General features: G+C 50.3%; 81 protein-coding genes and 4 tRNA genes. 56 read left to right on the forward strand and 29 right to left on the reverse strand.

The window, feature by feature from the left end; translation table 11 throughout:
* Window positions 1–436 precede the first annotated feature (436 nt).
* The 8 genes from PHQ97_05375 to PHQ97_05410 form a co-directional block, all read right to left on the reverse strand.
* Window positions 437–928: a superinfection exclusion B family protein gene (locus PHQ97_05375; GenBank protein MDD4392167.1), complete on the reverse strand. Its 492-nt coding sequence runs from the start codon at window positions 926–928 to the stop codon at window positions 437–439.
* Window positions 929–1,023: 95 nt separating this feature from the next.
* Window positions 1,024–1,416: a hypothetical protein gene (locus tag PHQ97_05380; GenBank protein ID MDD4392168.1), complete on the reverse strand. Its 393-nt coding sequence runs from the start codon at window positions 1,414–1,416 to the stop codon at window positions 1,024–1,026.
* A gap of 799 nt (window positions 1,417–2,215) precedes the next feature.
* Window positions 2,216–2,290: transfer RNA gene (locus PHQ97_05385), tRNA-Val, on the reverse strand.
* 94 nt (window positions 2,291–2,384) lie between these two features.
* Window positions 2,385–2,996, reverse strand: coding sequence for an SMC-Scp complex subunit ScpB (gene scpB / locus PHQ97_05390; protein ID MDD4392169.1), 612 nt, complete (start codon window positions 2,994–2,996; stop codon window positions 2,385–2,387).
* Entirely contained in the window at window positions 2,993–3,724 is a 732-nt protein-coding gene (locus PHQ97_05395) for a segregation/condensation protein A (protein MDD4392170.1), read from the reverse strand. Before PHQ97_05395 ends, scpB begins: the two co-directional genes overlap by 4 nt.
* A gap of 179 nt (window positions 3,725–3,903) precedes the next feature.
* Window positions 3,904–4,890 carry a tryptophan--tRNA ligase gene (trpS, locus tag PHQ97_05400; GenBank protein MDD4392171.1) on the reverse strand — a complete coding sequence of 329 codons (987 nt, stop codon included), beginning with the start codon at window positions 4,888–4,890 and terminating at the stop codon, window positions 3,904–3,906.
* On the reverse strand, window positions 4,887–5,603 hold the full coding sequence (locus PHQ97_05405; protein ID MDD4392172.1) for a site-2 protease family protein: 717 nt from the start codon (window positions 5,601–5,603) through the stop codon (window positions 4,887–4,889). The genes trpS and PHQ97_05405 overlap by 4 nt, the downstream gene beginning before the upstream one ends.
* The gene (locus tag PHQ97_05410; GenBank protein ID MDD4392173.1) at window positions 5,575–8,253 is read right to left on the reverse strand and encodes a CBS domain-containing protein; all 2,679 of its coding nucleotides are present in this window, start codon (window positions 8,251–8,253) and stop codon (window positions 5,575–5,577) included. Before PHQ97_05410 ends, PHQ97_05405 begins: the two co-directional genes overlap by 29 nt.
* Window positions 8,254–8,676: 423 nt before the next feature.
* Here PHQ97_05410 and PHQ97_05415 point away from each other — a divergent pair, with 423 nt between their 5' ends.
* The 27 genes from PHQ97_05415 to PHQ97_05545 all read left to right on the forward strand — a co-directional run bounded on the left by PHQ97_05415 (window position 8,677) and on the right by PHQ97_05545 (window position 40,165).
* On the forward strand, window positions 8,677–9,627 hold the full coding sequence (locus PHQ97_05415; protein ID MDD4392174.1) for a radical SAM protein: 951 nt from the start codon (window positions 8,677–8,679) through the stop codon (window positions 9,625–9,627).
* An 89-nt stretch (window positions 9,628–9,716) separates the two neighbouring features.
* Window positions 9,717–10,925 (forward strand): type II secretion system F family protein, encoded by a 1,209-nt coding sequence (locus PHQ97_05420; GenBank protein MDD4392175.1) that lies wholly within the window; start codon window positions 9,717–9,719, stop codon window positions 10,923–10,925.
* Window positions 10,926–11,286: 361 nt separating this feature from the next.
* Window positions 11,287–12,768 carry a lysine--tRNA ligase gene (gene lysS, locus PHQ97_05425; GenBank protein MDD4392176.1) on the forward strand — a complete coding sequence of 494 codons (1,482 nt, stop codon included), beginning with the start codon at window positions 11,287–11,289 and terminating at the stop codon, window positions 12,766–12,768.
* Window positions 12,769–12,878: 110 nt separating this feature from the next.
* The gene (locus PHQ97_05430) at window positions 12,879–14,123 is read left to right on the forward strand and encodes a lipoprotein-releasing ABC transporter permease subunit (protein MDD4392177.1); all 1,245 of its coding nucleotides are present in this window, start codon (window positions 12,879–12,881) and stop codon (window positions 14,121–14,123) included.
* Window positions 14,116–14,844, forward strand: a complete 729-nt coding sequence (locus tag PHQ97_05435; GenBank protein ID MDD4392178.1) for an ABC transporter ATP-binding protein — start codon at window positions 14,116–14,118, stop codon at window positions 14,842–14,844. The genes PHQ97_05430 and PHQ97_05435 overlap by 8 nt, the downstream gene beginning before the upstream one ends.
* An 8-nt stretch (window positions 14,845–14,852) precedes the next feature.
* Window positions 14,853–17,507 (forward strand): outer membrane protein assembly factor BamA, encoded by a 2,655-nt coding sequence (gene bamA / locus PHQ97_05440; protein MDD4392179.1) that lies wholly within the window; start codon window positions 14,853–14,855, stop codon window positions 17,505–17,507.
* A 37-nt stretch (window positions 17,508–17,544) separates the two neighbouring features.
* Entirely contained in the window at window positions 17,545–18,087 is a 543-nt protein-coding gene (locus PHQ97_05445) for an OmpH family outer membrane protein (protein ID MDD4392180.1), read from the forward strand.
* 21 nt (window positions 18,088–18,108) lie between these two features.
* A complete protein-coding gene (lpxD, locus tag PHQ97_05450) occupies window positions 18,109–19,134 on the forward strand; it encodes a UDP-3-O-(3-hydroxymyristoyl)glucosamine N-acyltransferase (protein MDD4392181.1) in 1,026 nt (341 codons plus the stop codon).
* A gap of 48 nt (window positions 19,135–19,182) precedes the next feature.
* On the forward strand, window positions 19,183–19,629 hold the full coding sequence (gene fabZ, locus PHQ97_05455; protein MDD4392182.1) for a 3-hydroxyacyl-ACP dehydratase FabZ: 447 nt from the start codon (window positions 19,183–19,185) through the stop codon (window positions 19,627–19,629).
* Window positions 19,626–20,396, forward strand: coding sequence for an acyl-ACP--UDP-N-acetylglucosamine O-acyltransferase (gene lpxA, locus PHQ97_05460; GenBank protein MDD4392183.1), 771 nt, complete (start codon window positions 19,626–19,628; stop codon window positions 20,394–20,396). The genes fabZ and lpxA overlap by 4 nt, the downstream gene beginning before the upstream one ends.
* A gap of 22 nt (window positions 20,397–20,418) precedes the next feature.
* On the forward strand, window positions 20,419–21,228 hold the full coding sequence (gene lpxI, locus PHQ97_05465) for a UDP-2,3-diacylglucosamine diphosphatase LpxI (GenBank protein MDD4392184.1): 810 nt from the start codon (window positions 20,419–20,421) through the stop codon (window positions 21,226–21,228).
* Window positions 21,229–21,338: 110 nt separating this feature from the next.
* Window positions 21,339–22,298 (forward strand): Gfo/Idh/MocA family oxidoreductase, encoded by a 960-nt coding sequence (locus PHQ97_05470; GenBank protein MDD4392185.1) that lies wholly within the window; start codon window positions 21,339–21,341, stop codon window positions 22,296–22,298.
* Complete coding sequence (gene lpxB / locus PHQ97_05475) at window positions 22,291–23,454, forward strand: lipid-A-disaccharide synthase (GenBank protein ID MDD4392186.1); 1,164 nt, start codon at window positions 22,291–22,293, stop codon at window positions 23,452–23,454. Before PHQ97_05470 ends, lpxB begins: the two co-directional genes overlap by 8 nt.
* Window positions 23,455–23,457: 3 nt before the next feature.
* Window positions 23,458–24,141 carry a lysophospholipid acyltransferase family protein gene (locus PHQ97_05480; protein MDD4392187.1) on the forward strand — a complete coding sequence of 228 codons (684 nt, stop codon included), beginning with the start codon at window positions 23,458–23,460 and terminating at the stop codon, window positions 24,139–24,141.
* A 122-nt stretch (window positions 24,142–24,263) separates the two neighbouring features.
* The gene (gene msbA / locus PHQ97_05485) at window positions 24,264–26,015 is read left to right on the forward strand and encodes a lipid A export permease/ATP-binding protein MsbA (GenBank protein MDD4392188.1); all 1,752 of its coding nucleotides are present in this window, start codon (window positions 24,264–24,266) and stop codon (window positions 26,013–26,015) included.
* A gap of 23 nt (window positions 26,016–26,038) precedes the next feature.
* Complete coding sequence (gene lptF / locus PHQ97_05490; protein ID MDD4392189.1) at window positions 26,039–27,235, forward strand: LPS export ABC transporter permease LptF; 1,197 nt, start codon at window positions 26,039–26,041, stop codon at window positions 27,233–27,235.
* Window positions 27,236–27,245: 10 nt separating this feature from the next.
* The gene (lptG, locus tag PHQ97_05495; protein ID MDD4392190.1) at window positions 27,246–28,316 is read left to right on the forward strand and encodes an LPS export ABC transporter permease LptG; all 1,071 of its coding nucleotides are present in this window, start codon (window positions 27,246–27,248) and stop codon (window positions 28,314–28,316) included.
* 15 nt (window positions 28,317–28,331) lie between these two features.
* Window positions 28,332–29,669, forward strand: coding sequence for a 3-deoxy-D-manno-octulosonic acid transferase (locus PHQ97_05500; GenBank protein MDD4392191.1), 1,338 nt, complete (start codon window positions 28,332–28,334; stop codon window positions 29,667–29,669).
* Window positions 29,670–29,671: 2 nt separating this feature from the next.
* Window positions 29,672–30,775, forward strand: a complete 1,104-nt coding sequence (gene lpxK / locus PHQ97_05505) for a tetraacyldisaccharide 4'-kinase (GenBank protein ID MDD4392192.1) — start codon at window positions 29,672–29,674, stop codon at window positions 30,773–30,775.
* A 304-nt stretch (window positions 30,776–31,079) separates the two neighbouring features.
* Window positions 31,080–31,847, forward strand: coding sequence for a glycosyltransferase family 2 protein (locus tag PHQ97_05510; protein ID MDD4392193.1), 768 nt, complete (start codon window positions 31,080–31,082; stop codon window positions 31,845–31,847).
* Window positions 31,848–32,014: 167 nt separating this feature from the next.
* A complete protein-coding gene (waaF, locus tag PHQ97_05515; GenBank protein MDD4392194.1) occupies window positions 32,015–33,097 on the forward strand; it encodes a lipopolysaccharide heptosyltransferase II in 1,083 nt (360 codons plus the stop codon).
* A complete protein-coding gene (gene waaC, locus PHQ97_05520) occupies window positions 33,094–34,155 on the forward strand; it encodes a lipopolysaccharide heptosyltransferase I (protein ID MDD4392195.1) in 1,062 nt (353 codons plus the stop codon). The genes waaF and waaC overlap by 4 nt, the downstream gene beginning before the upstream one ends.
* A gap of 54 nt (window positions 34,156–34,209) precedes the next feature.
* Window positions 34,210–35,127, forward strand: coding sequence for a glycosyltransferase family 2 protein (locus PHQ97_05525; protein ID MDD4392196.1), 918 nt, complete (start codon window positions 34,210–34,212; stop codon window positions 35,125–35,127).
* Window positions 35,128–35,142: 15 nt separating this feature from the next.
* Window positions 35,143–36,222: a glycosyltransferase family 9 protein gene (locus PHQ97_05530; protein MDD4392197.1), complete on the forward strand. Its 1,080-nt coding sequence runs from the start codon at window positions 35,143–35,145 to the stop codon at window positions 36,220–36,222.
* Window positions 36,223–36,389: 167 nt separating this feature from the next.
* Window positions 36,390–37,976 carry a glycosyltransferase family 39 protein gene (locus PHQ97_05535; protein MDD4392198.1) on the forward strand — a complete coding sequence of 529 codons (1,587 nt, stop codon included), beginning with the start codon at window positions 36,390–36,392 and terminating at the stop codon, window positions 37,974–37,976.
* Window positions 37,977–38,088: 112 nt separating this feature from the next.
* Entirely contained in the window at window positions 38,089–38,970 is an 882-nt protein-coding gene (locus PHQ97_05540; GenBank protein ID MDD4392199.1) for a glycosyltransferase family 2 protein, read from the forward strand.
* Between the two features lie 49 nt (window positions 38,971–39,019).
* A complete protein-coding gene (locus PHQ97_05545; GenBank protein ID MDD4392200.1) occupies window positions 39,020–40,165 on the forward strand; it encodes a glycosyltransferase family 4 protein in 1,146 nt (381 codons plus the stop codon).
* 45 nt (window positions 40,166–40,210) lie between these two features.
* On the opposite strand, the gene hldE is transcribed toward PHQ97_05545, so the two are convergent.
* The 3 genes from hldE to rfaD form a co-directional block, all read right to left on the reverse strand.
* Window positions 40,211–41,653, reverse strand: coding sequence for a bifunctional D-glycero-beta-D-manno-heptose-7-phosphate kinase/D-glycero-beta-D-manno-heptose 1-phosphate adenylyltransferase HldE (gene hldE / locus PHQ97_05550; GenBank protein ID MDD4392201.1), 1,443 nt, complete (start codon window positions 41,651–41,653; stop codon window positions 40,211–40,213).
* Window positions 41,650–42,219 (reverse strand): SIS domain-containing protein, encoded by a 570-nt coding sequence (locus tag PHQ97_05555; protein ID MDD4392202.1) that lies wholly within the window; start codon window positions 42,217–42,219, stop codon window positions 41,650–41,652. The genes hldE and PHQ97_05555 overlap by 4 nt, the downstream gene beginning before the upstream one ends.
* A gap of 83 nt (window positions 42,220–42,302) precedes the next feature.
* A complete protein-coding gene (gene rfaD / locus PHQ97_05560) occupies window positions 42,303–43,271 on the reverse strand; it encodes an ADP-glyceromanno-heptose 6-epimerase (GenBank protein ID MDD4392203.1) in 969 nt (322 codons plus the stop codon).
* A 143-nt stretch (window positions 43,272–43,414) separates the two neighbouring features.
* Between rfaD and PHQ97_05565 the strand changes: the two genes are divergently transcribed.
* The 15 genes from PHQ97_05565 to atpE all read left to right on the forward strand — a co-directional run bounded on the left by PHQ97_05565 (window position 43,415) and on the right by atpE (window position 53,681).
* Window positions 43,415–43,756 carry a hypothetical protein gene (locus PHQ97_05565; protein ID MDD4392204.1) on the forward strand — a complete coding sequence of 114 codons (342 nt, stop codon included), beginning with the start codon at window positions 43,415–43,417 and terminating at the stop codon, window positions 43,754–43,756.
* A gap of 204 nt (window positions 43,757–43,960) precedes the next feature.
* Window positions 43,961–44,137 carry a Trm112 family protein gene (locus PHQ97_05570; protein MDD4392205.1) on the forward strand — a complete coding sequence of 59 codons (177 nt, stop codon included), beginning with the start codon at window positions 43,961–43,963 and terminating at the stop codon, window positions 44,135–44,137.
* Window positions 44,138–44,141: 4 nt separating this feature from the next.
* Window positions 44,142–44,714 (forward strand): DUF4416 family protein, encoded by a 573-nt coding sequence (locus PHQ97_05575; GenBank protein MDD4392206.1) that lies wholly within the window; start codon window positions 44,142–44,144, stop codon window positions 44,712–44,714.
* Window positions 44,707–45,588, forward strand: coding sequence for a YicC family protein (locus PHQ97_05580; protein ID MDD4392207.1), 882 nt, complete (start codon window positions 44,707–44,709; stop codon window positions 45,586–45,588). The genes PHQ97_05575 and PHQ97_05580 overlap by 8 nt, the downstream gene beginning before the upstream one ends.
* Before the next feature lie 73 nt (window positions 45,589–45,661).
* On the forward strand, window positions 45,662–45,916 hold the full coding sequence (locus PHQ97_05585; protein MDD4392208.1) for a DUF370 domain-containing protein: 255 nt from the start codon (window positions 45,662–45,664) through the stop codon (window positions 45,914–45,916).
* A 33-nt stretch (window positions 45,917–45,949) separates the two neighbouring features.
* A complete protein-coding gene (gene gmk / locus PHQ97_05590) occupies window positions 45,950–46,552 on the forward strand; it encodes a guanylate kinase (protein MDD4392209.1) in 603 nt (200 codons plus the stop codon).
* Window positions 46,553–46,603: 51 nt separating this feature from the next.
* Entirely contained in the window at window positions 46,604–47,359 is a 756-nt protein-coding gene (gene rlmB / locus PHQ97_05595; GenBank protein MDD4392210.1) for a 23S rRNA (guanosine(2251)-2'-O)-methyltransferase RlmB, read from the forward strand.
* 275 nt (window positions 47,360–47,634) lie between these two features.
* Window positions 47,635–48,870: an isocitrate dehydrogenase (NADP(+)) gene (icd, locus tag PHQ97_05600; protein MDD4392211.1), complete on the forward strand. Its 1,236-nt coding sequence runs from the start codon at window positions 47,635–47,637 to the stop codon at window positions 48,868–48,870.
* The gene (locus PHQ97_05605) at window positions 48,833–49,708 is read left to right on the forward strand and encodes a ComF family protein (protein ID MDD4392212.1); all 876 of its coding nucleotides are present in this window, start codon (window positions 48,833–48,835) and stop codon (window positions 49,706–49,708) included. The genes icd and PHQ97_05605 overlap by 38 nt, the downstream gene beginning before the upstream one ends.
* 46 nt (window positions 49,709–49,754) lie before the next feature.
* Window positions 49,755–50,546 (forward strand): peptidoglycan editing factor PgeF, encoded by a 792-nt coding sequence (pgeF, locus tag PHQ97_05610; protein ID MDD4392213.1) that lies wholly within the window; start codon window positions 49,755–49,757, stop codon window positions 50,544–50,546.
* Between the two features lie 15 nt (window positions 50,547–50,561).
* Window positions 50,562–51,359 carry a dihydroorotate dehydrogenase electron transfer subunit gene (locus PHQ97_05615; GenBank protein MDD4392214.1) on the forward strand — a complete coding sequence of 266 codons (798 nt, stop codon included), beginning with the start codon at window positions 50,562–50,564 and terminating at the stop codon, window positions 51,357–51,359.
* 613 nt (window positions 51,360–51,972) lie between these two features.
* Complete coding sequence (locus PHQ97_05620; GenBank protein MDD4392215.1) at window positions 51,973–52,191, forward strand: AtpZ/AtpI family protein; 219 nt, start codon at window positions 51,973–51,975, stop codon at window positions 52,189–52,191.
* A gap of 26 nt (window positions 52,192–52,217) precedes the next feature.
* Window positions 52,218–52,604, forward strand: a complete 387-nt coding sequence (locus PHQ97_05625) for an ATP synthase subunit I (GenBank protein ID MDD4392216.1) — start codon at window positions 52,218–52,220, stop codon at window positions 52,602–52,604.
* A 1-nt stretch (window position 52,605) separates the two neighbouring features.
* On the forward strand, window positions 52,606–53,295 hold the full coding sequence (gene atpB, locus PHQ97_05630; GenBank protein ID MDD4392217.1) for a F0F1 ATP synthase subunit A: 690 nt from the start codon (window positions 52,606–52,608) through the stop codon (window positions 53,293–53,295).
* 101 nt (window positions 53,296–53,396) lie between these two features.
* The gene (gene atpE / locus PHQ97_05635) at window positions 53,397–53,681 is read left to right on the forward strand and encodes an ATP synthase F0 subunit C (protein ID MDD4392218.1); all 285 of its coding nucleotides are present in this window, start codon (window positions 53,397–53,399) and stop codon (window positions 53,679–53,681) included.
* A gap of 136 nt (window positions 53,682–53,817) precedes the next feature.
* Here the strand turns inward: atpE and PHQ97_05640 are convergent, their stop codons facing one another.
* Window positions 53,818–54,069 carry a hypothetical protein gene (locus PHQ97_05640; GenBank protein MDD4392219.1) on the reverse strand — a complete coding sequence of 84 codons (252 nt, stop codon included), beginning with the start codon at window positions 54,067–54,069 and terminating at the stop codon, window positions 53,818–53,820.
* A gap of 89 nt (window positions 54,070–54,158) precedes the next feature.
* Here PHQ97_05640 and PHQ97_05645 point away from each other — a divergent pair, with 89 nt between their 5' ends.
* Entirely contained in the window at window positions 54,159–56,171 is a 2,013-nt protein-coding gene (locus tag PHQ97_05645) for an acetate--CoA ligase family protein (protein ID MDD4392220.1), read from the forward strand.
* Between the two features lie 22 nt (window positions 56,172–56,193).
* Here the strand turns inward: PHQ97_05645 and uvrA are convergent, their stop codons facing one another.
* Both uvrA and pdxA read right to left on the reverse strand, forming a co-directional pair.
* Window positions 56,194–59,022 carry an excinuclease ABC subunit UvrA gene (uvrA, locus tag PHQ97_05650; protein ID MDD4392221.1) on the reverse strand — a complete coding sequence of 943 codons (2,829 nt, stop codon included), beginning with the start codon at window positions 59,020–59,022 and terminating at the stop codon, window positions 56,194–56,196.
* A gap of 97 nt (window positions 59,023–59,119) precedes the next feature.
* Entirely contained in the window at window positions 59,120–60,127 is a 1,008-nt protein-coding gene (gene pdxA, locus PHQ97_05655) for a 4-hydroxythreonine-4-phosphate dehydrogenase PdxA (protein MDD4392222.1), read from the reverse strand.
* 1,171 nt (window positions 60,128–61,298) lie between these two features.
* Here pdxA and dnaA point away from each other — a divergent pair.
* Both dnaA and PHQ97_05665 read left to right on the forward strand, forming a co-directional pair.
* Window positions 61,299–62,663, forward strand: a complete 1,365-nt coding sequence (dnaA, locus tag PHQ97_05660; protein ID MDD4392223.1) for a chromosomal replication initiator protein DnaA — start codon at window positions 61,299–61,301, stop codon at window positions 62,661–62,663.
* A gap of 428 nt (window positions 62,664–63,091) precedes the next feature.
* The gene (locus PHQ97_05665; GenBank protein MDD4392224.1) at window positions 63,092–64,474 is read left to right on the forward strand and encodes an FAD-linked oxidase C-terminal domain-containing protein; all 1,383 of its coding nucleotides are present in this window, start codon (window positions 63,092–63,094) and stop codon (window positions 64,472–64,474) included.
* Window positions 64,475–64,572: 98 nt separating this feature from the next.
* Here the strand turns inward: PHQ97_05665 and PHQ97_05670 are convergent, their stop codons facing one another.
* The 10 genes from PHQ97_05670 to PHQ97_05715 form a co-directional block, all read right to left on the reverse strand.
* The gene (locus PHQ97_05670) at window positions 64,573–64,773 is read right to left on the reverse strand and encodes a hypothetical protein (protein MDD4392225.1); all 201 of its coding nucleotides are present in this window, start codon (window positions 64,771–64,773) and stop codon (window positions 64,573–64,575) included.
* A 13-nt stretch (window positions 64,774–64,786) separates the two neighbouring features.
* Window positions 64,787–65,557 carry an inositol monophosphatase family protein gene (locus PHQ97_05675; protein MDD4392226.1) on the reverse strand — a complete coding sequence of 257 codons (771 nt, stop codon included), beginning with the start codon at window positions 65,555–65,557 and terminating at the stop codon, window positions 64,787–64,789.
* A gap of 139 nt (window positions 65,558–65,696) precedes the next feature.
* Window positions 65,697–67,355 carry a GTPase HflX gene (hflX, locus tag PHQ97_05680; GenBank protein MDD4392227.1) on the reverse strand — a complete coding sequence of 553 codons (1,659 nt, stop codon included), beginning with the start codon at window positions 67,353–67,355 and terminating at the stop codon, window positions 65,697–65,699.
* A gap of 188 nt (window positions 67,356–67,543) precedes the next feature.
* The gene (gene dnaB, locus PHQ97_05685) at window positions 67,544–68,923 is read right to left on the reverse strand and encodes a replicative DNA helicase (GenBank protein ID MDD4392228.1); all 1,380 of its coding nucleotides are present in this window, start codon (window positions 68,921–68,923) and stop codon (window positions 67,544–67,546) included.
* Between the two features lie 223 nt (window positions 68,924–69,146).
* Window positions 69,147–69,602, reverse strand: coding sequence for a 50S ribosomal protein L9 (gene rplI, locus PHQ97_05690; GenBank protein MDD4392229.1), 456 nt, complete (start codon window positions 69,600–69,602; stop codon window positions 69,147–69,149).
* 27 nt (window positions 69,603–69,629) lie between these two features.
* Window positions 69,630–70,583: a YybS family protein gene (locus tag PHQ97_05695; GenBank protein ID MDD4392230.1), complete on the reverse strand. Its 954-nt coding sequence runs from the start codon at window positions 70,581–70,583 to the stop codon at window positions 69,630–69,632.
* A gap of 46 nt (window positions 70,584–70,629) precedes the next feature.
* A complete protein-coding gene (gene rpsR, locus PHQ97_05700) occupies window positions 70,630–70,923 on the reverse strand; it encodes a 30S ribosomal protein S18 (GenBank protein MDD4392231.1) in 294 nt (97 codons plus the stop codon).
* A 4-nt stretch (window positions 70,924–70,927) separates the two neighbouring features.
* Complete coding sequence (gene rpsF / locus PHQ97_05705; protein MDD4392232.1) at window positions 70,928–71,368, reverse strand: 30S ribosomal protein S6; 441 nt, start codon at window positions 71,366–71,368, stop codon at window positions 70,928–70,930.
* Between the two features lie 425 nt (window positions 71,369–71,793).
* Window positions 71,794–71,870: transfer RNA gene (locus PHQ97_05710), tRNA-Lys, on the reverse strand.
* A 151-nt stretch (window positions 71,871–72,021) separates the two neighbouring features.
* On the reverse strand, window positions 72,022–72,777 hold the full coding sequence (locus PHQ97_05715) for a hypothetical protein (GenBank protein ID MDD4392233.1): 756 nt from the start codon (window positions 72,775–72,777) through the stop codon (window positions 72,022–72,024).
* Window positions 72,778–72,942: 165 nt separating this feature from the next.
* On the opposite strand from PHQ97_05715, the gene hemL reads away from it, so the two are divergent.
* On the forward strand, window positions 72,943–74,232 hold the full coding sequence (gene hemL, locus PHQ97_05720) for a glutamate-1-semialdehyde 2,1-aminomutase (GenBank protein MDD4392234.1): 1,290 nt from the start codon (window positions 72,943–72,945) through the stop codon (window positions 74,230–74,232).
* Between the two features lie 257 nt (window positions 74,233–74,489).
* On the opposite strand, the gene PHQ97_05725 is transcribed toward hemL, so the two are convergent.
* From PHQ97_05725 to PHQ97_05735, 3 genes are read right to left on the reverse strand one after another with little or no spacing between them, the layout of a single operon-like run.
* The gene (locus PHQ97_05725) at window positions 74,490–75,047 is read right to left on the reverse strand and encodes a YeeE/YedE thiosulfate transporter family protein (protein MDD4392235.1); all 558 of its coding nucleotides are present in this window, start codon (window positions 75,045–75,047) and stop codon (window positions 74,490–74,492) included.
* Between the two features lie 31 nt (window positions 75,048–75,078).
* Window positions 75,079–75,588, reverse strand: a complete 510-nt coding sequence (locus tag PHQ97_05730) for a YeeE/YedE thiosulfate transporter family protein (GenBank protein MDD4392236.1) — start codon at window positions 75,586–75,588, stop codon at window positions 75,079–75,081.
* Window positions 75,585–77,027: a rhodanese-like domain-containing protein gene (locus PHQ97_05735; GenBank protein ID MDD4392237.1), complete on the reverse strand. Its 1,443-nt coding sequence runs from the start codon at window positions 77,025–77,027 to the stop codon at window positions 75,585–75,587. The genes PHQ97_05730 and PHQ97_05735 overlap by 4 nt, the downstream gene beginning before the upstream one ends.
* Window positions 77,028–77,778: 751 nt before the next feature.
* Here PHQ97_05735 and PHQ97_05740 point away from each other — a divergent pair.
* Window positions 77,779–78,213, forward strand: a complete 435-nt coding sequence (locus PHQ97_05740; protein MDD4392238.1) for a PACE efflux transporter — start codon at window positions 77,779–77,781, stop codon at window positions 78,211–78,213.
* Window positions 78,214–78,334: 121 nt separating this feature from the next.
* On the opposite strand, the gene PHQ97_05745 is transcribed toward PHQ97_05740, so the two are convergent.
* A complete protein-coding gene (locus PHQ97_05745; protein MDD4392239.1) occupies window positions 78,335–79,159 on the reverse strand; it encodes an RNA polymerase subunit sigma in 825 nt (274 codons plus the stop codon).
* A gap of 364 nt (window positions 79,160–79,523) precedes the next feature.
* Between PHQ97_05745 and mpl the strand changes: the two genes are divergently transcribed.
* The 9 genes from mpl (at window position 79,524) to PHQ97_05790 (ending at window position 87,013) form a co-directional block, all read left to right on the forward strand.
* A complete protein-coding gene (gene mpl, locus PHQ97_05750) occupies window positions 79,524–80,948 on the forward strand; it encodes a UDP-N-acetylmuramate:L-alanyl-gamma-D-glutamyl-meso-diaminopimelate ligase (GenBank protein ID MDD4392240.1) in 1,425 nt (474 codons plus the stop codon).
* Window positions 80,949–81,302: 354 nt separating this feature from the next.
* Window positions 81,303–81,956 (forward strand): lactate utilization protein, encoded by a 654-nt coding sequence (locus tag PHQ97_05755; protein MDD4392241.1) that lies wholly within the window; start codon window positions 81,303–81,305, stop codon window positions 81,954–81,956.
* Between the two features lie 309 nt (window positions 81,957–82,265).
* Window positions 82,266–83,108 carry an HDOD domain-containing protein gene (locus tag PHQ97_05760; GenBank protein MDD4392242.1) on the forward strand — a complete coding sequence of 281 codons (843 nt, stop codon included), beginning with the start codon at window positions 82,266–82,268 and terminating at the stop codon, window positions 83,106–83,108.
* Window positions 83,109–83,362: 254 nt separating this feature from the next.
* Window positions 83,363–84,289 (forward strand): biotin--[acetyl-CoA-carboxylase] ligase, encoded by a 927-nt coding sequence (locus PHQ97_05765; protein ID MDD4392243.1) that lies wholly within the window; start codon window positions 83,363–83,365, stop codon window positions 84,287–84,289.
* 51 nt (window positions 84,290–84,340) lie between these two features.
* The gene (locus PHQ97_05770) at window positions 84,341–84,877 is read left to right on the forward strand and encodes a biotin transporter BioY (protein ID MDD4392244.1); all 537 of its coding nucleotides are present in this window, start codon (window positions 84,341–84,343) and stop codon (window positions 84,875–84,877) included.
* A 273-nt stretch (window positions 84,878–85,150) separates the two neighbouring features.
* Window positions 85,151–85,900, forward strand: coding sequence for an ABC transporter ATP-binding protein (locus tag PHQ97_05775; protein MDD4392245.1), 750 nt, complete (start codon window positions 85,151–85,153; stop codon window positions 85,898–85,900).
* Window positions 85,888–86,649, forward strand: a complete 762-nt coding sequence (locus tag PHQ97_05780; protein MDD4392246.1) for an energy-coupling factor transporter transmembrane component T — start codon at window positions 85,888–85,890, stop codon at window positions 86,647–86,649. Before PHQ97_05775 ends, PHQ97_05780 begins: the two co-directional genes overlap by 13 nt.
* Before the next feature lie 192 nt (window positions 86,650–86,841).
* Window positions 86,842–86,914, forward strand: a tRNA-Lys gene (locus PHQ97_05785).
* Window positions 86,915–86,935: 21 nt separating this feature from the next.
* Window positions 86,936–87,013: transfer RNA gene (locus PHQ97_05790), tRNA-Glu, on the forward strand.
* 540 nt (window positions 87,014–87,553) lie between these two features.
* Here the strand turns inward: PHQ97_05790 and PHQ97_05795 are convergent.
* On the reverse strand, window positions 87,554–89,863 hold the full coding sequence (locus tag PHQ97_05795; protein MDD4392247.1) for a multicopper oxidase domain-containing protein: 2,310 nt from the start codon (window positions 89,861–89,863) through the stop codon (window positions 87,554–87,556).
* Window positions 89,864–90,251: the final 388 nt, after the last annotated feature.

The following is a 90,251-nucleotide window of genomic DNA, read 5'->3' on the forward strand; positions in this document are numbered from 1 at the left end:
TTGTCTACTTGTCGGAAACAGGGAATTAAGTCAAGCCGTGCACTGGAACTGTTGTTTAACGGCAAGTTGCCAGATTTTGTCATGTAGATGGAAGTATACTAATTTTCAAGCACGCTGAATAGTTACCCTTATCTCTATATTTTTATTCGGTTAGCTTGGCCCGATTCCATGAGGGAAATAGTCCCAAGACGTTCCATAAAATTATCCCGATCGGCATCATTATCAAATATTTTTCGCCGCTCTATTATTCCACGGCAAATAATATGATGTAGTGCCCCGGGGGCATCTATGCGGGCTTTGCGTGGCATAATTAGCTTATATTATTCTTTCAATCTCATAGAAATGCATTTATTCATGCCCGTCCCCTTGTTTACACAATAATTCAGGCTGTTCAATTGCATTAATTATAGTCTGTTCAAGCTTTTTTGTAGATGTATCAACTTAACAATTCGTGTTTTTTATTCAAATATTCCCATGCCCATGGTTGCATTATGTAATCAAACCCATGTATTGATCCAAGAGAACTCCCACGAATAATAATTTTCTCCTTTTGAAGTGCATTCACAGTACCGTCTTGAATCGGGAGCATTTGGCTACGTGTTTGATTTTGTATGTAGTACTTAAGGATCTGCTTCTCATTGGGCGTAAGTTGCTGCAGACGTTTTTTTCCTATTCTGATATTGTATGATTGAACTATCCATGGGTAAATAAACTTCCAAATGGAAGCAACTATATTCACTATTACCAATGAAAAAGTTACAAGAAAACCGACTCCCAAATATGCTCTGTATTCTGTGGTTATAACTTTAAGACCGAATCTCTCCAAGACAGAATCATTGGAAAATATCATCACCGCAAAAACGATACAGAGACAAAATAAAGTTTTAGTTGGCAATTTCAGCCAATCCAACCATTTGTTCATATCCATCCCTTTTCCCTGAAGCTAACGCCGAACTCAGCGGCGCGGCTTTTTGCGTCCGCTGAAGTGACATGTTATATTTTCTTTAAGATCAATTCGATAATTTACTTAACACCATACATTGATATGTAACAAATTGATGCAATTTTAGCTATTTTGTCATTCGGGTTGGAAACCACACGGCCTTCAGAACTAAGAGATGCAGTATCTGAGACGCATTTTTCAAGCTGAACTGCAAACTGTTTTAGCGCAGAAAGATATTGGGTTGCAGAAAGACTATCCATCTTTCTTTTAAGACTTTGGTTATGCGATTTTGTTATGGACACAAACCAATCACCTGCTGTTGCAAGCCTATTGCTATAGGACGATTGTTTCCATGTTTTGACCGTGGCTTGGTGTAGGGTTCCTCCTTCGTACCATTCCGATGAATAAACGGCGTTAGGAATAACCAAGGCGAAAAAACACAGAAAAGTTATATAAATAGGAATCCTGTTCATATAAAGATTCTCCTTTCAAAATATAACTTTGTTTTAGATGTCCTAAAAAAATCGGCAAATGTATCAAAAAACGACACCTAATCCGATAATTAAATTTGCTATAAAAATTTAAAAACCCATTTAAAATCAGTTTATTAGAAAACAATTTTAGAGCAATTTCTAAAAATATAGATATCATATTTCGATATCTATATCTGCATCATTGAGAACGCCATATCCGATTTTGAAAAACCGAATTTATGGATGGGAACTACCGGATTGAGGCGTATGGATCTGTTTTCTGTATCAGAATTCTGAATCATGTCGGCAAAAGCGTTTATGCCTTGATGTCTTTTCAGTAGAGAATGAGTTTCAGCGCATGTTTCGAATATCCGGGAGAAGTACCAACCATTTGTTTATCTGAGTAGGAATAATTGTTCAAGTTATATATTGCTCTATAGAATTTTTTGATAGTTATTCATTTTTTTAAGAATGGCGATAAAGCAGGCGTCTTACTCAATTTGAAAATTTGTGACCCCTTTTTTTTGCTTATTCTTTTGGATTACCGCCCGTTCGCTCCGCTCACTCGAGACGCAGAGAACGCAGAGATCAAATATTCTTTCCTCTGCGCTCTCTGCGCTCTCTGCGCCTCAAGCGAAGCGGGCGGTGTAAACATTTTTTCCCGTTATGACAACTATTGATCAGTCAACAGCTTTTTTTTGCGCCTTTGCGCGTGCGTGAGATTTTTTTGGTATGGCAGCAGACCAGTAGCACAAAATAAAAAGGAGTTACGGGTTCTTCCGCAACTCCTTGTGTGTTCTGGTAGGCGGTACTGGATTTGAACCAGCGACTTCTACCGTGTGAAGGTAACACTCTACCACTGAGTTAACCGCCTGCTGTGTGGGGTCACGCTCCGTGGAAAGGGGGACAAGGTAATTTTGTTCGCTTTCCGTCGTGAGCGTCCTATCTGTATATAAAGAGCGCCGGCGTTAGTCAAGAAAATTATTGATGTCGGCTGCGGCCTCCGTATCGGGAGAAGCGGGCGGAAGGTTTTCTGCCGCGGGCTGATCCGCAGGGCCTGCGCTCATTTCCTCGATTTCTTCGGGGGTGGGCAGATCCTTTAAATCCTTCAGGTCAAAGACTTCGAGAAATTTTTTGGTGGTCGCGTAAATCAGGGGCCGTCCCGGGATGTCCTTTCGGCCGAGGATCCGGATCAGGTTTTTTTCCAGCAGCATGCGAAGAATGCTGCCGCAATCCACCCCCCGGATAAATTCGATATCGCTGCGGATGACCGGTTGCCTGTAGGCGATGATGGACAGGGTCTCCAGTGCCGGCTTGCTCAACCGCGGGGCATGGGGCTGTATCAACCCGGCGATCCATTTGGCGTATTCGGGCCGGGTGCGGAGCTGGTATCCGCCGGCGACCTGGCACAGATGAAATCCGCCCTTACGGGTGTCATACTCTCCGCAAAGCGCGTCAAGGGCGTTTTGGATATCGTCTGCTTCCGCCAGCGTGACGATCTGTTTTAAGCGGGAGATGCTCAGGGGACTGTCCGCCACAAACAGCAACGCTTCGATGATATGTTTCAGATCCGTCATCATGTGTAAAAAATTCGAATAATTCCGGATGGGACATGTTGAAATATCCGGATCAGATTTAATCTGGCCATTTCAAGCACCGCCAGAAAGGTCGTAATCACCGTCTGCCTGTCGGAGCCGGCAGCAAACAGCTGATCGAATGTAACGTCACCGTGTGCTTCAAGAATATCCACGAGTTCGGAAATTTTCTCCTTTACGCTGATCCCGTCGGTTGTCATATCGATCCGGTGTTCGGGGGATATGGATTTGAGTATGTTCTGAAACGCGTCGATCAGTTCGAACAGACCGATGTGAATCGTATCGTCCCGGACGGGAATGCGCGCATCGTCGTCAGGGGCGGCTGGTCGGGTAAACGTGTCTTTGCCCAGCAGATTGCGCTCAAGCAGCATTTCAGCCGCTGACTTCATCTGCAGGTATTCGAGCAGGGGCCGGGTAACCTCCAGGCGGGGGTCTTCTTCATCGTCCTGGTCGTCGTGGACCGGCAGAAGCATTCGGGACTTGATATGGCCCAGGGTGGCGGCCATGACGAGAAAATCCCCCGCGAAGTCAATATTCATGGATTGCATCCATTCCAGGTACGCCAGGTACTGATCGGTAATCAGGGCAACCGGAATGTCATAGATGTCCACCTCGTTTTTTTTGATCAGATAGATCAGCAGGTCCATCGGACCTTCAAATATATGATCCAGTTTTACTTTATAGAATTCATCTTTATTGGACTCATTTGGCATATGTGTCGCAGTCAAAGAATTGTATTTTAGGCTTGATCATAACTTCGGCCGTATTTTCGAATACGTAGCTGCGGAGTCCCTCTCGTTCCCGGCGTACGACATTGCACGATCCGGGGAAAAGATGCCGGGAATGGGAGGGACGGACCTCGTAACAACGTGGCCGAAACGATGATCAAGGCCTATATTTTCATGGCCCGCCGGACATCTTCCATTGTCTGTATGGCTACCGGCTTTGCTTTTTTGGCGCCTGCGGTCATGATGTCCTTTACCAGATCCGGGTGCTGTTCATAATACGCCCTTTTTTCGCGAATCGGTTCCAGAAAGCGGTTAAGATTTTTGGCCATCATCCGCTTGCACTGTACGCATCCGATCTGTCCTGCCCGGCATTCGGTGTTGATCTGATCGATCATTTCCCGGTCGCTGTAAATGTTGTGAAAGCTGAACACATTACAGATGTCGGGGTCTCCCGGATCGCTTCGTTTGATCCGCTGGGGGTCTGTGATCATCGTCGCTGCGGCTGCTGCCGTTTCTTTTTCGGTTCCGGACATGTAAATCGCGTTATCATAGCTTTTGCTCATCTTCCGGTTGTCCGTGCCGAGCAGTTTCGGGGTTTGGGTTAAAATCGTTTCCGGTTCCGGAAACACATTGCCATACAGAAAGTTGAACCGTCTGGCAATTTCCCGGGTAATTTCAACATGCGGAATCTGATCCATCCCGACCGGTACGCCGTCCGCCTTGTACATGATGATATCGGCCGCCTGCAGAAGCGGGTAGCCCAGAAAACCGAAGGTGGAAAGGTCCTTGCTGCTCAGCTGTACGATCTGATCCTTATAGGTGGGATTGCGCTCCAGCCAGGGGACCGGGGTGATCATCGACAGCAGCAGGAACAGTTCCGCATGCTCCATGATATCCGACTGGACGAACAGGGTGCATTTTTCGGGGGACAGCCCCGCACTGAGCCAGTCAATCATCATCTGGTGGACATAGTTCCGGATCTGATCCGTATGTTCATAATCGCTGGTCAGGGCATGCCAGTCGGCGATAAAGAAAAAACACTCATAGTCATCCTGCATTCCGACCCAGTTGAGCAGGGCGCCATGCAGATTTCCCAGATGAAGAGGACCGGTCGGCCTCATTCCGCTTAAAATACGTTTTTTTTTGTTCATTTCAATACTCCTGTAGTTCCAAACATAAGCCGGATGCCGTCATCGCCGAGCAGTAACGTCAGCAGCGGATTCAGCGGCACGGATATTATGTGAGACAGTACGCCTGTCATCATCAGACCAATTACGATAATGATACCGAACCGCTCAAGCCGGTAATAATACAACTGAAAAGACGGCGGAATCAACAGCGAGACGATCCGGCTTCCGTCCAGCGGGGGAATCGGGATCAGGTTAAATACGGCAAGCACGCAGTTGATTACGACACTGTAGCCGATCATTGCCAGGATAGCCATCATCATGGGCCTGAAAAATGAATCATACCATAATGGCGCAAGCATCAGACAGAGTTTAAACCCCAGCGCGGAGATGACGGCAAGGATCAGGTTTGCGATGACCCCGGCAGCCGATACCCACAGGATGCCTTTCCGATACGGTCGAAGGTTTGCAAAATTGACCGGAACCGGTTTGGCATAGCCAAACAGAATCGGAGATCCGGACAGTTTGAGAACCAGCGGCAGGATCAACGATCCGAACAGATCCAGATGGCGGAGGGGATTTAACGAAAGCCTTCCCGCAGCTTTCGCGGTGGGATCTCCCATTTTCCAGGCCACCCAGCCGTGGGCCAGTTCATGGACCGTGACGCCGATCAGCAGCGGGGTAAGCGTGATAATAATCTGACCTAAATCAATGTTTTGAAACATAGTGTCGGACAAACTCGAGTTCTTCTTCTCGTGATGAAATCAGACCGTTTAACCTGGCATCCAGCACTGCCTGGAGGATGTCCTTGTATACCGGTCCGGGTTCCAGTCCCAACTGTTTTAAATCCCCCCCGCTGACGGTTGGTTTCATGTAGCGCAGGTGGGTAAAATAATTGGAAATAAATTTTTTGATGTCTTCGTGATCGGTTCTGGCCATGATGTATAAATTCAACTCGGTCCTGAATCCGGAAAGTGTATGATAAACCAGGCTGTTTGTCAGGGATTCATGTTGCTCCATGCATGAAAGAAGCCGAAGCGCTTTGAACCGTTCTCTGAAGAAAATTTTCCGGTAACGGTGCGAGATTTCAAGCCGCTGACAGATTTCAACCGATGTCTGTTTGTTTGATTGATGGAGCAGGGCCAGAAAGAAAACGATCCATCTCATATAGGATTCATTTAAAAAAAGCAAATCAAACCAGGCCACCACTTTTTTAACGGAATCAAACAGCGAAATCAGTTCATCCGTTAATTTGATGGACGGATGAATGGTTTTGAGCAGATCATAGTCATCGAGTTTGATCATGGAGGATGTCGGGTTTTCTTCCTCCAGAATCAGCCGCAGTTCGGTAAATACCCGCTTGCCGCTCAGGCGTTTGAAAAAATCCATTTTAACGGCGTTTTTGATCAAGCCGGCGGTCAGTTTTCCGATCGTAAAGCCGAAGCGCTGTTCAAACCGTATGGCCCTGAATACACGGGTGGGATCTTCCACAAAGCTTAAATTGTGAAGGACCCGGATGGTTTTTTCCTTGATATCCTTCTGCGCCGCGAAAAAATCGATCAGGGTTCCGAATTTTTCAGGATTGAGCTGAATCGACAGGGTGTTGATGGTAAAATCCCTGCGGAAAAGGTCCAGTTTGATGGAGCTCATTTCTACGGTCGGCAGTGCCGCGGGGAATTGGTAATATTCCATTCTGGCCGATGCCACGTCAATCTTAGAGCCGTCCGGTAATGTGATCACCGCGGTTCCGAATTTTTCATGCGAGTGGATTCGTGCCCCCTTCATTCTGGCATAGGTCCGGGCAAACGCGATGCCGTTTCCTTCGATGACAATATCGATGTCTTCATTCGGCCGGTAAAGGAAAAGATCCCGGACAAAACCACCCACAACATACACGCCGTATCCCAGCTGGTCGGCGACTTCTCCGATTGATCTGAGCCGTTCAACGATGTGATCGGACAGCCGTTCCTTCATAAATTTTGATATGCGACGGGTACGGGCCTGAAGCGATTCTTCCGGAGAATCGGACGTGTTTCCGGCCAGATCCCGGGACTGCTGAATCAGAATGTTGAGAAGATCCGTGCGGGTGACTACCCCGACAACAAGCTCGCCTTCCATAATCGGCAGGATGCGTTGTTTGTTGGTGATGATTTTTTCCTGAATTTCGAAAATATCGGAATCGGGACCTGCTACCGCCATTTCCGTTGACATGTATTCTCTGACCGGAACCTGTTCAAGTTGATGATACAGCGCCTTTTCAATCACCTGCCGGGATATGAATCCGGACAGGATTTCTTTTTCATCAGTATGCTCGGTGACCAGCAGTGCGTTGATGTTATACCGGGTCAGCAGATTGGCGGCCTCTTTGCATGAAATACCGGCATCGGCAGTAATGGGCGGGAAGGACATGATGTCTTTGGCGTGGCGGCGGGCCTGTATGGTCTGATTCAGGATTTCCAGCAGCTGGTTTTCAACCTGTGCCATCGTCTTTTCCCGGATGGCCGCAGAGGCGGCAAAGGCATGGCCTCCGCCCCCGAGCTGCCTGAGAATTTCTCCGACATCCACCTGCGGCATTTTGCTTCTGGCCACGAGATAGATTTTGTTCCCCATCTGGGCAGCGGCGAACACGGCGCTGATATCCTGCATTTTGACCATTTTGTGGACCAGAAATGCAAAATCCGGGATATACGTATCTGTTTTTATGGTACTGACAACAATATCCAGCCCGTTGATATTGTAACGGCTCGACGCCTGTATCATGTCGTTTAAAACCCTGACCTGTGACGGACTCAGCTCTCTGGAAATCAGATTGGCCACGACATTTAGATTTGCCCCTTTTGACAGCAGGGTGGCGGCGGCCGTAAAGTCGCGTTCGGTGGTTGATGCAAAGGTAAATGACCCGGTATCTTCGTAGATGCCGAGGCACATCAGCGTTGCTTCCTCAGAGGTAATATGAATTCCTTTATCGGTAAGAATTTCCGTCAGAATGGTAACGGTGGCGCCGGTCTGGCAAATCACCTCCTGTGACCCCCGGATGTCATTGGGCATTTCGGGGTGATGGTCATAGATGTGAATGTTCAGGTTTTCTTTATCGAGAAGTTCGGAAAATTTTCCGATTCGTGAGGGTTGTCGGGTATCGACCAGAACCAGTGTGTCGATATTTTCAATGTCAACTTCATTCAGGGCCGCCAGATTAAACAGATAGGCCATGGAGTCGACAAAAAAATTTCTGAGGTTTCGCTCCTGGGTGCCAGGAAATACGACGATTGCATCCGGATAGAGCTTCTGGGCTGCCAGCAGGGAGGCCAGCGCGTCATAATCCGCATTCAAATGGGTCGTAATAACAGTGACCGCCTTTTGTTTTTGACGGGTTTTCCCTGTTGACATAATGGGCCTGATCAATCCGTGAGCAGTATCCTCGAGGGATTAGGAAAAACGGTATCTGCGATCCGGATCTGTCATGCAGCACTGATAACAGAGCTGGCACGCCGGCGTCGCTGACAACGGCAGTATAACAAAAATATGAGTAAGGGACTGGCTTTTAAAGAAATTTTCGGGTATCATCCAACGATCTTAACCGGCAGCGTACCGCCAGTTTAAATACTGACCGGTACTCACTGCATCCGGTAGAGCATATGCACATATCAGCTGCTTTGGCAAGTTGAAGTTTAACATGTTCAGTGAGGTGAAAACAATGGCGTCTGTCTGTTGCCGGCCGCCGGAAAATATATTCCGGCAAACAGGTTGTTGTTGAAAACAGATTGTGATACCACCTCTTAACTATCGTAACCCATTAAAATGATTTGGCCTATGAAGACTTCAAACCGTTCGATCTACAAACATATCTTTGGCCCCGTATCGTCAAGGCGGCTGGGATTGTCCCTTGGCGTGGACGTCATGCGCCATAAAACCTGCTCGTTGGACTGCGTGTATTGCGAGTGCGGCAAAACCACTGATTTGACCATCCATACAGACCAGTATGTTTCTCCGGAAGCCGTAAAAGAAGAGCTGGACCGGTTCCTGTCGGGAAAGCCGGACCTGGATTTTATTACTTTTTCCGGATCAGGTGAGCCGACACTTTACAGCGATATCGGAGATATCATCCATTTTTTGAAAACGCGTTATCCTCAGTATAAGGTTGCGGTTCTGACAAATGGCACATTGTTTTATCAACCCCGGGTCCGGCGAAGAATCCTGGAGGCCGATCTGGTGATTGCTTCACTGGATGCCGCCTCCGAGCAGGCATTCCGCCTGCTTAACAGACCGCATCCGGACCTTGAACTTTCAGCCATTATCGGGGGCCTTGTTCAATTCAGAGCGGAATTTGTCAATCAGTATTGGATTGAAATATTTATTGTACCCGGCATCAATGATTCCGAAACAGAATTCGATCACATCAAAGCGGCCCTCAGACGCATCCATCCGGATCGTATTCAGCTCAATTCTCTGGATCGGCCGGGTACCGAAAAATGGGTTGAGCCCGTCGGGGCGGAAACACTGGCAGCCATCGCGGACTATTTAGGCGGCACGGAAATCATTGGTTCGGGGCCCGTCGATCGGAGGCCAACGGCATGCGTTCAGGACATCTGCAGCCGCATCCTGACAACGATCAGCCGTCGGCCCTGTACGGCTGAAGATATGGGTAATGTGCTGGGAATTTCTGTTCCGGAAGTTCAACGGCATCTGGATGATATGATTCACAACAGGATGATTTCTACAGAACAGATGCCCCGAGGCGTATTTTATGCGCTCAAGGAGTAGTCGCGCGGACCGGGGTTTCGGGGTGCGACGTATATGGTTTTTTTTCGAAGCCGTTATTACATGGTGCATGTGCCGGGGAGGAGGTAAGTATGCCGATTTATATCTGGACAGGTAAAAACAGGAAAAACGAAGTTCAGAAAGGGGAAATGGAAGCGCCGAACGAAGAAGCGGTTCGCGCTTTGTTAAACAGGCAAAAGATTTTTCCCACCAGAATCAAGAAAAAACCCAAGGACCTTTTAGAAAATGTGGCTTTTTTTCAGCCCAAGGTCACGGAAAAAGATATCATCATATTCGCCCGGCAGTTTTCCACGATGGTGGACGCCGGGCTGCCCATCATTCAATGCCTGGATATCCTCTACTCTCAGCAGGAGAACAAAACATTCAAATCGGTTATCAAAAATATAAAGGAATCGGTAGAAGGCGGTGAAACCCTGGCAGAATCGCTTCAAAAACATCCCAAACATTTTGACGCGCTTTTTGTCAACATGATTGCGGCCGGTGAGACAGGCGGTATCCTGGACACGATCCTGGCACGTCTGGCCGGGTATATGGAAAAAGCCGCAAAGCTCAAAAGCCAGGTCAAAGGGGCTATGATTTACCCGACGGTGACACTGGTGATCGCGGTCGGAGTGGTGGCCATCATTATGGTGTTTGTCGTGCCTGTATTTTCGAAGATGTTTGCGGATATGGGGGGTGCGCTGCCGGTGCCGACCCAGATCGTTATCGGCATCAGTAATTTTTTTAAAAATAACATCCTTTATATGATCGGGGGGCTGTTCGCATTCAGTGTGGCATTTAAAAGGTTTCGGAAAACCAGCCGGGGGGAGTTGGTGACCGATCAGACGTTTTTGAAATTGCCGGTATTCGGCGTTTTACTCCGGAAGGTCGCAGTCGCCAAATTTACGCGGACCATGGGCACCATGCTCTCCAGTGGCGTTGCAATTCTGGATGCACTGGATATCGTTGCCAGGACAGCCGGAAACAAAGTCATTGAAAACTCGCTGTATAAGGTTCGTTCCGGGATTTCCGAGGGGCGGTCCATGGCAGAGCCCTTGTCCGAAACCGGGGTTTTTCCGTCCATGGTCTGCCAGATGATTTCTGTGGGGGAATCGACCGGCGCCATTGATATCATGATGCAGAAAATCGCTGATTTTTATGATGAGGAGGTGGACCAGGCAGTTGAAAACCTTACGGCAATGATTGAGCCGTTTATGCTGGTTTTTCTGGGGGTTACCATCGGGGGCCTGGTGATAGCCATGTATCTTCCGATTTTCAAGATGGGCTCTCTTGTCGGTTGATTGCCCCTGAGGTCGATAACATAACGATGGACGGGCTCTCTGCCATCCGGCTGGGGGTAGCGCATCGGTCCGGTTTTTGTATACGCCCGGTTGACCGGGGACAGGGGCCTGAGGACTCAAGACCGGTAACGGTTTCACCCGTTTCAGGCAGGTGGCGATTGGCATATACCCCTTGACACCAATGGCTAAATGGGTTAGCACAGTCAATTTGTATTTGAGTATTATCGGAACATTCCCGCACGGGTTTATCGGGGCCGTGAAAAGATGCAGGCAGCATTCAATCTGTTGATGCAATGGCTGTCGGCCCGGGTGGGGTCTCCGGACAACTTTTACGAAAAACGACAGACAGGTATTGAATAATATGGAAAAATCAAGCGATCTCGTTGAAAATCGACGGGAGAAAATAAGCGATCTGAAACGACAGCATATTAACCCCTTCCCAAATGATTTTGTGGCATCGGACACGGTTGCCATTATTAAAAATCGTATTGAAACGCTTCCGGAATCGGTAACGGAAAATGATACCGTTGCGGTGGTCGCCGGCCGTATGATGGCAGTCAATCGTTTTGGGAAAGCCTCGTTCATTCGATTCAGAGACCGGACCGGTCAACTTCAGGCATATATCCGGAAAGATAAAATCGGAGAAGAGGCCTATGACATATTCAAGCAGCTGGACGTGGGGGATTTTATCGGATTAACCGGCACCCTGTTTAAAACCCGGACCGGAGAATGGACGCTTCTTGCCAGTGGACTGAGACTGCTGTGCAAATCCACACGGCCGCTGCCGGAAAAATTTCACGGGCTCAAGGATCCGGAAAAGCGGTATCGGCAGCGATATGTGGATTTGATCATGAATGCGGAGGTGCGTGATATCTTTTTGAAACGCAGTGCGGCCATTCAGACGATCCGGGCCTTTCTGGTAAAAAGGGAATTTCTTGAAGTGGAAACCCCCATGATGCAGCCCATCCCGGGGGGCGCTGAAGCCACTCCGTTTAAAACGCATCATAATGCGCTGGGAATGGATCTGTTTTTGAGAATCGCTCCGGAACTGTATCTGAAACGCCTGGTGGTAGGCGGCTTTGAAAGGGTTTTTGAAATCAACCGGAATTTCAGAAATGAGGGTATTTCCACCCGGCATAATCCGGAGTTTACCATGCTGGAATTTTATCAGGCCTATGAAACCTATAATGGTTTGATGGATCTGACCGAGGAGATGTTCAGACAGGTTGCCCTGGAAGTGACCGGTTCGGAAACCCTTGCCTACCAGGGGGATACAATCCGGCTGGGAGGCAAATGGCAGAGGATTCCCCTGCTGAGCGCTCTGGAGCAGATCGGAGGAATGGATCCGGCACTGTTCGGCAACAAAGAAGGACTGATTGAATTTGCTTTGTCCAAAGGCATTACAATTACCAAAACGGGTCGGATCGGAAAAATAATCACCAAGCTCTTTGACGCTCTGGTTGAACCGAAACTGATTCAGCCGACCTTTATTACCGGGTATCCGGTGGAGGTTTCACCCCTTTCCAGGCGAAGCGATACGGAACCGGAGTTGACGGATCGGTTTGAACTTTTTATAGCTGGCCGTGAGATTGCCAACGGCTTTTCGGAATTAAACGATCCTGAAGACCAGAAAGGCCGTTTCCTGCAGCAGGTAGCCGACAGAGAAGCCGGCGATGATGAGGCCCATTATATGGACAGCGACTACATCGAGGCGCTGGAATACGGCATGCCGCCTACTGCGGGCGAGGGCATTGGAATTGACCGCCTGGTGATGCTTCTGACCGATGCCGCTTCCATCAGAGAGGTGATCTTGTTCCCGCACATGAGACCGGCTACGGAATAAATAATACGGGGGTGCAGCGGGCCTTGCCGCATCCCTGTTTTTAGAGCATCTGTTTTGGGTAACTTCACGAAATACGAATACACCATAGATGAGGTATAAATATCCGTCTGATGTCATTTGAATTTTTTATAGGAAACCGCTATCTCAGAGCCAAACAGAAACAGACGTTCATTTCACTGATTACCATCCTTTCCATCGCAGGGGTGACGGTTGGGGTGATGGCCCTGATCGTCGTTATTTCTGTGATGTCCGGTTTTGAATCCGATATGAAAACAAGAATCCTCGGTGTGGAATCGCATGCGGTTATCATGCGCCACGGCGGATCATTTCTCGATTATTCCGACATCCTCCGGCAGGTGGAGAACACTCCGGGCGTCGAAGCGGTGACCCCGTTTATTTATTCACAGATTATGATTCGATCGTCTTATGGCATATCCGGCGCGGTTCTCAGAGGGATCGATCCGGCATCGGCGGATCGGGTGATAAAAAATCTGGACCGATCCGTCCTTGAAAAAATGGCCTCGATGGCTGAACAAAATCAGACGGCTGATAAAAAGATTCATATTTCCCCCATTATTCTGGGTAAGGAGTTGTCCGCGAATCTGGGAGCGCTCGTCGGGGATACAATTTTTCTGCTGCTCCCCCAGGGGATGATATCTCCTGTGGGTCATCTGCCGGCAATGAGACGGTTTGAAGTGGTCGGCCTGTTTGAATCCGGCATGTATGAATACGACAACACGCTGGCCTATGTGAATTTATCCGATGCACAGAAGATGCTCAGGATGCCGGGTTCTGTCACCGGAATCGAGATGCGGGTAAAAGATATTTATAAAGCCGGCCATATCTCTGAGGGCATTGTCAAGAAACTCGGATATCCGTATTGGGCAAAAGACTGGATGCAGATGAATCATAATCTTTTTTCAGCCCTGAAGCTGGAAAAAACAGTTATGTTCATTATTCTGGCCCTGATCGTTCTGGTGGCTGCGTTTAATATTGCCAGTACCCTGATCATGATGGTCATGGAAAAAACAAGGGATATAGCGATTCTGAAGGCAATGGGGGCGACAGATCGGAGTATTAAACGCATTTTCGTGTTCAAGGGAACGATCATCGGCTGCATCGGAACCGCTCTGGGCGTGGTTCTGGGGGTTGTCCTGTGCGTATTGCTCAAACACTATAAGTTTATCGAGCTTCCCGGCGATGTGTATTATCTGACGACGCTTCCCGTGCAGCTGGAATTTCTGGATGTATTCTTGATTTCCTGTGCCGCGGTGGCCATCTGTTATATCGCCACCTTATATCCGGCCCACAAGGCGTCCAGGCTGAACCCGGTTGAGGCGATCCGTTATGGGTGAGTTCCGGCAAAAATCCGATAATCTCATCGATAAAAATTCATCGAACCAGCTGATTCGTGTCAGAGGGCTGAGCAAGAGTTTTATCGACAGCCAGATTCGGATCGATATCCTGACCGATGTTAATTTTGATCTGGATGCGGGTGAAACCGTGGCTGTGGTGGGCGCATCAGGTATCGGAAAATCTACCCTGCTGAATATACTGGGGACGCTTGATCTGCCGGACAGGGGATCGATCTGGGTCCAGGGGAAAAATATATTTCTTCTGGACAAAGACCGGCTGGCAAAATTCCGCAACAAATGCATCGGATTTGTTTTTCAGTTTCATCATCTTCTCCCCGAATTCAGCGCAGTTGAAAATGCAATGATGCCTGCGTTGATCAACGGTTTTGATAAAAAAAAAGCCGGAGAACTGGCAGAAGCCATACTGGTACGTGTCGGACTCAAGGAACGATTACATCACCGGGTCGGTAAACTTTCCGGCGGCGAACAGCAGCGCGTGGCTCTGGCAAGGGCGCTGGTGTTGAAGCCGGTTATCCTTCTGGCAGATGAACCCACCGGAAATCTTGATCAGAAAAACAGCGAGCAGGTTCACGAGCTTCTTCTCGAGTTGAATCGAGAATTTAAGATGGCTATGGTTGTGGTTACACATAATGTAAAATTATCCGATTTAATGTCCCGGCGGGTCACCATTGTTGAGGGACAGCTGGTTGAAGCAGATTGAGGGCTTTTATGCATAGACTTGGCAAGCTGATGTGGGTAGGCCTGATTACAGGCATGATGTTATGGTTTTTGCCCGGAATATCCCATGCACAGGATTCGGTCCGGGTCATTGTGCTTCCGTTTGATATCCATGCAAAAGAGGACCTTTCCTATCTTCGGAAGGACATACCCGATGTTCTGAAACAGCAGCTGGAACAGGAGGGGGCGATTGTGATCGATATCGATCCGGCAGCCGTCCTTCCTGCGGGGGAAAAATCGGAACATTACGAAGAGATCCGAAAAATCTGTCAGCGCGCAGGTGCGGATTACATCGTCTGGGGCAGTTTTATCCGGGTGGGAAATACCTTCAGCCTGGGTGCCGGGATGCTTGATACGGTTACCGAAGCACCGCCCGTGGCTTTTTATGCCGAAGGCACAGGCATTGAAACTTTGTTCGGTAAAGTAAAAGAGCTGGCTTCTCAGGTCGGTAAAACCCTTTTCAAGCGCGAAACGGTTTTCAAGCTCCGTGTCGAGGGCAATAAACGCATAGAAGCCGATGCCATCCTCAGGAAGGTCAAGATACAGCCCGGGGACATATACCGGGCCGGACAAATTTCGGAGGATTTGAAAACGGTATACGCCATGGGATATTTTGACGATATCCGGGTGGAACTGGAAAAAGCACCAGAGGGCAATATCGTTATTTTTCGCGTAACAGAAAAACCCACGCTTCGGGCGGTTCGAATCAAGGGAAACCGGATTTTTGATACAGAAAAGATCAAGGAGAACCTGAATGTCAAGACCGGCGCTATCATCAACGAGGTCAGGATCCGGCAGGATGTGGATCGAATCGAGCAGTTTTACAAAGATAAAAATTACCATAATGTTCAGGTCGCCTACACGCTTTATCCCCAGGATAATAACCAGTCGGATCTTGAATACAATATAGAGGAAGGACAGAAACTTCGTATCCGCCAGATTGTGTTTTCCGGTAATGAAGCCTATTCTGATAATGAATTAAAAAAAATAATCAAAACATCGGAAGAAGGTTTTTTTTCCTGGCTGACGTCTGCAGGCGATTTTAAAAAAGAGGACCTGAGCCAGGACGTTGAAAAACTGACCGCTTTTTATACCAACAGCGGTTACATTCAGGCGCGTATCGGCGAACCCCGGGTTGATTTTAATCCCGATGGAATCGTTATTACCCTGAAAATTGAGGAAGGGTCTCAATACGAAGTCGGGAAGGTGGATATCGAGGGCGAACTGGTGTTACCCAAAGAGCAGTTGATGCAGAAGCTCAGTATAAAAAAAGAAAAATTTTACAACCGGGAAGCGTTGAGAAATGATATTCTTGCGCTTACCGATATCTATTCGGATGAAGGATATGCCTATGCCGATATCGTGCCCCGCGTAAGCCAGGACAGCGAAAAACGCATTGTCGATATCGTCTATACGGTGCAAAAAAACAATCAGGTTTATTTTGAACAAATTCTGATCTCCGGAAATACCAAAACCAGAGATAAAGTGATTCGACGAGAGCTTCAGGTTTACGAACAGGAACTCTACAGCGGTAAACGGTTAAAGCGCGGGGTCCGGAATCTGTATCGGCTGGATTATTTTGAAGACATAAAAGTGGATACGGTAAAGGGCAGTGCGGATGACAAGATGATATTGAAGCTGGGGGTCACGGAAAAACCGACCGGCATGTTCAGTTTCGGCGGCGGGTACAGCAGTGTCGAAAATGTGTTTATCGTCGGATCCATTGCCCAGAGAAATTTGTTTGGCCGGGGTCAGACCCTGCAGCTGAAGGCCGAACTCGGTAGCTCCACGGATCAATATACCCTCAGTTTCACGGAGCCATGGCTGTTTGATATTCCCCTGTCTGCCGGGGTTGACCTTTATAAGTGGACCCGGGAGTACGATGACTATGATAAGGACAGTACCGGTGCTGCCGTTAGATTCGGTTATCCGGTGTTTGACTACACAAAGGCTTATCTGTCATATTCGTTTGAAATAGCCGATATCACCGATATCGTGGACGATGCCTCGGTTACCATCCAAGAGCTGGAAGGTAAAAATACCACCAGCAGCATATCCGCCTCCATACGCTATGATTCCAGGGACCGGGTGTTTAATCCGACAGAAGGATCCGATCACAGCTTTACGGTTGAGCATGCCGGTGGCATACTGGGCGGAGATATCGCATTTACCAAATACCTGGCTGAAACCGGTTGGTATTGGCCTTTATTCTGGGATACGGTAGGGTTTGTCCACGGTAAGGGCGGATATGTCCAGAGCAGCAGCGGCGGAATACTTCCGGATTACGAAAAATTTTATCTCGGCGGTATCAATTCGGTCAGAGGCTATGACTGGCAGGATATTCATGCGCTTGACGATAATGGAGATGAAATCGGGGGAACCAAATTTATTCAATTTAATATTGAATACCTGATCCCCCTCATTAAAAAAGCCGGTCTGATGGGCTTAGTGTTTTTCGATGCCGGTAACGTGTACAATGATGAAGAAAGCGTGGATTTCGCCGGCTTGCATAAAAGCATCGGTTACGGGTTTCGCTGGTATTCCCCCATGGGGCCAATCCGGATCGAATACGGCTATATGCTGGACCCTGTAGAGGGTGAGGAAAGCGGCGGACGCTGGGAGTTTACCATGGGTTCCGCATTTTAACGAATGATATATTAAACAGGTATAGCAGGGGGTAACTATGAAAGTAATCAAGGCCGTTATGATTGCATCATGTTTTTTGTTTTCGGTTTGTGTGCTGAGCGTTCATGCCGCGGATGTGGCAAAAATCGGTATTGTTGATTTTCAGAAAATTCTGGAAAATTCTGATGCCGGAAAAGTTGCTCAGGCTGAGATAACAAAGCAGGGAAAGAAAATGGAAGCCGAACTCAAAAAGAAAGGGGACGAAATTGAAGAACTCAAAAGCAAGTTCGAACGTGAGTCTCTGGTGATGAGCAAGGAAAAGCGTGATGAAAAAGAACGTGAAATCAGAATCAACATCAATGATATAAAATCGATGCAGGTGAAATTCCGTTCGGATTTTAAAGTGCAGGAAAACCGTCTGGTAATTGAGATCCAGAATCAGGTATTTGATCTGGTTGAAAAAATCGGCAAAGAGGATGGTTACATGCTGATCATTGAAAAAAGAGAAGCCGGGGTTATGTATCACCCGAATTCGATCGATATCACGGACAGGGTGATTAAACGCTTCAATACGGAATATGCCAATACATCAAAACCGTGATGCGGGCTATGGTGACATCCAATGGAAATTACACTGTCAGAAATATGCGAGCGGGTTGGCGGACGGCTTCAGGGAGATCCGGATGCCGTGATTCGTGGCGCTGCTCCGTTTGATACCGCGACCGCAGAGGATATCACATTTGCAGCCGGCGCGGCGTTTTTAAAGAAAATCGATCAAACAGCGGCCGGAGCGGTGTTTGTTCCGGAGACCTTTGACCGGGGTAAAACAAATCTGATTCGGGTCAAGAACCCTCAGCTGGCGTTTACCATAGTTTTACAACATTTATATCAGCCGCCCAGACCTGCGGAAGGGATTGATTCCCGTGCCGTTGTCGGAGAAAATACGGTCTTCGGGGATCAGGTAACCCTTTGTCCGAATTGTGTGGTTGGCAACGGCGTGACCATCGGCAGTCGGGTGATACTGTATCCGGGTGTAGTTCTCGGTGATCGTGTGTCAATCGGAAATGATGTGGTGATTTATCCGAATGTATCGGTTCTCGAACGGTGCATCATCGGCAGCCGAGTGATAATCCATGCCGGCACGGTGATCGGCAGTGACGGATTCGGATTTGCTTCGGACGGTCGCGTTTATTACAAAATTCCGCAGACCGGCATCGTTCAGATTGATGACGATGTGGAAATTGGCGCCAACAATACCATTGACAGGGCAGCGTTTGACAAGACCTGGATCAAACGGGGGGTGAAGACCGACAACCTGGTCCATATCGCCCATAATGTTACTATTGGCGAGGATACAATCATCGTTGCGCAGGTCGGCATTGCCGGAAGCGTTACGGTAGGCAGGCATGTTACATTTGCCGGCCAGTCCGCAGTGGCCGGTCACCTGAGCATTGGTGATAATGCAATCATAGGACCGAGGGCCGGGATCGCCAAGTCAATTCCGGCGGGGCAGGTCATGTCCGGAGCGCCGGAAATGCCTCACCGTCAATGGCTCAGGGTGCAGCGGGTTGTCCCCATGCTTCCGGAAATGAAAAAAAAGATATCGGAACTGGAAAAACGGTTGGCCAGCCTGGAGGAAAAGGACTGAGTGCTGAGGACAGAGGGCGGAAGACTCACGACTGTATACAGAGGACTAATGGAAAAAACATTTGATATTCAAGGTATTATGAAATTGCTGCCCCATCGGTATCCGTTTCTCCTGGTGGATAAAATTCTTGAACTGATACCGGGTAAAAGCGTTATCGCTTTGAAGAATGTGACGATTAATGAACCTTTTTTCCAGGGGCATTTTCCGGGCACACCGGTAATGCCCGGGGTTCTTATTATTGAGGCGATGGCCCAGGCAGGCGGTGTGCTGGTAATGGAATCCCTGCCGGAAGATATGCGTGGCGGTGTGATTTATTTTATGGGCATTGATAAGGCAAAATTCAGAAAACCCGTTGTCCCGGGTGATCAGCTGATATTTGAAGTCAAAAGTATAAGACAGCGGTTAAGGGCCATCAAAATGTTCGGAATCGCCAAAGTCGATGATGTTATTGTCGCGGAGGCTGAACTGATGGCTACGATTGGAGACAGACCATGATACATGAAACAGCAATCATACACCCGAAAGCGGAAATCGGGCCAAATGTAAAAATCGGACCGTATGCCATTATTCGGGAAGATGTGGAGATCGGCGCCGGCACCGTAATCGGACCGCATGTGATCATAGATCCCTATGTGACCATCGGCCCGGATTGTAATATCTATCAATTTGCGGCGATCGGTGCGGCCCCTCAGTCCGTGAAATTCGAGGGCGAAAAAACTTATGTAAAAATCGGCCGGGGCACGATCATCCGCGAGTTTGTGACCGTTCATCGCGGCACCGTCTTCGGTGGCGGGTTAACGGAAATCGGGGAAGAAAATTTTCTGATGGCATATACCCATGTGGCCCATGACTGCAGACTGGGCCGGAATGTGGTTATGGCGAACAATGCAAGCCTTGCCGGTCATATTACCATTGGAAATTACGCTACGGTTGGCGGCCTGGTCGGCATTCATCAGTTTGTCCGGGTCGGCGATTACGCGTTCATCGGCGGCAAGTCCGCGGTTGTCAAGGATATCCCGCCGTTTGTTATCGCTTCCGGAGACCGTGCTACGCTCCACGGGCTCAACAGCGTCGGGCTGAAACGGCACGGATTTTCACAAAACAGCCTCCTGGCATTGAAGAAAACATACCGAATTATTTTCAGGATCGGACTGACCCTGAACGAGGCGATCGAGCGGGTTCAGGCTGAAGTCGATCAGATCCCGGAAGTCGTTAAATTCGTTAAATTCATCAAAGAATCGGAACGGGGGATTACACGATAGCATATCCGGGTGAACGGCTATAATGAAAAAAATCGGACTCATTGCGGGGAGCGGCCAGTTTCCCATAATTTTTTCCAAGGCAGCCCGTGCAGACGGCTATCGTGTATATGCCGTGGCGCATCTGAATGAAACCGATGCCAGCCTGGCCCGGCATGTCGATGATATTGAGTGGGTTCATCTCGGGCAGCTTAAACGGCTTCTCAACTTCTTCAAGAAACATGATGTTGCCCAGGCTGTTATGATGGGCGGAATCCAAAAGACCCGTATGTTCCGGGACATCCGACCGGATATCAAAGCCCTTTCACTGGTTGCGGGGCTCTTGCACACGAATGATGACGGGCTGCTCAGAGCGCTTGCAGATTTTCTTGAAAAAGAGGGCGTCCGGGTTCTTTCCGCGACATTTTTACTCCCGCACCTGCTGGCCGAGGAAGGGTGCTGGACCAAACGAAAGCCCGGCCGCGCCGAGGAAGCGGATATCAGAGTCGGATGGCGAATCGCCAAAGAAATCGGACGCCTCGATGTGGGCCAGTGTGTTGTGATCAGCAACGGCTCGGTGCTGGCGGTCGAGGCAATTGACGGGACCGATTCGACCATCAAAAGGGGGGGGCGGCTTGGCAACGGTTCCGGCGTGGTGGTGAAGGTGTGCAAACCTGAGCAGGATACCCGGTTTGATGTGCCTGCGGTTGGCGTACGGACGATCGAAACCATGAAGGATGCCGGGGTAAAGGCGCTTGCGATTGAAGCCGGCAATGCCGTTGTTTTTGACAGGCAAGAGATGATCGCCCTTGCCGACGCACACGGAATCTCTATTGTGGCGTTAAAAGAAGCTTGACGCACGGGAAGTGTGAATCAGAAAAAGACAATCTCAGTGAAGGGCATCTGGGGTGGACGCCCTTATTGTGTGCGTGATTTTGATATAATTTAAAAATTTTGGAAATAGATATGAGTAAACTTCGGGTGGGTGTTGTCGGTGTAGGGTATCTGGGCAGGTTCCATGCTGAAAAATATGCACGCATGAAAGATGTCGATCTCGTGGGGGTGGTGGATATCGACCGATCCCAGTCTGAGGAGATCGCCAAAAAGCTGTCTACCGAGGCCTATGACCGTTATGAGCAGCTGTTCGGAAAAGTGGACGCGGTCAGTATCGTTGTGCCGACATCGGATCATTTTATCGTCAGCCGGGATTTTCTCGAGCAGGATGTGGATGTCCTGATTGAAAAACCCATGACCACAACCGTGGAGGATGCCGACCGGCTCATTGAAATCGCGGAATCCCGGGGGCTGATCATCCAGGTCGGACACCTTGAACGGTTTAATCCTGCCGTCGTCGCCGTCAGGGACTTTATCAAAAAGCCGATGTTCATTGAGTCCCACCGGTTGAGTCTTTATAAGCCCCGTGGTACGGATGTCAGTGTGGTGCTGGACCTGATGATCCATGATATTGATCTGATTCTGAACTTTGTCAGGTCCGAAGTGAAAACCGTCAGTGCGGCAGGCATCTGCGTTATTTCCGCACATGTTGATATTGCCAACGCACGGCTTGAATTTAAAAACGGATGTGTTGCCAACGTGACCGCAAGCCGGATTTCCACCCGCAATGAAAGAAAGATTCGGCTGTTTCAAAAGGAAGGCTATGTTTCCGTGGATTTTGCCGGTCGGGAAATTACCGTGATCGGGAAAAATGGAGATGTTTCAAACAGCCCGGTGCCGGGTATGGGGGTCACCCGGATGTGTTTCACCCAGGGGGATGCACTCGATGATGAGCTCAAATCCTTTGTCGAATGTGTTCAAAAACGTCATGTGCCGGAGGTAAACGGACCCGTGGGCAGGGATGCATTGAAAACCGCTTTGAGTATTATGGAACAAATCCGTAAAACAAACCGGATTTATTCGAATGGATGATGCGGCGGCTCAATCCGAAAAACCCCGGACCGTGATGATCAGTGTCGGCGATCCATCCGGAGACGTTCATGCGGCCAAACTGATCCGGGCGATGCGGATCAAACACCATGGACTGGATTTCCATGGTATCGGCGGCGTCGCCATGAGACATGAGGGGGTCCGCCTGATCGCAGATTCTTCTCAATTGTCGGTCGTCGGGATTACCGAGGCCCTGCCCAAACTCAGGGGCCTTCTGAACGCACTGAAAGATGCCAAAAATCTCTTAAAACGCCTTCGACCCGATCTTCTGATTCTTATTGATTTTCCGGATTTTAACCTGCACCTGGCGGCAGGCGCCAAAAAAATCGGTGTGCCGGTTCTCTATTATATCACCCCGCAGGTATGGGCCTGGAGAGCCGGGCGGATAAAAAAAATCAGGCAGCGAATCGATCATGCGGCCGTGATTCTGCCGTTTGAAGAAACCCTTTTCAGAGCGCACAACATACCGGTTACCTTTGTCGGCCACCCCCTGCTGGACATTGAAAAGACGGCTGAAGCGGTACGGCAAAAGCAGACGCCGGTGTCAGCTTCTCCGGTGGTTGGCCTTCTTCCAGGTTCCCGTGACGGAGAAGTGACACGCCATCTGCCGGTGATGCTGGAAGCTGCCCGGTTGATTGGCAGACGGATGGAGCATGTGAAATTCATCGTTTCTGTTGCATCATCGGTTGGAAAAAACTTTGCCTGCGCCATCATCGAGCGCTTCGGGCATGGAATAAATCTGGAAACGGTTACCTGCCCGGCCGAAGATGTTTTCGGCAGGTGTACAATGGTCATTGCCGCATCCGGTACGGTGACCCTGGAAGCGGCCATTCACGGGGTGCCCATGATCATTATATACCGGGTATCACCGGTCAGCTATCTGCTGGGAAGGGCATTGATCCGGGTGCCTCATATCAGTCTGGCCAATCTGATAGCGGGAAAACAGATTGTTCCGGAATTGATTCAGCATGAGGCGTCTCCGGAAAACATAGCCGATGTTACCTGTGGCATGCTAGCTGATACGGACAGGCTCCAGCGTATAAGAAATGAACTTTTTCAGGTTACGGACGCCCTGGGCGGAGCGGGCGCTTCAAAGCGCACGGCAGCCGTTGCAGTCGATATGCTGAATTCACGGTGACGTATGAGCAAAAATAAAAATCACGCAACCCTTTCCGAATTCAAATGGAAAATAGTGGGCATTTTCGGAAAACTCATTATTGATTTGCTTTTTTTCACTACAAAAATTGAAGTGTTCGGGGTTAAAAAAGTCCGCTCCATCATTCGCAGCAGAAAATTCATATGCGTGTCCTGGCATTCCCGGTTGCTGCTGCCGAGCTATCTGTATCAGGGCCAGAACGGTGTGCTGCTGGTCAGCCAGTCGAAAGACGGGGAGATTATGGCACGGATACTTCAGCGGCAGGGCCATGAAACCATTCGCGGCTCTTCCACCCGTGGCGGTCTTCGCGCGATGTCAAAGCTGATACGGTGCCTGAAGACCGGGCAACAGCCGGGGGTTATTACGCCGGATGGTCCGCAGGGCCCCAGATTCAAGGCCCGGCCCGGAATTGTGGTACTGGCCAGAAAAACGGGACTTCCGATTCTGCCCATGGCCTACAGCGCCCGAAAAATCAAGGTGTTTTCCAGCTGGGACCGCTTTATCGCTCCATACCCATTTACCACATGCCGCTTTGCCATGGGCAATCCGATCATCGTGCCGCCGGACGCCGATAAGGCGGAACAGGCCCGGTGCCTGAACCAGGTGGAACAGGAACTGTGCCGGATCACCTTTGATCTGGACCGGTCCTTCGGACACTGTATTGACTGAGGCATCGCGCCGAAAGAGTCATTCTGCTGCTCCGGGATTTTTTTGAATTCAAGCCGCACTGACACAGCTGCTTTACCCTTTTGCCTCAATTAAATTGCAACCGTCGAGGGATGATGACGAACATGCTGATACGAAAAATTAAGAGTCGCCACAGAATATTGATCAGAATGGTAAGCCACAGCTGGTCCAAACTCGTTATGGCCATGGTATGCATGATCATCGTGGCCGGGTCAACATCGGCAACGGCATTTCTGGTCAAGCCGGTCCTGGATGATATCTTTTTTAAAAAGAATTTGACCATGCTCAAGCTTGTTCCGTTTGTGATTGCCATTATGTATGTGATCCGCGGGGCGGGTATGTACGGGCAGGAATATTTTATGAGTTATGTGGGTGAGGATATCATCCGGAAATTGAGAAATAATCTTTACAGCCGCATCCAGGACCTGTCGCTGGCGTTTTTTTATAAGGAGAAAACCGGTGTTCTCATGTCCCGTATCACCAACGATGTCAATATCATCAAGCAGATGGTCGCCACGGCCGTTACCAGCTCTCTCAGAGATATATTTACCATTATCGGGTTGACGGGCGTTATTTTTTACAGGGATTGGAAAATGGCCCTGTGCGCTATCGTGGTTTTACCCGTCGCATTTTACCCGGTATACGTGTTTGGACGGCGGGTCCGCCGGGTGAGCACCGGATGCCAGGAATCCATGGCGAACCTGAGTTCTTTTTTGCATGAGACATTTGCCGGAAATAAGATCGTCAAGGCGTTTGGAATGGAGGATTATGAAAAACAGCGCTTTTATGACAGAACGTCAAATCTGTTTCAGCTTGAGATGAAAGCGGTTGTCGCCAAATCGATTTCATCTCCCATCATGGAGTGCCTTGGCGGAATCGGGATTTCGTTTATCATCTGGTACGGGGGATATAAGGTCATCAACGGCACATCCACCGCAGGAACTTTTTTTTCATTTATGACCGCGGTGCTGCTGCTCTATGATCCGGTAAAAAAGCTGAGCCATCTGAACAATTCGGTCCAGCAGGGCCTTGCCGCTACAGACCGGGTGTTTGATATTATTGAGAAAGAATCCGATATCAAGGAGTCTGAAACTCCGGTGATAATCACCCGCGGCCCGCATCGGGTCACTTACAGGGACGTATCGTTCCAATACGATGGGACTGACGATTCCATGGTGTTAAAGGGGCTGAATCTCGATGTGAAGCCCGGCGAAATCATCGCTCTGGTCGGTACGAGCGGCGGCGGGAAGACCTCTCTGGTCAATCTGCTTCCCCGATTTTATGATGTTTCGGGGGGCGGGATTTTTATCGATGGGATCGATATCCGGAACGCTTCCATTGCGTCCCTCCGGGACCAGATCGCCATGGTGACACAGGAGCCCATTTTGTTTAACGACTCGGTCGGCAGCAACATCGCCTACGGAAATCCGGATGCAACTGCCGCTCAGATCGAAAAGGCGGCAAAAGCCGCCTATGCCTACGATTTCATACAACATCTGCCTCAGAAATTTGATACCAGTATCGGAGAGCTGGGCAGCCGGCTCTCGGGAGGGGAAAAACAACGGATCTGTATTGCCCGGGCGCTGCTGAAAGATGCTCCTGTGTTGATCCTGGATGAAGCGACTTCCGCCCTGGACGCCGAATCCGAAATGCTGGTTCAAAAGGCCCTGGAAAATCTGATGAAGGGCCGGACCACCTTTGTCATTGCTCACCGGCTGGCCACCATCGGTTATGCGAACCGGATCATCGTGATCGTAGACGGACGGATCGTGGAAGAAGGCAGCCATGACCAGTTGCTGGCGCTGCGGGGGGAATACCACAAGCTTCACCAGATGCAGTTCTGCAACGGACAGTAAAGGCTCATGCGCATTATACGTTTATGAAGATTAATTCAATCATAGACCGATATATTTTCAAGGAGATGCTTTCTCCGTTTGCCATCAATTTGATATTTTTTTCATTTGTATTTCTGATGGCAAAGATACTCGAGATTACCAATCTGATCGTTAACTACCAGGTCAGTCTGGTGTCGGTTTTATTGATGTTGATCTATACCATGCCCTATTTTCTGGAATTTGTTATCCCGATGTCCGTGATGATGGCGGTTCTTCTGACCTTCCTCAGATTATCCGCCGACAACGAAATCATAGCGCTCAAGTCCGGTGGGGTGAGCGTTTACCGGCTGCTTCCGCCGGTGATGGCGTTCTGTCTGCTGGGATGCATGATCACCGCATTTATTTCTGTTTATGCCCTGCCATGGGGAAGCCGCTCGTTTAAAGATCTGGTTGTGAACGTTGCCTCATCCAACATGGATATCGGATTGAAGGAGAGAACCTTCAATGACCGTTTCAAAGGCGTGATGCTGTATGTCAATGAAATCCGGATGAAGGACAAGATGATGAAGGATATTTTCATTGAAGATCAACGGGCAAAGGATTCAACGATGATCATTGTCGCACCGGAAGGCCGGCTGCTGACTGAATCTGACCGGGGCATATGGCATCTGAGCCTCCGTAACGGCTTTATCAATCAGGTCAGCCGCCGGACACGGACGGCCAACAGCATTTTTTTTGACCGCTATGATTTGAGACTGGATTTGCCACGGACGGTGTCTGAAATGGCGGACACTTCCGACAAAGTCCGGGAATTAAATTTTTCCGAGTTGAAAAAATATCTTCGCAATGCGGACCAACAGGACGATCGATACTATCTGGCGCTGATTGAATTTCATAAAAAATTTTCAATTTCATTTGCCTGCCTGGCGCTGGGATTGCTTGCAGTTCCCTTGGGAATTCAGTCCAGGTCCAGAAAACGCTCTTACGGCATTGCATTCGGCCTGATGTTTTTTCTGATGTATTACCTGATGCTGGCGGCCGGAAAGGTGTTTGGAGAAGTCGGCAGGTACCCCCCATTGATCGGTATGTGGCTGCCCAATGGGGTCATCGGCGGTTTGGGCGTATACCTGCTGATCCGGGTGGCCAACGAGCGTCCGGTTAAACTGGATGTGTTCACATGGCCGGTCCGGTACCTGATTTCAGTGTTTAACAGAGCAAAACCGACAAAAAAAAGCAGGTAGCTATCATCCCATGACCATTATTCATCGATATATCACGCGCGAGATTGGCAGATATTTTGCCATAGTCGTATTCGTTGTGGTCGTTATTTATCTGACTGTTGATTTTTTTGAAAAAATCGATAACTTCATGGAAGTAAACCTCCCGTTATCCAGCTGCCTGAAATTTTTTGTTTTCAAAATCCCCTTTATCGTTGCCCAGATTGTTCCGCTCGGTGAATTGCTGGCGGTAATCCTCGCGTTTGGTTTGATGAACAAAAACAACGAACTGCTTGCACTGAAAAGCGGCGGGATCAGTATATATTATATGATCAAACCGGTGCTCGTGATCGGTGTGATAGTGAGTGTGTTGTTGTTTTTCTTTTCCGAGCTGCTCGTGCCGTTAACGGTCAGTAAATCCAACTGGATATGGGCGAACAGAGAAGGAACAGCGTTTTCCACCCAGGAAAAAGATATCTGGATCAAGGATAACCGGCTGATGACGCATATCAAATACGTGAATCCGGCCGATCAAACCATCTTCGGAATCACCATCAGTCAGCTTGACGCAAATTTCGATCTGGTCAGGAGAATCGATGCCGAAAAAGGGGTCTACGGCCAGGGGCACTGGACCCTGTACGACATCATGGAGCAGCGGCTCAACCGCGAGACCCGGAATTATTCGGTTGAATTTCATGACCAGCAGGTCGAGACGTTCGGATTTGAACCCGATGATTTAAAGCGGGTGGTCAAAAAATCTGAAGAAATGAATTTTATCGAGCTGTTGGAATACATACGAAAAATTGAAACAGAAGGATATGATGCCACTGTTTATCGGGTCGATCTGAATGCAAAACTGGCTTTCTCATTGGTGTGCCTGATCATGGCCATGGTCGGATCGGGCCTGGCCGTTCGCAGATCGATGAAGGACAGCCTGTCAGTCGGGATTGTATACGGCATCGGGATCGCATTTGTGTACTGGATTTTTTACAGTTTCTGTATCTCGCTGGGCTATGGGAAAATTCTCCCGCCCGTGATTGCCGCATGGGTGGCAAATGTTGTGTTTTTAGGTTTCGGCGGCCTGCTGCTGGTTACCGCTGAATGAGGTGGATCTGCCGTAATGAGACTTTTTTATAATATATGTTATATCATCGCGGTTATTTTCGGTCTGCCCGTTATCCTGTCCGGGGCGATGGTATCGGATAAACGAAGAAAGACCATTTTTAAGCGACTCGGACTGGCATCGGTTCCGGAACGGATTCGGACATCATATTTTCAAAGGCCGGCGCACCCGACGATCTGGGTCCATGCCCTTTCCGTCGGCGAGGTGCTCTCGGCCGTATCGCTGATCCGGAAATTGAAACGCAGATTTTACGATAAGAAGATCATCGTTTCGGTGTCAACCAAAACCGGATATGAGATCGCCCATCAGCACCTGCATGATATTGCCGACTGCCTGTTTTTTTTCCCGTATGACCTGCTGTTTTCAGTGAAATATATAACCCGGCGCATCCGTCCGGATCTGGTGTTGATCGTGGAGTCCGATATCTGGCCCAATTTTATGGCGCAGATGAAAAAGCAGGGCGTTCCGGTATGCTGGGTCAATGCCAGAATGTCAGACCGTTCCTGGCGCAGCTATAAACGGTTTCCCCTCATCCCGAAGCATCTGTTTTCAGGTTTTGCGAAAATCTTCACGCAAACGGATGATGACAGGTGCCGTCTGATCGACCTGGGTATCTCTGCCGAAAGGCTTGTCACCACCGGTAATATAAAGTTCGATCAGCCGGTTGATTCGGTTGATTATGAACAGCTGACCGCCGTAAAACAAAAATTCAATATTGCCGGCCGGCGCAGAATTTTTATGGCCGGCAGCACCCATAAAGGAGAGGAGGCGATCCTTTCCGAGGCATTTTCGGCTCTTAAGCAGATGATTCCGGATCTTCTCCTGATCGTGGTCCCGAGAAATCCGGAACGCTTTCAGAGCGTATACCGGCTTTTCGAATCGAAAGGATTTTCAACCGTCCTGTGGACAAAGCCGGCCCGGGCATCGTCTTCTGATGATCCCCCAGCCGATGTGCTGGTGGTGGACACGATGGGGGAACTCCGGCGGCTCTATGCGCTGGCCGATATTGCGTTTATCGGGGGCAGCCTGATGCCGTTTGGCGGCCATAACCCGCTGGAGCCGGCATCATTTTCCAAGCCCGTGCTGTTCGGGCCCTATATGAATGATTTTGCCCTCATGGCAAAACTGCTGCTGGATTCCGGCGGAGCCATATGTGTGAAGGATGCCCGGGAAATATCCCGAACAATCGCTGATCTGGTTTCTGATGACAAAAAAAGGAGGCAAACCGGTGAAAACGCCCGGAAGGTGTTCTGTGCGAACCAGGGGGCGGTTGAGCGGACTATGTCAGCAGTTGAGTCCGCATTGACGATAAATTCTTTCGAATCTGGGATATAGTCATGCTGCAGCATTTAAGACAGCAGATAGAAAAGATCATCGCTGATCCGGAGCCGGGGCATCCCTCCGTGCTGAAACGGTTGTTATTCTGGATTTCGCTTGGCTATGCCGCTGCGGTTCGTCTGAAAAATGTGCTCTATGACCGGGGCATCCTTTCCGCACAGCCGCTGGATTGCCGGGTGATATCCATCGGTAATATTACCATGGGCGGCACCGGTAAAACGCCGATGGCCATATATGTGGCCAGGCTCGTCAAACAGCTGGGATATAAGCCTGCGGTGGTCAGCAGAGGTTACAGGGGAAAAGCTGAACATGCCGGCGGTGTGGTCAGCGACGGCTGCCGAATTTTCATGCAGCCGGATGAATCCGGCGATGAACCGTATATGATCGCCCGAACCCTGGAACAGGTTCCGGTCCTCGTGGGAAAAGAGCGCTTTGAAAGCGGACGGCTGGCGCTTGAGAGATTCGGACCGGACGTTATCATACTCGATGACGGGTTCCAGCATCGCAGGCTTTCAAGAGATATTGACCTTGTACTGCTGGATAACGCACGGCCTTTTGGCAATACGTATCTGTTTCCCCGGGGGGGGCTCAGGGAATCAGCCCTGTCGCTGAAACGGGCGGATGCCTGTATCATGACCCGGTGTGCTTCCGGGTGCCGGGTGCCGGACGCAGGGGCCGGAAGTTGCGAGGGGAAACCGGTTTTCAGATCGGATCATGTCCCCTGCATGGTCAAGGTCGTTAAGGGTGAGCGACCGATATCGGTATCTGATCTTGGTGACCTGCGGGGCGCTTCGGCAATCGTCTTTTCGGCAATCGCCTGCAATACGGATTTTAGAAGCGCTGTTGAGCGGCTCGGATGCCGGATCGTACGGTATCTTGAATTTTCCGATCATCACTGGTATTCAAAACAGGATATCGTCCGGATTCGGAGCCTTGCGCTGGCATCGGATGTGAATTTGATTCTGACAACCGAAAAAGACTATGTCCGGATAAATTCGACAGCCCGATGGCCGGTGACGCTGGTGGTGATCGGAATTGAAATTTCGTTCGGCGATGATGCGGACCGGTTCCGCAGCTTTCTCGGACAGCGGTTGAAAAAATAAACTGATACCCTGATTTTTGGGCTTGATCATACCTGCAGCCATATTCTCTTACGTGTAGCTTCGAAGTCCCGGCCGTTGCCGGCGTACGACATTGCACGATCGGGGGAAAAGATGCCGGGGCCATGAAGCGTTAAGAAGTGCAAACTGTTTGAGGCTTGCCGAGTTTTTGCGCTTTAGCTTCATGGCCCCGGCATCCCCCCGTATCGTGCTGGAGAAGCCGGAAACGGACGGGACGGCCCTCACGACGTTATGGCCGCAGTTATGATCAAGCCCTGATTTTTAAACTCAATGAAGCATAGCAGGCATGATGCAAGAAAAAAGACCGACGCTCAGCATAGCCGTTATCACGAAAAATGAGGCCGATCGAATCGGTCGTTTGCTCAGCAGTACGTCATTTGCCGATGAGGTGGTCGTGGTGGACTCCGGCAGTACGGATGGAACCCAGCAGCGGTGTATTGATCATGGCGCACGGGTTATTTTCAATCCATGGCCCGGATATGCCGCTCAGAAACAGTTCGCAATGGAGCAGACATCATCCGATTGGATACTCAACCTTGATGCGGATGAAGTCGTATCCGGTCCACTTGCCGAAGAAATTTTAAGCAGGCTTGATACCCCGGCGCCGGATGTAAACGGATTTTCCATGCCCCGCCTCTCCAGATATCTCGGGCGATGGATCAAACATGGCGGATGGTATCCGGATCGGAAAATCCGGCTGGTGAGAAAAGGCAGGAGCGAATGGAAGGGGAACGGCCTTCATGAAAAACTGGTTGTGAAGGGAAAGGTTCAACCTCTCTCTGATCCGATTTTTCATTATGTATACCGGGGAATTTCGGATCAGTTAACCACGATTGATAAATTTTCAGGCCTTTATGCCCGGGAGCGGGGGCCTGCAGGCGGCGGGTTTGTTCTGATCGGAATGCTGCATGCGGCGGGTAAATTTCTTGAGTGTTATGTATGGAAGCTGGGGTTTCTGGATGGGCTTGCCGGGCTGGTCATCGCCATGAATTCGGCGTGGTATGTTTTTCTGAAGCATTCGAAAGCCTGGGAGTTGGGGCTGCCCGGAGAATAACCCGGGGACGCACGTTAATACTTCTTTCTTGACACATATGGTCCATCCCTCTATAACTTCAAAGTTTAACCTTCTATAAAGGGGGCGGTTGTGGAAACGCCCGGTCAGATACAGGGACGGGGAACACCTTACGATACGGGGGATAAGACAAAAGCGGTCATTAACTGATGAAACCCATAGATACAAAATCCGTTCGGAATATAGTGGTACGCTCGGCCAACTGGATAGGGGATGCGGTCATGAGCCTTCCGACCCTGCGGGCCATACGGAATGATTTTCCCCTGGCCCGGATCACCCTTCTGGCAAAACCCTGGGTGGCCCCCGTCTTTCACCACTGCCCCTATATTGATCATATCATGATTTATGAGGCATCCGGCCGGCATAAAGGCGTACCGGGCGTATTGCGTCTCAGCCGGGACATGAGAAAAAACCGGTTTGATCTTGCCGTATTATTTCAAAATGCATTCGAGGCGGCGCTGCTGGCGTTTCTGGCAGGAATCCCGGCTCGTCTCGGTTACAAGACCGATGGCCGTCATCTGCTGTTGACTCATGGCGTTCCCGTAACAGTCGAACGGAAAAAGGCCCATCAGGTGGATTATTATCTGGGCATCGTCGAAGGTGCAAATCTGCCTTCCTGTGGCAATGGCCTGTCTCTGACCGTAACGGAAGCCGAACGCAGACAGGCCGAAGCCATTCTCGGACGCTGCGGTATTGAATCCGGCGATATCCTGATCGGCATCAATCCGGGAGCTGCGTTCGGAACGGCAAAACGCTGGTTTCCCGAACGGTATGCTCAACTGGGCAGGCGTTTGAAAGCGCTGGATCAGCGTATCCGGATTGTTGTATTTGGAGGGCCGGGAGAAAAGGCGCTCGGAGAGTGGATCTGCGGTACTGTCGGCAAAGGGTGTATGAATCTGAGCGGCATGACCAGCCTTCGTGAGGCGATCGGGCTGATCGACCGGTGCCGTCTGTTTATTACCAATGATTCCGGGTTGATGCATATCGCCGCTGCGTTGCATGTATGCCAGCTTGCCATATTCGGCTCCACCAACCATGTGGTGACCGCTCCCTTCAGCGATGAAAGCAGCATGATCCGGGTTTGCATGCCGTGCAGCCCATGTCTCAAACCCGACTGCCCCGCGGGTCATCATGACTGCATGAAAGCGGTGACCGTGGATATGGTGTATGCCGAGGCGGAAAAACGTCTTGTCAACATCCTGCGGGAGTCGTGCTCCGGAGCGGTTGAATGAATATCCTGATTGTGAAATTGAGCGCCATTGGTGATGTCATTCATACCCTTCCGGCGTTGAATGCCATTCGCGCCCATTATCCCGATGCGCATATTACCTGGGTAGTGGAAGAGGCGGCGGCAGATCTGGTGAGGGGACACAGGGCGCTGAACCGGGTGCTGGTTTCCGGACGGAAACGATGGATCAAAGCGCTCAAAACGCCATCTCGGTGGCTTGCCTTGAGGGAGATTTTAACGTTTTTTCAGGAGCTTCGCGATACCCGCTATGATGTGGTGCTCGATTTTCAGGCGTTGCTCAAGAGCGCCATGCTGATCGCTCTGGTCAGAGGAAAACGGAAAATCGGTTTTGATAAAGGCATGCAGCACATGGAGCACAGCTATGTGTTCCTCAATGAGCGCATTGGGCCGGTGGATATGGAAGTCCATGCCCTGCTGAGAAACATGATGATGCTCAAGTCTATCGGAATCAACTCCGGCACGGTTGCCTATGACCTGCCCATACAGCCGGAGCATCGCATCGCAGCGGAAAATTTGATATACGGCGATTGCCGTGAGGCTTCAAAACCTGTAGTGGCGGTCAATCCGGTTGCCAAATGGGACACCAAACTCTGGTCCAACCGGAGCTTTGCCCGTATGGCCGACATTCTGGTTGATCAATATGAGGCACATGTGGTGTTTACCGGATCGGCAGATGACCATGATACGATCGGGCAGATACGCTCCATGATGACGCATCGGGCGGTGAATCTGGCCGGCCGCACATCGTTGATGGAGCTTGCCGCGGTGTATGAAAAAGCGGATGTCGTCGTGTCGACGGATACCGGTCCCATGCATCTGGCCGCTGCTGCCGGCACGCCGGTCGTTGCATTGTTCGGCCCGACGGCACCGTGGAGAACCGGACCCTATGGGGACGGGCATCGGGTCCTGAGGGCTGATGTGAGCTGCAGCCCATGTTTCAGGCGCCTGTGTCCGTCCATGCAGTGTATGAAGTGCATTGGCGTGCGGCAGGTTGTCGGAGCGGTTGCCCAGCTGCTGAATCCGGACGGTGTCAAGCCCTGATCCGGCATTGCCGTTGAATTCAATGCCGGCTGGAAAATAATTTAGGAAGCTGTAATGGATATTTCATTTGTTATCGTCAACTGGAACACGAAAGACTACGTGATCAAATGCCTGCGGTCCATTTTTCAAACGGTCAGGGGATTGAGCTTTGACGTATGGCTTGTGGATAATGCGTCTTCGGATGGCAGCGTCGAGGCGGTGAAAGACAGGTTCCCGCAGGTCCATGTGATTGAGAACGCTTTGAACATGGGCTTTTCCGCAGCCAATAATCAGGCGTTTCGAAAGATGACGGGCAGATATGCGCTGCTGTTGAACTCCGACGCCGAGTTGACGATGGGCGCAGTGACTGAACTCTTCCGTTTCATGGAGGAAAATCGGGATGCAGCCATTGCCTGCGGTCAGCTGTTGAATCCGGACGGCTCCCGTCAGAATTCCATCGCAAATTTTCCTTCGTTATGGTCCCTGATGGCGAACGAAACACTGCTCCAGATAGCGTTCCCACTAAAATATCCCGGAAAGCGAAGGCGGTATACGGCGCCTGTCGAGGTGGAATCCGGAATCGGAGCGTGCCTGCTGGTTAGAAAAACGGCAATGGATGCGGTCGGTTATCTGGATGAGGCCTATTTTTTTTTCCTGGAAGAAACCGATTGGGCATACCGGATGAAGAAAAATGGCTGGAAGGTATATTTTGTTCCAACTGCCCGGATTTTTCACGCTCAGGGGAAAAGTGTCGGTCAAAATGTCAAAGCCCGGATGCTGTTTTATCATTCCCGCTACCTGTATTTCAAAAAATGGCACCGGAACCTGTTTCCTCTGATACGGCTGACGGTTTTTTCCAGACTGCTGGTCAATACCCAGTTGACATTTCTGGGTGTTGTGTTTTGCGCCGGGTTGAATCGGGGGCTTAACAGAAAACTTGACACATATGCCCGGCTGATCAGGTGGCACCGGAACGGGTGCCCGAAACCATAACAGAAACGTGTTGCAATGATTGTCAAGGAAACCTGTAAACTGCCGAAATACCCGCGGCGCATTTTACTCATACAGCTGGGGGATATCGGAGACGTTGTGCTGACAATGCCGGCCATCAGGGGGCTGCGGGAGCGTTTTCCCGAAAGTACACTGGCCGTTGCGGTCAGGGGAAAAGCCCGGCAGCTGATTGAAGACTGCCCATGGGTCGATGGCGTTATCTCAGTAGATACCCCGAAACTGTCTCTCTGGCATGCCATTTCGTATCAGAAAAGGTTTATTTCGGATCTTCGTAAATGGGGCTTTGACCTGGCCATTGAACTGAGGACCGGACACAGGGGAGCGATACTGGCATTTCTTTCCGGAGCCCCCTGCCGGATCGGACGATTTGCCGATGACGGCCGATTGTGGCGCAACAGGCTGTTTACCCATCTTGTACGCCCACAGCCTCACGAGGAGCTTGCCCGGTATGCTGCTGAACATCATTTCAATATTCTTTCCCCGCTGGGGGCATTCCCCGGAAATAAAATTCCTCAGCTGTACGTGCCCGGAAAGAGGATAAAAAAGGCGGAACAGATTTTCAGAGAAGAAAATATGCCGCCGAATTGTCCGGTTATCGCGTTTCATCCGTTTTCCCTCTGGAAATACAAGGAGTTGGAAATACAGCAATGTGTTTTGTTAATCGATTACATCCAGAATACCTGGGGGGTGGGCGTTATGATTACCGGTTCCCCGGATGAGCGGGCTCGTGCCTCACAAGTTGTTGACAGATGCAGAAAACCGGTGGTGAACCTGGCCGGCAAAACATCCATCGGTGAGTTGCCGGCAGTGCTCAGGGGCTGCCGCCTGTTTGTGGGTGTAGATACGGCTGCACTCCATATTGCCGCCGCTGTCGGGGTGCCGACTGTCGGGATATTCGGTCCGTCTTCGCCGGTCAGCTGGGCGCCGAGAGGTGAGCAGCACTGCATCGTGTCCAAAAATATGCCGTGCGATCCCTGCAGGCAGAAAGGCTGCCAGAACAGTGAGAAAAGCCGCTGCCTTGAAGCATTGACCTTTGAAGAAATTGCGGCCGCTGTCGATGCACAGCTCAGGCGTTGAGCCGGGATGTGGAAAAAGGACCGCGTGCTGAGGACTGCGTCACAGAGATTGAAATTTTGTTTCAGAGGCGTGAGGCTATCATTCATAAGCGGATCGGGTGCATTTAACGGGATCGTTTCATTCGAACTTTTTACGGGTTCGTCATACTCAAATCATAAAGACTATTCATGACAGGTTATCGGGTTCCTGATGATGATACATACCCGTATCGGTATCTGCCGATACTGGTTTTTGTGCTGGGATTTTTCATCCGGCTCTATGCCTGCTGCTTTACCTTTATCATCAATCCGGACGGGGTGCTGTATATCCACCAGGCCCGGGCGCTGTTTTACGGGCAATGGGACGCGGTGACGTCATGCGGGCTGCCGGATCTGTCCGTGTATCCGATTCTGATCGCCGGGGCGTTTGCGCTGCTGCACGACTGGATGGCTGCGGCCCGGGGCGTGTCGCTCGTATTCGGGTCGGCCCTCCTGCTTCCGGTCTATTTTACGTTGAGGCGTTTTTTCGATAGAAATGTCAGCGCAACGGCGACGCTGATATTTGCATTGATTCCGGTGATGGTCGGGCGCAGTGCGGATGTTCTCCGGGACCCGGTCTGCTGGTTTTTTCTGGCCCTGGCAATCTACGGGTTCGTCACGTATATGGACCGGAAAAACAGCTGGTATCTTCTGCTTTCGTCAATTTGTTTCATCCTGGCGTCATGGGCCCGGATTGAATCCATTTTGTATGCCGGGATATCCTTTTTATGCATGTTGCCGGTGAAGCAGGATCGTAAACTGCGTCACCTCATGGTGTTTGTACTGCCCTTTTTGTGTCTGGCCCTCGTTTCTATCATCGGTGTGACCGCCTGTGACATGTCGGTCAATGATCTGCACCGGGCAAAATTGCTGGCAAACAAAATGTTCCAGCCGTTTTACCGTTACAGTCAGCTTCAAATGGAACTGGCGCAGTTGTCTGCCGGGTTTCAGGATGATTTTATGGAGTTTTTCCTTCCCGAGGCGCGCGCCAATCTGTGGCTGGTTGCCTTCGGTACCCTGCTCAACCGGGTGCTGGAAGCGTTTTTCTATCCTTTTGCGCTGGTTTTTGGTATCGGACTGGCGGGAATCGGCAGGCGGATAAAAACCGATCGCAGAATCCTGTATCTGTCGGCGCTGACGGTGTCGGCCGCGGGGTTGCTGTACCTGCACACGCTGGACACCTGGGCGGTTTATTACCGGTTTATCGTTATTATGATCCTGCCCTGTGCCGTGTTTGCCGGATTTGGAATCGAAAAGATCCGCAGCGCGATTCAGCACAAAATCCGGGTCGGGGAGGCCGGGGCATTGGCCCTGATCGTCTTTTTGATTCTGGTATCCGGTCTGCCCAAGAACTTGTATTATCGCGGATATGACAAGCAGGTGTTTCGGCAGATTGGCGAATCCATTGCCGGGCGGCAGGACCGGTCCCGACCTGTGGAGGTCGCTACATCCAGCCAGACGCACCGGTGGGTTTCGTTTTATGCCAACCTCGGTTTTCCGGGGGCTGCCTGCCCGGAATCCGGAGCGATGAACAACTGGGAACAGGCTGCGGCTGATGAAGCAGGCTTTATCCGGCATCTCAAGCAGAATAACATGCGATATGTGTTATGGGAGCAACGCCGCTGGCCGGCAGGTGCCGCGGATCCGGCAAATTCGTTGCGTGATGCCGGATTTGTGGAACTGGGTCGATGGAATCATCCGGATACCGGACAGATGATTTTGTATGAGTTGAGGTAAACGATAATTTTTTTTCTCTGCGCCGCGAGCGAAGCGGGCGGTGTAAATATTTTTTATATTACCGCGTGCAGCAATGGAAACTATTTTTTGTCATAAAAAGCAGGATGCCGCTTTGAATAAAACACCTCATGCCGTCGAAATATCGGTGATTATCGTAAACTACAATACGTCCGAGTTGCTCTGCCGGTGCCTGGATTCCATTGCCCGGCAGACAGGGGTTTCATCGGAAACCATTGTGGTGGACAATGCATCGAGTGATGACAGCCGGGTTATGATTCGAAAAAATTTTCCATGGGTCAAACTTATTCCTAACGAAAATAATCAGGGGTTTGCCCGTGCCAATAATCAGGCGTTGGATCTGTATACGGGGCAGTACGTATTTTTTCTGAATCCGGATACAGAAGTCAAACCCGGTGCATTCAGACAAATGATCCGGTTTATGCAGGCGCATGCCCGCGTCGGTCTGGCCGGCACAAGGCTTTTGTACCCGGACGGATCCCCTCAATCTTCCGTGGAGCGGCATTATCCCGGGCAAAAACACCTGAAGGGGGCTTTTGACAGCCTGGCTGGAGATATCGCATGGGTTCTGGGTGCCAGCATGATCGTCCGGCAGGAGATCATTCAGGCGCTGAACGGCTTTGATGACGAGTTTTTTCTGTATGCCGAAGATATCGATTTATGTCTGAGAGTGCGGAAAGCCGGATGGACTGTCGGGTTCATTTCCGAGGCGGTCGTGGTTCACTGGTGCGGTCAGAGTGAACGGAAAACGCCTCCGCTGCACGTCTGGGAAAAGAAATTTGATGCGGAAATCAAATTTTACCGCAAACACTATCCTGCCGCCGCTGTCCGGGCGATTGGCCGGGACAATGTCCTTCAGGCCTGCTGGCGGATTCTGACGTTAAAGCTGGAACTGATGGTTGCCGGGGATAAAGAGATAGCCCGCCGTAAACTTGAAAAATATCAGCTCGCACTGAAGACGTTTCGCGCCTTGTAACCGGCAACCTGAAAAGGGATTTTTTAAGGCTTTTTATGAGGAACATGTTTTGGCAAAGTTAAAAATTGCAGTCGTCATTCCCAGATATGGATTGATCGGCGGGGCCGAAACGGTGGTGTTCGAACTTACAGAGCGGCTGGCCGGCTTTGAGGATTTTGAGATCCATGTGTTTGCCAACCGATGGCGATGCGGCCAGGCGCCTGTCACCTTCCACCGCGTACCGGTCATCGGTTTTCCCCGGTGGCTGGGTCCGGTCAGCTTCGCCCTGTTCGCCCGAAGGAGGATCCGGTCGATCGGATGCGATATTATTCACAGCCATGAGCGTATCTTTGAAATGGATCTGTTTACGTTTCATGGCATTCCTCATGCAACCTGGATCAGGGAAGCCAGACAGAAGCGTCTGAGCCTTTTTGACAGGGCCACTGCCCGGGTGGAGCAAAAGGGGATTTCCGGGGCGGGCGCACCGCTTATTCTGCCGGTTTCAAACCTGGTCAGGGACGAACTGCTGAAGGTATATGACCTTCCGGACAGCCGGATACAGGTCGTTCATCCCGGTGTGTCGGTCCGGCGGTTTTCCGATCCGGATCGAACCGGTTGCCGGAGCGAGATTCGTAAATTGCATGGGTTGACTCCGGAGGATGGGGTTGTGTTGTTTGTCGGGATGAATTTTGAGATCAAACGGCTGGATCTCGTGATAGGAGGCCTTGCCGAAGCGTCTCGTAATTCGCCTGATTGCAGGCGGATGAAACTGCTTGTCGTCGGCAGGGGAAACACGGAAAAATATCGGAAGCTGGCGCAAGAATTGGGTATTGCCGAACAGGTGATTTTTGCAGGGGTAACCCGTGAGGTTGAAAAATATTATCTGGCCGCGGATATCCTGGCCATGCCGTCACATTTCGATACCTTCGGCCTGGTTGTTCTTGAAGCCATGGTTGCCGGACTGCCGGTGATTATTTCGGAAAAAGTGGGAGCAAAAGATTTGATCAAATCCGGGCAAAATGGTTTCGTGTTATCGGATTCTGCAGATGCTTCGGAGATGGGCGCTGTCCTGGCTGCGTTGGCAGATCCGGACAAACGGCATCAAATGGGGAAAAATGCCCGGAAGATTGCCGTCAAATGTGACTGGGATCATGTTGCCAGCCAGGTGGCTGAGATCTACCGGAGGCTTGGCAGGGAAAAAAGAATTTCTAAATAAACCAATGTGATACCGAAGCCTCTTCAGGTTTCGGTATCGAAAGCCTCACGTTACGGATTTCATGGACCGGATGACGCTGGTGGTGCTCACGCCGTCGATCAGCGGGATGATCACGGTTTTTCCGCCCCGCCTCTCAACGATATCGTGCCCGACAACGGTCTCCGGCGAATAATCCCCGCCTTTGACAATCACGTCGGGTTCAAAGGCCGCAATCAGTTCGATCGGGGTATCCTGTTCAAAGATAACGACCATGTCAACGCACCGGATGCTGGCCAGCAGGGCCGCGCGGTCCTCTTCCGGCATCACCGGCCGGCAATCGCCTTTCAGGCGTTTGACCGATATATCTGAGTTGAGTCCCACCACCAGTTTGTCGCCTTCATCGGCAGCGGCATGTAAAAGCTTGATGTGGCCGATATGCAGGATATCAAAGCATCCGTTGGTGAACACAACGCGTTTGCCTTCCTCTTTCCAGTCTGAAATGATCCGGGCGGCCTCGGCCGGATCGCAGAATTTTCCGGTCAGGTTGAGTTTTCTGCCTTTGACGGCGGTTTTGAGTTCGGCGCAGGAGATCGGCCGGGTGCCGATTTTACCCACGACAATGCCGGCGGCCGTATTGGCCAGCTCGGCCGCTTCAGCTACCGTCAGACCGGCGGCAACGCCGGCCGCCAGAACGGCGATAACCGTATCTCCGGCACCGGATACGTCAAATACTTCCCTGGCCTCGGCGGGGATATGAATCGGGTTTGCGTTTCCGGAAAATAAAGACATTCCCTGGGGCCCGCGGGTTACCATCAGATTCGAAAGCGCCAGTTGTTCGATCATGCGTCTGGCCTGCTGTTCCAGCTGCCGCGGGTCCTGTTTGTCAAACGGGGCTGCCAGGTTAAATTCAGCCAGATTGGGGGTGATGCAGGCGGCGCCGGCATAGCGTTTCCAGTTGTTTCCCTTGGGGTCCACGAACACCGGAATGTGAAGGGGCCGGCAACGGCGGATGATGTCCTGCGCCAGCGTTCCCTTGAACATTCCTTTTCCGTAATCCGATATGATAACGGCACCGGCATCCGTCAGGAGGGCGTCCAGCCGGTCGAGAATCTGCTGCTGCAGCAGTGGTGAAATCTCGGAGGGATCTTCCTCATCCAGCCGCACCAGTTGCTGACCCTGACCGATAATTCGCGTTTTGGTGGTGGTCGGCACGCCGGCGGATACGATCAGGTCCTCCCGGATACCGTTTCGGGCAAACGTTTCGGACAACGCTTGTCCGGATATATCGTCTCCCCGGACCCCCAGCAGGGTGGCGGGGCATTTGAGTCCGGCCAGATTGAGGGTGACGTTTCCCGCACCTCCCAGGGTGCGTGTTTTTTCCCGGATCCGAACCACGGGTACCGGCGCTTCCGGGGAGATACGCTCTACGTCTCCCCACAGGTAGACGTCCAGCATGACATCGCCCACCACAATGACATGACATTTCGAAAAATCGGGATATGACGTCACAATACCGGCCCCCCGGTCAGAGCGGTTTCGATCATTTCCGCCCAGACGTGGAGAATAAAGATATGCGCTTCCTGAATCCGTGCGGTGTTCTCATATGGAATCAGGATAGACTGATCCGAAAAACCGTTCAATTTGCCGCCAGATTTGCCCAGCAGCGTAATTGAAGCAATCTTCATCTCACGAGCCCTGGCGACGGCTTTGATGACATTTGCCGAATTTCCGGAAGTGGAAATCCCCAGAAGCATATCGCCTTCCGAGGCAAGTCCTTCCAGCTGGCGGGCAAAGATGTCATCATAGGAATAATCATTGGCAACAGCGGTCAGGATTGACGAGTTGGTGGAAAGGGCAATCGCCGGCCACGCCCTTCGTTCTTTGTTGAATCTGCCGACGATCTCCGCGGAAAAATGCTGGGCATCGGCGGCAGAGCCCCCGTTGCCGCATACAAATATCCGGTTCCCGTTATCTATGGCACGGGTAAACGCCTCGCCCGCCGCCACAATGGCGTTTTTGATGCGGGGAAGGCATTGGAAACAACTCAAATGGTCATTGTACAGCCGGTCAAACATTTTCAGGGTAATCCTTTACGGGCATGTAGCCATTGTATCTTATTCCGGTCAAAAGGGCACCGGGGGAGCATCCGGTCCCGCGGTCAAAGACAGGGGTCGGATTCATTGAGATACCGGGTAATGTAATCATGAGTCCCTTCTTCGAGACTGGTAAACTGAACCGGACAGCCGGCGGCGGACAGTTTTTCCATATTCGCCTGGGTAAAGTACTGATACCGGTCTTTTAAATGCTGCGGCATCTCGATATAGTCAATCTGTTGTGCAACCCCCATCGCATCAAACACGGCGAGGGCCAGGTCCTTCCAGGTGCGAGATTTTCCCGTGCCGACATTGAAAATGCCGTTGATTTCCGGATGCTGCACCAGCCACATGATCACTTCGACACAGTCCTTGACATAGACAAAATCTCTGAGCTGGCCGCCGTCAGGATATTCGGGGCGGTACGATTTGAAAAGGCTGATTCTGCCGGTGTCTTTGACCTGAAAAAAGGACTTATAAATCACGCTGCACATATCAGCCTTGTGATATTCATTGGGCCCGTATACATTGAAAAATTTCAGGCTGGCCACCTTGTTCGACAGATTTTCCCGGAGCAGCCACAGGTCAAACAGCTGTTTGCTGTAGCCGTACATGTTCAGCGGCCTCAGAGCAGGGATTAAGGCTTCATCATCAGAAAATCCCTTTTCTCCGGCTCCGTAGGTGGCTGCACTGGAAGCGTTGATAAACCGGATTTTCCGTTCTATGGCGTATCGGGCCAATGTCCTTGAAAAATGGAAATTGTTTTCCATTAAAAAATCAGCGTCCCGTTCGGTCGTTGACGAACAGGCCCCCAGATGGACAATCGCTTCAATTCCGGTAAAATTTTCGCGCAGCAGCTGTTCTATAAAAACAGTTTTGTGAATATAATCTTTATACTGCCGGTTGACAAGATTTTTCCATTTTTCGGATTGGGCAAGGTTGTCGACAACCAGAATATCGTTAATTCCTGACTGGTTGAGTTTCCAGATGAACGCGCTGCCGATGAATCCGGCGCCTCCGGTTACAATATACATGGCATGCTCCCATATGTGACAAGGTCAGGGTTGAATAGACGATTTGGTAAAAAATCCATTTCGCGTTACAGGGACGATCCCGTTTGAATCATCCCGGAAAGTTAGCCATATTTTCTGAGATTGTTCAAGGGTAAAAAACGGTCGTGAGTGTTTCGCCGGATGGGAAACTGTTCGTATTCATGGGGCGTCATCAGCCGCCGGTTAAAATGAATGCCGGCATCGATCCGAACCGGGAACCTGACCCCGGCGTTTCAAAAGTCGAGAATGCGGTAGTGCCAGGGCGTCCACGGGTGAAGCGGTGTTCAGCTGCTGCAACCCCATGTCAGAAAAGGAGATACGGCATTATAAATTTTTGCCTTGACCATCGTCTCGGCCACGTTGTCGCGGAACTCCGCAGCAACTTATTCGGAAATATGGCCGAAGACAGGATCAAGCCCCAACTTTCACATCCGGATGTCATTATGAGTCTGTTTTATTCTTCATAATTTTGTTTATACAACCATGGGGTTAAAAATTGCATGGAGGAATGGGGAAAAAATTGATATAGATAAGCCGCATGATGATCAGGGGCATGCTTTTTGGTTTTGAAAGTTGTAGGGTTGTCTGATATAGCTTGAAAAAATGTTTGCGTCAGAAAACTTATCCGGTTATGGCCGGTGATGGATGAATATGAAATGAAGGAGACAACCATGTCGACTATCTCTGAGGAACTGCTTGAAATATTGGTTTGCCCGAAATGCAAGGGGGCTGTACATCTTGTCCGGGCTGAAAACGTCCTGGTTTGCGATCGCTGTCGCCTGGCCTATGAAATAAGGGACGGTATCCCGATTATGCTGATCGAAGAAGCCAGGCGGGTAGAGGAATGATCCATTGAGCACACCCAGAGAATCCAAACCGGCGAAACTGGTTATCAGCCTTTTTATGAAGGACAAAATTCTTATTGAACCCATATCCGCACAACTGGTCGAAAAATTCGGTCCGGTTGATATGATCAGCTCGTGGTTTCCGTTTGATTATACATCCTATTATGAGTCTGAGATGGGCACCCCGTTGTTCCGGCGGATGATGGTCTTCAAAACGCTTATCGATCCGTGCGCGTTGCCGGATATCAAGCTTTTTACCAATACGGTAGAACACGGCTGCGCCATGGGGGAAAAACGGCAGGTCAATATAGATCCCGGATATCTGGTCCATGAACGGTTCGTACTGGCTACCGGGAAAAATTATACCCACCGGATTTATATCGGACAAGGAATATATGCCGATCTGACGCTGATCTTTACCCGAGGCGCTTTTCAGACACTGCCGTGGACGTACCCGGATTATGCCCAGGAGAATCTGAAGGCCTTTCTTGAGCAGGTCCGTAAAAAATATGTACTGGATTTCAAGGAGATAGATGGGATAAAACCCGCTGAAAAAACAGGGGATAACATATATGATTAAAAGTATGACCGCATTTGCGGCAGTGGAAAAAACCGAAAACCAGCTGACCGTTTCAACGGAAATTCGAACGTACAACAGCCGGTATCTGGATGTTGTGCTAAGGGTTCCTCAAGGATACGCCAGTCTGGAAGAAAAGATAAAAAATCTGATATCAGAGCATGTGATCCGGGGCCGTGTTGAAATAAAGCTCGTGATTCAGGACGCCTCGGAGGAAGTTTACGGATTTGAAGTCAACGAAGCCAAAGCCAAAGCCTATATGGGGGCGCTGTCCCGCCTGAAGGATCTTTTCGGGATCAATACGGATGTAACCCTGGACATGCTGATGGAAAACGGCGGGCTCATCAGGCCCGTCGATATCAGACAGGATCTGGAGGCGTGCTGGGCGATTGTGCGGGACTGTCTGACCCGGGCACTGATCGATCTGGATGCCATGCGAAAGCGGGAAGGTGATTTTATTGCCCGGGATTTTGCCGGCCGGCTCGATGATATTCAGCAAAAAGTATGCCGGATTGAAAATGCTTCGGCTGACTTGCTGGCGTTTTACCAGAACCGCCTCCGGGAGCGTATCACCGTTCTGACGCAGGGGATGGTGGAGATTGATCCGGGAAGAATTTCGCAGGAAGCGGCGTTTCTGGCAGACCGAAGCGATATTTCGGAAGAAATTACCCGGACGAAAAGCCATGTGCTGCAGTTTCGGGAGTTGATGGAAATGGATGAACCGGCGGGAAGAAAGCTGAATTTTCTGCTTCAGGAATTGAACCGTGAGTTTAACACGATGGGATCAAAGACGGCCAATGCCGCTATATCTCACGTTATCGTCGACGTCAAGTCTGAGCTTGAAAAGATCAGAGAACAGGTTCAGAATATTGAATAGCTTGCTGCCAGCGGTGAATGCGCCGCTGCGCATCAGATTCTGGTGATAGTCGATACGGGTTTGGGGGGGGGCGATGGAACAGAGGTTGTTGAATATCGGATTTGGAAGTACGGTGGTTGCCGATCGGGTCGTGGCGATAGTCTCGCCGAATTCCGCGCCCATAAAGCGCCTGAAAGACGAGGCCCGGAATGAAAATCGACTTGTCGATGCCACTCATGGGCGTCGAACCCGGGCTATTATTGTCATGGACAGCAATCATATTATTCTTTCGGCGATCCAGTCGGAAACCATATCTCAACGGTATCAGATAGTGAAGGAATCAAATTGACCCCGGCGTTGATTTGATGGATCGGTTGAACAAATGGTATTATCCACCAGCAGCATTACTGCAGTCTCAGGTGCCAGGCAGCGGCGACTGTTTATAATATCCGCCCCCTCCGGTGCGGGCAAGACGACCCTGTGCCGGGCCGTATTGGGCCGGTTTCCGGATATGCAGTATTCCATATCCCATACCACCCGGTCGCCCCGTAAAGGAGAAAAAGACGGGGTGGACTATTATTTTACTTCAATACAAGCGTTTGAATCCGGCATAAAGCAGCACAAGTGGGCCGAATGGGCACGGGTATATGACAATTACTACGGGACATCCGCTGAATTTATTGATGCCCGGATTAAGGCCGGCAATGACGTGCTGCTGGATATAGATGTGCAGGGGGCCTCACAGATTATCCGACGATATCCTGCGTGTGTAACCATTTTTATCATGCCGCCGTCATTGGAGAGCCTCAGAGAGCGGCTGGTGACCCGTGAGACAGACAGCAGCGAGGTTATTGAGAAACGGCTGAAAATCGCTGTGGATGAAATAAGCCGGAGAAATTTATATCGTCATGTCATCGTCAATGACAAGTTGCCGGATGCCGTTGCTGAACTGGTCTCCATTATCGAAATGTATCGTTTAAACTAACACCCCTCGATGAATTCGCAACTTCGTTCCGGAAAACAGATAAGGACAGATGTGAAAAAAACAGAGTTGATTTATGGCTTTCATCCGGTAAACGAGGCACTGAAGGCGGCTCGAAGGCAGATTTATAAACTGTTTCTGGCAAAGGATAAAAAGGCGGAACGCTATGAAAGCCTTGTAACGACGGCGCGTGCGCTTGGCATTTTTGTCGAAATGGTGAATGCCTCGCAGCTGGCTCATATGGCCGGATCTGATGCTCATCAGGGAATCGGGGCGGAAACAGGCCCGTATCCGTTCGCTCAGCTTTCCGACATTACCGATGTCCCGGAATTTATTGCTTCCAATCCGTTTTTACTGCTGCTTGATAATGTGCTGGATCCCCACAATCTCGGCGCGCTGGTCAGAACGGCGTTATGTGCCGGCGTAAATGGGGTTGTAATTCCCAAAGACCGGGCGGCCGCACCGACGCCGCTGGTATCCAAAACATCCGCAGGCGCCATCGAGCATGTCAGGATTGCCCGGGTTACCAATATGGCCAGCACGATCAATTCGTTGAAGGAAAGCGGACTCTGGATAGCCGGGATGGATAAATCCGCTGAAAAGAGTATCTTTGACAGCAATTTGAGCGGGCCAACCGCTGTCGTTATTGGCGGCGAGGAAAACGGTATACGTCCTCTGGTGAAAAAACAATGCGATTTTTTGATGTCAATTCCTCAGATCGGGCAGTTTGATTCTCTCAATGCCTCTGTGGCCGGTGCGGTTGTGTTATATGAAACATTCAGGCAGCGCCATGTCCATCAGCAGCTCTGACAGGATTTGCCTTGTACGGGACTGTCTCTCGCGTTTGCTGAAACAGTGCCTGGACGAAAACAATACTTTTTTAAGCCATCATCAATACCCCGCTTGAAATAAGCTGATTCATCTGCAGTGATCATCATTTGTCATGTATTTCCGGGTATGGGGGGAATCGTCCGAATCAGGGGCGTGGAAAACCATATATTCCGGCTGAGCCCCCCTTAATACAAATAGACCGGGGGCCCGATACCCGGTATCGGGTAACTCCGTTTAAGCAAAGGACTTTTGCCATGAACCAGAAACATTCAGACATCATACGAAAGCATGAAGACGGGACGCTGGATGTTCCGCTATGCCCCGTTATTCCGTTTATCGAAGGAGACGGGATCGGTCAGGATATATGGCCGGTTACCCGAAAAATAATCGACTGTGCGGTCAACGCGGCGTACGGGGATCAGCGGAAAATATCCTGGACTGAAATTTATGCGGGTGAAAAGGCCTTCCGGCAGACCGGGCAGTGGCTGCCCGAACGTACGCTTGACGCCATCCGAACCCATGTGGTGGCCATTAAAGGCCCCTTAACCACTCCGATTGGCGAAGGAATCCGGAGTCTCAATGTCGCCATACGGCAGAAGCTCGATCTGTATGCCTGCGTACGACCGGTCAGATATATCGATCCGGTTCCCAGTCCGATGAAGCGGCCCTGGAACGTCGATATGGTCATTTTCCGCGAAAATACGGAAGATGTCTATGCCGGGATCGAATGGGAGGCTTCAAGCGCGGATGCCTTGAGGGTGATTTCTTTTCTTGAAAAAGAGATGGGCATAAGTCTGCCTGAAGATTCCGGAATCGGAATCAAGCCCATCAGCCAAAGAAATTCCAAACGCCTGGTTGCCCGCGCTATTGCCTATGCCATCGAGCACCGGCTGCCGAGTGTCACGTTGATGCACAAGGGCAATATCATGAAATTTACGGAAGGCGCGTTCAGCCGGTGGGGGTATGAGATCGCCAGGGAAAAATTCGGTGACAGGACCATTACCGAAAAAGAATTGTTTGAAACATATCACGGAAAGCCGCCCGAGGGCAGGGTGGTGATCAAAGACCGGATTGCCGACATGATGTTTCAGCAGGTGCTGCTCAGGCCGGAAGAATACCATGTCATTGCGACTCCGAACCTGAACGGGGATTATCTGTCAGATGCGCTTGCCGCACAGATCGGAGGACTTGGGATGGCCCCCGGAGCCAACATCGGGGATGAATGTGCCGTATTTGAAGCGACTCACGGAACGGTTCCCAAGTATGCCGGCCTGGATAAGGTCAATCCGTGTTCGCTGATACTGTCTGCCGTTATGATGCTCGATTATCTGGGCTGGGCACCGGCGGCGGAACTGATCCGGCAGGCGCTTCAGACGACAATTAAAGACAATACCGTGACCTATGACCTTGCCCGACAGATCAAAGGGGCAACAGAAGTAAAGTGTTCCGAATTTGCTGACAACATTATCCGCCATATTCAAACCGAATAAGGATCGGGTCGATCTGGTCAGCCGATCGATCAGGCAGGCACTGTTTCCGATACGGTGCCTGTCCTGTGGTTGCCTGTTTCATCCGCGGCCGCACCCCGATGGGGGTGTGCTGACCAGTGCCCTGAGTGAAAATGGATTGCCCGAAAATGGCATCAACCTGTTTTCAGTATCCATATCGCCGTTTGTGTGCCCCGGGTGCCTGGAGCATATTGAGCCGGTTGCATCTCCTGTTTGCAGCGTATGCGGGGTGATGTTCCCGAGCCGGGAAGGAGTGGACCATATATGTCAGCAATGTATCGAATCCCCGGCGCATTACGGCCGTGCCCGGGCGGCCGGGGTATATGACCGGACGCTGATGAAACTGATTCACAGCCTCAAATATAAAGGAAAAATCCAGCTGGCGGACCCGCTTGGCATGCTCCTTTTTTTTGCGTTCATCCGCTTCTGGGAGCAGGACTCGGTCGATATGGTCATTCCGGTGCCGCTTCATTTAAAACGGTTCAGAACCAGGGGCTTTAACCAGGCGTTTTTGCTGATCCGTAACTGGCGATCCTTTGCAGAATCCATGAAAATGGAACTGCCCCGTCTGGAGATCAGAACCGATATCGTGACACGATGCAGATGGACCGATCCACAGACAACGCTTGACCGCAGACAGCGGAAGAAAAATATCGCCAAAGCATTCCGTGTTACGGGAAAAACAATGCTCAGGGGAAAGAAAATTCTTCTGGTCGATGACGTGTACACCACCGGCGCCACCGTCAATGAATGTGCCAGACAGCTGATTCGCTCAGGCGCACGTCAGGTTGATGTGCTGACACTGGCGCGGACCATGTGACCTCTGCTCAGAGATCAGAGGCCAGAAGTCGGAAGGCAGAAGACAGATGAAAGATAACCAGCAAATGATTTTACAGCATTATCGGCAAGTGCCGTTTTTTCAGTTTGCGGATCTTGCGAGGTTTTCCGGCATTGTCCACGGGGTGTTTACGCGGCGCGGGGGCGTCAGCAGATCGCCGTTTGACAGCCTGAACGTCAGCCTCCGCGCGGGCGATGACGAGGCGTGTGTGCTGCGCAATCGCGCAATTGTCGCTGAATGTATGCGCGCCGATGATCTGGTGTTTATCAACCAGGTTCATGAGGCCGATGTTATCGTTTTTAAACGGGATGATCCACTGAACGATGCCGGAACATCCGGTGGTGCTGTCACCGGAGATGCCATGATTTCCAATGTGCCAGGTAAAATGCTGTGCATACAGGCAGCCGACTGCCAGCCGGTGTTGTTGCATGATCCGGTCGCACAGGCGGTAGCCAATATTCACAGTGGATGGCGGGGGAGCATACAAAATATCATCGGTCGGACCATTCGCTCAATGGAAGAAAATTTCGGTTGCAAGCCTTCGGATATTGTGGCAGGAATTGGCCCGTCGCTGGGTCCGTGCTGTGCTGAATTTATTCATTACAGAAAAGAGCTCCCGAAATCGTTCTGGAAATTTAAAAACGATTCACAATGTTTCGATTTCTGGGCCGCGAGCCGTCATCAGCTTGAAGATGCCGGTATACGCTCCGGTAACATAGCCACCAGCACGATCTGTACCCGGTGCCGTACGGACCTGTTTTTTTCATACCGGGCAGAAAAGCGGACCGGAAGATTTGCCGCTGTGATTGGTCGCCGATAAAAAGGAGATAGCGCAATGCGCCAGGAAAATGTGACTGTTTTGTGGAACCGGCCGATACGGCCTTTTTATTATAAAATCGGCCTGAGATGCAGCGAAGCGTTTGCCGGGGCTCAGCCGGGTCAGTTTGTCATGCTTCATCTGCCGGATCAGATTGCACCCCTGCTTCGCCGGCCGTTTTCCATTCACAGACCACTCCTGTCAGGCAAAACCTTTGAGGGGATTGAAATTCTTTATAAGGTGGCAGGTGAGGGGACCCGTAAGCTTGCCGCCTGCAGGGAGCATGATGGGGTCAATATTCTCGGTCCTTTGGGCAACGGGTTTTTAATTCCGGATACGGCCCGGCGAATCGTTCTGGTTGCCGGCGGAATCGGAGTTGCCCCGCTGTATTTTCTGGCCATGTCTCTGCGGCAGTGTACGGATGGATTTTCTGGCTGCAGGCTGCTCCTCGGTGGCAGATCCGCGGACGATCTGCTGTGTAAAGATGATTTTATCAAGCTTGGGATGCCGATCAGCGTGATCACCGATGATGGCAGCGAAGGGGACCGGGGGCTGGTTACCGATCTGCTGGAAACGGGTTTGATAAATGACCGTCCGGATCTGGTTTGCGCGTGCGGGCCCCTTCCCATGTTAAAGAAGGTTGCACGGCTTGCCATACGCTGTTCCGTGACTTGCCTGATTTCTCTGGAATCGCATATGGCCTGCGGAATCGGAGCCTGCCTGGGGTGTGCGGTCGAGGCTGCCGATTCATCCGGTAACTATTACCATGTCTGTAAGGATGGACCGGTGTTTGACGCGAGTCTGCTGAAATTATGAATTCTGCCATACCATATTGACTGCGAAATCAATGACAGTGATCCTCCTGCCGCAGAGCGGCAGGAGGATCACTCTGCCGAATCAGTTTCCAGACGTCTGAAAATCCGGGCTTGATCATAACTGCGGCCACAATGTCACGGGGCCCGTCCCGCCCCTTGCCGGCTTCTCCAGCACGATCCGGGGGATGCCGGGCCCATGAATCTAAAGCGCAAAAACTCGGCAAGCCTCAAACCGTTTGCGCTTCTTAACGCTTCATGGTCCCGGCATCTTTTCCCCGGATCGCGCCATGTCGTACACCGGCAACGGACGGGACTTCAAGGCTACGCACAGCAAAATATGGCCGCAGTTATGATCAAGCCCGAAAATCCCTTCCGTGGAACAACTTTATTCAGTAAATAATACCCGTGGATAAATTTATAATAAAAATCTATCCAGCCGTGACTTGTTGAACAATATCGCATATAATTATATGAAAAATATTTATTTACAGCGGGTTAGCTGTTTGCCATAGTTTTACTATGGCAGGGTAATGGTAGGCTTTAAAAAATCAAAATTACATTGACTTGCCAAACATGCTGTGTTATTGGCATTAACTTAAAAAGGCGTTTCTTGTATGAAACGAAAAAACAGGCGCTATCTGAAAGATATCGCATATTTCAGTAGTCTTGGATTATCAATAGCGCTTTCAATCTTTATTGGACTGGGCATCGGGGTCTACCTGGACAAAAAATTTGATACGAGTCCATGGCTGACGCTGATTTTTCTGATTCTGGGTATTATCGCAGGGTTCAGGAATATCGCCATTGCGATCAGGAAAAGCAGAGACTTCTAGCGGATGTTAAAAAGGACGGGCCTACGTTGATTATACAGAATCGGTTGGTGAAATTCATCACATACACAAACTGGATTCTTTTTTTTGCTGCCTGTGCCGTCGGATACGGGTTTGCTCCCCCGTCTTTTGCCAGGGGAATTTTATTTGGGGGGCTTATCGTAACAATAAATTTTCATCTGCTTGCGAGAACATTGAAATCGGCGCTGACGCCCCCTCATCTGGCGCCTGTCAGGGTAGTGATCGGCAAATATTATATTCGTTTTATCATAAGCGGATTTATCATATTTCTGCTTATGGCGTGGCATATTGTTGATCCCCTTGGTCTCATAATCGGGCTTTCGGTTGTCGTGGTCAGTATTATCATTGCAACCGTACTGGAATTAAAAAAACTCATATTAAAGGAGGCATTGTAAGGTGGAACATCCCTATCTGTTTTTAGTCAAATTTTTTGAGTTAATCGGGCTGGGGCATTTTGTCCATAGCAATGTCCATGTCGTTTACTCATGGGTGGTTATGATCCTTATTATTGGCTTCGGTTACGTTGCCGCCAAAGGAGCAAGCTTAATACCTTCGAAAGGGCAGAATGTATTAGAGGTTCTGGTATCAGGGCTCGAAGACTTCATGGTCGATGTTACCGGGGAAGAAGGACGTTGGTTTTTCCCGATCATCGCTACGATTTTTATCTATATTTTTGTCTGTAACCTGATAGGTATGGTTCCGGGATTTTTCCCCCCCACCGCCGACCTGAACACAACGCTGTCAATGGCCCTTCCTGTTTTTGTGTTTACCCATGTTATCGGCGTAAAATATCATGGGGCCAAATACGTGAAACATTTCTTAGGACCCGTCTGGTGGATGACTCCCCTTATATTTCCCATCGAACTTATCGGTCATTTTGCACGGGTGCTTTCACTCTCCTTCCGTCTTTTCGGAAATATGATGGGCCATGAACTGGTTCTGGGAATTTTATTCGCGCTGGCAGGTGTTTTTTTTGCACCGCTGCCGATCATGGCACTGGGTGTGTTTGTCGCACTGGTACAGGCCTTTGTCTTTTTTCTTCTTGCAATCCTGTATTTTTCAGGGGCGATGGAACATGCGCATTAATCGCGTGTGAATGTTGAAGCATTACAGTATGGATGCACTGTTTTTGATAATGGGAAACCTGGAAGAAGCAAACTAGTAAATTTTAAAAGGAGGTAATTTTCATGGGAGCTGAAGCATTACAATTTTTTGCTGCATGTGCTATCGCTGCAGGCTTTGGAATCGGAATCGCTGCACTGGGTTGTGGTATCGGCCAGGGCCTTGGCCTCAAGGGCGCTGTGGAAGGCGTTGCACGGAATCCGGAATCTTCCGGTAAAGTCACTGTTACCATGCTGATCGGTCTGGCAATGATCGAATCTCTGACCATTTATGCACTGGTTATTTCTCTGATTCTGATCTATGCGCATCCGCAGGCAAGCGCGATTGCAGCACTGTTTGGTGCAAAATAGAGCAATACGCGAAAAACTGATAATGAAATGAAACAGGGTTGGTCCCGAAAAGGGGTCAGCCCTGTTTTAGTCTGTGGGGGGGCAATTTGATGCCATGACCATGGACTTTTTGTTTTTTCGATTTAAATTTGATGGGTTATGGATACATCAGAATCGAAATCAGAAAATTGAGGATGGTGAAATATAATTCAAATTGATCCATAGGGGGTGAAGGTGTTACGATTGAGCCATCCCTGACTGAAACCTGGGGTTTGATCATAAGTTCGGCCACGTTGTCGCGGCCATAGATCGGAACTATGGCCGAAGTGATGATCGAGTCCGAAACCTGCCTGACAGTCTTGAACGTATTTTTTTCGATAAACGTTTTTCCCAATGTTAATAAACTCATGCGGTATCCGGGTCAAGTTTTCCTTCCGGCCGACAACCTGAAAAAGTTTAGACGAGTTTTATCCGGAGTAAATTTTAAGGAGAAATGATATGAATTCCAATGGATTAAACCCGTTTTTTCATCCGAAAAGCGTGGTTGTGATCGGTGCATCCGATCAACCCGGCAAACTGGGGCATGTGATATTGAACAATATCGTCAATGGCGGCTACCCGGGAACTGTTTATCCGGTCAATCCCAAACAGGAGAAAATTCTGGGCCTGACCTGTTACAGCGCGGTCGGCCAGGTGCCGGATCAGGTCGACCTGGCGGTGGTGATTGTTCCGGCACGGTTTGTGCCCCAGGTTATTACCGAATGCGGGAAAAAGCGCGTCAAGGCGGCTATTATCGTTTCCGGAGGATTCAGGGAGATCGGTAAGGAAGGTGAAGCGCTTCAGCAGGCTGTTTTTGAGAATGCTCAAGCCTGGGGGATCAGGGTGCTGGGGCCGAACTGCCAGGGGGTGAACAACCCGTACCATCCTTTGTGCGCCTCATGGCCGCTTTTGACCGGCAGGGGGCGGGTGGCGGTCATCAGCCAGAGCGGTACCGTGGGGGCGGCCATGATGGACTGGTTTACCGAAGAGCACCTGGGGGTATCGGGATTTGTGAGTATGGGCAACCGGGTCGATGTGGATGAAGCTGACCTGATCCGGTATTTTCAAACCGATTCCAACACAAAAGTGATTGCCCTGTATATGGAAGGCGTCAAGAACCCGGAACGGTTTCAGAAGGCGGTTGACGGGTTGACCAAGCCCCTGGTGGTGCTTAAATCCGGCCGCACGCCGAAGGGAAAACTGGCGGCGCAGTCGCACACCCGGTCCCTGGCCGGCGCGGATGCGGTCTATTCGGCCCTGTTTCAGCGATGCGGCATCTGCCGGGCCGATACCATGGAAGAATTTTTTGATATGGCAAAGGCGCTGGCGTATCTGAAAAAACCAGTTGGCCGCCGGATCATGTTCGTCACGACCTCCGGGGGGGCCGGAATCCTGGCGGTGGATGCCGCTGAGCAAATGGGATTTGACATCCCGCCGCTTCCCGAAGAACTGATTCGTCAGCTGGATGAGATCATTCCCCCGCAGGCAATCCGGAACAACCCCCTGGACCTGACCGGTGATGCCAATGCCCGGATGTTTGAGGCTGTCATTCAAAAGGCCCGCCCGTTTTATGATACCTTGGGCATTATTTTCGGGGACCCGGTGGCTGATGCGTCCAGTGCCGTGACTCCGGAGGCCCATGAACTGGTCGTATTCATGGGTGGGGCGGATGTGGAGCGAAAGGAAAAAATCAAGATGCATGAGCAGGGGATTCCCGTGTTCCCGACGCCTGAAAGGGCGGTGAATGCCATGGCGCAGCTGCTTCCGCCCACTTCAGATTCAAAGCCGGTCTTCAGTAACCTGCCGGAAACAACCGCCCGCATCCATCTGGGGTTTTTTGAGAGCATCAGCTTTTTGAAGGATAAGGGCATTTGCTGCGTATCCGCCCGGTTGGCTCAAACCGCGGATGAGGCCGTTTGCCATGCGGATGAACTGGGCTATCCGGTTGTATTGAAAATCGAATCGCCGGATGTCATGCATAAATCCGATGTGGGCGGTGTGCGGTTGAACCTGAATACGGCTGACGAGGTCAAGGTGGCCTTTATTGAAATGACCGGTTCGTTTTGTCAGGAACATCCAAAATGGGAGATTCGTGGGGGGGGTGTCAGTGCCATGGCGCCGCCATCGGGTCTTGAGGTGATCATGGGATTCATCCGGGACCCCCAGTTCGGGCCGGTGATGCTGTTTGGCCTGGGAGGGGTGCTGGTGGAACTGGTTCAGGATGTCAGCACGCGGCTGCTGCCGCTCACCCGGCAGGAGGCACTGGATATGATGGGGGAAATCAGGGGCGCGGTATTGCTCAAAGGCTATCGGGGAAGGCCGCCGGTGGATGTGAACGCACTGGCGGATCTGCTTGTGCGCCTGGCGGAGATTGCCCGGGTTCATGAAGATATCGTGGAGATGGATCTGAACCCGGTGCTGGCTTACCCTTCCGGGGCACTGGTGGTGGATGCACGGATCTTGAAGCGTTAAGGGCCTCGGCCGCGTCAGGTGTTTACCGATGGCGCAAATGAAGAAAGCTGTTAAGAAACTGTCCGGTATATGAGGCCGTATTTTGGGCGAGCTGTTCCGGTGAGCCGGTTCCGACAATATACCCGCCGGCATCGCCCCCTTCGGGCCCAAGATCGATAATATGATCGGCTGACTTGATCACATCCAGATTGTGTTCGATGACAATGACCGTATTTCCCATATCCACCAGCTTGTTCAGGACGATGAGCAGCCGGGAGATGTCATCGGTGTGAAGACCTGTGGTAGGCTCATCCAGAATATACAGGGTGTTGCCGGTGCCTTTTTTACTCAGCTCCCGGCCCAGTTTGATTCGCTGGGCTTCTCCTCCGGACAATGTCGTCGCTGCCTGTCCAATATGGATATATCCCAGCCCCACATCCACCAGCGTTTCAAGCTTGGAGCGAATGGGCGGTATGTGGGTGAAAAAAGCAAGCCCCTGATTGACGGTCATATTCAGCACATCGTCTATGTTGCATCCCTTGTACTGGATTTCAAGGGTTTCACGATTATAGCGTTTCCCGCCACACACATCACAGGAAACATAGACATCGGGCAGAAAATGCATTTCTATTTTGACAATACCGTCACCACCGCAGGCCTCGCATCTTCCGCCCTTGATGTTGAAACTGAAACGGCCTGGTTTGTACCCCCGGACCCGGGATTCACGGGTTTTGGAAAACAGCTCCCGGATATGGGTGAAGATACCGGTGTAGGTTCCCGGGTTGGATCTCGGGGTCTTGCCGATAGGAGACTGGTCGATATGGATGACTTTATCGACAGCCTCGACACCGGAGACTGACGAATAGGATCCGGAAGGAATACGGGCATGATACAGATGCCGGGCCAGTATCGGGTACACCGTTTCCAGAACCAGGGTCGATTTGCCGGAACCTGATACGCCGGTAACGCAGATAAAACAGCCCAGGGGAAATTCAACCCGGATGTGCTTCAGGTTATTTTCACAGGCGCCCTCGATGATCAATGATTTTCCGGAACCCGAGCGCCGTCGGGACGGGACAGGAATGGATTTGCGGCCTGACAGGTACTGACCGGTCAGAGAACGGGTGTCGTCAAGAAGTTTATCCGGCGGCCCGGAAAACATGATTTCCCCTCCGTGCATCCCGGCCCCCGGCCCCATATCCACCACAAAGTCGGAAGCCATGATGGTGTCTTCATCATGTTCGACGACGATTACGGTATTGCCCAGATTTTTCAGGGTCATCAGGGTTTCCAGCAGCCGCTGGTTGTCTCTCTGGTGCAGTCCGATGCTGGGCTCGTCGAGAACATAGAGCACGCCGGTAAGTTTTGAGCCGATCTGGGTGGCCAGGCGTATCCGCTGGCTTTCACCCCCGGACAGGGTGTATGCCGCCCGGTCCAGTGTCAGATAGGTCAGGCCGACATGGTTTAAAAATCCCAGCCTTTCGGTAATTTCTTTCAATATCCTCTCGGCGATCAGCTGATCCCGGTCAGATAAGGTCATTTCCGAAAAAAAAGAATACGCTTTTTCGATGGTTAATGCGGTGACCTGAGGCAGGGTAACCCCATTTACGGTAACCGATCGGCTGACCGGGTTGAGCCGGGTTCCCCTGCATTCGGGGCAGGGGTGAAAGCTCATGTATCGGCGGATCTCATCCCGGGTTTGGGCTGAGTCCGTATCGATATATTGCCGCCTGAGTTTTGGAATCAGGCCTTCAAAGGTTTTCTGGTAGGTACCCCGTCCAGTGTCGCGTTCAAAATAAAAGGGGATCTGCTCTTTTCCCGATCCGTACAGGAGAACCTGCCTGAAGTGCTCCGGGAGGTCTTTTACGGGCGTATAAATGTCCACGCCGTAGTGAGATGTCAGGGCGTCGAGGAACTCAAAAAACTGGACGGAGTTTCTGTTGGCCCACTGCGCCACCGCTCCGTCCCTGAGGGAAAGTTCCGGATTGGGAATGATCAGATCCGGATCAAATTCGGTTGTGGACCCCATCCCGTCGCATTCGGGGCAGGCGCCCTGAGGAGAATTAAATGAAAAACTGGCCGGTGTAAAGGCCGGATAACTGACTCCGCAGGAGATGCAGGTCAGCTTTTCGCTGAATAAAATGGGCTCTCCATCGACCACATCCACTTCAATCCATCCGTCTGCCTGTGCCATGGCAAGCTCGATGGAATCTGCCAGCCGGTTTCGGATACGCTCGTTGATCACCAGACGATCGACAATGACATCGATCTGATGGCGGCTGTTTTTATCCAGTTTTTCGACGCGTTCGATTTCCAGAATGCTGCCGTCAACCCGGACACGGGCAAATCCCTCTTTTTTCAGGCGGGCAAGGATTTTTTCATGGGATCCTTTCTGGGCGGATACAACCGGGGAAAGAATGATGATTCTGGTTTTTTCGGGCAGGGCCATCACCTGATCGATCATCTGATCGATGGTCTGGGAGGTGATCGGCCGGCCGCACAGGTGGCAGTGCGGGGTGCCGATTCTGGCATAGAGAAGCCGGAGATAATCATATATTTCGGTGATGGTACCCACCGTGGAGCGGGGGTTGTGACTGGCCGTCTTCTGCTCGATGGCGATAGCCGGTGAAAGCCCTTCGATCATATCCACATCGGGTTTTTCCAGACGCTCCAGGAACTGGCGTGCGTAAGTGGAAAGCGATTCGACATATCGTCGCTGGCCTTCGGCATATAAGGTGTCGAACGCCAGGGTGGACTTGCCGGAACCGGACAGCCCGGTGATGACGACCAGGCTGTTTCGAGGGATATCGATATCGATGTTTTTCAGGTTATGCTGCCTGGCTCCCCGGATGATGATGAAATCTGAATTCATGATTTGGTCCAGTCTGTCAGTATCCCTGAAAAATTTAAAAAAAGTATTTCTTTCAAGAACCGCTCAAAAGCAGAGGCCACGACGCTTGGCTCTTGGCTCACGACCGCATCACCACTGCCTGGTGTGATGCCATCCGGATTGCCGCTATCAGGCTTCCCGGATCGGCCGTGCCGTTTCCGGCAATATCGTAGGCGGTGCCATGGTCAACCGATGTCCGGATAATCGGAAGGCCGAGGGTCGTATTGACTCCGTCGGTAAAATGAACCATTTTAAACGGAATCAGTCCCTGATCATGGTACATGCAGACGACAGCATCATAACGGCCTTTTGCCGCATGATAAAAGAGCGTGTCCGGCGGGTAAGGGCCGGAGACCTCCAGTCCTTCGCGTCGTGCCTGATCGATGGCCGGCAGAATCCACCGGGTTTCCTCGTCGCCGAACATGCCGCCTTCTCCGGCATGGGGATTTAATGCCGCGACCGCTATCTGCGGGGATGAAATACCAAAGCGCTGTTTTAATGATCGATCCGTAATCCGGATGGTGTCCAATACCGATTGGGTGGTAATCAGTCGGGGGACGTCTTGTAACGGGACGTGAATGGTTACCAGCACAACCCTGAGCTTGTCCCCGGCAAGCATCATGGCATATTCCCGGGCATGGGTTTTTTCCGCCAGCAGTTCCGTGTGGCCGTTATAACGGTATCCGGCCATGTGCATGGCGCTTTTATTGATCGGACACGTGACGATGGCAGAAATTTTACCTGTTAACGCCATATTGACGGCTTCAAGGATATAGCCGACCATGGCTTTTCCGGTCTCAACGCTGGGCTTTCCCCACTGAATGGCGCGGGGATCAAGGTCGGAAAGGTTCAATACGTCGATCGTGCCATGTGTATAAGCGCCGGCACCCGGAATTTGAACGGCCGTTATCCGCAACGGACTATCGGTGGAATCTGCTGTGGCGGTTAACCAGTTGAAATCTCCGAATACAAGGGGTTTGCAGATTTCATATATCGAAGGTGCCTGCAGCGCTGACAGGATGATTTCGGGGCCGATACCTACCGGATCTCCCAGGGTGATGCCAATGACGGGGCGTTGGTCTGTCATGATGAATGCCTTGAAAAAATATATACAGTTAAAGACGATTTTAAATTCTGAAAGGCTGAGTTTGTCCAGATATTCATTGAACAGGGGCGACCCTTTTCAGAATTTATGAAGAAAACGGAGTCTGCTTTTCAGCCTTTATGTCATATCAGTCCCGGTGATCCCGATTTGTCCGCCAATTCCGCCGGGAATGGGCTGTGATCAAGGTTAAAAATTATCCGACAAAAGATTATTTTTCTTTCATATCATGTTTGCCGGATGCTGTCAGCATAGATTCCAATCCTCAGATTCATATCCCGTGATCATCCATAAATCTGGTTTTGGGCTTGATCATAACTGCGGCCATATTCTCTTACGTGTAGTTTCGAAGTCCCGGCCGTTGCCCCGTATCGTGCTGGAGAAGCCGGAAACGGCCGGGACGGCCCTCACGACGTTATGGCCGCAGTTATGATCTTATGATCAAGCCCCGGGTTTTCAAAAGGTGGGGGCATGGATGGGCGCTTGAAATCCGGAAATGAGGATTTTAGAAGTTTGCGTTTATCTGTCAAAGGTCATTACATCAAAAACGGCTTTACAATAAAGAAAATAGATGAAAATCATAGATAAATAAAGAATATTTGAGAACGTCATGCGGCTGACAAATTGTCAATTAGCGTGGATGTACTTAAAATGCTTAAAAAAAATGTCTTTCTACGTAATGGCTGTATTTATGAGTATTTATAGGCCATTATAAAATAATGTCATTAAAAAACAAATGGTTGCAAAATATATCAGACGCAAATCCTAATGGGTTGCAAACCGAATTTATTCGGATTGACAAATAACTACCAATGAAATAATAAAAGGCATTCTTCAATGAGCACTGATGGGATAAACCGAATAGTGTAAAAAAAAACAGTTAAAACAGTTTGTTTTGATGCATAAAAATTCCCTTTCACTCAAAGGGATTCATTTTTTTATATATGTATGTTCTTATATACTCGTCTTCTGTCTCTCTGTCGATTGATCCGAGCGGAGTTTTTCAAACTGGCATGTCTTAAAAATTACCTGCTTTAAATCCGAGTTTTTATCTGCAATTTTTTTAAGGGTGAAGTTAATCGGTTATCCTGGAATAATTGAATGTGTTGAGTTGTATTTATCTTTTAACCAATTAAAAATTAAAAGAATCAAGCCGATGAAATCTGTCTGGAACGAGGTTAAACAAAATATCAAACAGCAGGTACCCGCCCATATATTTACCATGTGGATCGATACGCTGGAGCTGGAAAAAATTGAAAATAATGAAATTATGCTTTCAACTCCCAATTTTTTTTCCAAAAAACGCGTCCTTGATCATTACGGGGCTCTGATTGAGTCAATCATATCTCGTATTACAGACAATAAAGTAAACAAGCTGACAGTACAGGTGGCAGAGGGTGCCAGCCCCCGAAGGGAAACTTCCCGGCTGGTTTCAACGGCATCGAATCTCGACCTTCAGATCCCTTTGCCCATTATGAATGTGAAAGCCCGTAATGGCCGGTTATTACGAAAGGATTTCACGTTTGATAACTTTGTCGTCAGCGGGAACAATAATTTTGCCTATTCGGCGGCCATGTCGTTAGCGTCCCAGAGACAAAACTGTCAGAATTCCTTGTTTTTATTATCCCAGACCGGAATGGGTAAAAGCCATCTGGCACAGGCCGTCGGCCATCATATATTGTCTCAGCAGCCGAATGAACGTGTATTTTATATTACTTTGGAAGATTTTACCAATGAGATGGTTCAGTCGTTTCGGAATGATACCATCTCCGATTTCAAGGAAAAATATCGAAGACACTGTGATGTGTTGCTGCTGGAGGATGTGCAGTTTTTAACCGGTAAAGAACGCACCCAGATCGAACTGGCCCTGATCCTGGATTACCTGTTCGATGCGGAAAAAAAGATTATTTTCAGCAGCTGCTATCTTCCGGGGGATATTCCGAAGATGATCGATCCGCTCAGATCCCGGTTATCAAGCAGTCTTATTTCAAGGATTGAGCCGCCTGATTTTAAAACCCGGATGAAAATCCTGTGTCAAAAATCACGGGAAAACGGGTATGGTCTGCCCGGAGAGATTCTTGAATATTTAGCCAGTGAACTTTCGGACGATGTCAGACAACTGGAATCCGGGCTGAAGAGCATTGTGACAAAGGCCTCTTTGATGAATACGGTCATCGATCTTGATCTTGCCAGAAGTGTTGTCGATAACATCGCGGTGAATAGAAAACAGATTACAATCGATGTCATCAAAAAACTTGTATCCAAAGAGTATGGGGTTTCTCTGGAAGAACTGGTGTCCCGGTCACGCAAACAGTGCTTTGTCCGTCCACGGCAGGTCGCCATTTACCTGGCACGGAAATATACGGATCAGCCGCTTCAGGTGATAGGCAAAGGCTTTAACCGGTATCATGCGACGGCGCTGCATTCTATCAATGTCGTGGAGCGTAATGTAAAGCAGGATAATTCGGTTCGGGATCAGGTGAAGTTTTTGAGTGAAAAATTGGAAAACGGCCGATTCTGATTTTCAAGTCCGTGTCGGCTGGAATATAATGGTTCCAGTTTTTTGACTGCGGGAACATGCAGCGCATCTGATCACTTTTTTTATTAACCCCAGCGGCGCAAAAATCGGCAATGCGGTAGCGCCAACGCGCCCAAGGGTGAAACTGTAGAATGCTTACCGGCATCCTTTCTCCGTATCGTGTCGGAGAAGCCGGCAACGGCCGGGACGGTCCTCACGACGTTATGGCCGCAGTTATGATCAAGTCCCAGATACAGTAGGGGCTTTTCCGGAAGGTAAACGAGATGGTGATTTTAATAAATGTCGACGTCACGATTCGTGATATCCGGAATCTGCATTACGAATCTCCCCTCTGTTTGTAATCATTACCTTGTTTTTCACTGTTTTGGTTATGCAACGACGGGGTTAACATTTTACCGGCCGATACTGCCATGCACCTCACAAAATCCGCATTTCGAAAACTTCAGCATATTGTTGGGAAAGAATATTGCAGCAGAGAAAAAGAAGACCTGCTCTGCTATGCGTTTGATGCAACTGCCAGAACGTATCTGCCTGAAGCAGTGGTGTTTCCCGCAAATACCCGGGAAATATCCGCTGTCATGTCGCTTGCCAGCGTCGAAGGATTCTGCGTGGTTCCGAGAGGGGCCGGGTCCGGCATGACCGGAGGATCGCTTGCGGTCAGAGGCGGTATCGTTCTGGTGTTATCCCGTATGAACCGGATACTTCAAATCGATAAGGATAATCTGATTGCTCATGTCCAGCCGGGAGTTGTGACCGGAGAATTTCACAGAGCGGTTGAAAAGGAGGGTCTGTTTTATCCGCCCGATCCGTCCAGTTCAGAGATTTCAACACTGGGGGGAAACGTGGCGGAGTGTGCCGGTGGACCTCACGCGGTCAAATATGGGGTGACGCGGGACTATGTCCTGGGGTTTGAAGTGGTGCTTCCCACAGGCGAGGTAATTACCACAGGGGTCAAAACGGCCAAAGGCGTTGTCGGATATGATTTGACCCGCCTTTTTACCGGATCTGAGGGGACCCTGGGCATTATTACCCGAATGACGCTTCGCCTCCTTCCCCTGCCTCAGGCGGTCAGGACCATGACGGCGGTTTTTGACAGGATTGAAACCGCCGCTGAAACGGTGTCTGAAATCATCAGACGCTGTATTATTCCAAGGACCATTGAATACATGGACAATGCGTCCATACGCTGTGTTGAAAATTATCTGCACATCGGGCTGCCTGTCGATGCAGAGGCGCTGCTCATCATTGAAGTGGATGGCAATGAAAATGAAGTGGACCGTGATATCAATGAGCTTCGGCATCTTTGCACCGCTTTGGGGGCCAGGAATGTCAGTGTGGCGCAAACCCGGGAGGAAGCCACTAAATTGTGGAAAGCCAGAAAGTCGATTTCTCCGGCGCTGTTTCGTTACGCTCCGGATAAGATCAATGAAGATATTGTGGTCCCGAGGAATAAATTGCCGGATATGGTCAATAAAATTAATGAGTTAAGAAATAAAACCGGGCTGACAATGGTCAGCTTTGGCCATGCCGGGGATGGCAACATTCATTTCAATGTCATGTTGGATAAGCAGAACGCTGAAGAACTGAAAAAAGGCGAAGCCGCTGTCGAAGCGGTGTTCGATTATACCCTTGCGCTTGGTGGAACGATTTCGGGTGAGCATGGGGTGGGAATTACCAAGGCGCCATATGTGGCAAAAGAACTCGGGCGGGTTGAAATCGAGCTGATGAAAAAAATTAAGCGTGTTTTTGATCCCGGCCATATTTTAAATCCGGGAAAAATATTCCCGGATTAAGTTTATATGGTTCAGCCGCTTCTGGATGACAATCGAGTGGATTGAAAAATCAAGCCGTCCTGTGCGCAGGCAGCCAGCTTGTTCATGAAGCCGATGTTTTACTGGATGTTGTCAAACATGGCCTCGGATTCAATGATTTCCTCCAGCAGGTCAACGCGCATATTCTGATCATGCTCGATGGCGCAGCGAAGTTTTAAAGCGCAATACTTCCTGCAGATCGTATCCTGCATGCTGAAGGTGCCGTAGCATCCGATATGATCGTTTAAGGTTTTTGAGATAACCGTAGGTTTTTTTTTCATTTTCCGTCCTTTTCTAAAGTAATGCCAGCAGTTGCTTATGGATTTTTCCGTTAGTGGCCACAATTTCGTTTCTGTCCACCGTGAACGGAATGCCAGAAAAATCTGTAACAAAGGCCCCGGCTTCGCGGGCAATCAGTGTGCCGGCCGCCGTATCCCAGGCTTTCAGGTTTTGTTCCCAGAATCCTTCAAATCTTCCGCATGCCACAAAACAAAGATCCAAAGCGGCAGAGCCCATCCTTCGTACCCCTTGAGAGGCCTTGAGACAATTGGCAAACCGCTCTATAAGGCCGGGGAAGATGTCTTTCAGATTGTAAGGAAAACCGGTTACCAGCAGGCTGTCTTCAATCCCGCATGTGTCGGACACCCTGACGGGTCGGCCATTGAGCATTGCGCCGCGGCCCCGCAGGGCGGTAAACAGCTCTTCTGTCACGGGATTGAGCACAATGCCTGCCACAATATCGGCGCCGGAGGTACAAGCAATGGAAATGGCAAACTGTCCGAGCCGATGCGCATAGTTGGTTGTGCCGTCAAGCGGATCGATAATCCAGCGGACATCTGATTTTCCTTCGTTCATGCCGCTTTCTTCGGCCAGGATAGCATGATCGGGAAAGTGGGTTCTGATCGTTTTGATAATGGCCTGTTCTGAGCCAAGATCAGCTTCGGTAACCAGATCGATTGCCCCTTTTTTATGGATATGCGACAGGTTGCCGAAATGGGACAGAAGAATCTCTGCCCCCTGACAGGCGGCTTCGACCCCGATTTTTTTTATTAAATCTAAATCCATAAGTCTATCCTTTTACAAGCGATTTTCTATTCCTGTCAACCTTTAATGACATCAGGTGGGCGTTTTATCCGGAGAAGGTAGGCTTCACTTTGCGTAAGTGACAGTTATCATGAATATTACCACGCCAGCCAAACCGGCCTCACTCGGTATTCGAGAATACGAGCGGCGGGTGTTGCAGACGGGATATAAACCACTGAAGTTTTTCAAGCAGAGGTGTTACCGTGGATGGATCTCTGGCAGAGACAGGTATCCCGCCAATCAGATGGATCAGACGATTGAGTGTCTGTGGATCCACCTGATCCTGCTTATTAAGCGCCCGGATTTGAGGAATATGCCCCAGGTTCAGATCTGAAAGCACTTTTTCCACAGATTCGATCTGGCTTTGAACCTGAGGGTTGCTGATATCGATGACATGGAGGAGCAGGTCGGCGCTTTCAAGTTCTTCCAGCGTTGCACGGAAGGCCACCATCAAGTCCTTTGGCAGATGTTTAATAAATCCAACCGTGTCGGTAATAATGACTTCGGTATCTTTCGGCAATTTCAGACGTCTGCTGGATGGGTCCAGTGTGGCAAACAGACGGCTTTCAGACAGGACATGGCTTTTGGTCAGGGTGTTTAACAGCGTTGATTTTCCGGCATTGGTATAGCCGATGATAGAAATTACAGGAAGCCGTCGTCTGTTTCTAAGGGCTTTTTGCTGCCTGCGATGTGCTTTGACCAGATCCAGTGCTTTTTCAAGCTGCTGAATGCGGTTCCGCACCCGCCTGCGGTTGATCTCCAGCTTGGTTTCACCGGGGCCGCGGCCCCCGATGCCACCGGTCAGCCGGGACATGGCCGTGTTTTTTTGTGTCAGCCGGGGCAGAAGATACTTGAGCTGAGCCAGTTCAACCTGGAGTTTTCCTTCTTTGGTCTGTGCTCTTTGTGCAAAAATATCCAGGATTAATTGTGTCCTGTCGATGACTTTTAATTCAATGTGGTCTGTAATGGATCGGATCTGTGACGGATTAAGCTCCTGATCGAAAACGATCAGGGTGGCTTCCCGTTGAAGCGCGGTGATGGCGACTTCCTGAAGTTTTCCAGAGCCTATCAGATACTTTGGGTCCACTTTGCTGCGCTGCTGCAGCACGGTCTGCACCACATCAATTCCGCCGGAGCGTGCAAGCTGCGCAAGTTCGGCAAGAGATTCTACGGACATGGGTTTCGGAGCCGTAGAGACGCTGATCAGAAGCGCCCTTTCTCTGCCGGAATCGGCTGCATGCAGGGCGGTCTGCTGCGAGAGCTCATTTTCCAGAGCCAGGATTCGTGAAAGGCAGTCAATATCAAGATGCTGGGGATCAAGAACCGGAAGCAGCTGACAAGGGTTTTCCCGCGATCCTTTTGGCAGAATGTGGGCGGTATGAATTTTTTCCGGCCGGCCGTCCGTCCCGACCGTAATGGAGGCCATCATATCGAGTCTTAACAGGGCAAGATCGTTCAGGTCATCACGGGTGAGCACTTCCCGGTTCAAATGGGTGTGAATGCAGCGTATCCCCTTGAGGCGGGCAGGAGCGGCACTGTATTCGCTGGTGTGGGGAATGACGATGCGCTCAGCGTCCCCGACAATGACATGCGCGATTTTGCCGGATCGATCAATGAGAAGGCCAATCTGCCTGCCGATGTCCTTTGAAAGCAATGACAGATCCCGGCAGAGTTCAGGGGTGATCAGAAATTGTGGCGGGACGCGCCGCCGATAGAAATTTTCAAGTTTTTGGCTCTGGCTGGCCTTCAGACCTTTGATGTTACCAAAAAGCCGTTTCATGATGTTGGATTACACCTTTTTGTAAGGATGGGTCGGTATAGAGAATTGAAGGCGGATATCTTTCCGGCGGCTTGACAGAGAGCACCGGCTGAGGCAGAAAAAAACAGTCGGCAGAAGGCGGCTGCCGGCGGAACGTAAAGCCGGCTCTGTCCGCAGTCTCCCTCCGCTGATGATCGGCTGCCTGAGAATTAATGCATGTCAGGTATCCCATGATCCGATGCCAGCGACTCAAACCGGGTGTAGGTCTTTAAAAATGCCAGCGTTGCGGTGCCGATGGGGCCGTTTCTCTGTTTGGCTATGATGATTTCCGCTTTTCCATTATTCGGATTATCTTCTTTTTTGTTGTATACCTCATCCCGGTAAATAAACACGACCAGGTCAGCATCCTGCTCGAGGGCACCGGATTCTCTTAAATCCGACATCTGCGGGCGTTTATCGCTGCGTTCTTCCAGCTTTCTGTTGAGCTGAGACAATCCGATAACCGGCACGCTGATTTCTTTGGCCAGTGCTTTCATCGATCTTGATATTTCAGAAATTTCAAGATCCCTTCTGGATTCGACGGATTTTCTTCCCTGCATCAGCTGAAGGTAATCGATGATAATAAGACCGAGTCCTTTTTCCATTTTCAGCCGGCGGGCCTTGGCTCTGATTTCTATCGCCGTCAGGTCCGCCGAATCATCAATATAGATTGGTGCATCGGTTAATATGCTGGCGGCCTGTGTCAGTTTTTGCCAGTCATCCTTGCTGAAAAAACCGGTTCGAATTCGCGAGGAGTCGACTCGGGATTCCGCGCAGAGCAGACGCATGGAAAGCTGCTCCTTGGACATTTCGAGTGAGAATATGGCGGTAGGAACCTTTCCGTCAATTGCCGCGTTTCTGGCTATATTCAGTGCAAAAGCGGTTTTACCCATACTTGGCCGGGCGGCCAGGATAATCAGATCAGAATTCTGCAGACCTGAAGTCAGGTTGTCAAATTGTCGAAAGCCGGTTGCCACGCCGCTGATCAGCGATTTATTCCCCTGTCGCTCTTCAAGTTCGTCGATGTTGGATTCAATGATTTTTCCCAGGGAATAAAAGGACGGTCTGATTTTGTTTTCCGATATTTCAAATATCGAAGTTTCAGCATAGTCCAGCACATCATCGACATCACTGCTGTTTTCGAAACAGCGCCGGGTGATCAGGTTCGCTTTTTCGATCAGACGCCGCAGGCATGCTTTGTCGTGTATAATTTTTGCATAATGCGGGGCGTTAACGGCAAGCGGAACGGAATCCATCAGCCATGCCAGATAGGCGGCCCCCCCTGTTTCTTCCAGTTGGGCTTTTTCACGGAGCAAGTTGGTGAGGGTGACCAGATCAACCGGCTCATTTTTTGAAAAGAGGTCAAGAACGGCTGAATAAATTTTTTGATGAGCTGATTTGTAAAAATCGTCCGGTGACAGAATTTCAACGATATCCAGCAGCGAGCTGTTGTCGATCAGTAAAGAGCTGAGTATGGATTCTTCGGCCTCGATACTTTGTGGGGGCACTGTGAGGTTTTGCTGGTTTTTTTGGGATTGAATTCTGTTCATGGAGCTTCCGTGTTCGTGCGATAAAAATCAGGGGCCATGAACAATGCGACAGACAGTGTTCATCCGAAAATGGCTATTTTCCCCTGTGCGTCAGGCGAAGATTTTAATCCTTAAAATACACACATGTATTCCTGCGGTTAAAATCTTCGCCCTGCTTGAACTTGAAAAAACTTAGCCTATTTCTGGGTGGACATTGTATACCTGTGCATGGCACCCGAAGAAGTTATTCGTTTGATTGCTCGGGGATGACTTCAACTGTAATCTCAGGCTCTATTCCTTGGTAAACGCGGATGGGGATTTTAAAAGTGCCGGTCTGTTTGATAGGTTCCGCAAGCAATATCATCTTTTTATCCACTTCAACGCCCTGGTCGGACAGCGCATCCATAATCTCTCTTATGGAAATGGAGCCATACAGCCGATCTTCATCACTGACTTTTGCGGTGATTTTACAGATGACACTTTCGAGTTTTTTAGCCATTTCCCCGGCAAATTCCCGCTCTTTAGCGATCTGGAGATCGAGCCTGGCTTTTTGCTGGAGAAATATATTGCGGTTCTGAGGGGTTGCCGCCACTGCTTTTTTTTGCGGTAACAGATAGTTGCGACCAAACCCATCTGACACGGTCACTTCGCTGCCGATAATGCCGAGAGATTCTATCGTTTCATTCAAGATAACCTTCATTATTTTACCTCCACTAAAGAACAGTCTTTAGTTGTTTTTTGTAAATTGAATTTTACGGAAATTCAACCAGATGTCAAAAAATCCGAGTCCGATAACAAGAAGCAGCGCTACTTGCTCAAAAGCGATTACACAGTAACATAGGGTCCTGAGAATACGGGGAAACCGTTTTTTTTCAAAATAGAAGGATACAATGGCTATGCCTTCCAGAAAATAGATGGACATGAGAATGATCAATCCATTTAAAGCAACCAGCGTAACGGTTTTCCCCGGAAAAAGTATCAGGATGCCGCATCCGATAACCGCCCAAACCAAACCCTCAGGGGCTTTCCATAAAGATAGGGGACCAAAGTCCGGGACATTGATTCCCTGAGACGTCAGAAGCGGTCTTGCCAGCAGCAGATTTGCCCATGACACTATCAGCGCCGAAACGACAATCAGCGCCGGAATGATTCTGACCAGAACATATCCGATGGCTTCTTTCGAGCTCGAAATCATATGGACACTTTCCTCTGGCAGGCCCATATTCTGATAAAACGCCAGCGTCAGCTCAAGATTTTTTGATACATAGTCCGAAACAAGCGCCAGAATGTCGGTATGGTAGATGTGGCCGAAAGCCATAAGCCCGGCCAGCCCTGCCAATCCCGTGATGCCACACGCATACCCGACGGTTTTTTCGATCGACAGATTCATTCCCATCAGTTCGCTTAGCACATATCCAAGCAGGAGAAGCTCCGCATAGAATAATAAATCAAGTGTCAGTCCTCCTGCAAAAGCGCCCATGATCATCAACGCCAGTATAGGGATGATCACTCCCGTGGTTCTGTCCAGCTTCGCACGGTAAAACAGTACCGGAAGCGGTGCCATCATAGAGCAGAAAAAGCCCAGAATCGGCATTGTCGCGGATATTGCAAAAAAAAAGAGAATAATCGCAACGCCGTTGATAATCGATTTTATGGTTTTTCCTGAATCGGTGTGAGGCACTATCCTCTTCTCCTCTGAGGCAGCCGCCTGCGTTTGTTATCCATTGTCAGCTTTGATGCTCAAGGGGGCCAACAAACGGCAGAAGTGCAATGGTTCTGGCGCGTTTGATGGCCTGGTTCAAGACTCGTTGATGTTTTGCACAGGTGCCTGATATACGTCTGGGAATGATTTTGCCTCGTTCCGTAATAAAATATCTCAGGGTTCTTATGTCCTTATAATCAATCACGATGCTTGTATCTGCACAGAATCGGCAGACTTTTCTTCTATGAAATACCCTTTTTTTCCTTCTTTTTCCGGTAAATTTTGATGAACCTCTGGGCTCTTTCGCAGCAAACGCCATTTGATTACTCCTCCTCTTGATTTGTGTTGGTTTCAGCCTGGGCAGTGTCCTGCTCAGGTGTTTTCTCCGGTTCAGCAGTCTTGGAAGCGGCTTCATCAGCTACTTGCTTTCTGGCTTCTGATTCGGCGATTTCTTCCTTGATTTTTTCGATATTCGCATCCTCTTCCAGCACAATCGTCATAAATTTCAAGATGCGATCATCAATTCTGAAGAACCGTTCAATCTCGTCAACAAGTGGCCCTGCTCCGCAGTAGTTCAGGAGGATATAATATCCGCGGGGTTTTTTTCTGATGGTATAGGCAAGTTTTCTGAGTCCCCATTCGTTCATTTCAACCAGGAATCCGTCCTGGCTCTCGATCAAGCCTTTGACGCGTTCAATAATTGGCCCACGGCCGTCGTCCGAAAGATCCGGATCGATAATAAAAATAGTCTCGTACCTTCTCATGAAACCTCCTTACGGGTTTAAAGCCCCGGATGAACCGGAGCAAGGATGAAGTAAAATAATTTATTTATAAAAATCTTTTATGTATCAATAATGTATTTTACATGTCAAATAAATATTATTTCAAACAAATTATCAGATGGCGCACGAACGAACCACCGGATTCTTTTTAGATTCAAGGTATGACAAATGTTACCCTCAGGAATGGATGTTGAGGGTGGCACGTAAGTTCCGTATTTCCAGGGAGATCGGCAGTGGGCGAAAAAAACGAACGGGGCTGTGCCAGACAGTCGGGGGGCCGAGAGTCCCCGCGCCTGTAGTAATCCGGATGGAGCAGCCGTGCCATCCGTCACCGCCATTGGAAACTGTCAATCAGGCTTCCGGAATAAAAAAGGGGTAGCCTGAATGAAAGCTATCCCCTGAATGTCTGGTGGGCCGTGAAGGAATCGAACCTTCAACCTACTGATTAAGAGTCAGGTGCTCTGCCAGATTGAGCTAACGGCCCTTCGTATAAATTGTCTGTTCTAAAAAACAAAATCAACCCTAACAAATGAGTATGTACTTGTCAATTTATTTTATGAAAATTTTTTTGGAAAATTGACCCGGAGGATGCCCGCTGAACCAGCGGGCTTGGAAAATCAGGTGGCCCTCAGGTATTAATCCGGCCAGGGGTTCTGTTTATGGCGTCTCATTTGGTCTCGCTGCTTTTTTCGGGTGATGTCGGTTTGTTTTTTTGAACGTTTGACCGATAGCTTGTCGGGTTTTTCAACACCAAAAGCAATAAAAAAACTACCGGGCAGATGATCCGAAACCGGTGCCTGAACGGGTTCTTTCTTTTTTTCTTCGGGTCTGGACCGGGTAAGCGGCGGTCCGGTAAAACAGGCGGAGGGGATTGCCCGGGTCAGAAAAATAAGTTCTGCTGCCTGCTGAAAACAGATTCCCTGATTCTGGCACATGGCCGTTTGAATCGTCAGCAGTACCGGATCAGGATCGATGCGTTTTCCTATTCTTACTGCCATATCGGCATCGGGTGTCAGGATGACATGATCCCTTGAGCCCATGGGGGATATGCCTTTATCAAGGACAAACGGATACGCTTTACGCCGGACACAGGTGTAAAGAAGCTTTGGAAGGTGGCCTGCGGGGTTGGCAAAGCCCGGATGATTCCGGCATGTCGAGCGAATCCGGTCGCCGGTGATTTCAACCGGTGCGTTTGGCAGACTTATCATGATTTCGTTGAGATGTGATTGGCGGACATGTTTCCAGCCCTGTTCCTCAGAGAACACTTTTAGCAGGTCCTTTATCCTGAAATATCCGTTTTCATCGGGTACAAGGCCAAATTCATAGGGGCTCCGGGCCAGAATGTAATCCAGAAATTTCGCCAGTTGTTTGATTTGTCTTGGTTGTCCCATGGATTCAGCTCGTATTGATTTTTATTTGTTGTTGTAAAATGCTTTCCTGTTATAAACTTTGTCATTTGAATGAACTTTTCTTGACCGGGAAAATGCCGTCTGATAGTTTTTTTATTTATACTAAATGTGATGGAGTTATTCAATACACGGAAAGGATATTGAAGGATGAAACGCGAAAAATCAGATCAGTTTTTCAAGCGGGCACAGGAGATAATACCCGGTGGGGTCAACAGCCCGGTGCGGGCATGTAAATCCGTTGGCGGAACCCCTCTATTTATTGATCGTGCCCAAGGTTGTATGATTTATGATGCAGACGGCAATCACTATATTGATTATATCGGATCATGGGGACCGATGATACTGGGCCACCGGCATCCGCGTGTTATCGAATTTATTGAAACGGCTCTCAAACGGGGAACCAGTTTCGGGGCGCCGATGGATCTTGAAATTCAGCTGGCGCAGATGGTCGTTGACGCATTTCCGTCCGTTGATATGGTTCGAATGGTCAACTCCGGAACCGAGGCAACCATGAGCGCCATTCGCCTGGCCCGGGGGTTTACGGGGCGGGATACCATTATAAAATTTGACGGCTGTTATCACGGGCATTCCGATACCCTTCTGGTCGAAGCCGGCTCCGGAGTGGCCACCCTCGGTATCGCGGGCAGTCCGGGGGTTCCGGAATCATTTATCAACCATACCTTGTCAATCCCGTATAACGATATCGAATCTATCCGTTCGGTGATGGCCGAAAGGGGGGACCAGATTGCCTGCGTCATTGTGGAAGCGGTTGCCGGGAATATGGGGATGGTGCCCCCGGCAGAGGGATTTCTGAAAACCCTCAGGGAAGTGACGGAAAAACACGGCGCCCTTCTGATTATCGATGAGGTGATGACCGGTTTCAGGGTCGCTTACGGCGGGGCGCAGGTATTATACGGGATCACCCCGGATCTGACCACCATGGGGAAAATTATCGGTGGCGGCCTGCCGGTCGGTGCCTATGGCGGCAGGCGTGATATCATGGAGTATATCGCGCCTCAGGGGCCGGTATATCAGGCCGGAACGCTTTCCGGAAATCCATTGGCCATGGCTGCTGGAATTGCAACCCTGCAGCAGCTTCAGGTCCCCGGTTTCTATGAAGCCCTGGATAAAAAATCGGAAATGTTGCTAAATGGTTTGAAAAAAGCGGCCCAAAAGGCGGGGATACCGATCAACGCGAACAGGGTCGGTTCCATGATGGGGGTGTTTTTTACCGATAAGGTCGTGAATAATTTCCTGGATGCCAAAACCAGTGACCTGACCCTTTTTTCGGCATACTATAACGGTATGCTGGAAAAAGGGGTGTATCTTGCCCCGTCCCAGTTTGAAGCGCTGTTTGTCTCAGCAGCGCATGAAACAGCGCATATCAATGCGACGATAGCGGCTGCAGAAGAAGTGCTGCAGGCGCTGGCCCGGTAGCGGCCGAATGAAAACCTGATAATTTTTTCAGGTTCAAGGCGGGCGAAAATTTTGACCGCAGAAATACATTTCAGATTCACGGATTTATTATTTGAGCACTTAACGCGGTCTGCAGTTTGTATTTTTGAGGATTAAAATTTTCGCCCAATGCGTTTGAGAAAACGGGCAGTTTTCGTCCAGAAATGGTTGTTCATCTGTCAGAATATTTTTTAGGAAATATGCCCGAGTTTTTTATTTTGCCACCGGTTATCAGCTTTCTACCACCCCGTTTTTTCAATCAGGATGAGTACAAATATCAAAAAAAAACTCACCGACGCCACCACCACCCATGGGCTGAGGTTGAGCAGTTCCGGCAGGGTGAGCTCCCCGAAGTTTCCCCTGTTCAGCACCGTGTGGTTCAGTTTGGGGTAGACGACGGCAAATAATTCCGCACCGATCAGGATACCGGGAATTCCTCCGGTCAGGGCGTCCAGAAAACCCTGGCCCACTGCGCCTGCGATCGTGCCAGGACAGTACCCGAGAACCCCGAACCCCACTCCGAATATGAGGCCTCCGATGACCGATGAGCCGAATGATCCGGGTTTGGGATGAAGCCTTGCCATCCCGAGGGCCTTGAGAAAATGAACGCCGATCATTCCGGTGATCACCGCGGAGAGCATGATTTTGACAACCGTAAAATCGGTTAACCGCAGCTGGTTGATGATCACATCGAGATGGGTGACGCCCCCTTTCTGGAGCAGGAACCCGAATATGATCCCCAGCAGGAGCGCCAGTATCCGCTGAAGGGGGTTGTTTGCATGCAATGAGGTCAACATCGGTTGATTCCTTTCAGTCAGCGGCAAAACGTCAATGATACAAGACAGCGGCCGTGATGATCCCGCCGATGAAAAAACATACCGCGGCCAGCCAGCTGCTGACAGCCAGCTGAAGTGTGCCGCTGATGCCGTGGCCGCTGGTGCATCCCCCGGCCCAGCGGGCGCCGAATCCCATGAGAATGCCGCCGGACAGCGCAGCCATAAACCGGATCAGCGCAGAGGTGCCCAACGATGCCGCCCATCGGGAGGGGACCCATATGATTTCAAACTGTCCGGATAACCCGGCGGAGATGAACGATCCGATGAAAATACCGGCCACCAGCATCCATTGCCAGTCTATTTCAGGGTGAAATTTTTGGTAATACGGTCGCTGCAGGGTTTTGTCTCCCCGAAACAGGCGTTCAATCATTCCGCTGGTCCGGGCATAGGCGGTGGAACATCCGATCGGCTTGTCAGACAACACAAAGGTCAGCCAGCTCAAGATGCCGATGCCGATACCGGATGCATATGGCGACCACTGTTTCATGACCAGCCAGTTCACAGGCTTTCTCCTTTCCCCAAAACCTGACCCATAAAATGGGGCCCGTGAGGGTTGAAACAGACGGGGCATGCGGGGGAATAGCCGGATGCGCTGTATCCTGTCATGCCACCGGCGACATTGAGTACATTGTCAAAATGATGCTGTTTCAGAATGCTGGCTCCCAGACTGGACCGGTGCCCGGTGCCGCAGAGCAGCACTGTCTGGCGTTCTGGGTCGAGCTCACGAAACCGGTGCCGCAGATCCGGGGCCGGAATGTTGATGGCATTTTCGATATGAAAGGAATCGTACTCTGAAGCGGACCGAACATCGATCAGTACCATGTCATGCCGGTTTGAAAAGGCATGGTAAAGTTCTTCGGCCGACAGCTGGGGTACGTGGCGGCATGGCAGACCGGCTTTTGCCCAGGTAAACATGCCGCCGTCCAGAAAGCCGGAAATATTGTCCATGCCTACCCGCTGCAGCCAGACAGCGGCCTCCTGCGCTTGACCGGCGCTGTCGCTTACCAGGAGTACAGCGGCACCGTGCGGCAGTGTCCATCCGGCAAAAGTGGCAAAATTTCCACCCATGTCGATGTGATAGGATTCGGGAACGTGCTGACCGCCAAAGGCATCATAGCTGCGGACATCGAGCACCACGGTATTGTCCAGAGTGGTTTTCTGACTGAAGGCTTCAGGCGTCAGAGGGACAGGTGCGGGAAATGTCCGGACCAGCGAAGGGCCCCGTCGGTTTATATCGCTGCATCGGCTGAAATGATCCGGAGCCGGCGGCATGTTTGTGGTCAGTGACCGGACGAATTCATGGCGGTTTGAAATTTGAAGGGCGGCGTTATAGCGTTTTTCATATCCAATGGTGCTGCTGCGTTTGGCGCCCATGGCCCGGCCACATAAAGAGCCGGCGCCGTGTGCCGGATATACCTCACAGAAGTCCGGCAGTTTCAGCAGGGTGTCATGAAGGCTGTAATAAAGCCGGGACGCAAGTTCTTCGGCCATGGCCGGAAACAGGTCCGGGCGGCCGGCATCGCCGACAAACAGCGTGTCCCCGCAAAAGACGGCGACCGGCTCTTTTCCACGGGCCGTGTCGGTGACCACATAGCTGACATGCTCAGGGGTATGTCCGGGGGTTTCCATTACCTTGATCCGGATATCGTCGATGGTGATGGTGCTGCCGTCAGATACCGGGATATGGGGAAATTTGCACTTTCCGGACGTGGGAACATGGATGTCGGCGCCTGTTTTTTCAGCCAGATCCATATGCCCGGATATGAAATCGGCATGCAGATGGGTTTCGAGAATGTGGGTAATGGTCATGCCGAGTTCTTTTGCGGCATCCAGATACATTTGAATATGCCGATCCGGGTCGATAATGGCACAGGAACGGCTTCCGCCCAGAAGGTAGGAGCTGTGAGAAATGCCTTTGATAAAAAATGATTGAACAATCATCGATGGCCTCCCTGGTTTTGTATGAAAAAACATAAAATATGGATTTGCAGATGGAAACTAATTAAGACTGAAACGATGGGGCTGCGGCCCATTAAGATGCGTTAAACAACACCTGCTGGCAACTGATGGGAAAACGTAATACGAAAAAAATGTTGAAAGTTTTAAACTCCCGCCTTCAGCCGTTTCTATCTGTAACCGGGTTTAACATCGCGAATTTTGAACGTGAAGTATCTCAGATTGCCGTTTCGGATGTGATCCGCTGTTTTGTGAATGGCAGGAGGTATGAAGGCCGAGGCCCAGACATACATGATATTCTGATATTTTCAGAATATATGAAACTTCAGACAGGTTGCAAGTGCTTTTAAAAACAGATCGTTTGCCATCTGTCCGATAGGCGGTCCCTTGCACCCGCTTCGGCATTATATTCCTGTGCTCCCTGTACAACCAACCTCATTATAGCATGTAGTGCACGGTGGTAACAGGCTGAGTCTGGCTGAGGATTATCGGCAAAAGTGCTCAGCGGAACAGTGCACTCGAATTCTGAAGGCTTTTCGTGCGAAAGCGCTTGACAGCCTTTCGTTGTATAGCGATAGTAGTCTCGCTGTTTAAGAAAATAAAGGAAAGGGGTTTCCCCCCAACAAATTTTGCAAAGCAATGCATGGCAGGCAGAGAAGACAACGGAGACTGAAAAAGCCCTGAATTCTCCTTCGCCATAATTTTCTCAATTTTAATTGTCGAGTGCCATGAATCCATGAGAACATCCGCTGATAGAATTAGACATACGGTATTGTTTGAAACAATCGGACTCGTTATATGTGTGCCTTTCTCCTCATGGGTTTTGGGCAAAGGGCTTGCACGCATAGGAGCGTTGAGCATAGTCCTCTCGCTAACCGCCATGTGTCTGAACTATATTTATAATTTGGTTTTTGATATCGTTTTAGTACGGCTGGGCAGACCCGTTAATGTGCGTCCGGCATGGATGAGGGTGTTTCATACGATATTGTTTGAAGTCAGTCTGATTATTTTGCTGATTCCGATCATGGCCTGGTGGCTTGATTTGACCTTGTGGACAGCTTTTCTAACAGACGTGGGGATTTCTCTGTTTTTTCTCGTTTATACTTTTGTCTATAATTGGGTATATGATATCGTTTTTCCAATGCCTGTTGAAATTGAGATTGAAGTTTGATGACCTTGTAAAAAGTGTACACGTCCGTCATGTTCGCGAAGGTGGGAATCCAGAACATCTTGAAATAACAGATTCACGACCCAGGCTGTGGGCTAATTGATCGGCCCCATCCCTCCTTTTTCTACATCTTCCGGATACATTCGACAATTTCGGGCAGTGCCCGGGCACTGGGGGCTTTGATACAGCCACCACGGTGACTTTTTTCTGCTATTTGCGCAAATGGATTATCTTCGATGTTAATATCGATAATGGTTCCGCCGTGGGCATAGACTTCCTGAATCACCCGGGTGGGCAAATTCGTTGCGCCCGAGGTTCCCACCGTCAACAGCAAATCCGTATTCCGGGCTGTCTGCAATGCGCTGTAGAACCGATAATAGTCTTCGTCATAGGTTTCATCGAACCACAGCACATGGGGCCGGGTCAGGGCACCGCAGTCCGGGCATTTCAAAAGCTGCCGGTCGGTATCGGTCAGGGATTCATTCCTGGCTTTCGGGTTGATTTCCGGGGGCAGGCGGTATACCGATGCGGAGCATTGCCGGGTGCATCGCATGAAAAAAACATTTCCGTGGACCTGAAATGTTTTTTCCGGGCTGTTTCCGGCTCTCAGGTGCAGGTTGTCCACATTTTGAGTGATCAGGGTGAAGCGGTCGCCAAAGATCTTTTCCATTTCAACCAGCGCCATATGGCCGGGGTTGGGATTTGCCTGAGCGCATATCCCCATTCGGTAGAGGTACCATGTCCAGACCTCGTCCGGCTTTTTTGTGAACATATGATATGTGGCCATCTTCTGGGGGTGGTATTCCTTCGATCCGATCGTCCAGAATCCTTCCGGACCGCGAAATGTCGGGATGCCGCTTTCCGCGGAAATGCCGGCACCCGTCAATACCGTGATGCCGGTTGCATTTTTTGCAAGATCTGTTAACACATTTTTGATATGCTGGATCATAAGATTGCTCCTTGATGGCAAGAGACGCTCGGGCTTGATCATAATTTCGGCCACAATGTCACGGGGCCCGTCCCGCCCATTGCCGCCTTCTCCAGCGCGATCCGGGGGATGCCGGGGCCATGAAGCTAAAGCGCAAAAACCCGGCAAGCCTCAAACAGTTTGCGCTTTTTAACGCTTCATGGCCCCGACAGCTTTTCCCCGGATCGCGCCATGTCGTACGCCGGCAACGGGCGGGACTCCGAGGCTACGCACAGCAAAATATGGCCGCAGTTATGATCAAGCCCAGACGCTCTTATCGGACGGCCTTGACCGGTCCGTATGGTTTGATTGCATTAACCCGTTTTTAGATAAGGAAATACCTGTGATAGATTTAACCCGAAATAGTATTCCTGATCAAGTCCGAAAAATTCATTTGATTGCCGTTTGCGGAACCGGCATGGGGGCGCTGGCGGCCATGCTCAAGGATAAGGGATACGAGATTACCGGATCGGATCAGAACGTCTATCCGCCGATGAGTACATTTCTTTTACAGCGGGGAATTCAGGCCGCATCCGGATTCAGTGAGGATAATCTGGCCGATGAAATTGATCTGGTGGTTATCGGCAATGCCGTCAGAAGGGATAATCCGGAAGTGGTGAAGGTGATGCGGGAAGGTATTTTCTTCTGTTCCATGCCTCAGGCGGTGAACCACTTCATTGCCGGGGGGAAACAACCGATTCTGGTAACCGGTACCCACGGTAAAACCACCACCTCATCGATCCTGTCCTGGATTCTGGATAAAGCCGGATTGGCGCCGTCGTTTTTGATCGGGGGAATACTCAAAAATTTTAACAGCAGCTATCAGCTGGGCAGCGGACAGTACATCGTTCTCGAAGGGGATGAGTACGATACGGCCTTTTTTGACAAGGGATCAAAATTTTTGCATTATGACCCTGCTATTACCATACTGACGAGTGTGGAATTCGATCATGCCGATATATTCGCCGATATCGATCACGTAAAAGAAACGTTTAAAAAACTATTGTCCGGCCTGGCAGCCGAGAGCCTGCTGCTGGCGTTTGATTCCGATCCTCATATCCGAGAGCTTCTTCCCGCTGCCGGCTGTCGGATTCAAACGTATGGCAAGCGTCCGGATTCGGTCTGGTGCCTGGGCCAGGTGGATATGAACCCGCCGTGGACGTTTTTTCAGGTCCGCAGGCAGGGGAAACATTTCGCCTCATTCAAGACCCGGATGGTGGGGGAGCACAACCTGCTCAATGCCGTATCTGCCGTAGCCGCTTCCGATCAACTGGGAATATCCGTGCCGCGCATGGCCGAGGCTCTGGAAACCTTTCAGGGGGCTAAGCGGCGTCAGGAAGTCAGGGGCTGTAAACGAGGCATTACGGTCATCGATGATTTTGCCCATCATCCGACAGCTGTCAGGGAAACGGTCAAGGCGGTAAAACTGTCCCATGATCAGGGGCGGCTGATCGCCGTATTCGAGCCCAGGACCAATTCGAGCATGCGGTCTGTGTTTCAGGATGCCTACCCGCAGTCATTTGATCATGCCGATGTCATATGTATCAGAAAGCCCCCCCTGCTGCACAAGATCCCCGAAAACGACCGGTTTTCCTCTGAAAAACTGGTAGAGGACTTGAATGCGCGGGGCAAGGCCGCACATTATTTTCCGGATACCGAATCGATCATTGAGTTTCTTGTTCAGGAAGCCCGGCCGGGTGATTTTGTACTGATCATGTCAAACGGCGGTTTTGACAATATTCACGAGCGGCTGCTGATAGCGTTGGGGTGAACAGTCGTGAGTCGTGAGTCGAGAGTCACAGGGGTCAAGGGCCAAGAGTCGTGAGTCGTGAGTCGTGAGTCGGGGGCTGATGGTAAAGACCAGACATCAGTTTGGCCGTGTGTAGGGGCATTAGCTACTATGTACGGAACAGTGCCCCGTAGGGGCACGATGCATCGTGCCCTTACCATGGAACAATTTTTATCAGCAGATTATAGGCTGAGGGACGCTACGCATGAGGACGTTATAAAATAAAAGCTTTTTGCTTCTTATCTTTTGCCTCAAACGAAGTGCTCCTCAAGCGATAGCGGTCCTAAGTCCGCCTGCAAGGGCGTTGTTTTATACCACTGAAGAGGAGGATATCTGATGGACAAACCGATTGAATTTTATTGGCAGACCCGGCTGGGGCAGGTGAAAACCGCTCTGGAAAATAATAACTTTGACGTGTTTCTGGCCAATAACGCCTCGGAGGCAAGAAAGGTTCTGCTGGAGACCATTATTCCCGAAATTCAACCCCGAACGGTGTCCTGGGGCGGTTCGATGACCTTTACCGCAACCGGTATTTATGATGCGGTGAAACAATATCCCGGGCTGGAGCTGATCGATGTCTATGATAAAACCCTTTCCCGGGAAGCGTCTCTTGAACGCCGTCGGCAGGCCCTGCTGGTGGACCTGTTTATTACCGGAACCAATGCCGTGACCGAAACCGGTGAGCTGATTAATCTTGATATGATTGGAAACCGGGTTGCCGCCCTGACGTTCGGTCCCAGACATGTAATCGTACTTGTCGGACGAAACAAAATTGTTGCCGATCTGGAAGATGCCATGAACCGGATCAAGAATTATACGGCGCCAATCAACGCCATGCGACTGGATATGAAAACACCCTGTGTGAAAACATCGAGTTGTGAAGACTGCCGAAGTCCTCAGCGAATCTGTAACACATGGACCATAACGGAAAAGTCGTTTCCCAAAGGCCGGACCCGGATCGTTTTGATCAATGAAGATCTGGGGATTTAATCTGAAAGCGGGAAGGGGAAAACTGTTTCGGCGGGCAATGCAGATTTCTAAGTTTGAGTGAGCGGGGCGAGCGCCGGTGGCGGTAAAGCAGCGCCGGAAGATTTTCCGATGCGGTTGCCGCCTTGGCGCAAATGTGTTTGACAGCCGGGCTACGGTTACCTATCATGGAATAAAATCGACTCAGCTTTGATGTCTTCTGACACAGGCCAATATTGCAACCCCGCAGTGGCTGGGCTGCAGTCACCCATGACAAATGCTGCCGGGCTATCGCCTCGCTGCTTAACCGATTATCTGCTCCTGATAACAGCTATGGATAAAAATCTGATTTTTCATACCATAAAGGATTTGCCCCCGTTTCCTGAAATCGCTCTGAAGGTGATTCAGGCGACTAAAAATCCGGATTATTGCGCTCAGGATCTGGTGGATATTATCGAGTATGACCCCAGCCTTACGGCCAATGTCCTTAAGGTTGCAAATTCGGCATATTTCGGTCTGCACGCGCAGGTCACTTCCATGAGACAGGCGGTAGCCTATCTGGGAGCCACCACAATCATCAATATATTGTTTCTGAGCGGCTGCAGCACTTATTTTCGCGGGGACTTTTCCGGATACGGGACGAGCGGTAAACAGCTGCTGATCCATTCGATTTCAACCGCCATCATGACTCGGATACTCGGGGAGCGGATCGGCATTAAAGATACATCCTCAATTTTTACCGCCGGCCTGCTGCATGATATCGGCAAGATCGTGTTAAGCACGTTTGTGAGGGACAAATATGATGATATCATGCGGCTGGTGGGCCAGAACAATTATTCCTTTATTATGGCGGAAAGAGAAGTGCTTGGGGTGGATCACGCATGGGTGGGGGGAGAAATGGTAAAAAAATGGAAAATTCCCCTCGAGATTGCCACACCGGTAGCCCTTCACCATGACCTCGAAAAAGCCTCGTCCGATGATATGGCAACCCCCCTTGTATATCTCGCCGACCAGGTGTATGTGCTGGTATCCGGGAACAGGGGGGACGACCGGTGGTGCTTTACAACCTTCAAACAGGCCATGGATCGCTGTCGGCTGACCGAAGCTGATATGGATGCATCTATGCTGATCCTTAATGAAACGTCTAAAAATATTCACCAGCTGTTGAGTATATAAAAATAAAGCTGAACAAAGAAGGCTTGAGGCTGAAAGCTATCGAAAAAGATCAAGCCAGGCGTATACCATTGGGCCATTTTTTTATCCCCGCCATCCCCAAACCGTAACATTCTATCCCCCCATTCCAAAATCGTAAGGGTTTCATTCATTCATTCCCAATTTTCCTTAATTCGTGTTGACATTTGTTTCTGTTTTTGGTTAACCTGACCTTTCTGAAAGGTTAACCAATGGCAAAGCACGGGGTCGATTTCCACATGAAAGAAAAAATCCTGAACATGTTGAAAAAGAAAAATGAAGTGGTGTCAGGGGAAAAATTGAGTTCGGAACTCGGTGTCTCCCGGGTTTCCATATGGAAACATATCCGGAGTCTTCAGGATGCGGGGTATGATATTGTTTCACATCCCAGGGGGTATCAGCTTGTCTCGTCTCATGATGCCCTGTTCCCGTGGGAATTTCCCGGCAGAACGCCAAATATGCATTATTTTACTCAAACATCTTCAACAATGGATGCAGCCCGGCAGCTGGCCCGGGACGGATGTCCTCAATTTACCGTGGTCGTGGCAGAGCGTCAGTCAAACGGGCGGGGGCGGCTGCAGCGGACCTGGTACTCATCAGAAGGGGGGCTGTATTTTACGACGGTTCTCCGGCCTCAGCTTCCGCTGGGTTTAAGCTTCAGGGTGAATTTCTGTGCGTCGCTGGTTCTGGCGAGGCAGCTTCGGCAGATGTTTGATATACCGGCAACCGTGAAGTGGCCGAATGATATTTTAGTGGGAACCCGCAAGCTTTGCGGCATGCTTTCGGAAATGGAAGCAGAATCTGACGCGGTCTCATTTGTGAATATCGGTATCGGCTTAAACGTCAATAATGACCCCACCCCGGATGAGCCCAGGGCCGTATCGTTGAAAACGCTTCTGGGGCGGGAGGTTTCCAGAAAAGATATCCTGAGGCGGTTTCTCGATGAATTCGAGCATCAGGTAACCCATCGAATTCATGAAGATGTCATTCCCGAATGGAAAACATATACATCGACGTTGAATCAGCAGGTTAGAATTGTCACGGTTCGTGAAACCACCGAAGGGCTGGCCGTGGATGTCGATGACACCGGCGCGCTGGTGCTGAAACTGGCGGACGGCTCCTTGAAAAAAATTATTTACGGGGATTGCTTTTATCGGGATAGGTGACGGCAGAGGCCAGAGGCCAGAAGCCAGAGGACTGATTAAGGAAATTATACCATGAACGTGTCCGGGCAGCTTCGAATGACTGTGTATGCCTCGCTGTTGGCGGCGCTGACGGCGGCGGGGGCCTATATCGCGATACCCATCGGTCCGGTGCCCGTAGTGTTGCAGAATATGTTTATTTTTCTTTCCGGTATTTTATTGGGAAGTCGCTGGGGGCTTGCCAGTGTCGGGGTGTACCTGCTGGCCGGGGCATGCGGCCTTCCGGTGTTCGCTGGTGGTGTCGGGGGGATCGGGCGCTTTATCGGTCCAACCGGCGGATATCTTCTGGGATATCTGCCGGCCGTGTATGTGATCGGTCTGATCTCGGAAAAGACAAAGCCGGTTGCCGTATTTGACGTCATGGCCATGCTGTGCGGGGGGGTAATCATCTATGCCTGCGGTGCCTCCTGGTTGAAGATGATCACGGGCATGGACTGGGGCAAAGCGCTGGCTGTAGGGATGAATCCGGTGTTTCTGGCAGGGGATGCAGTGAAAATTTCAGCGGCAGTGGCTGTTGCCAAAGCGTTGCGTCCGGTCATTTATCGGGCATAATCGAAGGGGGACCGGAAAAACAGAAAGCTGCCGGCAAAAGGAAAAAGGGGGTTGGCGGTCGTTTTCTGTCCGGGGCGTCTTACGATTTTCGGGCTTGATCATAACCGCGGCCATAACGTCGTGAGGACCGTCCCGGGCGTTTCCGGCTTCTCCAGCACGATACGGGGGGAACGGCCGGGACTTCGAAACTACACGTAAGAGAATATGGCCGCGGTTATGATCAAGCCCCGATTTTATAACCGATTGATTATGATTATGATTGTGATTGTGAATATGAAACTTATAGAAATCACCAACCTGACGCATCGATTCGCAGATGGCACCATAGGCCTTGATTCGGTCAGCCTGACGATTCATGAAGGAGAATTTGTTGTGGTTGCCGGACAGAACGGATCCGGCAAAACCACCTTGATGAGACATTTTAACGGGCTGTTAATGCCGGCTTCCGGTGAGGTAAAAATTGACGGCATTGCAGTGTCCGATGACCTGAAACGGGCAAGACAGCTGGTGGGAATGGTATTCCAGGATGCCGACAGCCAGATTGTCGGTGAGACGGTGTATGAAGACGTGTCATTCGGGCCGGAAAATCTCGGATTGAAAGGCCAGGGGCTGAAGCGGTGTGTAACCGATGCGATGGCATCTGTGGGGATCAGTGAAATCGCCGAACAAAGACCCCATCAGCTTTCCGGCGGTCAAAAACGAAAGCTTGCCATTGCAGGCGTTCTTGCGATGAAACCGCGGGTGATTATTTTTGACGAACCTTTTTCCAACCTCGATTATCCGGGGGTAAAGCAGGTTCTTCAGCAAATCCTCGATCTTCATCAATCCGGGCATACGATTATACTGATTACCCATGATCTGGAGAAGGTGATCTATCATGCGAGCCGGCTCGTGATTATGGAGAAGGGGAAAATAGTCAGGGATGGCATTCCTGAGAAGGTAATCGGAGAGGTCGAACAGTTCGGCATCCGGACGCCCTGCGCATACCGGATGGGAATGGAGACCGAATCATGGCTGAGGTGACGTGTTTTTGCTATCATCCATCGGAATCGGTTCTGCATGCCATTGATGCGCGGTTTAAAATGGCGTGTCTCATCATGATGAGCCTCTGTATCGTAAACTCCGGTGCATGGGCCCTGGCTGTATTGACAGCAGCGTTTGTGGCACTCAGCCGCGCCGCCCGGCTGCCGGTTATCCGGCTGGCCGGAGAGCTTCGCTTTTTCGGGTTGTTTCTCGGGTTCGTATTTATCGCAAGGGCGCTGTCTTTTCCAGCGCCATCCGATGTCACTATTATGAAAGTTGGTATTTCTTTTCCGGGACTTCGGGATGCCGGACTTGTCAGCTGGAGACTGTTGCTGATCGTTTTATGCGGCTTTATGTTTATTGCCGCTACGAAATCTTCAGAAATCAAGCGGGCCATTGAATGGTATTGCCGGCCATTTCCATTTATTCCGGGTAAACGGATTGCAACCATGATCGGATTGATCGTGCGATTTTTGCCGGTGATATTCCAGCAGATTCGTGAAACTTCCGATGCCCAGCGGGCCCGGTGTATCGAACAGCGAAAGAATCCGGTGTCCCGGGTAATTCGGCTGGCGGTTCCTCTGATTCGGCGAACATTTGAAACCGCGGATAAACTGGCAGTTGCCATGGAAGCAAGGTGTTATAATGAAGACCGTACTGCGGCGGGTAGTTTTGCCGCGGCTCCCAGAGACTGGCTTGCTCTCATGACGGTGGTGGGCTTATGCGCTGTCTGTCTTTTTCGCCATTAAATGAAAAACAGCTGTTTTATATCAGGCCGTATTTTTATGTTGCATTTTGAGATCAAACCCGGTAAGAGTATAAAAATAAATGCTGCTTCAACCATGCGCGGTCTGAGAGCGAACTCAAAGAAACTTTCAGGCCGAATTTTTTTACTTGACAAGGACAGCGAAAGTATATTAAAGACAAAACTTTAACAATATGGGCCGTTAACTCAGTTGGCAGAGTATCTGCCTTTTAAGCAGAGAGTCGCTGGTTCAAGTCCAGCACGGCCCATCATTATCAGCAATAACATGCGTCCCTATCGTCTAGCCTGGCCCAGGACACCGGCCTTTCACGCCGGCAACAGGGGTTCGAATCCCCTTGGGGACGCCACAAAATGAAGTCAAGGATTTAGAAGTAATCTTCTAAGTCCTTTTTTGTTTTGGAAAAGTTCAGCCCCCCCACTATTCCCCCACTAACTTTTCAATAATCAGGGTAAAATCAAATAATAAAACGCTACAGCATGTTTTTCATATTAGCCCTTGGCCCCCTTTCAGGTAATTTGAGTCTTCCCGGATGCAGTCAAGCCAGAATTAAAAATATTTTACACGGGGGAAAAAAGATTAAAAATGTTGCGGGCGTTGCGCCTATGATCTATCGTTGCCGCGTTTGAAACGGGAAGATTCACCACAGAGACAACAGCGCACAGAGGATGGGGAAGAAATAAACAGATAATTACTGCGGAATACGGAATTTATAAATTGTGATATGAAATGGATATGACAGGATGGCAGGGGATAACCTGACCTGTATAGCAGATATCTGTAAACTGGGATTTTCAGGAAAAAAATGGAAAAGCAGAGATTAAAAATAAAAAAAATTCGCAATTTCAGCACCGCTTGCTCTGCATATTCGAACTCGATTGGGAGGTGCCTAAAACGAGAACGATAGGCCGCCTCCGATACCGAACTCTGAATGGTAAGTTCCGTTCAAACTTAAGTTTTTGTTGATCATGTAAGTCGCGCCTGCCTGCCATTCCCATTCGGTTTGGGTGTCGTATTCAACCTCGCCAAATGCGCTCAGGCGCGAGGTCAGCGGGAGCTCTTTGGCAGCTGAGATCCGAAACTCGCCTTCGGTATCGACCCAGGCGGTAGTCTGGATAAGCAGCTGCAGCGTATAACGCGTGCCAAATATTCCGCGGTCACCCAGTTCTTCATTGGTGAGTTGGGCACCGGCAAATATGCTGGAGAAGCGGTTGAATGAATAGTCGTAGGTAAGGTTGACCTCATAATCAGTCCCCTCGACGTTCTGCCATCCTGCCTTCCAATACGCATTGAAGATATTGCGCGTATTTGACAAGGTGACGTTGCCTTCGGTCATGTGACTCATCCCTGCGCCTATCGCCGAGACGTACCACGGATCTTCGAGAAGCTTGTGTCTAATTTCGGCTACTTCCGGAGACGGCTGGAAGTCGTCGTAATGCACGATGCGGGCCATACCGCTGTGCATGTGATAAAGAAGATGACAATGGAAAAACCAGTCGCCCCTGTCATTTGCGTCGAATTCTATGACGGTGGTTGACATTGGTGCGACGTTCACGGTGTGCTTGAGAGGCGAGTAGTCACCCTGACCATTGATCACGCGGAAGAAGTGTCCGTGCAAGTGCATCGGATGATGCATCATCGTTCGGTTGATGAGAATGAACCGGGCGACTTCGCCTTTGCGGACGATGACCTTGTCCTGTTCGTGGAGGGCCTTGTTATTAATCAGCCATACATAGCGACTCATGTCTCCATCGAGCGTCAACCGGATGTTACGTCGTGGTTTACTCTCGGCGATCGTCGTCGGCTTCAAAGAACGCAGTTTGAAATAGAACGGCCACGGCCGGCGGGGATCCATGCCGTCAACTGCTGTTTGCTTATTGCCCATAGAGTGGCCGTCTGTCGCCGCCTTCGAACCGGAAGCATGCGACATACTCGCCATCTCTCCTGAATCGCCCACGGAGTGATCCATGCCGGCCATCGCGCCTGCTGAATGGTTAGACGTCATCTCCATGTTCATGGGCATCGCCATGCCATGCCCCCTTTGGCCATGATCCGTCCCTCCCATATCCATATCATCCATATTCATACCGGGTTGGTCGAACGTTCCGGCATCAATTTTCCAATCGGGCATCCCCATGCTGCCGGCTGGTGTCAACGCCATCACGCTACGCAAGGTCACGCCCCCCATCAGCGCATAGAGATCCGGTTTCGGCACGTCGGATGCCGTGTGTTTCTGGCCTTGACCGATCCACACCGAGGCGTGTCCGGAACCGTCGTGAGCTGTAGCCCGCAGTTCGTAGCTTCCGCCTTGCGGCACCGTCACCAGCAAATCGTAAGTCTCGGCAACGGCGATGAGAAAACGATCCTCATTGAATGGCTGTACGTCGATGCCGTCGCTGGAAATGATCTTCATCGGCCCTCCAGCGAACTCAACGAAGAAGTAGGTTGTGGCCGAACCGTCAATGAGCCGTAGGCGAAGTCGCTGTCCGGGTTTGGCATTTATGTATGTTTCCGGTTGGCCATTGGCTAGAAAACGATCATAGGCCACATCTGCAATGTCCATTGGCGGCATCCGCGTCAGCTCTCTTTTGAAAAAATTGCCAAGCACGCCCGCCTTCGCCGCCCCGAGTACGCTCTGGGAGCTTCCTTTCTTGACGGCGTACCACTCGCTTCCGCGTTTCAAGGTGCGCATGATTTCGTGAGGGTTCTCATCGCTCCAGTCGGACAGGAGGATTACCTCATCGCGGATGCCGCCGTAGGGGGCATGCTTCGGATCGATAGCGATCGAACCGTATACACCTCGCTGCTCCTGCAGACCGCTGTGCGAGTGATACCAATAAGTTCCTGCGTGCGTAATCGGAAAGCGATAGGTGAATGTCGCACTCGGGGCAATCGGTGGATACGTCAGATAAGGAACACCGTCCTGATCGTTGGGAAGCAGAATGCCGTGCCAGTGAACAGATGTTGCGACATCCATCTTGTTATGGACGTGAATGACTGCCTGATCACCCTCTCGAAATCGAAGCGTCGGCCCTGGTATGCCTCCATTAATGGTCATTGCCGGGCGTTTCTTACCGGTGAAATTGACAGTGCCGTGCTCGATGGTAAGTTGGTATTCAACTGTTTCCGCACAGATCTCACCACTATTAGGCAGAATCGCGAGTGCCGCAAGAAGTAGTATAATCCCAGTTTTTTTCATTGTAGTTGTTAGTTTCTTTTTGAAGAATGGGCTCTTCTGCCGCAGCGAGCAGCTGTCGGCTGAAAGTGCAAGGTCAGTGTTTTTCCATTATCAGCAAACATGAGCAAAGAGCAGACTTGCCCCCTGCTTTCCTCATGTGGCTGCGCATCCGCTGCATTTTTCCGTTAGCTGACACTACCCAATGCAAGGGACACATTCACCCATTAATAGCGGAATGCGGCAGCGGCAAAAGATAGGCCTCCTCCTGAGGTAATCAAGAAGATTAGCCCAAGTTCGCCAATTTAGATCAAGGCTTGGCGTCATTCGGGGGCTTGGCGATTTTTGTGGTCACTACTCATTTTGCAGCATATCGTTTCCTCGGTAGCGGGACCTCCTTGAGTCCCAGGTT

Source organism: Desulfobacterales bacterium, assembly GCA_028704555.1.
GTDB lineage: Bacteria > Desulfobacterota > Desulfobacteria > Desulfobacterales > JAQWFD01 > JAQWFD01.

What these genes read in the sequence shown, in the direction of transcription:
- PHQ97_05555 (MDD4392202.1), bottom strand. Translation starts at nt 42,219, where the DNA reads ATGTTTGACCGGCTGTACAATGACCATTTGAGTTGTTTCCAATGCCTT.
- PHQ97_05535 (MDD4392198.1), top strand. Translation starts at nt 36,390, where the DNA reads ATGACAGGTTATCGGGTTCCTGATGATGATACATACCCGTATCGGTAT.
- PHQ97_05375 (MDD4392167.1), bottom strand. Translation starts at nt 928, where the DNA reads ATGGATATGAACAAATGGTTGGATTGGCTGAAATTGCCAACTAAAACT.
- PHQ97_05585 (MDD4392208.1), top strand. Translation starts at nt 45,662, where the DNA reads ATGGAACAGAGGTTGTTGAATATCGGATTTGGAAGTACGGTGGTTGCC.
- PHQ97_05430 (MDD4392177.1), top strand. Translation starts at nt 12,879, where the DNA reads ATGTCATTTGAATTTTTTATAGGAAACCGCTATCTCAGAGCCAAACAG.
- fabZ (MDD4392182.1), top strand. Translation starts at nt 19,183, where the DNA reads ATGGAAAAAACATTTGATATTCAAGGTATTATGAAATTGCTGCCCCAT.
- pdxA (MDD4392222.1), bottom strand. Translation starts at nt 60,127, where the DNA reads ATGACAGACCAACGCCCCGTCATTGGCATCACCCTGGGAGATCCGGTA.
- atpE (MDD4392218.1), top strand. Translation starts at nt 53,397, where the DNA reads ATGGGAGCTGAAGCATTACAATTTTTTGCTGCATGTGCTATCGCTGCA.
- rfaD (MDD4392203.1), bottom strand. Translation starts at nt 43,271, where the DNA reads ATGTATATTGTAACCGGAGGCGCCGGATTCATCGGCAGCGCGTTCATC.
- PHQ97_05380 (MDD4392168.1), bottom strand. Translation starts at nt 1,416, where the DNA reads ATGAACAGGATTCCTATTTATATAACTTTTCTGTGTTTTTTCGCCTTG.
- bamA (MDD4392179.1), top strand. Translation starts at nt 14,853, where the DNA reads ATGCATAGACTTGGCAAGCTGATGTGGGTAGGCCTGATTACAGGCATG.
- lysS (MDD4392176.1), top strand. Translation starts at nt 11,287, where the DNA reads ATGGAAAAATCAAGCGATCTCGTTGAAAATCGACGGGAGAAAATAAGC.
- PHQ97_05645 (MDD4392220.1), top strand. Translation starts at nt 54,159, where the DNA reads ATGAATTCCAATGGATTAAACCCGTTTTTTCATCCGAAAAGCGTGGTT.
- uvrA (MDD4392221.1), bottom strand. Translation starts at nt 59,022, where the DNA reads ATGAATTCAGATTTCATCATCATCCGGGGAGCCAGGCAGCATAACCTG.
- lptF (MDD4392189.1), top strand. Translation starts at nt 26,039, where the DNA reads ATGAAGATTAATTCAATCATAGACCGATATATTTTCAAGGAGATGCTT.
- PHQ97_05470 (MDD4392185.1), top strand. Translation starts at nt 21,339, where the DNA reads ATGAGTAAACTTCGGGTGGGTGTTGTCGGTGTAGGGTATCTGGGCAGG.
- PHQ97_05615 (MDD4392214.1), top strand. Translation starts at nt 50,562, where the DNA reads ATGCGCCAGGAAAATGTGACTGTTTTGTGGAACCGGCCGATACGGCCT.
- rpsF (MDD4392232.1), bottom strand. Translation starts at nt 71,368, where the DNA reads ATGAGAAGGTACGAGACTATTTTTATTATCGATCCGGATCTTTCGGAC.
- hemL (MDD4392234.1), top strand. Translation starts at nt 72,943, where the DNA reads ATGAAACGCGAAAAATCAGATCAGTTTTTCAAGCGGGCACAGGAGATA.
- PHQ97_05725 (MDD4392235.1), bottom strand. Translation starts at nt 75,047, where the DNA reads ATGTTGACCTCATTGCATGCAAACAACCCCCTTCAGCGGATACTGGCG.
- PHQ97_05420 (MDD4392175.1), top strand. Translation starts at nt 9,717, where the DNA reads ATGCCGATTTATATCTGGACAGGTAAAAACAGGAAAAACGAAGTTCAG.
- PHQ97_05760 (MDD4392242.1), top strand. Translation starts at nt 82,266, where the DNA reads ATGGATAAAAATCTGATTTTTCATACCATAAAGGATTTGCCCCCGTTT.
- PHQ97_05665 (MDD4392224.1), top strand. Translation starts at nt 63,092, where the DNA reads ATGCACCTCACAAAATCCGCATTTCGAAAACTTCAGCATATTGTTGGG.
- PHQ97_05745 (MDD4392239.1), bottom strand. Translation starts at nt 79,159, where the DNA reads ATGATCCAGCATATCAAAAATGTGTTAACAGATCTTGCAAAAAATGCA.
- PHQ97_05765 (MDD4392243.1), top strand. Translation starts at nt 83,363, where the DNA reads ATGAAAGAAAAAATCCTGAACATGTTGAAAAAGAAAAATGAAGTGGTG.
- PHQ97_05775 (MDD4392245.1), top strand. Translation starts at nt 85,151, where the DNA reads ATGAAACTTATAGAAATCACCAACCTGACGCATCGATTCGCAGATGGC.
- PHQ97_05435 (MDD4392178.1), top strand. Translation starts at nt 14,116, where the DNA reads ATGGGTGAGTTCCGGCAAAAATCCGATAATCTCATCGATAAAAATTCA.
- msbA (MDD4392188.1), top strand. Translation starts at nt 24,264, where the DNA reads ATGCTGATACGAAAAATTAAGAGTCGCCACAGAATATTGATCAGAATG.
- PHQ97_05410 (MDD4392173.1), bottom strand. Translation starts at nt 8,253, where the DNA reads ATGTCAACAGGGAAAACCCGTCAAAAACAAAAGGCGGTCACTGTTATT.
- PHQ97_05735 (MDD4392237.1), bottom strand. Translation starts at nt 77,027, where the DNA reads ATGATTGTTCAATCATTTTTTATCAAAGGCATTTCTCACAGCTCCTAC.
- PHQ97_05395 (MDD4392170.1), bottom strand. Translation starts at nt 3,724, where the DNA reads ATGCCAAATGAGTCCAATAAAGATGAATTCTATAAAGTAAAACTGGAT.
- PHQ97_05570 (MDD4392205.1), top strand. Translation starts at nt 43,961, where the DNA reads ATGTCGACTATCTCTGAGGAACTGCTTGAAATATTGGTTTGCCCGAAA.
- waaF (MDD4392194.1), top strand. Translation starts at nt 32,015, where the DNA reads ATGAAACCCATAGATACAAAATCCGTTCGGAATATAGTGGTACGCTCG.
- PHQ97_05795 (MDD4392247.1), bottom strand. Translation starts at nt 89,863, where the DNA reads ATGAAAAAAACTGGGATTATACTACTTCTTGCGGCACTCGCGATTCTG.
- PHQ97_05525 (MDD4392196.1), top strand. Translation starts at nt 34,210, where the DNA reads ATGGATATTTCATTTGTTATCGTCAACTGGAACACGAAAGACTACGTG.
- icd (MDD4392211.1), top strand. Translation starts at nt 47,635, where the DNA reads ATGAACCAGAAACATTCAGACATCATACGAAAGCATGAAGACGGGACG.
- lpxA (MDD4392183.1), top strand. Translation starts at nt 19,626, where the DNA reads ATGATACATGAAACAGCAATCATACACCCGAAAGCGGAAATCGGGCCA.
- PHQ97_05740 (MDD4392238.1), top strand. Translation starts at nt 77,779, where the DNA reads ATGAGAACATCCGCTGATAGAATTAGACATACGGTATTGTTTGAAACA.
- PHQ97_05415 (MDD4392174.1), top strand. Translation starts at nt 8,677, where the DNA reads ATGAAGACTTCAAACCGTTCGATCTACAAACATATCTTTGGCCCCGTA.
- dnaA (MDD4392223.1), top strand. Translation starts at nt 61,299, where the DNA reads ATGAAATCTGTCTGGAACGAGGTTAAACAAAATATCAAACAGCAGGTA.
- trpS (MDD4392171.1), bottom strand. Translation starts at nt 4,890, where the DNA reads ATGAACAAAAAAAAACGTATTTTAAGCGGAATGAGGCCGACCGGTCCT.
- lpxD (MDD4392181.1), top strand. Translation starts at nt 18,109, where the DNA reads ATGGAAATTACACTGTCAGAAATATGCGAGCGGGTTGGCGGACGGCTT.
- PHQ97_05445 (MDD4392180.1), top strand. Translation starts at nt 17,545, where the DNA reads ATGAAAGTAATCAAGGCCGTTATGATTGCATCATGTTTTTTGTTTTCG.
- PHQ97_05510 (MDD4392193.1), top strand. Translation starts at nt 31,080, where the DNA reads ATGATGCAAGAAAAAAGACCGACGCTCAGCATAGCCGTTATCACGAAA.
- PHQ97_05755 (MDD4392241.1), top strand. Translation starts at nt 81,303, where the DNA reads ATGGACAAACCGATTGAATTTTATTGGCAGACCCGGCTGGGGCAGGTG.
- scpB (MDD4392169.1), bottom strand. Translation starts at nt 2,996, where the DNA reads ATGATGACGGATCTGAAACATATCATCGAAGCGTTGCTGTTTGTGGCG.
- PHQ97_05500 (MDD4392191.1), top strand. Translation starts at nt 28,332, where the DNA reads ATGAGACTTTTTTATAATATATGTTATATCATCGCGGTTATTTTCGGT.
- lpxI (MDD4392184.1), top strand. Translation starts at nt 20,419, where the DNA reads ATGAAAAAAATCGGACTCATTGCGGGGAGCGGCCAGTTTCCCATAATT.
- pgeF (MDD4392213.1), top strand. Translation starts at nt 49,755, where the DNA reads ATGAAAGATAACCAGCAAATGATTTTACAGCATTATCGGCAAGTGCCG.
- PHQ97_05620 (MDD4392215.1), top strand. Translation starts at nt 51,973, where the DNA reads ATGAAACGAAAAAACAGGCGCTATCTGAAAGATATCGCATATTTCAGT.
- PHQ97_05480 (MDD4392187.1), top strand. Translation starts at nt 23,458, where the DNA reads ATGAGCAAAAATAAAAATCACGCAACCCTTTCCGAATTCAAATGGAAA.
- PHQ97_05675 (MDD4392226.1), bottom strand. Translation starts at nt 65,557, where the DNA reads ATGGATTTAGATTTAATAAAAAAAATCGGGGTCGAAGCCGCCTGTCAG.
- PHQ97_05640 (MDD4392219.1), bottom strand. Translation starts at nt 54,069, where the DNA reads ATGAGTTTATTAACATTGGGAAAAACGTTTATCGAAAAAAATACGTTC.
- PHQ97_05770 (MDD4392244.1), top strand. Translation starts at nt 84,341, where the DNA reads ATGAACGTGTCCGGGCAGCTTCGAATGACTGTGTATGCCTCGCTGTTG.
- lptG (MDD4392190.1), top strand. Translation starts at nt 27,246, where the DNA reads ATGACCATTATTCATCGATATATCACGCGCGAGATTGGCAGATATTTT.
- PHQ97_05580 (MDD4392207.1), top strand. Translation starts at nt 44,707, where the DNA reads ATGATTAAAAGTATGACCGCATTTGCGGCAGTGGAAAAAACCGAAAAC.
- PHQ97_05530 (MDD4392197.1), top strand. Translation starts at nt 35,143, where the DNA reads ATGATTGTCAAGGAAACCTGTAAACTGCCGAAATACCCGCGGCGCATT.
- rpsR (MDD4392231.1), bottom strand. Translation starts at nt 70,923, where the DNA reads ATGGCGTTTGCTGCGAAAGAGCCCAGAGGTTCATCAAAATTTACCGGA.
- dnaB (MDD4392228.1), bottom strand. Translation starts at nt 68,923, where the DNA reads ATGAACAGAATTCAATCCCAAAAAAACCAGCAAAACCTCACAGTGCCC.
- PHQ97_05715 (MDD4392233.1), bottom strand. Translation starts at nt 72,777, where the DNA reads ATGGGACAACCAAGACAAATCAAACAACTGGCGAAATTTCTGGATTAC.
- rplI (MDD4392229.1), bottom strand. Translation starts at nt 69,602, where the DNA reads ATGAAGGTTATCTTGAATGAAACGATAGAATCTCTCGGCATTATCGGC.
- lpxB (MDD4392186.1), top strand. Translation starts at nt 22,291, where the DNA reads ATGGATGATGCGGCGGCTCAATCCGAAAAACCCCGGACCGTGATGATC.
- PHQ97_05670 (MDD4392225.1), bottom strand. Translation starts at nt 64,773, where the DNA reads ATGAAAAAAAAACCTACGGTTATCTCAAAAACCTTAAACGATCATATC.
- waaC (MDD4392195.1), top strand. Translation starts at nt 33,094, where the DNA reads ATGAATATCCTGATTGTGAAATTGAGCGCCATTGGTGATGTCATTCAT.
- PHQ97_05780 (MDD4392246.1), top strand. Translation starts at nt 85,888, where the DNA reads ATGGCTGAGGTGACGTGTTTTTGCTATCATCCATCGGAATCGGTTCTG.
- lpxK (MDD4392192.1), top strand. Translation starts at nt 29,672, where the DNA reads ATGCTGCAGCATTTAAGACAGCAGATAGAAAAGATCATCGCTGATCCG.
- gmk (MDD4392209.1), top strand. Translation starts at nt 45,950, where the DNA reads ATGGTATTATCCACCAGCAGCATTACTGCAGTCTCAGGTGCCAGGCAG.
- hflX (MDD4392227.1), bottom strand. Translation starts at nt 67,355, where the DNA reads ATGAAACGGCTTTTTGGTAACATCAAAGGTCTGAAGGCCAGCCAGAGC.